The organism is Phycisphaeraceae bacterium, assembly GCA_040222855.1.
Lineage (GTDB): Bacteria > Planctomycetota > Phycisphaerae > Phycisphaerales > Phycisphaeraceae > Mucisphaera.
Map to the genome: position 1 here is coordinate 1 of JAVKCD010000019.1, position 115343 is coordinate 115343.

A 115343-nucleotide genomic window follows, 5' to 3' on the forward strand; every position below is an offset into this window, starting at 1 on the left:
CGCGGCGGCTTGTTCGGTGAGCTGCTCGTGGTCGAGGTTGAAGGCTTCGCGGACTTCTTCGGTCACCGCGGTGACGTTCATCGTGCAGAGCAGCGGGAGGAAGTCGCCAGCGGATGAGCAGAAGGGCGCGATGAGTCCATCGGGGTCGATCACCGGCTGGTCGGCGCAGGCGAAGACGGTGCCGGAGGTGCCCAGACTCAGCACCACCGGACCGGGTGTCGTCGCGCCGGAGCCAATAGCGGACATCATGTTGTCTCCGCCCCCAGCGGCGACGAGCGTGCCCTCGGCGAGTCCGCACCATGCCGAACCATTGACGGAGACAGCACCGGCGGGTGTGGGAGCTTCGATGAGTTCCGGGAGTTTGGCGGCGAGGTCCGGGCTGATGAGATCGACCTCGCGTCGGTTGAAGGATCGGTTGGCGGGGTCGAAGAAGCCGGACCCGGAGGCGTCGCCGACCTCCATGGTGAGGCGGCCGGTCAAGAGGTAGTTGATGTAGTCGTGGGGGAGCATCACATGGGTGGCTCGTGCCCAGTGATCGGGTTCGTGCTTGATGACCCAGAGAATCTTGGAAGCGGTGAAGCCGGTGGGCACGGGACGGCCAAAGCGCTTGGAGAGATCTTCGGCCTCGGGCGCGGTGGCGGTGTCGCACCAGAGTTTGGCGGCGCGCACAGGACGCCCCTGCTGATCGAGCAGAACCAGCCCGTGCTGCTGGCCGGAGACGCCTACGCCTTTGATGTCATGGAGGTTGACGCCTTCTTGACTGATTTGATTCAAAGCAGCGGCGACAGCATCGGCCCAGGTCTGGGGACGCTGCTCGGCGGCACCTTCGGGTAGTCCATCGATCAAGTCGTAGGGTACCGAGGCGCGGGCGATGACCTTGTGTGTCCCGGCGTCAAGAACGATGACTTTGGTGGACTGGGTGCCGACGTCGAGGCCCAGCCAGAGGGACTGGCTCATGGTGTGCTCCCGGTGGTCAGGTTCAGATGGACTCGTTGAGGAGGTTTTCGAGGAGTTCCTGGCGGCCAACGGGTGCGGAGGTGATGTTGGTTCTGAGGGCGTGAGCTTCGAGATCGGCGAGGGTGGCTTTGCCGGACTCGATGGTCTTGCCCAGGGGTGAATCCCAGTTGGCGTAGCGTTCACTGACGAGCTGATCGATGCGGCCGTCAGCGATGATCCTGGCGGCAATCTTGAGTCCACGGGCGAAGGCGTCCATCCCGCCTATGTGCGCGTACACAAGGTCGATCGGTTCCGTGGATTGCCGGCGGAGTTTGGCGTCGAAGTTCAGCCCGCCGGTGGTGAGCCCGCCGGCGCGGAGGACGGTGAGCATGGCGAGCGTCGTGTCGTAGAGGTTGGTGGGGAACTGGTCGGTGTCCCAGCCGATGAGGGTGTCGCCTCGGTTGGCGTCGATGGAACCTAGCAGATTATTGGCGGCGGCGTAGGCGAGTTCGTGGTGGAACGAGTGCCCCGCCAGCGTGGCGTGGTTGGCTTCGATGTTGAGTTTAAAGTGTTTTTCGAGGCCGTACTTGAGCAGGAAGGCGTGGCACGACTGGGCGTCGTAGTCGTACTGATGCGTGGTGGGTTCCTTGGGTTTAGGCTCGATGTAGAACTGCCCCTCGAAGCCGATCTCCTTTTTGTAATCGACAGCCATATGCAGAAGTCGGGCCATGTTGTCGAGCTCGCGGGTGAGATCGGTGTTGAGCAGCGTGTCGTAGCCCTCACGCCCGCCCCAGAAGACGTAGCCGTGCCCGCCGAGGCGGTGCGTGGCCTCGAGGGCTTTCTTGATCTGAGCCCCGGCGTGCGCAAAAACATCAGCAGACGGGCTGGTCCCCGCTCCAGCCATAAAACGCGGGTGGATGAACAGGCACGCGGTGCCCCAGAGCAGCTCGATCCCGGTCGACTTCTGGAGCTGACCAGCGTGATCAACGAGTTCGTCGAGGTCCTTGTTGGCCTGCGCCAGCGTGTCGCGCTCGGGAGCGATGTCCCGGTCGTGAAAGCACCAAAAAGGAATCGTCAGCTTCGAGGTGAACTCGAACATGGCGTCCATGGTCTGGTGGGCAGCGGTCATCGGATCAGCCGCGTCGAGCCAGGGCATCGTGCGGCAGCCCACGCCAAACGGATCAGCACCCGAGCCCTTCATGCAGTGCCAGTAGGAAGCCGCGAACCGCAGGTGCTCCTTCATCGACTTGCCAGCGATCAGAGCCTCAGCGTCATAATGCTTAAACGCCAGAGGATGACGCGAATCGGCACCCTCGAACGCAACTTCGAACACGTTGGGGAAGTACTCGCGCATGGTGTCGGCCTGGGGGGGGGGGGTAAGGGTGAACGGAAGGACCATTCGTAACACAGCGATTCGTGGATGATACTAGCAGGGCTCAGGTGACTCACAACCGACTGAGCGGCGATGCTTGGAGACGGCACCGAGTGTAACGAGCGATGCTTAATTGACGGTGATTGTGAATCGTTAGATGTTGGCTCAGCGACGCTGGCGGTACAGCGATGGGTCAACAGCTCGGGCCATAGCATCGACATCCAGGCCGCCAAGGAACTCACTGATCTCGCTCATGACCGGCTGAGGCTCAAGGATGACACGCCTATAGTCGGTTTGATAGAGGTCCATCTCCGGGCGAGATTGAATCAGCCCGACAGTTTCCTCTATCTGCTTGCGGAAGATGGCTTTGAGACGTTCTGAATCAAGACGGCCGCCGGTTTTGCCGAGCCGCTGGAGCATCGCAGCCTGCGAGGCGAGGACCTCGTCGAGGTCACGGTGCAGCATGATGATCTTGTAGTGATGCTCCGTGGGGAGGTGGCGCACCAGGCTGTGGATCACCTTGATCACATGGCCGGGGGCTTGTTCAAGCCAGGAACGATCGCCCGGCGTAGCGAGCTTCTTCACGGGCTCGAGCTCGTAGTACCCCCTGGGATTGTCCGGGTCCGCAGAGCGTAATCCATCGCTGAGGCTGGGGATCCCGCCTGCATCAAGGGCCTGCATCATCAGTGAGGTCCCGGATCGCGGGATGCCGGAGACCACAACAATGGGTTTGCTCATCGATCGTCACTCGCGGTGAGTTTGCTACTGGGTCGTACAAGGTTGTACCCGCTAAAAGACCTATTCGCTGTCATCATCGTCGGCTGACGACCAGCCAAGCCAGCAGCGACAGCGCCGTGATCGGCTCGGGGGCGTTGGAGCTGGAACCGAAGTTCGACGCCAGCACGCTGAGGTCGATCAGATCGACAGAACCATCGCCTGAGAAATCACCCAGTGACCACGCGCTGTCGGTGGTGTCGAAGTTTGCTGCGAGAACGCTGAGATCCACGAGATCGACCACGCTGTTGCCATTGGCGTCGCCGGTGATGATGTTCTCCATCGGCGTGATCGCGACCCGGTCGATCTCCAGCGTGCGTGTCACGAAATCGGGATCCCCGGCCCAGCCGTTGGGAAACCAAAGGCCGACACTGAACTCGCCGGGGATGGTCGGGATGTGTGTTCTGCTGGTGTACTGGTGGACGCCATCGACATAAAACTCGACCCGCGGATGTGCCACCTCAGGTCCTGCGAACCAGTCGAATCGATAGGTATGAAAGAGACCGGCATCCTGAGGAGCGGGTGTGCCGCTGCCATCGACGATCCCGACGTGCTCGATCGTGCTCAGACTCGGGATCTCACCAAGCCAGGTGTTCATCAGTCCGTAATCCGACTCGAAGCCCGTGGGCGAAGTGGTCTGTCTTCGGATGAGTTCGATATCGATCTCGTGGTTGATGACGTTACCGCCATTGAAGTCGTAGTAGAAGGTCCACATGGTGGTCACCACGCCGTCTTCGTAGACCGGTTTCATGCGCACCTCGAAGCGACCCGGCCCCTGCGACTCACGAGTACGAATAGCCCCGCCTGTCCGTCGTCCGTGATCCGCGCGGAAGCCGTTGGCATTCCATCCGCGCTTGGGTCCGGTGTAGAGATTACCATTGCCTTCGATCGAGACGACCCCGTTGGCGATCGAGACATTCTCAGGGATCACCCCACCGTTGGTTCCAGCACCCCCCCACTGCTGCAGCGGGATCTGCCAGACCGACGGGTTGATGATCGACCCGTTGAATCCATCGATGATCGTCTCGGCCGCGTGCAGAGGTCCGGCGGCTGTCAGTACCGACAGCGTAGCGATGGTCGAGCATAGAAACTTCGTCAAGGATAGCTCCCTCATCAGACGGGCTCACTTCGTGTCAGAACCGTGCTGCTCATCAGCTCCTGCTCCTGTGCCTCGGCCTTACTGCGATCATGGTGTCCTATCCATAAAGTCTAGCCAGCCACTGGCGAGCGGTCTTATGCTTCGGCGACATGCCGAGACAAAAACTTCAGGGCATCGATCGCCGCGTCGTCCATCCCAGATTCCGCGAGCCTGTGCTGCTCCTCGAATCCTGTACCAACACTTCATGCAGCGACACACAGCCCAAGACGGTGCCATTCGACGCGAGATTAAGGACAATCTCAGTCCCGGAAGATCGCCATAAACCCGACCAGGATGCAGCAATTAGTGATTCAGAACAAAGCGGGTGATGGGACTCGAACCCACGACATTCAGCTTGGGAACGCCCCAGGCTGCAGATCAGAAACGCGTAAGCGACGCTATAGCCGAGGTTTCCAGATTGCAAGCGATGCGGGCCTTGCGGCGGATCCCACCGATTTGCTGCCGTCGCGCGGTGTAGAGGGGTTCTACACCGCGCTCCAACACCGCGCGGCGCGTGTCAATCTGGGTTGTCCGCCGGCTGCTTTGATCACCCCGCTGCAAAATAATTTGTGATCTGGGCGGGGGGGGTAGTCTGATGCGAGACTCGTCACACCACAGGGCGCCGAACGCGCCCGAGAGAGAGAGAAACACCCATGATCCGCACCGCCAGTGTCGTGTGCGCCGCCGCGCTCCTCGCGCCCGCCGCGCTCGCCCAGACGCCCAGCAACCCCGTCGTCATCGACTTCAACGTTCCGGACACGCCGGTGGGCACCAACATCACCGGCTACCAAGAAGACGGGTTCGTGTTCTCGGTGACCGGGTCAATACCACGCCAGATTAAAATCCGTTCGGGTGCCCTGACCAACGATGGCAACAGCGACAACGCCGTGGTACGCATGGAGGCCATCGACGGCTCGATCTTCTCGCTCGCGTCATTTGACGGTGGGACGAACCTTACCTCGTCGCCGGAAGATACCGGTGATATCGGCTGGTTTGCTCAGGTTGCCACCGACAAAGGCGTGCTCTGGAATTGGCCATCCGTTCTAGGAAGCCCTGTACAAACAATCAACGCCGACTCGTCGGCGTGGGAGGGCGTGCAGTGGCTGAAGTTCCGCGGGTTTCGTTGGAGTAACGTCGACAACATCGTCATCGTCCCCGCCCCCGGCGCCGCCTCCCTCCTCGCCGTCGGCGCCCTCGCGCTGACCCGACGCCGCCGCTGAGCGCACCCACGACCGTGCAGACATGACCAAGGGCCGTCCCACGCGGGGCGGCCCTTGGCCATTTCAAGAGCGGGTGATCGGGATCGAACCGACGACATTCAGCTTGGGAAGCTGACGTTCTACCACTGAACTACACCCGCAGGGTGATCGGTAGTTTACCAAGCCTCGATGCGCAGCCGCAACAGGGATCAGGGGGTCAGGAGCTGGCCTGTGCTCAGGGATTCGGCGGCGAGGCGGTAGACGGTGCGGAGGTCGGGAGTGTGCTCGGTTGCCTTGAGGATGCGGGTGGAGAGCGATCCGGAGTGGAGGAGTTTGCTCGCGGCCTCTCGCAAGGCGGTGTCTTGTGACGGTGTTTGTTCGTGCAGCGCCAGCCAGAGTTCCTGGGCCTTGAGTTTCTTGTCGTTGACGCCAAGGACGCGGAGGAGGCTGGGGTCGGCGATGACTGCGGCTTCAGCCTGGTGGATGGTCGCCTCGAGCGTGTGGTGAAGCGTCTCGGTCGACAGATCTCGCAGGGCTTGTTGATCGGCCCATCGATCTTCGGTGAGGGCTCTGATGACCTCGGCAAGTTGAGCGAGGATGGCAAGGTCCGCCAGCGGGCACTCCTGGAGGTCCACGAGTCGGACCTCGATGGCCCCGCGATCGAAGCGAGCCATGGCCCCGCGGGCGTTCGCGAACTCGTGACGGAGGATGCCTTCGGGGTCGTGCGGGCGGAGATCATCGTACAGGCGTTGAAGAATCTGCTGCTCGTAGTCGCTTCGGGTAAAGACGGGTTCGGGGATGACCAGACCTGTCATCATCGGGATGCGCCTGGCGTTCTTGGCGTAGAAATCGAGTCGACTGTCGAGATGAGAACCTCGTTTTCCTTCGACCAGTGGTGAGCTAGCGGCGATCGCAGGGATGAGCGGGAGCACCGCACGAACTGCAGCATGCAATCGACCGAACTCTTCGTCATTGCGGAACGGAAGATTGAGGTGAGCACTTTGAAGGTTGCTCCAGCCGTGGCCGCGGCAGTCGAAGATCCGGTCATAGGTTCGGTAGACCTCGGTGTACTCGTGGGGCCAGAGTGTTGCTTCTGTGGGGTCCATCCACGGGTGCATGCCCGTAGGCAGCAGCATGGCGTTCATGGGAGACAGCAGGTCATTGATGCGGTTGACGTGACTCTGAAAGGCATCGACGAGACCGGTCAGGCTGAGAGCAGGTCGCTGGGTCTTGATCTCAACCACATGCAAGACCAACTCGTTGGACCAGGACACGATCCCGTCGGGTCCATCGGGCTCGATGTCGCTGGCGACTTGCCCGCCTGCTGCCTTGAAGAGTTGATCCGCGATGGGACGGATATCGAGCGTGTCACGATCGACGATCATGTACTCGAGCTCGACGCCGAAGGCTTCGAACAGCCCGATCGGATAACGCCATGATGCCGGATCACTCATCAGGACCCTAACCGCTTAAAGAAGGAGAGCATGATCCGGAGGTAGAGTTCATCACCGAGAAAAAGGTCTTCTACACCCGCATCAATGTTTGGGTTGTCGTTGACCTCGATCACGACGGGCTTGCCGTAAACGACCTTGAGGTCTACGCCGTAGAGCCCATCGCCCATGAGATTGGCGGCACGGACCGCGAGACGGATGACGTCCTGTGGCGCTTTTTTGACGGGCATGGTTTCAGCATCGCCCTCCTCGAGACCTGCGTCACCGCGTTTGTAGATCTGCCAGTGGTCGGGGGCCATGCCGTAGCGGCAGGCAAAAAGTGGTTCACCATCGAGGACGCCGATGCGCCAGTCGAAATCAGTGGGCATGTATTCCTGTGCGATAACCAGCTCGGAACTCTGGAATAGCTCGGAGACCTGTTGATCGAGGTCAACGTCTTCGTCGATCCTCGTCACCCCGGCCGAGAACGAGCTGTCGGGCTGCTTGATGACACAGGGAAACCCGATCGACCGGATGCCTTCAAGGGCGTTCTCAACGGTCAGGATCATGGTCTTGGGTGAGGCGAGTCGATGTCGCGACATTGACTCAGCGAGGAAGACCTTGTTGGTGCAGCGAACGATGGAACCGGGGTCGTCGATCACGACGAGGCCCTCGGCGGCGGCTCGACGGGCAAAGCGATACGTGTAGTGATCGACAGCGGTCGTATCGCGAATAAAGAGGGCGTCGTACTCGGCGATGCGGCCGTAACTGTCCTTTTCGATCAGCGTGCAGCCGATGCCCAGGGATTCACCGGCTTCCACGAACTTCTGGATCGCCTCGGGGTTCGACGGCGGCATCGGGTCGTTGGGGTTGTGGAGGATGGCGAGGTCATACTTGGTTGGCGGGGAGGCTTTGCTTCTTCTCGGCGTGCGCTTGAGATAGCGGGATGCCTGCTCGATGACGAACGGGTAATGCGATTCGGGTACATCCGCCAGGCCGATGACACGAACACTCGAAAGTTGCCAGCAGCCATCGTGCTCGAACTTTGCACGAAGCAAGGGGGCGGGGAAGGCATTGAACAACGCGAGCGCCAGTCGATCGTGCGCCGAGGCGGTGTTGTGGCCGAAGTAGACGGAGAGTTCGAAGGTGCTCGACTTGATCCGCTTGAGGCTGGACTGGATCAGGTCGTCCAAATCCTGTGCGGCAAGCCGGACAACCGGGGCGAGTTTGAGGTCCTGGATCGCCGCAATCGATGGGAGCGGCCGATGCCCGCGAGCCTCGGCCAGGAGCGAGACGTAGTAGCCCTCGGCCTGGTATTTGAACGACCTGCAGAGGTTAAACACCTTCCGCCCGGCTCCTTGGGCCAACTCGGCGTCAGACAGGTATCGGTAGGCCGAGACGACTTCCATCCCGGGGATCGTGAGGGGCCAACGCTCGGGCGCGTCCACCACCAGCAACGGCTTCATCGGTTGATCGCTTTCTTATCACCCCGCCCCGCTGGCTCAAGGACGAGCAGATTGGCGTCGTAGGTCAGGATGCCGAGCATGATCGCTGGCACGAGCCGAGACATGGAGACGGTGTATCGCTGCGAGGAAAAGCCGGGATTGTCGGCGAGGGGATCGGCGATGGTCACACGGCGTCCGCGTCCCTCGTATCCATGTAGGACCACGAAATGGCCCATCGGGTCGCCGCGGATGTCATCGTAATCATCGTTGGGTCCGAACTCTCGCGCGCATCGGTAGAGGTAGGTCGCGCTGAGCCCAGTGAGAACGGGTATCCCGTCGCGGATGAATCCCGAAATCAGGCGGCTGGTGAGGTCCTTAAAACAGATCTCACCCCCCTCTTCAATAAACTTGAGGTAGAACTCGGTGGCCAGGCGGAACTTCGGGTTGCCATCGCCCTTGGCCTTGAGTTGCAGCCTCAACCGCTCGGCCAGCACGGTCTCGTCTGCTTGCCCGTGCTCATCAAACCAGGTCGGGTCGAAGACCTGGAGATTGAAGGTGTAGAGGGTTGCCTGATAGCCATGCTTGAGGGCATCGACGCCCAGCATGACCGCGAGGGTGCCGCGGCCTTCATCAGAAATCCCCAGCGTGGCCGCTGAGGCGATCACCTCTTCAAGGGACATCTGCGAGCCCCAGTAACGGTAGACCGCATGCAAACAGGTTGGTCCGCAGGTCTCGTCATCGGGTTGGGGCAGAATGTCAACCGGTAGCACACTGGGTACGCTTGCCGAGTGATCGCCACGAGCACCGCTGGCGTCGCCAACTGGTTTCGAGTTGAGATCAGCCATCATTTCCTCTGACCCAGAGCCAGCAAGGGCTCCAAGAGTGGCGGATTGTACCCGGTTGGCAGCGGCATACACTTAGCCAGCCAGCCCGTGACGTTTACAACCAAAACTTTCCAACCCAAGACAGGACCCGTCATGCCCCGACTGATTGACCAACCCTCTCGTGTGACTGCGGTCGGCTCCCAGCCGAAGATCATTGACGAGTATGTCGGCCGAGTGAACACCGGAAGTGACGCCCTGAGTGTGGCCCAGATGAAGAGCCCCGAGGGGTGGTCCGAGCCGGGTCAGACGCCGGAGTTCGCGGAGTACACGCTGGTGCTTCGGGGGATGCTGCGGGTCGAAACGCGGACCGGGGAGTACCGGGTGGCCGCTGGTCAGGCCATCATCACCGAGCCTGGAGAATGGGTCCGCTACAGCACGCCCGAGCCGGGCGGCGCCGACTACATCGCGGTGTGCCTTCCGGCGTTCTCACCGGAGACGGTACATCGGGATGATGAGCACTAACGATCCGTATCGTCAGTTGGGGATCGCTGTGCCAAGCGGGTTCCAGATCAAATCAGGCTTATTCAGCCCGCCAGCCTGACCCGAGACTGAATCAGTACCTGATGTATCCGTCGCATATTGAACGCTGACGCTCTCGCCGTGGCCGTCTGAAAAGGTCATGTTGCAGCTGTCGCCGTGGCGACGGGCGATGCGCTGCCAGTCGCCACGGGTACGATCAATACTGTTGCTGATCACGTTGCCGTTGAGGTCGATGGTCTGTCCGCTGCTGTTGGTGGGGTATTCGTTGTTGGTCGACCGAAGCTCGATCATGGCGACGGTGGCAGAGGGATTGGGCATCTGATTCAGGCTCATCGTGATGATCGGTTCGTTGCCCGAAGCGTTCACAGCACCAGGCCAGGAGGCGGTGCTGCTCTGATCGAGCTTCGAGTTCGGGACGTAGTTGAAGTAGAAGTAAGCGGGAGGGCTTGAAAAGCCTATCTGATACGGCGCTTCGATCTCGGGCGACTGCGGCAACTCTGCGCTGGGGCAGACGAAGATCGACCCGTCGCCGGGCAGAGGAACATCCCTGGCGTTCCCGCTGGCCTGGGCCCGTGCGATGGTGTCGCGGTAGCGTTCCCCGCCATTGAGATTGGCGACCACATCGTTGAACCAGTAAAAGTCCGCCTGCCAGGCAGGGATCGTCCGGCCGCGAACATTCCAGAACTCGTACCCCGGGTTGTCCGGGCCGTCCTCGGGCATCAGCCCCTTGTAATCTTCGGTGAAGATCGCGTTGCCGATGCCCCACTGCCTGATGTTCGACAGGCAGGCCAAGTTCCGCGCGGCCCCACGTGCGGAACCGAGCGCGGGCAGCAGGATCCCGATCAGCAACGCGATGATCGAGATCACCACCAGCAACTCGATCAGCGTAAAACCACGTTGGTTTCTTTTGAGCATTCATCAACTCCGGCCACAAGGGCGAGAAGGATCACCGTTCCCGATCCGTTTCTTCCCCGTCCTTAGACAGTCCTCAACCCACCCGTCGGCGGAGCATCGCGGCCGCGCCAAGAGTCAGCATGGCGAGACTTGCTGGCTCAGGAACCGGCGAACTGCTGCCGAAGTTGCTGGCCAAGAGGCTCAGGTCCACCAGGTCGACCGTGTCGTCAGCGTTGAAATCGCCATCAACCCACTGGATGGTGGTCGCCGATGCACCGAAGTTCGATGCCAGCACGCTCAGGTCAATCAGATCGACGGTGCCATCGAGATTCGCGTCGCCATCGAGGATGCTGTTGATCCAGGCCCAGACCTCGGAGAAGTCCTGGACGCCGGTCAGTGCGTTCTCGATCCCGCCGGCGTTGAAGAGGTTGGGGTTACCGAAGGTTGAGAAGTCAACATCCTCGTAGTCCTCATTATCGCTGGTGCTGTCGGCCCCGACCAGGTTGGTCCCGACGGCGCCATGGTAGTTGAGGACCTCTTGATTTCCAAGGCCACCAGCGCCTGTCGAGCTGCCCCAGTCATCAGTTGCTCCGGCACCGTAGCCCGCTCCGTCTGGCCCGGTGGGCTGGCCGATCTCGCCGATGAACTCACCAACGAGGCCCGTGGTGAGGTCGAGTGCCCCACGACCTGTGAGCGCTTCGACCTGACCGGCCAACGCCGTGTTCGAGGCGTTGAAGATCGCCATGCGCCAGTTGTCGTTATCGACCTTCATGTCGGACAAGCCCTCGAAGTACTCGGTCGCCTGGCCGGCATCGGTCAGGTTCTCATCGAGGTGGAGGTGGATGTGCCAATCGCCGTCTTTGGGGCTGTAGCTGAGGTCGGTGCTGAGGTCGTAGCTGAAGCCGGTATTGAACTGGCCGACCCCGCCGGGGGCGGTGGGGTAGAGGTCACGGCGTTCGATCACCGTGTTCTGCTCGCTGATGGTGATGATCGTGCCCTGGCGGAGATTCGACCACACATCGTTTTGAGTGAACTTGATGAAGCCTCGCTCGTCTGGGTGCTCGCCAGCGAGGAGGTTGCCGGGGTTCAGGCCGGTCTGCACGGCGTTGCCGTTGGCATCGACCTCATCGTTTTCCCAGTAGAGCGTCCATCCACGCAGGTCGGCGTGATCGGTCGTCACGACCAGCTCGATCCAGTCTCCGCCATTGCCGAGGACTCGCGCCCAGCCGGTCGATCCCGCCCAGCCGTTGGGGAGGGTCGTGTCGATCTCAGGCGTCCTCGCATCAACATCCGGGAACGGGTTGCCGGGCGAGACCGGGGCGTTGACCGGGTTGGTGTTGCCCGAGTAGAGAATCGTGCCGAAGTCATAGCCCTCGTAGGGCTTGTTGAGGTCGAACTCAAGGTACCTGTCTGCGCCAACGGAGTTTGCCTCATTGAGCAGCAACTGAGCGTGAGCGGAGACACAGGTCATCATCGTCAACGCCAGGCCGGCGGCGGTTGTCATTCGGAGCATCGAGCGTTCCTTGAAAGGGTTGTGTCGTTATCCCCCTGTCGAGCGAGCGGCCACGCCGCCTGCGAAGCCGTGGCCTCTCGTTTCCGAGAGGCCACGGTTGAGTTTCCAATCAATGATCAGACGCGGCGACGGGTGGCGAGTGCGAGCCCGCCGAGACCCAGCAGCGCGAGCGAGGCAGGCTCGGGGATCACACCGGGTGAGCCAATCAGGGGGTACTCGCCGAAGTCTCCGCCAGCGACCGGAGCGACGAAGGCGCCGTCGACGCCAGCGATCGACTGCAGGATGCCGTCGAAGGTGTCGTCCCCCAGGTTGTAGGTCCAGGTGGCCCCCTTGACGGCCGCGTCGGCATCGTTGCCGGTGTAGGACACGGCATCGACCGTGCCAGCGCCGGCACCATTGCTGTCAAACAGGTAAAGGGTTTCACCGCCCTGGCTGAGGCCGCCGGGGTTGTCGCCGAGGAGGTAGCCGACCTGGACGCTCGCGGACAAGCCCCAGGAGGTGATGAAGGTGGTCACTTCGGCAGGGTCGTTCTCAAGGACAACGACAACGGCTTCGCCGGGAGCGATGGAGGTGATGCCGGTGACTTTTTCGTCGGTCGTCGGGTCAGCGGAGCTGTCATCGTAGAACAGGTCGCCGTCGGTTCCGAAGACGAACGGCATGTCGCCGAAGTTGCTGATCTCGATCCAGTCGCCGGTGACGTCGTCGCCGGGGAGGCCTTCGTAGACCTCGGTGATCTTGAGCAGCGGGGAGCCGTAGGCAACGGGTGTCATGGCCGCGGCAGCGGCGAGGGTCAGCATCATGCGAGTCTTCATCTTGGTTCTCCTCAGCGTTCTTCCATCTCACATTCAGTGGGTAAGCCACGTGGCATTACCCGGATCAGGCTTCTTTTGGGTGGCGGCGAACGGTCAGCGCGAGCAGCAGGGCCAGGACACCTGCTGTCGCGGGCTCGGGGATCGCGCCCGGCGAGGCGATCGCGGGCAGGTCGGAGTCGGTGCTGCTGGCGGTGAGGCTGTTGTAGGCGCCGAAGCGTCCTGGTACGGCGAGGTCGCCGAAGGTGTCGGCGGCGGGGTTGTAGATGTATGAGGCTCGGTTTGAGACCGGGAAAGACTGGGTATCGACGATGTTAGCGCCGGTGAGGCTGGCGTCGTAGAGGATGACGGTGTCGCCATCGCGGCTGAGGCCGGGTCCGCCTCCGCCATTGATGTCGAGGGTGTAGCCGAGCTTGAGGTCGGAGTTGGCGGTGCCCCAGAGGGTGTGGAAGGCGGCGATGGCCTCTTCGAGTGTTGGGTTGAGGTTGTCGAGGATCACGTCGTCCCAGCTCATGAGGAAGACGGCGGATTCACCGGGTGCGAGGGTGGGCACGCCTGTGAGTTGCCCGCCGGAGAGCCAGAGCCCGTCGGGCACGGTGGGCGGGACGGGGACATCGCGGATGTGCCACTGGTCGAGGTTGGTAATGGTCTGGGGACCGAGGTTGGTGATTTCGATCCAGTCGGAGCTGGCTTCTTCGCCGGGGAGCCCGCCTGGCCAGATTTCGGAGATGATGACGCGTGCTGGGGCGTGCGCACTGCCCAGAGTGAGCAGCAGAACACTGATCGCGAGGGTCAGCGACAGGTTCTCCCGTGCGGGGTTGCGTGTTTGTTTGGATCGCATTGGGTCCGTCTCCCTTGATGGGAGAACGTACCCTTGAACGACTTATAAACGGTGAGTGAAATGTGAAGGTCGCGTTATGATTGCGTTAGTGGCGTTACGGTTGTGTTAATTGATCATTGTTCGTGTGCGCACTCGGGGCATTTTCCGTGCAAAAACAGCTCGTGTGAGCGCAGCTCGAAGCCGCTGGGGAGCCGTGCGCTGACCTCAAAGCGCTGTGAATCGATGCAGAATGTGCGCTCGCAGGTGTCGCATTTGAAGTGTGCGTGTGCGTCGGGTCGTTTCCATTCGTAGCGGGTGGGTTCGCCTGGGAGATCGATAGGCGAGAGCATGCCAAGATCGTCGAAGTGGTGGATGGCTCGGTAGACGGTGGCCTGGCCGAGGTTGGGGAGTTCGGCACCTGCGGCGTCGAGGATCTCCTGGACGGCGAGGGGTCGTCCGGCGTCTTCGAGGACTTTGCGGATGGAGTCGCGCTGCTGGGTACGGCGTTTGGGTTGCTTGTCGGTAGCGTGCTGAGGCTTCTGATTCATCCTGTCATCATAGGCCAAAGGAGGGTGGTCTCCCTGTGATGAAAAGTCGGGCGGCCTGTTGAGGCCGCCCGGCCGCGAGTTTTCGGGATGCATCGGGTGTCTGGGACTTAGCGGCGGCGGATCAGGGTCAGGCCTGCGAGGCCAAGGATGGCTGCGGAGGCGGGCTCGGGGACGGCGAGGGTGATCCCGAAGGTGTCTGAGGGGAGCAGTCCGCCATTGAGGTCGATGATGCGGAACAGGCCGGTGGTTGGACCGGTCGCTGAGGGGTTGAGTGTTTCGAGGACGTAGAGGGGGTGGAGGTCGAACTCGGGGCTGCCGAGTTGGATGCTGTCGCCAGTTGTTTCCATGACGGTCTGGCCGACGACGAAGATGGCGAAGTCGGCGGGGAGGTCAACGGCTTCGAGGGCAAAGAGGGCGGAGGTGGGTGCGGCGATGAGTCCGAAATCTTCGAGTTCATCGGCTTCTTCGTCGCCAGGGGCTTCGAAGGCGAGGTCGTTGTCGGGATCGAAGGGGATGTTGCGGAAGCCGGAGAGTGGCGTGAGCGGGATTAGGTTTTCGAAGACGGGCACCTGGACGAGCACATTGCCGGAGGCATCGGTGGTTGCGCCCTCAAACCCTACGCCGATCTGGGTGGTGCCGGAGAGGACGCCGATCAGGACGTGAGGGGCGGCGTCGCCCTCATCAGCGTGGGCGGGGACTGTGATGGACAGGGCGGCCAGGAGGGCGAGTGTCGGGCGGGCATCGAGCTTCATGATCATTTCTCCGAGAATAAGGGCCGATCGGTACATGAGAACGATTTATCAGTTTCACTTGACTGAGAACATAAACTCATTATCATGAACCGTCAAGCCATGTTGATAAAAGATTCTCAAATACGGAGGCGTGGTTTCACGCTGATTGAGCTGCTGGTGGTGATCTCGATCATCGCGTTGCTGATCGGGATTCTGCTGCCAGCGTTGGGGGCGGCTCGGGACACGGCGCGATCGGCGGTGTGTCTGTCGAATCTGCGTCAGGTCGGGGTGGGGGTGTACGCGTATGTTCAGGATCACGATGGTCTGCTGCCTGGGGCGGGGCTGAATCATGCGGGGGGTGTGGGGCTGAATGAGCAGGGGTCGTGGTTTTTCACGTTGAGTGCTTATGCGGATGGTTCCCTGGTTGGGCGGTGTCCATCGGATGTGAGTGTGTATTGGGAAGAGGTGTCGCCGACGCTCGGTCGGTTGAGGCTGGTGAGTTATGCGCTGAACAATCTGATCACCGGGAATGTGCCGGGGTTTGAGGACTACCGGGATCTGGACCGGATTGCGCGGGCGACCGAGACGATCTATGCGGTGGAGTTGGCGGAGGAGGACCCGGGTTTTGCGGTTTCGGACCATGTGCATCCGGAGGCGTGGTTGACGATGCCGCCTGCGCAGCGAGCCTCGGTGGTGGGCCAGCAGATGGCGATCGATCGGCATGCGTCTTCGTCGAACTATCTGTATCTGGATGGTCATGCGGCGAGCCTGGATTGGGAGGAGACCATGAGTGGCCCGCCTTTTGTTCCTAGTGTGAATCACTACGACCCGCGCTAACCCCCCCCCCCCGCACCCCGCACCCCGCCCCGTCCGCCCTACCTATACACGCGTAGATTCGTGACCTGAGTTACTAGAGGCAAAGGAGACCGAGATATGAAGCCGTTGTTTTTTTGTGGTCTGGCGATGTGTCTTGGCTCGGTCGTCATGGCTCAGGATTTATCTCCGCATCTTGATATCGGTGTGCGGTCGGATGGTCAGCTTGCGGTGGGGTTTGATGGGGTGGTTCGGGGTGAAGCGATCGTGATTGATACGTTCTCGGAGTTTCTGCCGGAGGGCGGTTCGGGTCATATCAATCTGGTTTTCTCGGCTACTCAGGACATCGCTTTTCGGACAGCGACGACGGGTCTGGCGGAGGGCTATGGTTTTTTGAGTTTCAGCGCGTTTGGGCTGTCTCATCCTCAGGTTGCGTTGGAGGCGGTGTCGCTGGACGCGATGTTTGAGGCGTTCGCGTTTGGCCAGGCGTTGCTGGATGGTGTTGGGGATCGGCTGGTGCTGAATGCGCCTGGCAACGGTCTGGATTTTCATCCGACGTACATCCTGCGCACAGGGGATGAGGGGTTTGTGGGTCGTGTGGAGGGTTTTTTTTCGTTGGTGCCGTTGACGCAGACTGATCTGCTGAGCGGGTCAGCGGTGTTCCCGATAGTTTTTGTGGTGGGCGGTGATTACGACGACGACTATCGACTGACCGCGAGTGATGTTGATGCGCTGGCGGCGGGTGTGGGCGGGTCATATGACGTGGCGTTTGATCTGGATCGCGATGGTGCGTTGGGGCCGGAGGATGTGGATGTTTGGCTGGATGAGCTGGCGCAGATTGCGCGTGGGGATGCGAACTTTGATGGGCGGGTGGACCTGATTGATTTATCTGTGCTGGCTTCTGGGTTTGGTGGTCCTGGTGGTTGGGCGATGGGGGACTTCAGCGGGGATGGGGTGGTTGATCTGGTGGATCTCTCCTTGCTGGCCAGTGGTTTTGGCGAAACGGCAGAAAATGTGGCTGTTCCCGAGCCTGTTGGGTTGCTGGGCGGTATTCTGGGGGTGTTGATGGTTCGTCGAATGAGACCATGATGACTCGACTCATTTTGCAGAGGAGAAACGCTGATGTCTCGAACCCGATCCCAGTTCCTGTTGGTTGGTGCGTTGTCTGGTTTGACGTTGGTGTCGACGGCTTCGGCGATCAACATCACGCTTGATTACACCTACGACTCGGCCAACGCCAACTTCTTTGGTGCCGGGAATCCGGATGGTGCGGTGGCGGGCGCTGAGGCGAAGGCTTCGCTGGAGGCGGCGGCGGCTTATCTGTCGGCGGTGATGACGGACACGTTTGTGGCGATTGAGACTCCGCCTGTGTTTAACAGTGAGTTTTTCAGTGGTGAGGTGGTGTGGTCGTGGGAGGCGCGGTTTGCGAACCCGGCGACGGGGTCGCTGACGATCCTGGACGATTTGAGTATTGCGGAGGATGAGGTGCGGATTTTTGCGGGGGGGCGAGCAATTGGTGGGACAACGCTGGGTGTTGGGGGAGCGGGCGGGTTTGGGGTGAGCTCGACGCCTTCGGGTGGGTTTACACAGGGTGAGATTGATCAGCTCGATGTCATCACGGCGGATTTCTTTGATGCGGTCGAGACGCGCGGCGAGGCGACGGGGTTTGGCCGTTGGGGCGGGTCGATCAGCTTTGATAACGATGGTTCCTCGACATGGCATTACGACCACACGGCGGAACCGGTTCCGGGAACGTCTGATTTCTATTCGGTTGCGTTGCATGAGCTGGTGCATGCGCTGGGGTTTGGGAACAGTGATTGGGAGGGGCTGGTGTCGGGCGGGTTGTTTACGGGTTCGGCGTCGTCGGCGTTGTTTGGCGGGAACGTGCCGGTGTCGGGCGATCAGTCGCACTGGATCGAGGATACGGAGTCGGTGTTGTACGGCTCGATCTTCGAGCAGGAGACGGCGATGGACCCGGACCTGACGACGGGGACACGCAAGCTGATCACGGCGCTTGATGTGGCAGGGCTGGAGGATATTGGCTGGGAGCCGAGTGTGGCGGCGTTTGATTTTGACAGCGATACGACGCTGGATGCGGATGATCTCGATGTGCTGATCGCGGCGATTGTTGGGGGCGGAGCGGCTTTGAGTTTCGATGTGGATGGTTCGGGCGTTGTGGATGCGGACGACCTGAGGCATTGGGTTGAGCGTGTCTACGGGAGCGTCGTGGCGGACAGTAACCTCGACGGGAAGGTGGACCTGATCGACCTGTCGGCGCTGGCGTCGGGTTTCGGCACGAGTGGGGCGGGCTGGACCGGCGGGGACTTCAACGCGGACAACAATGTTGACCTGATTGATCTGTCGACGCTGGCGTCGGTGTTTGGGAGTGACCTGACGGTTCCGGAGCCTGCGGGCGCGGCGGTGCTGGTGGTTGGGCTAGCGGGGGTGGTCCGGCGCAGGTAAGCTCTTTGCAGCGCATGTAGTTCGCGCAAGGAGAACCACTGTGCTCAACACTATTATCGGTATCGTTATTCTGGTCGCCTGGGTCATCGCGTTAGTTGACATCATCAAAAGTGCGATGGATGGGACCAAGAAGCTGATCTGGATTCTGGTCGTTATCTTCCTGCCGATCCTGGGCACAATCCTGTGGTTTGTGCTTGGGAAGAAGTAGCGACTCGGCGGCTGATCAGGCTACGCGGACGCTGATGATCTGGTATGGCTTGACCTCGACCACGCAAGGGTTGGTGGTGGGTTCTGTGGTGGGTGTTCCGGCAAGGTCGGTGAGGTTCCAGGTTTTTCCGGCGAGGTTGAGTTCGATCCACCCACGTTGTCCGAGGGTTTCGTGGAGTCGGAGGGTGAGGCCCCCGCCGGGTTCGGGCTGGGCCCAGCTTGGGATGACGGAGGAGAGTCCTTCGATGCTCTGGAGAGGTTGCGGGGTTGGTGTTCCGCGGTACTCGATGGGTTCGGCGAAGAGGGTTTCGGCGAGTGAGGCGGGTTGATCGGGGAGGTCGGCGTCGGAGGTGTAGCGGCCGACGGCCAGTCGGATGTGGTGTGAGCCGAGGTCGGCGACATCGGCGGTCGGCCGACCGGACTTGTCGAGGGGCGTGTCGCCTGAGCGTGGCATGATGGGGCTGCGGAGAAGGCTGATGTGGGCGAGTCCTTCGCGGCAGCCGTAGCCGTAGGTGCGTTCGGCGAGGAGCATCATGCCGTCGGCTTCGGTTTCGTCGGCGACGGTCATCCATCGGCTGGCGGGGTTTTCGAAGGCGGTTTCGTGGGCGATGGGTCCGGCGTGTTGTCCGCGGAGGGCGCTGCCGAAGGGTGCGCCGTAGCGGGCCTGCTTGCCGGCGTAGGTGGTTGGGAAGACGAGTTTGAGCAGCTTCTCGCGGTCGCGCAAGTCGATGTCGAGGTCGAGGTGGAGGACGGGGTGGATCGGGTCGAGGCTGTAGGCGAGGGTCATGCTGCTCTGGTTGGCGAGTGAGCGTTTGACGAGGAGTCTGGGTCGGAGTTCATCGGATTCGTCGATGGTGATCTGGGCTTTGGAGGATACGGGTTCGCCGAGGGATAGGCTCCTGCGATCGATGTCCCAGGCGTCGTACATGGCGGGCTGGTCGGGGATGATCCATGGCTCGGCGGCGGGCGCGGAGAATGCGATGGGTTCGCCGTCGATGATGAGCGACTCGATCCTGCCACGTGTGTCGAATCGGGCTTCGACGCGTTCGCTGGTGAGGCTTCGTTTGGTGATGCGGACATCGGGGCTGATGATGGCGGGGAGCGATTTCACCTCGACGCCAGCGAGAGGCGGGAGGGTACGCATTGCGCCGTCGATGGCTCGGGTTAAGGGTTGTGGGAGTGGGTTGAAGATACAGGTTTTGGCTTTGTTTTTGGCTTTGAGGGCTTTGGCGGCCTGGTTACGGGTGGTGTCGCCGATGTCGGCGAGTTCGGGGAGGGCTTCGTCGTAGACTTCCTTGACGGAGCTGCCGGGGAGGTAATCGTGGAACTGGGCGAAGACGACTCGTTCCCAGAGGGTGGGATCGATTGGGCCGTTGCCGTTGACGGCGTGGACGGCTTCGAGCATCTGGAGTCCGCGTTCAGCGCGGCGGTAGAGTCGTTTGAGTTCGGCGTGGGTGGTCTGGACGCCGCGATGGAACTCGAGGTAGACCTCGCCGCGCCAGGCGGGGAGGTTTGGGGTGTGCTGGGCCATGCGGTCGAAGAAGCCTTCGATGGTGCCCCACTCGGTCTTGGGGAGTCCGCGGAGGTTGGTCATTCGTCGGGCGCGTTCGGCCATGGCTTCGGTGGGTCCGCCGCCGCCGTCGCCATAGCCGGTGGGTATGAGGAGTTCGGGGTGTTGGGGGGTCTGGCGGTGGTGTTCGGCGAGTTCGCGGACCTCTTGCGGGGTCCCGGCCATGTTGTAGTGATTCCAGATGACGTGGCTGAGGACTTCGCTGCCATCGTGTCCGATCCAGCGGAAGCTGGTGTAGGGGAATCGCTGGGCGGTGGACCAGTGGAGTTTGGTGGTGAAGAAGTAGGGGACGCCGAAGCCAGCGAGGATCTGCGGGATGCAGCCGGAGTAGCCGAAGACGTCGGGGAGCCAGAGGACCTTGCTGTCGTCGCCACGGAGTTGTCGGAAGCCTTGCTGTCCGAGGGCGACCGAGCGGGCGAGGGCTTCGCCACAGGCGAGTTGGGTGTCGGACTCGACGTACATCGCGCCGGTGGGTTCCCAGTGGCCGGATTGTATGGCGTTATCGACGCGGTCCATGAGTTTGGGGCAGCGGCGGCTGACGGCCTGGTAGCTGGCGGGCTGTGAGTAGCCGAAGTGCACTTCGGGGTAGCGTTCGAGAAGGCTGAGGGCGTTGGAGAAGGTGTGGATGGCTTTGAACTCGCCGACGCGTTCGGGCCAGAGCCAGACGAGGTCGATGTGGGCGTGTCCGGTGAGGATGCCTTTGAGCTTGTCGTCGTCTTGCTGGAGTCCGCGATAGGTCTTGGCGAGTTGGTTGCGGAGGGCGGGGACGCCTTGGCGGTCGAGGGCATCGACGGCGAGGCTGAGTTGCTCGAGGAGCCATCGGAAGGCGGGGTCGGCGGCGTGGAGTTCGGGGCGGTAGCCGACGGCGTTGTAGCGGTTGCCCCGCTGGGGGTAATCGGGGAGGTGTGAGAGGTCGAGGAGTTGGATGAGGACGTCGAGGTCGTGGAAAGCGGCCCATGCATGGTCGTCGCGGATGGCGAGGCTAGCGCCGTCGAAGCGGCTGCCTTGGGCGTCGATGCCGTTGATTTCGCCGGTGACCCAGACGCCGGTGCGGCAGCAGATGGATTCGATCATCCATTTTCTGACGCCAGCGCGGAGGGGTGCGTGTTTGTGTCCGGGGTCGATGCCGTAGACGGGTTGGCCGTCGGCGTAGAGGGTTGCTTCGCCCTGGTCTTTCCAGAGGAGGTAGGTGTTGTCGGGGTTTTTGATTCTGGGGAGTTTGATGCGCCACCAGCACTGGTCGTAGACCTTGCCCCAGTGGTGCGGGCGTTTGTTGACCGGTTTGTAGGTCAGTTTCTGCGCCTGGGCGAAGGTAGTGTGGTCGTGGGCTGGTTTGGACTGCTCGACGGTGATAGGCGTCGGGTCGATCTGCCAGATCATGGCTTCGACGCGCTCACGGGCGCGGGTGAGACGGGGCAGATCGAACTGTGGGAAATGGTTGGCTTCCAGCATGGCTGGAGCTTACCGCACGCGAGGCGGGTTGGGGGATAGGAGCGAGGGTGATTCAACTCACGCTTGATCAGTTGCGAGTTGATGTGTCAAAGATTTTTTGTGGAGGCTTAGACCCAGACGGACATGATCAAGGCGTCTTCGGTGGATTTTCCGACCATTTTGCCGACGGTGGTGGTGACGAACTTGACCTCGTACTCGGGGTTTTCGTCGAGCCACTGGTTGACCTGTTCATCGATGTGGTCGATGGCGTCGAGTCGGAGCTTGGTGACGAAGGTCTTGACGTGGCAGGCGCCCGTGCCGGTTTTGAAGGGGGCGCGTTTCCAGACGACCTGGTGCTTCTCTCGCTCGGCGAAGGAGGAGATCGTGGGTTTCTTCTCGGTGGGGTCCTCGGGGACGATGTCCATGACCATCTCTTGTTCCTCGGGTTCTTCTTCGAGGGCTTCGGGAGGGATAGGGATGGCTTTTTCGAGAAGTTCGTCTTCTTCAAAGTGCTTTTCGTCGGGCATGAGCGGCTCCAGAACAGCGAGAATAGGATCGGGTCAGGAACCCGGATGAGTCACAACTTGATGCCCCCCCAGAATACGTCGGATGCGGGCTTTATCAAGAGATCACTCGCATTTGCCACCCCCGCCCGCCCGCCCGCCCGCGCATGTGGCGTCCGGTGCCGCCTTCGTGGTTGCTGGGGGTCAGAGGATCGCTGGCGGGGAGTCTGCGGAGTTCCCATTGTGATCCATGAGACTGGGCAAGGGGTTCGAGGAAGATGCGGCTCGGTGTCCAGAGATAGGCGAGGGCGCTTCCCTGCCCGAGTCGCTGGACTGAGCCCTTGCCGCTGGTGATTGGGCCGGTCCGTCGGAGGTAAGCTCGGCGGTGGTCCGGCAGCGGCGTGAGCATCATGGGGCGATCGTTCCAGTGTGAGGGCATGTGAGCCAGACGCCAGGTCTTGAGCATGGGTGCGTCGGGGTCCGTGGAGCCGGGTCGTCCTGTTGCGTGCGGGTCTTCGATCATGAGATCGACGTGGGGGAATCCGGGCATGAGGTGGCGGAGGATGACGTAGCGGAGGCATTGCATAGGTCTCTGATCGCCGGTCGGCTGGCCCGCGTCAAGCCTCGGCGGTAATCTCGGGTCTACGAATCGGCCGATGTCCCCCAGAGACGGGCGGTTTGCCCTTGATGGAGCTTAGAACCCGATGATCCGCAACGAAACACGTTCATCCCGGCTTGTGCGTCTGGTTATGGTCATTCTTCTCGGCGTCACCCCCCTGCTGTCGGGCTGTGTGACGGCGACGATGCACCGTGAGAAGGGCCAGGCGGCTCAGGCTCGTGGTGATTTCAGCCGTGCGATCGAACAATACCAGGCGGCGTTGGAGAAGAACCCGGCAGACCATCGGGCTCGCTTTCATCTGGGCGAGGCTTATCTGGCCATCGGCGAGAACCTCAAGGCTCAGTTGGCATTCGAGAAGGTGATGGCGGGGCGGCCGTCGGATGAGTTGCTGGTACCTCGCGTACTCGAGAAGCTGGCGGAGGCGATCTATCGGCAGAACCGGGCGGATGCGTTGTATGACATGCTGGAGTCGAGCGTGGAGGCGTACCCGACCAGTCGTTCGTATCTGCGGCAGGCGGATTATCTGGTGAAGCTGGGTGATCACGATCTTGCGGCGGTGGCGTACCGGAAGGCGGGCCGTTTCTCGGAGCCGGGGGATGCGACGGCTTACCTGCGGGCGGCGGGGTTCTATGATTCGATTGGCGATCCGGCGAACACGGCGTTGAATCTGCGGTACGCGATGTATGTCGATCCGGATCATCCGAAGATCGCGCCGTGGTTCCGGAAGCTGGGCATCGTGCCGGGACCGACGCTGCCGTTGCAGCCACCGGCGTTGACGAACGTGACGCCTTGAGTGCGGGCTTTTCTAGAGTTTCTCTGCGGCCAGCGAGGCGAGTTCGGATCGTTCGGTCTTGGCCAGTGTGACGTGGCCGACGAGGGCTTCGCCCTTGAGTCGTTCGACCATGAAGGACAGGCCGTTGGATGAGGAGTCGAGGTAGGGGTTGTCGATCTGGGCGATGTCGCCTGTGAGGACGATCTTGGTGCCTTCGCCGACGCGGGAGACGATGGTCTTGACCTCGTGGGGGGTGAGGTTCTGGGCCTCGTCGATGATCATGAACTGGTGGGGGATCGATCGTCCGCGGATGTAGGTGAGGGGTTCGAGGACGAGTTGACCGGTGGACATGAGGTACTCGATGCGTTGCTCGGGCTGCTTGCTCTCGGCGTGCTGGGAACCGGCGCCGCGGGTTGAGAGGAGGTACTGGAGGTTGTCGAAGATCGGCTGCATCCAGGCGGAGAGTTTTTCGTCCTTGTCGCCTGGGAGGTATCCGATGTCACGGCCCATAGGCATGATGGGGCGGGCGACGAGGAGCTTGTCGTAGCGGTGCTCGGCGAAGACCTTGGTCATGCCGGCGGCGATAGCGAGCAGGGTTTTGCCGGTTCCGGCGGTGCCCAGGAGGGTGACGAGTTTGACCTCGTCATCGAGGAGCAGGTCGAGGCCCATGGTCTGCTGGACGTTGCGCGCCATGATGCCGGAGACGGGTTTACGCGGTCCGTGGACGGGGATGAGGTGATCGGTGTCGGCGAGTCGTCGGGCGAGTCCGGTGTGGGAGTCATCGGTGGCGCTGCGAAGCTGGGCGAACTGGTTGGCAAAGAGCTCGGGGATGGTGTCATCGTTTTTGCCGAGGTGTGGGGTGTCCTCGGTTTGGGGCTGCTGCGCCCATAGTTCGTCGAGGGCTTCGATTTCGAGTTGTTTTTCTTCGTAGAGCTGATCGATGATGTCGCCGGGCACATCGAGGGTGGTGTAGCCGGAGTAGAGGTGGTCGATGTCGACTTTCTGGGCTTCGAAGTCCTCGGTGTGGATGCCCAGGGAATCGCTCTTGAGTCGGACGTTGATGTCCTTGGTGATCATGATGGAGCGGTAGCCCTGCTCCTTGAGTCCCCAGGCGACGCCAATGATCCGGTTGTCGGGTGCGTTCTCGGTTAGGGCCTTGGGGCGAAGCTCCTCGGCGAAGGCTACGCGGATCGATCCGCCACGGTCGTTCCAGACGACGCCATCGGCGAGTCGGCCCTGCTGACGGAGCTTGTCGAGCTGGCGGATCACTTCGCGGGCGGCGCGGCCGACGTCATCGTTGCCCTTCTTGAACTTGTCGAGTTCTTCGAGGACGGCGAAGGGAACGACGACATGGTTGTCGTCGAACATATAGAGGGCTTTGGGGTTGTGGAGCAGGACGTTGGTGTCGAGCACGAAGTGTTTGATGTCGGTGCTGGTGTCGATCCCGGAGAGTTCTTTGACGAGTTGTGACACGCGGGCCTCCTGTCGCTCTGCTCAGAGTGTATCGGGTCGCTGGCTCCCCCATGCAGCCCATACGGTGTTCACATGAAGTACCTCGACCTGCTCGAAGCCGGCCGTGCGGAGTCGGTCGATCTGCCAGACCAAGGGTCTGGGGTGTCCTCGGCTTCGATGTAGTCGAAGGCCTTGACTCTGAAGTCCGGGCCAACGACGGCGTCGAGATAGTCGGCGTAGCGACCTCTCATCAGCTCATGGACGGCGGGTAGCTGATGGTGGATCAGGTCCACGATCCAGAGCCATCCGCCCGGCCTGAGGGCCGCGTGGAGTCTGGCGAAGACGGCGTCCCACTCTTGGTCATCACGGAGGTGATGGAAGACGGCGGCCGCCATGATGGCGTCGAACGAACCGTCCTCTGGCTCGTAGTCGCGAACATCGGTCTGGATCGTGGTCACGGCACCCGGGGTCTCAGCCTCGACGCGTTGCCGGGCGCGATCAAGCATCGGCTGGCTCAGGTCGAGAAGTGTGCAGGTGGGTTCAGGTGACTGACCGGTCCGCTGGGCCAAGCTTCGGAGCAGGCTGATGGTGTAGTTGCCTGCACCGCAGCCGATATCCAAGACGCGGCTGATTGGGTCGCCTGTTGCGACGGCAGCGCTCGATATGAGGTTCATGCAAAGGGTCGAGTCGATCGCGGCGGCCTGGCCGGTCTCCAGGTTTGAGAATCGATCGACATCGGCATCGAAGCGGGCGCGAATTTCGTCGACGGAGGACTTCATGCTGCACCTCGCTGAGGCTTCTCATCCTCGGGTCCAACCCAGCGGCTCATGAGGATTTCATCGATGTACCGGCCGTCATGGCGGCGTATTGCCCGGCGTTTGCGGCCATCTACCTCGAACCCAACACTCCGATATAGCCGCTGAGCCGGTTCGTTATCCGCAAACACCTCCAGCTCGAAGACCGTCAGGTCCGGATGACGATCCGCCCAGTCGATCAGGGTCTGCATCAAGTGACGACCAAGCCCAACCTCACGCCAGGGCTTGCGTATCGCAATCCCAAGCCCGGTCGCGTGCCGTCGCCGCTTGAACCTGTTGCCCTGCAAACCACAGCACGACACGATCTCACCATGCGCCTCCGCCACCAGACACACCCCATAGGGATCATCCAGATGCGACTGCACCCAGCCGCGCTCGGCCTCCAGACTGAACAACTCGTCCTCAGGTGATACCAGCAGATACTCCGACTCTGTCCGAACACCATCCACGTACGACAGCAATCGCTCTGCGTCATCGGGTACCGCTGAACGTACTGCTACTTCACGCCCGTCTCTGAGCTTCACCGTGCCCGGTCGATCAAATCTCATGGCGATTCCGCCTCGACTTCGGACTTGATTTCACGATCCGGGGAGCTTGTTCGGATGCGATTAATCGCGGCGAGGTAGGCGAGGGCTGCGGCCTCGATGGTGTCGGTGGACAGGCCGCGGCCACGGGCCTTGTGGCCGTGGTGATCGACGCGCACCTGAACCTCACCCTGGGCGTCTTTGCCGTGGGTGATGGAGCGTGTTGCGAAGTCTTCGAGGGTGACTTTGACGCCTGTGATGGCCTGGATGGCGGAGTAGATGGCGTCGACCGGGCCGTCGCCGACGGCGGCTTCGGTTTTCTCTTCGCCGGCGGAGTCGGCGAGGGTGACGGTCGCGGTGGGCATCGCGCCAGTCCCGGCGACGACCTGGAAGCGGCTGAGCTCCCAGAGCGAGCGGCCGACCTCCATCATCTGATCGAGAATCGCCTCGATGTCCTCGTCGTAGATATCTTTTTTCTTGTCGGCGAGTTCCTTGAAGCGGTCGTAGACCTTCTGCAGCTGTGCCTCGTCGATCGTGTAGCCGAGCTGGACGAGACGGTCGGCCAGGGCGTGTCGGCCTGAGTGTTTACCGAGGACGAGTTTGCTTTCGGGCACGCCGATGTCGCGTGGGTCCATGATCTCATAGGTCTCGCGGTGTTTGAGCACGCCATCCTGATGGATGCCGGATTCGTGCGCGAAGGCGTTGTCGCCGATGACGGCTTTGTTGCGCTGAACCGTCAGGCCGGTGAGGGTCGAGACCATGCGGCTGGTGGGATAGATGCGTTTGGCGTTGATTCTCGTGGCGTAGCGACCAAAGACATCGGAGCGGGTGCGCAGGGCCATGACGATTTCTTCGAGCGCAGCGTTGCCGGCGCGTTCGCCGATGCCGTTGATGGTGCACTCGACCTGGCGGGCCCCGCCTTGGATCGCGGCGAGGGAGTTGGCAACGGCGAGACCGAGGTCATTGTGGCAGTGGCAGGAGAGGTAGACATTCTGGGCGTCGATCTGCGGGAGTTGGCGTCGCAGTTCGCTGAAGATCGCGCCGTACTCCTCGGGGACGGCATAGCCGACGGTGTCGGGGATGTTGATGGTGGTTGCGCCGGCCTCGATGACGGCGGCGGTGATGTCGGCGAGGTAGTTGAGTTCGGTGCGGCTGCCATCCTCGGGGGAGAACTCGACATCGGCGACGAACTCGCGGGCCCGACGGACCGAGTCAACAGAGAGTTTCACGATCTCGTCGAAGGCTTTGCGGAGTTTGTGTTCGCGGTGGATCTTAGAGGTCGCGCAGAAGACGTGGATGCGCGGTTTGTGGGCGTCCTGGAGGGCTTCTCCGGCGCGATCGATGTCTCTGGGTACGCAGCGCGAGAGCCCGCAGACGATTGAATCGGAGACCTCCTGGCCGATTGCGCGGACCGCCTCGAAGTCGCCCTGGCTGGTGATCGGGAATCCGGCTTCGATGACATCGACGCCCAGGCGTTCGAGCTGGCGAGCGATCTCGAGTTTTTCGTGGTGGTTGAGGCTGGCTCCGGGCGATTGCTCGCCGTCGCGGAGGGTGGTGTCGAAGACACGGATCGCCATCGTGTCCGCGCCCTGCGGCTGGCTGTTCGATTCGTCCTGATCCGATTCTCTGCTGGCCATGATGTGGCTCCTGTTGGGTCGTCTGACCTCGATATCGGTGATCTGTGTACCTAATAAAAAACCCCTGCCCGAGTGCCGGGCAGGGGTGGTGTTTCGTCCTGAGTTGGACCAACGCGCCCTATCCGGCCACCTGACTGCTGGTAAGCAGCGTCATTGGGTTACCGAGAATAAGATTCGGGGTGGCGGACGCGTTCATCTCGACGTAAGACTACCCTCCCGACAAGCCTTGTCAACGTTATTCTCCGCAGAATGCCGACGGAGTGCTCATGACCCAGCCCCCCTCACCCGACTTGCCTCCTCTGCCAGACGATGGCCCGATCCTCGTGACCGGGGTGGCGGGGTTCATTGGCTCTCATGTGGTTGATGGACTGCTGGGGCTCGGGCACCGGGTGGTGGGGATTGATAACTTCAACAGTTTCTACGCCCCTGAGATCAAGCACAGCAATCTGAAGCGCGCCAAGACCCACGCGTCCTTCTCGCTGATCGAGATGGACATCCGGGATCGGCAGGCTGTCCTTGGGGCGTTCGAGCAGCATCAGCCCTCGACGGTGATCCACCTTGCGGCCATGGCGGGTGTTCGACCGTCGATCGAGTCGCCCTCGCTGTATACGGCTGTCAACCTCGATGGCACGGTGAATCTTCTCGATGCATCTCTGGTGCTAGCAGCCCGGCCCCGTTTCGTGTTTGCCTCATCGTCATCTGTTTACGGCAACAACGAGAAGGTTCCGTTTGCCGAGTCGGATGCGGTGGATCGTCCGATCAGCCCGTACGCCGCGACCAAGCGGGCGGGCGAGTTGATTGCTCACACGTACGCCCATCTCCACCGACTTCCGGTGGTTGGTCTTCGTTTTTTTACGGTTTACGGGCCACGCCAGCGGCCGGACCTGGCTATCGCCAAGTTCCTGCGACTCGTCCACGATGAGCAGCGCATCCCGGTTTTTGGAGACGGCACGACCTCGCGTGACTACACCTTTATCGATGACATCGTTGCGGGTGTGATCGCCGCGACACGGTACTGCGGGTCTTCTGAACATATGGATCAGGCAGCGGTCGGGACGCCGGATGTGGCCCCGGGCTTTGATCTGTTTAATCTGGGCGGGTCCGACCCGGTGACGCTGACGCAGATGATCGACGCCATCGGACAAGCCGTGGGCAAGCAGCCGATCATTGATCGACAACTGATGCAGCCGGGTGATGTTGAGCGGACGTTCGCGGATGTGAGTAAGTCGAAGGCGAAGCTGGGCTACGAGCCGACGACGTCGTTAGTGGAGGGGGTGAGGAGGCAGTGGGGGTGGATGCGCACCGACAGCTCCTGAATCACAGGATGCTCAATGATCGGAGATAGTTTTCGTACCAGCGCCAGGTTGCATTCTCGCTGCAGTGCTCTGAAGCAAAGAGTTTCCCGGCGTTTCCAAGTTGATCAGTGTGGTCGGGGTTGTTCCACAGGTCTACCACCGCTTCGGCCATCGCCGTCGGCGAACCGGGATCGACCAGTAGCCCACGCTGGTTGTGTTCGATGTACTCGTTGATCCCGGGGGCCTCTGTGATGACGACGGCACGTCGAAGGTGCATCGCCATGACCAGCGTCACATGCCCGCATGAGATGACGCCTGCGAGGAGGGGGAGCACCATGAATCGGGAACCGGCCACGAGGGCGTGGACCTCATCGAGGGGGATGTTGGCTCGGACGGAGACGTTGTTCGGCACGTCGATGCCGTTGAGGTTCTCCGGGCGCACGACCCAGACGAAGTCGATGTCCGTGCAGAGGCGGCAGACATTGGCCAGAAGTGGGTAGTCACGTGCGTTCCCGCCTACGGCGACGACGTAGGGGCGCTCGGGGATTTGCCAGGAACCATCGACAACTTCGGGGGATTGAACGCCCCAGCGGATGGGATGGAAGCGCTCAACTGGTAAGGCAAGCAGGTCGCTATAGAGACCTGCTTCGTAGCGGGTAAAAACAACCAGGTCCTCCACGTGCCGAAGAGCGTGGCGGAGGAGCTTGAGCTTTGGTCCCGATGGCACGTACGGGAAGTTGAAGGCATGAGCGAGGTGGCGGACTCGTTGGCGGCCCTGAAACAACTCGCAGCGGTAGGTCAGGTGGGGGTCGTGCGAGAGGAGGAGTGCGGCTTGCTCGGATCGCGCGGTTCGGGTGGCGCGGCGGCAGGCCAGCCAGCCCGCGAGATCGGGCCTGCGGATGCGTGCGGCCAGCCCGGTAACGCCCAAGGGACCGAACTCGATCTGGCGGACACGATCACTGAGGCGGTCGGCGAAATACCCCCCCTGCCCGTCCTGGGCGTAGCGCGAGCAGTTCACGATCAGGGGAGCATCACCCACGGCCCCAACATAGCTTCTCTCGGGACTGCAAGACCGATCCGCCCACCGTGTTAAACTCCCCGACTCAGTGTTCCGTGACCGCTTTGAACCGCTTCGGAGAAGACCACCGTGACCACCCCTGCCAACGGCCAGCCCATCACGCTCAAGGACGGCGTTCTCAGCGTCCCGAACCACCCGATCATCCCGTTTATCGAGGGGGATGGGACGGGGCCGGACATCTGGCGGGCGTCGCAGCTGGTGCTGGATGCGGCGGTGGCGAAGGCTTACGGGGGTGAGCGGAAGATTGCATGGATGGAGGTTCTGGCGGGTGAGAAGGCGTTCAATCAGACGGGGAACTGGCTGCCTGACGCGACGCTGGATGCGTTTAGGACCTATCTGGTGGGGATCAAGGGCCCGCTGACGACGCCGACGGGGGGCGGGATCCGGTCGCTGAACGTCGCTCTGCGGCAGATTCTGGACTTGTACACCTGCCTGCGGCCGGTGCGGTGGTTTACGGGGGTGCCGACGCCTGTGCTGCGGCCGCAGGACACCGATATGGTGATCTTCCGGGAGAACACCGAGGACATCTACGCGGGCATCGAGTTCGAGCACGGCAGCGAGGAGAACACCAAGTTCAAGGCGTTGCTGAAGGAGAATTTCCCGGATCGGTTCAAGAAGATCCGGTTCCCCGATACGGCGGGGCTGGGCATCAAGCCGGTCTCGCAGGAGGGGACGCGGCGGCTGGTCAAGGCGGCGATCCAGTACGCGATCGACAACAAGCGGCCGTCGCTGACGCTGGTGCACAAGGGCAACATCATGAAGTTCACGGAGGGGGCGTTCATGAAATGGGGCTACGAGACGGCAGCGGAGCTGTTCGGGGCGGTCCCGCTGGATGGCGGGCCGTGGCATGTGATCCCCGAGGGTAAGGCGGGTGCGGGTCTGATCATCAAGGACGTGATCGCCGACGCGATGCTGCAGCAGATCCTGACGCGGCCGGCGGAGTACGACGTGATCGCGACGCTGAACCTCAACGGCGACTACATCTCGGACGCTTTGGCGGCGTGCGTGGGCGGGATCGGGATCGCGCCGGGCGGGAACATCAACTACGACACGGGTCACGCGATCTTCGAGGCGACGCACGGTACGGCGCCGAAGTATGCTGACCAGGACAAGGTGAACCCCGGGTCGGTGATCCTGTCGGGCGAGATGATGCTGCGTCACCTGGGCTGGCACGAGGCTGCCGACCTCGTCATCAAAGGCATGAACGGGGCGATCGGGGCGAAGACGGTGACGTACGACTTTGAACGGCTGATGAAGGGGGCTAAGTTGTTGAAGTGTTCGGAGTTTGGGGAGGCGGTGGTGGGGGGGATGTAGGGAGCAAGTGCCTGTCCGTGCAGAACTGTTTTTTTCTTAATGTGACGTCGATGAGCGACTGAAACAAAAACCCCGGCCACTTGGTGCAGCCGGGGCTTTGATCCTCTCCCTCCGGGTCCCTTCTCCGGAGGGCCGGCGGTTGGTTCAAGCTGGGTCAGCGTCGGCGTAGGGTTCCGGCCAGTGCGAGGGTGAGCAGGACCGCGGAGGCGGGTTCGGGGGTGGCGACGGCTTCGAGGGCGTTGATGTTTTCGCTGAAGATGGGGAGGCCGAGGCCGTTGGGGCCGAAGGTTCCGACGATGTCGAAGGCGGTGTCCCAGAGGTGCCCGCCGTGGTCGAGGAAGCGGGTAGTTGAGCCGGGTCCGTCGTAGACGAAGATCTCGCCGCCATCGAAGTTCGGGAGGAGCGGGCTGAAGACCGAGAGGTCCAGTGGGGCGATGCTGAACATGACCTGTTCGGCAAAAACCATCGTGGCGTCGACATCCATCAGCTCCACGAGTTGGCCAAAGACCGGGCCGAGGCCGTTGAACCCGTATTGGCGGTCCATGGCCATCGCCAGGTCGGCGGTGAGGGTGTGCGGGAGTGAGGTGTTCGCGCCCGAGTCGTACTGCCAGATGGCGACCTTGGCGCTAACTGATGGCGCGATCTCGACGAAGGGATCGCCATAGATCGAGTAGCGTTTGGCGTCGTCTGTTGGTGACGCGTTGGAACCCCAGACTTCGAGGGCGTCGAGGTCTGTCACGCCGTTGCGGTCGATGATTGAGGGGTCGGCCCAGATGGTGGTTGCGGGGGCTCCTCCACCTGCGGTGGCGGGTTCGACGTAGATGTTGCCATCGCCGAGGGGCCCGCCAACACCCAGATCGCCGACCGAGAAGAGCAGAGCGACCTGGTCGTTGGTCACTGGTTGGTAGAGCGCATCACCCGATGCGGCGAGGGCATCGACATTGGCTTCGAGGGGGGCTCCCGGGAGCAGGCGCGAGCCTGAGTAGTCCCAGCTGTCGGCAGTCCCGCCAGGGAAGATGCCGTCCCAAGCGAGGACCTGATCGAGATCGAAGAAGCCGAGGTCGTTCTTGTCGGAGTGGTCGCTGTACTCCTTGCCGGGTACGAGGTCAGGCGACGGGATGCCGAGGTTGACCGTCGGCGAGACTGTGATCGCCGACGGAGCCCAGCCTGCGGCTTGTGCCGAGTCGGCGACGCCGATCAGCGCTAGAGCGCTCGCGACGAGTGCCGAGGTCCTGAAGATCCGTGTGCTAACAGAGCCCTTCTCCATGATGCGTCCCATCCTTTCTGATGGTCTCGATCCGGTCGGCGGGTCTCATCCCGTACAACTCCAATCAGCCCCGGGCGACACGCCCGACTCGCCAAGTGTTACGCGCCGATGACTTGAAGGCTGCGCAGAGTGGCCTGTTCGTCCGTAAACCCCTAGTGCTTCCACCACAACCGTGAGCCGGAGTCGCGATTTTCGGTGACCAAGGGGGGTGATGGAGTCCGGTCGTTGAACCGGTTAAACTCTCTGGACACTCCATCAGGACCCTTCGTCATGACTCTCAGACTCCTTCGTCAGTTCTCCGTCCTGCTGCTCATCGTCATCGCCCTGCCGAGCCTGGCTCTGGCGCAGGAGGTCACGCCGGTCTCCGTTGCTGATCATTACGAGCGCCAGCCCGGCGATTCTCAGCATCTGCTGGTGATCCACTACCACCGTGCCGACGGCGACTACGACGGCTGGAACCTCTGGGGGTGGGTGGAGGGTGAGGATGGCGGGCAGCTCGACTTCACGGGTGAGACCGGCTTCGGTCCGTATCTCGCGGTTCCGTTCGACGATGCCTCGAAGCGACTCGGCTTCCTCCTGCGGAAGAACAACTGGGAGGCTCGGGATGTAGCCCGTGACCGTTTCGTTACCCTCTCACCCGACACCTATGTCACGGAGGTCTGGCTCGTGTCAGGCGACAGCATGATCTATCCCGCTCCCGGCCGTGTTGACCTCTCCACCAAGCTCATCGCCGCATTTCTGGACGATGAGGACCGCGTGCGCATCGCGCTCTCCGGCCAACTCACGCCCCGGCAGCGCACCGCCATCCGTGTGCACACCACGGACGATGAGAATCCGACGACGTACTCGGTCTCCCGAGCCGCGCGAGCCAAGAGCGAGACCTCGGCCCGGATCATCTATGACCTGCACCTGACCCGCCGGGTCCAGCCTGAGCATGTCGGGCTGCTCAAGGTGAGCATCCCCGAGTTTGAGGACCGCACGGTTTACGCCCGCGACATCCTGAACGCCCCGGGGTACACCCCGCTCGATGCTGAACTCGGCTACCGCTACAGCAAGGCGTCCACGACGTTCCGCGTCTGGTCCCCCGTTGCGACTTCTGCTGAAATCCTGATCTACAACGATCCCGCAGGTGACCAGCCCGACGAGACGCTGGCGATGAGCCTTGGCGACAAAGGTGTCTGGGAGCTGACAGTTCCCGGCGACCATCACGGCAGGGCGTATGTCTACCGGTTCGTCTCTTACGGCCAGACACGGATCGCCGCGGACATCAACAGCTACGGAGCGACCTTCGACTCTCAGCGATCGGTCATCCTCGATCTCGATCGCACCGACCCCGAGGGTTGGGGGCGTGTGCCGACCCCGCCTCGTGCGCACCAGACCGATGAGATCATCTACGAGATTCATGTCCGCGATTACACCATCGCCGACCCAACAGTCCCCGAGAAGCTGCGCGGGACCTACCTCGGCCTGATCCACGAGAACCCTGCCTCTGAGGGCAAGCCCTCCACTGGTATCAACCACCTTCTCGACCTGGGCGTCACCGCGGTGCACCTGCTGCCGATCCAGGACTTCTCCGCGGCGATCGGCGAATACAACTGGGGCTATTGGACCGCCCTGTTCAATGTGGCGGAGTCGAACTACGCCAGTGACCCTCGTGATCCGATGGCTGGGCCGACCGAACTCAAGCAGACGATCCAGGGTCTGCACCAGGCGGGCATCCGCGTGATTCTCGATGTCGTCTACAACCACACGTCATCGAGCTTCGAGTTCTCGCACTTCGACCAGACGGTCCCTAACTTCTACTTCCGCACGACAGACGATGGGCTGTTGATGAACGACGCGGGGGTGGGCAACTCGATCGCTGACGAACGCCCGATGGTGCGCAAGTACATCATCGATTCGCTTGTGTTCTGGACCAACGAGTACCGCATCGACGGGTATCGATTCGACCTGCTCGGCACGCACTACCCGGAAACCGTCGAGGCTGTGTGCGATGTCTTGCTCCGGCTGCGACCCGACATCACGCTCTATGGCGAGCCCTGGACCGGTGGGGGCATCACCCACTTCCCCAAGGGCGCTCAGCGTGGTCTGGCGATGGCCGTCTTCAACGACCACTACCGCAACGCTGTGCGCGGCGACCTGGATGGCGACACCACCGGCTTCGCCAACGGCCCTGGCGGGGATATCGAAGCGATCCGTGAAGGTGCGGCAGGAGCCATCGACGACTTCGCTGATGACCCTGCGGAGGTCATCAACTACGTCTCTGCCCACGACAATCGCACGCTCTGGGACAAGCTCGTCTATAGCCTCCCCAACGCTACCGATGACGAGAAGCGAGCGATGCAGAAGCTGGCCCTCGGCATGGTGCTCACCTCGCAGGGTGCTGCGTTCCTCCACGGCGGGTCCGACTTCGCCCGCACCAAAGGCGGTAACCATAACTCGTATAACGCTGGCGATGAGGTCAACAAGTTCGACTGGCCCCGCAAGCTCGATTACGCCGACGTATACGACTACACCCGCGGGCTCATCGCCATCCGCAAGGCTCACCCGGCTTTCCGGATTCCCGACGCAGCGACCGTGCGCCAGCACATGCGCTTCCTGATGCTCGACAAGCTCGTGGCGTTCGAACTCGACGGCGACGCCCTCGGCGACTCCTGGTCCAGGATCCTGGTCGCTTACAACGGCGAGCCCGACGCCCACATCCTTCCCCTCCCCGAAGGCACTTGGTCTGTCGTCGTGAACGCCGAGGAGGCTTCGGCAGACAAGCCGCTGGGCGCGGCGACGGGCGAGCTGACGCTGCCGCCCTACTCGATGGTGGTGGTGTGGCAGGAGTGATCGCGGTTCGTACTGAGTTTCTTCGTAGATCAATCACATAAACAACGCATTCCCACCCGTAGCGGCGACAACGCGTCCTGCTGTGGATAGGGTCTGGCTTCTGAACACCTGTACGGAGCCTCACCATGTTCCAAGCCTACGCCGCCCCTGCCGCTAAAGCCGCTTTTGAGCCTCATGCGTTTGACCCCGGCGACCTTCGTCCTGGGGAGGTCGAGATTGATGTCACCGCCTGCGGGATTTGTCACTCCGATCTCTCGATGCTTGATAACGAGTGGGGCATGACCGCCTACCCGTTCGTCGGTGGGCACGAGGTCGCTGGACGCATCGCCAAGCTCGCTGATGACGTGCCGGGTCTCAAGGTCGGTCAAACCGTCGGCCTCGGCTGGTTCTCTCGCTCGTGCATGCACTGCAATCAGTGCATGGGCGGCGACCACAACCTCTGCCCGACTGTGGAGGGGACTATCCTCGGCCGCCACGGCGGATTCGCCGACAAAGTCCGTGCCCACTGGTCTTGGGTCACCCCCCTGCCCGATGGGCTCGACCCGATCGCCGCTGGCCCGCTGTTCTGCGGGGGCATCACGGTCTATAACCCAATCGAACAGTTCGGCGTGATGCCCACCGACCGTGTCGGCGTCATCGGCATCGGCGGACTCGGGCACCTCGCCCTCCAGTTCCTGAGCAAGTGGGGCTGTGAGGTGATGGCGTTCACTTCGTCCGAAGCCAAGGCTCAGGAAGCCCGCGATCTAGGCGCGCATCACATTGTCAACTCTCGCGACCCCGACGCTATCAAGAAGATCGAGGGTTCTCTCAACTTCATCCTCTCCACAGTCAACGTCACGCTCGACTGGCCGACGTACCTGTCCGCTCTCGCCCCCAAAGGTCGGCTGCACGTCGTCGGGGCCGCGCCGGACATCACTCTCCCCGTCTTCCCGATGCTTCTTGGCCAGAAATCCCTGAGCGGCTCGCCACTCGGCAGCCCGGGGACAACCCGACGCATGATCGACTTCTGCGCCCGCCACGACATCGCTCCGGTCATCGAGACCTTCCCGATGGACAAGATCAACGACGCGTTTGAGAAACTCCGCTCGGGTTCGCCACGCTACCGACTTGTGTTGACCCGCTGAATCCTCACATTCCTCTTTCCCAGTGTGACAGGCCGAGAAAATTCTGTAACGCCCGCTGGCTAGCTCCAGTGGGTGTGCTATTCATTGGCTAACTTCACTAATGATTGTGTCAAGTTGTGGACTCTGGAGGAGTGAGAGAACAATGCTGAACCGCACCATCCTTTTTATGTTCGTCACAGCTGCTCTGTCGAGTGCTTCACTGGCTTCAGCCGGCGTCATCGCGGCGAACTTTGACCCCGAGACCGTCGATGTCAACGCGATGAGCTACATCCGCCCGACAAACTCATACTTCATCGGTGCTCACGAGGACTCACTGGGCACCTCCACCACCAAGCCCATCTGGACTACCACCATCTTCTTCTCGCCCGACATGGACGAGACCATGGGCCGTGTCTCCATCGCGCTCCGCGCCCGCCAGCAGCGCGATGTGCGTCTCGAACTGCTCGACACCAATGGCAGCTTCGATCCCAACGCCTTCCTTGCGCCCGACGCCGCCAACACCTTCACCTTCCTCGGTAAGGCCGTCATCCCCGCCGCCGAGGTGACCACCGGACACACCATCCTCGACTTCGACTTCGATCCCATCCCACTCGATGACCAGCGTGTCTACGCCCTCAAGCTCACCATGGACGCCGTGGGCGGCCCCTGGTCCGCCGGTTCCTTCGACTGGCTCGGGGTTCTCGGCGACGCCGTCCCCTTCCTCCTCGATTCAGCCCACCATGTCCCCGCCAACTCGGTCGTCCCCGACGGCACCTACGGCGCGCCCAGCTTCGGCGTCTACTCCTTCGGCACCCTCTCCAAAGGCTCGTTTAACATCGGACCCTCCTTCTCCGTCGAAACCCCCGTCCCCGAACCTGCCAGCGTCGCCCTCATCGCCCTCGGCGCCACCCTGATCGCCAGACGCTCCAACTAAATCACGACACCACCCCCCAAGCAAGCGTGCGCATCCTCAGCGTGCGCCCGCTTGGCTATCAGTCAGATCCCACACAAACTCACCACGACCACGCCACAGGCTCCCACTCGTAACCCGCGCCCATTGCGCGAACATGACCGACGGCCGGGAAGGGTAGGTGCGCGCCAGCGATCATCAGCTTCTCGACAGCGACACGATCCAGCGTCTGCTGCCGAGTCTGCACCGCCTGATTGGGGTCGGTGTCGAACGCGACATGCCACGTCGGATTCGCCATCTGGATCTTGGCGTTGTGCATCAGGTCGGAGACGTACAGCAGGGTTTCACCACCTGAATCGATCATCACGCCCAAGTGTCCCGGCGTGTGTCCAGGCAGCGCTATCGTGGAGATGCCGGGCACCACCTCACCGCCCGGACGCACGCGCACCAGTCGGTCGCCGGCATTCGCCACCGACTGGCGAGCCAGGTCCTTGAAGAAGTCCCACATGTTCGGATCGATCGATGACTGGCTCAGGTCCGCTTCCCCGGTCCAGAAATCGACCTCTGCGCCCGCGACCACGTACTGCGCCTCCGGGAACGTGGCCGCCCCTTCTCCGCCAACGATCCCGCCGATGTGGTCAACGTGCAGGTGCGTGAGGATGACGGTCGTCACCTCCTGAGGCTTGACGCCGAAGTGCCCAAGGTTCTTCACCAGGGAACCGGCGGTAGGGCCAAAGTTGTTCCCACAACCGGTATCGATCAGCACGACGCCTTCTGCCGTCTTGACCACCAGCCCGTGAATATGACACTGCATGGCCGCCGGGTCAGCGAAGTTCCGACGCGCATGCTCCGCCACAACCTCCTCCGGCTGATTGGCACCAAACACCGAGGCTGGCGCCACAAAACCCCCATCGGCGATCAAACCAACCTCAAGATCGCCCACCATGAATCGATAGAAGCCAGCGCCCTGTGGCATCGACTCAACCGGCGCTTGAGCCGGAGGGGCAGCCACCACCTCACCTTCCTGAGCCAGCACCCTGGATCCGCCTACTCCCATCCCTGCCAGCCCAATCGCGCCAGCCTTAAATAGCTCACGCCGACTCAACCAATCATGCTTCGACTGCTTCGGGATCATCACCAGACTCCTTGTTCAACCGGGCTCCAGACTGTCAACCATCGCAGTGGTACGCTACGCCAGTGTCGCACGAAACCAGGAGGCCTGCCATGCGTATCGGGATCCCCAAAGAGATCAAACCCCAGGAAAACCGCATCTCGACTGTTCCCATGACCGTCGCTGAACTCGTCCGCCGCGGGCACGAGGTGGTCGTCGAGCACAACGCCGGAGCCCGCTGCGGCTTCTTCGATGACGCTTTCGAGCAAGCCGGAGCGACCATCCTTCCTGATGCCGATTCCGTCTTCCACCACGCCGAGATGATTATCAAGGTCAAAGAACCCCAACCCATCGAGATCAAGCGTCTCCGCCCGGATCACATCCTGTTCACCTACCTCCACCTCGCCGCCGACAAACAGCTCACCGAATCCCTCGTCGCCACCGGCTGCACCGCCATCGCCTACGAAACCGTTTCGGTCAACGGCAAGCTGCCCATGCTCGAACCGATGTCCGAGGTCGCGGGTCGGATGTCCGCCATCTACGGCGCCGCCATGCTCGCCAAACACCACGAAGGCTCGGGCGTCCTTCTCCCGGGCGTTCCCGGTGTCCCCGCAGGCAAGGTCATGGTCATCGGCGGCGGAACCGCGGGGCTCAACGCTGCCAAAATCGCCCTCGGACTCGACGCCGAAGTCACCATCCTCGATGTCAACGCCGAACGACTCCGGTACCTCGACATCGCACTCCCAGGCGTGCGCACTCTCTACTCCACACCCGAAAATATCGAAGCCCTGCTGCCGGACACGGACCTGGTCATCGGTGCCGTCCTCGTGCCCGGTGCCGCAGCGCCCAAACTCATCCGACGCCACCACCTCAAGCTCATGAAGCCCGGGAGCGTGGTCGTCGACATTGCTGTCGATCAGGGCGGCTGCTGCGAGACCACCCGGCCGACCACCCACCAGGACCCTGTCTACCTCGAAGAAGGCATCGTCCACTACTGCGTTGCCAACATGCCCGGCGCCTTCTCCCGCACGTCTACGGAGGCCCTCTCCAACGCCACCCGCCCCTGGACTCTGCTGCTCGCTGACCGGGGCGTCGCAAGTGCCTGCAACCACCGTATCGAACTCTGGGACGGCATCAATACCGCCAAGGGCAAACTGACCTGCGTCCCCGTGGCTGAAGCCCACGGCCTCGAAGCCCGTGAACCCCAAGACATTCTCGCCGCTCAGGCATCGCCATGAGTGTGAAGAACCACCCGGTCACGGTTCTCTGGTTGGGCCACATCGTTCCGGTGGTGATCGTCCTGCTGATGATCGTCAATGTGATCCGGGGCGAGATCTATTTCCCAGCAGAAGGGAACCCCCTATTACTGCTGCTTGATGTCTGGACGTTCACCGGTCTCTGGCACGTCTCAGGGGGCCTGCTGATGAAAGGCGCCCTCGCCGGCATACTCATCGGCGAGTTCAAGTACCGTAACCACGACGCCACCTCCAACCTCGGTGCGATCGTCATCCAGGCAGGCCTCGCCGGGTTTTTCATCGGGGCGGTCGTGTTCTTTATAGGTTTTCTCTGAGTCAGCGCGGACGAATAATCCATCCATCTCACCAGTTACCCCTTACGATGACACCAGAACGGATTCACCCCCGGGAGCAAACCCATGACCCGCATTCTCGCCCTCGCAGCTGCCCTGCTTTTTACCGCCCTACCGGCCCTCGCCCAGAACGCCCCCCACCCGTTGCTCGGTAAACCCGCCCCCGGCTTTACCCTCCCTAATCTCGAAGGCAATCCGGTCCGACTCAACCAACTCAAGGGCCAGGTCGTCATCCTCGACTTCTGGGCCACCTGGTGCGGGCCGTGCGTCGTTGCCATGCCAGAAATCCAGAAGCTCCACAGCAAGTACGCGGACCAAGGCGTCAAGATCATTGGCGTCAACATGGGCGAAGATCGCGCGACCGCTAAACGGTTTGTTGATCAGCGAGAACTCAGCTTCGAGTTCGTCCTTGACGAAAAAAAAGTGCTCTGGGATCGCTACCGACTCGAAGCCTTGCCTCATCTTGTCATCATCGACCAACAAGGTGTGATCCAGGCCGTCCACATTGGGTACAACCCGGTTCATAGCCCCGTGATCTACGCCCGCGAGATCGAAACCCTGCTCGCGGGCCAATCTCTGGTTCAAGCCAGCGCAGCACTCCCCACCGATGCCGCTAAAACCCGCACCCGGATTCTCGAACCGGTCAACCCCGACACGCTCACCAAGCAAGCTCCGATCCATCGCACCGAAGAGGCCTGGATCCCCGCCCCGCAGCCCGGCGGGTGGTTCGATCACCCTCGCGCTGGCAAGACCCTCGCCCTCATCGGCGAACGCAACCAGGTCATCATCACCGCCCAGACCCCCGAGGGCATCAAGGCCAACACCCTCCCGCTGAATCTCCCCGCCGATGACACCCTGATCGACTTCGCCATCTCCCCAATGGACAACGGCATGGCTCTCGCCGCCGCGACAGCAGAACTCGATCTCGATGGCAGCGCGATCAGGATGCATCTCTCCGCCTACAACAACCAGGCCAACGCGTCTTGGTCCGCCGACATCGCCACCGCGGGTAAAACCATCCCCGACTTCACCCTCCGCTTCGCCCAGCTAAGCACTGATGACAAACGGTACCTTGTCATCCTCGCCGACTACAGTCGCGCCGAACAGGCGGGTCACCTCCGACGACACGCCCCCGAACTCGACGCCGTGATCAACGATGTCGGCTCTGCTCGACTGCTGACGATCTACGACTTCGACAACGGCGACGTCGTCTATCGCGGATGGGTCCCCGGACCCTCACACGGCGCGGGCTTCCACGTCCTCCCCGGCGACGACACCACGCCCGACCAACTGCTCATCGCCAACTCCGATGGCCTGGTCCCCTTCGCCATCGCCCAACCCATCGCCGCCGCCCGATAGCAACACGCTCCCCTGAACACCACGCAGGCCCGAGACGCCCACCAGCTGTCGGGCCTATGCTTTGCGATCATTCCCGATGACCCCGGAGCCAGTAAGAACCTCATGGACACCTTTGAAGCCATCTATCAGCGTCGCGCCATCAAAAGCTTCGACCCCAATCACGACATGACCGACGCTGAGGAACTCAAGCTCCTCGAAGCCGCGGCCCAGTCGCCCACCTCGTTCAACATGCAGAACTGGCGGTTCGTCGTCGTCCGAGACCGCGAACTCCGCCAGCAGATCCAGGCCGCCGCATGGGGACAGGCCCAGGTCACCGAAGCCTCAATCCTCGTCATCATCTGCGCCGACCTGCATGCCTGGGACCGCGAGCCCGGCCGCTACTGGCGTGATGCCCCCGTGCCCGCTCAGAAACAGCTCGTCCCCATGATCAAGCCCTTCTACCAGAACAACCCCCAACTCCAACGCGACGAGGCCATGCGCTCCGCGGGCATCGGCGGGATGACCCTCATGGTCGCCGCCAAGGCCATGGGCTACGACTCCTGTCCCATGATTGGCTTCGATCCGATCAAGGTCGCCGAACTGATCAACCTCCCCGAACACCACGTCATCGGCATGCTCCTGCCCATCGGCAAAGCCCTCAAACCCGCTTGGCCCAAGCCCGGGCAACTCCCCATTGACGAGGTTGTCATCCGCGACCGGTTCTAGGCAAAGCCGCGTCTTACTTCGGACGTGACAACCCCATCACCAGGGGAATCGACACCAGCGACAACCCCGCGACCACGCCGAACCCCAAGCCGTACCCATAAGCCCCTGCCAACATCCCCGCCAGCGCCACCGCCCACATCTCGCACAGATTCGTGGCGCTCATGTATGCGCTAAACTGCGTGCCGCCGACGCGTGGGTCGGCGAGGTCCATAAACATCGCGTAACTCGCCGAGGTCAGCGATCCCAACGCCAGAAACACTGGCAACGCCGCCGACATCAAACCCACCCCGCGAACGCCAGACCGATCCACCACCACCAGCAACATCACCGCAGCGAGAATCATCACCACCGAACTGATGACCAGCCGCCGATGACCCATACGGTCAGCCAGTATCCCGCCGATCAGCGAACCTACGACCATGCACCCCACCACTGGCAACGCCCTAAACGCTCCGATCGACTCTGCCTCGACCCCGCGCTCCACGAGCATCGGACCGATCAAACCTCCCACCGCCTCGAACCCCGCCCCCGCTGTCATCGCCACCCCAAGACCCAGCCAGAGTGACTGCTTCCGGATCACAAGACTCAGAGCACCCACGGTTGACCACAATCGAGCGCCCACACCACGCAGACCCTCACTCGATCCCTGAGCTGGCACCAGCCACACCAGCGTCATCGAGAACCAGATACAGCCGATCAACGCCACCACCACGCCCTGTGGCCCGATGTAGCGTTCAGCCCAAAGCGACAAGCCCCCGAACACCGACCGCGCCGCGAGCATCCCGGCTTGCATCCAACCCGTCGCGGTCCCCCGCTCAGCCTCGGGAAGCACCCGGATCGCCAGCGCATCAATCCCCACATCCTGCGTTGCCGCGGCAACAGCATGCGTCATCAGCAGCAGGCCCCCCAACCACAGCAGGTCCTCCAGAGGAAACACCGCCAGCGGAACCAGAGCCAGGCCCATGACAACCTGGGCGAGCGTGATCGACGCACGCAACCCCCATCGAGGGCCCTGCAGCGCGTCCACCACCGGTGCCCAAAGAAACTTCAGCACCCAAGGCAGCGTCAAAGCCGCCATGATCGCCGACACACGCTCCACCCCCATGCCTGCTTCGCTCAGGCGTACCGGCATCGCCCACCACAGGTAGCCGATTGGCGCGCCCTCACTGAAATACAGCACCGTAAACAGCAGCCGACGACCCCAGGTGCTCTCCGTCAGCCAAGGGCCCACCGCGTCAGATACTCACTTCGCCAAGGTCCGGGTCCTGGTAACGAATCGAGTACAGGTCCGCCCGACGATCCGTCCAAGGCCGCACCGTCCCATCCACACGGTTGCGCCTGGTCAACTCCAGGTCCACATCGTGAACCACCACCGTCTCGATGTTCGGCATGCTCTCCGACGCCACCGCGTCGCGGGCAAACGGAAAATCCGAGGGCGTGAGCACCGCACACTGCGCGTAGTGCATGTCAGCGTTGTCAACAAAAGGCATCATCCCCGCGCAACCGGCGATCGCGACATACACCTGATTCTCGATCGCCCGCGCCTGCGCACAATGCCTCACACGCAAGTAGCTGTACCGCTCGTCCGTGTTGAACGGCACGAAAATGATCTGCGCCCCTCGGGCGACCGCGATCCGAGCCAACTCCGGGAACTCAGCGTCGTAGCAGATCAAAATGGCGATCTTGCCTCGATCCGTATCGAATACACGCACCTGGTTCCCCGCCTTCACGCCCCACCACTTCGCCTCATTAGGCGTCACGTGGATCTTGTACTGCTTGTCGATCGTCCCGTCCCGCCTGAACAGATACGACACGTTGAACAGGTCATCGCCCTCCACGGCGAACTGCGACCCGCCCACGATGTTGACGTTAAACCGAACGGCCAGGTCATTGAACAGTTCCAGATACTCCGGCGTGTACTCCGCCAGCTTTCTTGCCGCCTCCGCAGGGCGCTTCGCATCAATCAACGCCAGCAACTGCGTCGTGAACAACTCCGGAAACAGCAGAAAATCACTCTTGTAATCCGACCCCACATCCACGATGAACTCACACTGCTTCACAAACTCGTCGAAGCTGGCGATCCGACGCATCATGTACTGCACCAGACACAGCCGTACCCGCGTCACCGCCTGGAACCGACGCTTGCGATCAGGGACATGGTCCAGATTCACCCACTCCAGAAAGGTTGCATAACCCGCCGAAGCCGAGTCCCCCGGCAGGTAATCAGGAATCAGGCCCCGTAACGAGAAACCGTTCGAGAACTGCACGGTCAGCACGGGGTCGAACAGCTTCTTCGCAACCACCCGCTCGACGTACTCAGACGCAGAGATCTTGTCCTTGTGCTTTCCGTAGCCTGGAATACGCCCCGCGATGATCGATCGCTTGAGGTTGCGATCACGAGCCAGCTCTTTCCTGCCGTTGTACAAGCGCCGCGCCAGCTTCAAACCACGGAAATCCGGGTCCACCATGATCTCGATGCCATAGAGTGTGTCCCCGTTCTCATCGTGATTGCGGATATACCCCCCGCCCGCGATCTCCATCCAGTTATGCCAGTCCTCGTATTCATCGAAGTCCACGATCAGACTACTCGAGGACGCCACGATCTGCCCCTCATACTCGAGACACATCTGACCATCGGGAAAGATCTTCACCATGCTCTCGATCTGATCCCGCTTCCACGTCGACATCCCCGGGAAACACCGCTCCTGCATCTTCAGAAGTTCGTCAAAGTCATCCTCCCGAAGCCGGCGCAGCTCGATCTTGGTCTCAAACTCCGCCAGATCGATCGGCGCCTGCATCTCACCCTCTGTCTGATCTTCAAAGTCTTCCATGGCATGATCTTAGACGCAGACCCACCCTCTCCGCCATCGACCCCTGGAGAACCGAACACCCCCAACCGCTGGAAAGCCCCAATAACAAAGCCAAAGCCTCACTGTCACGATAGATACAAGCATTTCTTATACGCCATCATCTCATGACTCAGTCTCTGCCCACAGGATCCAGAGAATCCAAGCGTAATCACACACCAGACAACGTCGCATGCGGTCGGGAGAAGGGCACCCCGCCAACGCCATGCACTGACTGATCCAAGGCCCTAAGAGCAAGAGGAAAGAGCTATGTCACGCACGCACACCATCAGCCTGATCGCCGCACTCACCGCGGGGCCCCTCGTTGGCACCGCCGTCGCCACGATCCCCTACACGCCTGTCGCCCTGCCTCCCGGTGCCTTCCCCGCCGTCGGCGCGGGCGTCATCACCCCTGATCTCGTCTTCGGCAAGGAATACTCCTCCGACATCGACACCAATACCCTGGGCGTGGGCGGACTCGCCGATCCCGAGCAGATCATCGCTTGGGACGGCCTCGGCGGGACCGCTGATGGCGTCGATTACACAGCCAGCCGCGGACCTCAGTTCCCCCGTGAACAGCAGGTCGATGCCACCGCCAACCACGCCGACGCCCTCTTCCGTCAGCACTACAACTCCGCTGACCGATCCTTCTCCGATCGGGCTCACCTCATCTTCTCCATCGACGACACCGTCGCACGATACGTCCCAACCCCAGGCGGACCACCCCTGGGCATCCTTGAGCAACCCTCCACCGTCGCCCTGATCCCCGCATCAGGCCCCGTCCTGCTCTCCAACGGCAACACCATCGGCGGCTCAGGCGACATCTCCATCGAAGAGGCCGGTGCCTTCGCCGCGCCCAGCACGCAGGGACTCTGGGCTCCAGCTCTCACCGTCAACGGCATGCCAGCACCCAAAGACGTCGATGGCGTCGAAGTCTGGGGACCTGAACCCGCTCTCACCGCTGACGCCGACAAGTACTCCCTCGATGTCGATGTCACCACTGGCAGCATCTCAGTCTGGAACTACGACGCCGGCACCAACACCAGCACCCCGTACATCCCCCACGCCATGATCGTCAGTGCCGTCACAGCACTCCTCGGCCCTATACCTGCAACCGCCAGCGCCTCGAATACCCCCAACTTCCCGGGCATCGAAGCCATCAATCTCGACGCCCTCATGGTCCGTGATGTCGCAGGCGAAGATGATGTGTTCAACACCTTCGAGAACTCTGATGCTGCGCTCGACGCCATCATCTTCAGCATCCGTCAGATCGTCGATCCCGCCGACTCCGATGGCTTCTACGCCACCGGCTCCGAGCTTTTCGTTCTCGACGGAACAGGTTTCTCTACCTACCTCCGCCATGGCGGACACACCTGGGACCACACCTACGCCCTGACCAACCTCGCGATCCTCGGCACCCCCGACGATAGCCTCGCCTACATCGACATCAACGCCATCGAGGCCATCGGTGAACTCGTCGACGTCCCCGAACCCGCCTCCGCCGCACTCCTCGCCCTCAGCGGACTCCTCGCCACACGACAACGCACCGCCTGATCAACCCCAACCCAAAAGGCCCGCCCTCGAAAGAGGACGGGCCTTCTTCTTGCGCATCAACCCCGCCCTACTCCACCCGGTGGCTGTACCGGTCCCGACGCTCCACCCCGAACTGATCCATGTGGCGCACCTCCAGCAGATGCGTCCCCGGCAGCAGACCCGCCGGCAACTCAGCCTTCCACAGGTGATACGACGTCTGCGGCCGAGGCGACACCCCGCCCGGACGCACCTCACCCGGGATCGCCGCCTCACCGTTACGCACCGACACGTACAACGGGTCCAGTTCCTCCGTGTACGCCATCGCCATCCACCCCGTCGCCGCGCGACCCGTCACCACCGCCGGCACGATCCGCACCTCCACCACGTCACCCTTTATCCCGTTGAACACGTTCGCATACAGCACCCCGCCCCCACCCTCACCCTCGACCACATGCAGCGTCATCTGATGATCCGCCGGCCGCCGCGCCGCCCGGAACTCCGTCCGGTACCGGTTCCCGTCAAAGTGAATCAGCGTGTAACCGTTCGGCGCACCGTCCCGCATCGTCGTGTGCGGAACACCCTCCTCATCCCGCAGACCCCCGTACCACGAACCCGACACCGTCACGAAGTTCCCGTGATGATGCGGCGCCGCCGCATGACGCTCCGAATCGTGCAGCACGTGCTGATTCAGCCGGCCCATCTCCGGATCCGGCGCATACCCTTGCTCCGCACCAAAGTGCCAGTGCTTCTGATAATGCGTGTGACCCGAGATGCTCAGCGTGTGCGGGTGGCTCGACAGAATCTCCAGCAGCCGACGCGTCTCCGGGATCTCATGCTGACCGTCCGCCGAGTTCAGCGGGATGTGCATCGCCAGCACCACCAGCTCGTCCTTCGGCACCACCGCCAGATAGTTCTCGAGGAACGTCAGCTGATCCTCCCGGAAATGCCCCTGATAGTTGTTCGTCACAGGACGCCTCGCCGTCGGCCAGTCCGGATGATCACCCTGCCGATACCCCGCGAAACCGTTCCACTTCACGTTGTCCAGCACGATCATGTGCACCCGGCCGTACTGCACCGCGTACGTCAGCGGGCCGAACACCCGCTCATACGTCTCGTCCGAATAACGATCCGGATCCGCCTCCGTCGCCGGCGTCCCCCCCGACATGAAGTTCATGTCATGGTTTCCCAGCACGTTGTACCAGGGGATCCCGAACAGAGCCTGCGCCTCGTTCAGCGGGCCGAACAGATCCAGGTTGTCGCCCACCAGATCCCCAAGACTGATCCCGAACACCGCCCCGTTCGTGATCCCCTCCGCGTTCACCAGCGGGTCCACCACCTCCCGACGAAACCAGTCGATCTGCGCCAGGTTGTACGGCTGAGGATCACCGAACGCGATCACCGTGAAACGATCCGACTCCTCCACCTCACGCAGCGCAAACTGGATCACCTCCGGCAGCTCACCCGTCGGGTCCACGCCCTCGAAGATAAAACCCTCATCCGGCGACCCCGCCGGCTTGTGCACGTAATACCCCCTCGGCAGATTCAGCCCGTCCAGCACCACCTGGTACCCCGCCGGCTTCACCACAAACACGATCGCGTCCGCTGCATCAATCTCCAGCTCCCAACCCCCGTCATCACCCGTCAGCACCACCGCACGACCATCGCTCACCGCCACCCCCGGCAGCCCCTCTTCACCCGCCTGCCGCACCCCGTCCCCGTTCCGATCGTGAAACACCACCCCCCGCGCCGTCACCGTATCACCCACCGAAACCGAAGCCAGCCCGAGCACCACCAGCACCGACACCATCCAGCTGCGCATCGCATCACTCCGCCAAAGACCATGAAGTCAGAAACTCGACCCCACCAGACTACGGTCTTTCCCCCGACTTTGTGTCAGCCAATCTTGAGCCGGACGCCACACCACCCCCCAACACACCACGGATGCGACGCGCTTCAGCGTGTGCTCTGCCGCCCAGCCACGGCGAGACGCAGGGGCGTTCTTCAGCTAGAACAGAGCCCAAGCGCCCCACGAGAAGTCCTCAATGACACACGCCCTCATCGTGCTCATCTGCCTCATCGGTACGGCATGGCTGGCAGCCGGCCTGATGAGAAAAAAACGGCGAGCCCTGGGCATCACCGCCTGGATTCTCTTTGGCTTTCTCCTGCTGGAAGCCATCGCGCAGACGCTCGCGATCCTCTGCTAGCTCACTCCACCCCCACACCCGCCTCCACCGCACTCCTCGCCCTCGGTGGACTCCTCGCCACACGACGACGCACCGCCTGATCAACCCCAACCCAAAAGGCCCGCCCTCGAAAGAGGACGGGCCTTCTTTGTGTCTGAATGAACGCGGCCCTTACCCCGCCTCTACTTCCGCCGATTCTTCCTCAGCCTTCAAAGCGTCGTACCGCTCGATACAAGCCATGATCTCCGCCCGGGCCTTGTCCTCGCCCTCCCACCCCAGCGTCCGGACCTCCCCGCCCTCGAGCTGCTTGTAGGTCGCGAAGAAGTGCTCGACCTCCCGGAGGAAGTGAGGCGGAACCCGCCACAGCCCGTTGTACTCGGCAAAGATCGGGTCGGTATCCGGCACCGCGAGGACCTTATAGTCGTTGTCCCCCTTGTCGGTCATCTTGAACAACCCCAACGGCCGAGCCTCGATCAAACAACCCGAAAACGTCGGCTCGTTCACCATCACCAGAATGTCCAGCGGGTCACCATCCTCCGCATGGGTCTGCGGGATGATCCCGTAGTCGCCCGGGTAGTGCGCCGACGAATACAGATATCGGTCCAGCTTGATGATCCCTGTCTGCTTATCAATCTCGAACTTCGACCGCCTCCCCTTGGGGATCTCGACGATCGCGTTGATCTTGTCAGGCGGGTTCGACCCCGGCGGGACCATCATGTAACGGTTCGGCAGCAACTCCATCACCAAAACTCCTCTTGATCCCACGATCATACGAGGTGGAGGTGAAGCGAGCCACACACCACACGCTAACCATCATCATCATCGAGACACGGACGTTTCTCCCATCCGCCCCGTGCCCCTACATTCGGCATATCCGGCAGACATCTGAAGGCCGAAACTCAGGCAACATCCTTCTCAACAGGCTCGGCCTTCTCCGCCCCCTCATTCCCTGGCTCATCCTCATCACCCTTGAGCATCGCCGCCAGCCGATTCCGCAGCCGCGAGCCCCCTGGCATCGCCGGTCCCGCAGGCTTGACCCGGTCCGCCGACTTCTCGGGCTTGGGCAGCGCCCCTCGCTTAGGCGTCGTCTCAGCGGTCACGCGATCCGGAGTCGCCGTGGCTTCCACCACGACCTCATCCGTCTCCATGGGCACAGCCACGGCGTCACGCTCCTGGCGCTCAGCGTCACGCACCGCGTCCGCCGAGATCGCGCCATCCGACCCGACCTGATCGAAGCTCACCGCCACCCGTTTGCTGACCCCACGCTCCTGCATCGTGATGCCATACAGCGTGTCACACGCCCGCATCGTCCGCTTGTGGTGCGTGATCACAATAAAGTGCGACCGATCCAGAAAGCTCTTGACCACGTTGGTAAACCGCTCGACGTTCGCCTCGTCCAGCGCCGCATCGACTTCGTCCAGAATCGCGTAAGGCGAAGGCCGCGTCTTGAAGATCGCCATCAGCAGCGCCACCGCCGTCATCGTCTTCTCGCCACCCGAAAGCTGACTCAGCGCCCTCGGCTCCTTGCCGGGGGGCTTGGCCATGATCTCAATACCCGACTCGAGCACGTCGATCTTCCCGTCCTCATCCGCCACCAGGAATAGGTCCGCCTTGCCTCCACCAAACAGCTTCCGGAACATCCCGTCCTGACCGGCAAAGTGTTCGCGCACCGTGTCAAAGGTCTTCTCGAACCGAACCCGCGAATCGATGTTGATCCGCTCGATCAGGTCCTCCAGCCGCGCCCGCGCCGACTCAATATCCTTCACCTGATCCGCCAGCTCATCGTGACGGCCCTCAAGCTGCTCCAGCTCGTGGATCGCCTCAAGGTTCACGTTCCCCAGCCGCATGATCTTCTCTTTCAACTCGTTGATCCGAGCCTCCACCGTGGTCCGGTCGATCGCAAACGGCTCGGCGACGTCAGCCTCAGCATCACCCTCGGCTTCCGCAGCACCGTCGGCTATAGCGGGGGGCGGCCAGGGGGATTCGCCACGCATCACGCTGCGGACCGCTTCCGAATACGCCCGCTCAACATCGAGTTCCAGTTGCTCTCGGCCGCGCGCTATCAGGGCTTCGAGTTTGACCTCGGCCTCACGCTTGGCGACCTCCTCTGAGTGCAGCGCCTTATCCGCCGTCTCGACGGCACTCCGAACCCCTCGTACCGAGGCTTTCACTTCAGCCGCCGCTTGCTCCGCTGCATCCGCCGCAGCACGCGCCTCGCCAACCGCAGCGACCATCGACGCCGCGCGATCTTTCTCCACCTCTGCGTCAGCCCGAGCCTTCTCGGCTTCCCGCCGGGTCTCACCCAAGCGTGACTCATGGCCTCGCAGCCGCTCACCCGCGATCGACGCCTCACGCTCCAACTCCGCCGCCGCCTGCTCCGCAGCACGCAGCAACCGCTCGGCTGAAACAATCTGCTCCTTCAATCGCTCTGCATCAACATGCAACGATCGAGCCTGCGCCTGCGCCTCCTCCACCGCCTGCTCCAGCGTCGGCAGCTCCGTCGCCGCAACCTCAAGCTGCTGCTCGGCCTCCGCCACCTTCCCACGCAGCCCCTCAAGATCACCCTTAGCCGTCTCGATCTCAGCCCCCGCCGCCGCGACCTGAGCCTCAAGCTGCTCTCGCTCACTCACGATCCTCGGCAGCTCCTGATCCAGCTCCGACAGCCGCTTCCCCTCCGTCTCGATCTGACCCGCTAGCTTCACCGCACGGCCATCCAACCCATACAACCGCTCACGAACCTCCCCGCTCAGACGCGCCAGCGACTCCGCCTGCTCCGAGGCATCCTTGAGCCGAGCGCTCTCACGATCGATCGTCTCATTGAGCGCCTCGATCGCTGTGACCAGCTCGGCCAGTTCCGTCTTGCGTTCAAGGAGCCCAAGCCCCGCCTCATGACCGGAAGGCCCCAGCCGCAGCGAGCCGTCGCTATCAAGCACCAGACCCTCAGCCGTCACGATGCGCACCGACCGCCCCGCCACCATCCGGACCAACTCCCCTCGCTCAAGGTCCTCAACGAGAATCGTGTTCCCCAGCAGACGACGGACCAAGGGCTTCACCGCATCCGGCGCATCGACCAAGTCCCCCAGACACAGCCCTGGCGCCTCGGTCGCAAAGCCCTCAGCGACATCCGCCGCAGACACCAGCGTCACCGATCCCTCGAGCCCGCCGAGCCAACCCCAATCCTCATGTTCCCGACGGGTTGATACCGGCCGATCCAGCACAATCGACTGACCCAGATCACCCAGCGCCGCATCCACAGCCTTCGCATAACGACGGTCCGTCGAGATCAACTCCGCGAGCAGCCCCACCACCTGCCCATCAAGCACCGTCGCGCCCTCCGCCGCACGCCCCAGCACCGCCTGCACTGCCTGACCGATGCCCTCGCGCTTATCACGCATCTCCTCCAGCACACCCCGACGTGACGCCAGCGACGACCGCCGCTCACGGTGCTCAGCCAGCGTCGCCGTCAAGCCCTGAATATCCCGCCCGAACCGCTCACCCTCCGCCTCTAGCCCGGTCAGTTGCTCTCGTAAACCGCCCCGCTCAAGCTCGACCGACTCGAGTTCAATCTTCCTTGATGCCAGCGTCTGATCTAGCTCATCCCGCTTGCCACGCCGATCCGACTCCTGCCCCACTAGCTTCTCGATCGAGTGCCCCAGACTCGACATGAATCGCTCGTGCGAAGCGATCTCGTTCTCTCGTCGCGATACCCCCCGAAGCAGCTCGTGAATCTCCGCCTTATGCCGATCCAGACCGCTGCGATGCGCCTGCAACGACTCCGCCGCCTCACGCCTCGCATCGTCCGCCGCCTCGGCCCGAGCCGCCAGCCCCCCATGCTCATCACGCAACCCGGTGAGTTGGCCGCGCGTCGTCTCAATCCGATCCTTCGCTTGGTCCTGTCGACTCTCGAAACCCTCCAGCCGGTGGCGCTCTTCCTCAATCCGCGACAACAGCGTCTCCGCCGCCCGCTCGGCATACGTCGCCCGCTCCAACGCCTGCTTCGCGGCCGCCTCGGCCGACATCCGCTCGCGCTCCTTGGCCTCCGCCGTCGCCCGTGTCGCCGTCTGATCAATCTCCGCATCCGACACCGCCTGCTCGGCCTCAGCCAGCTTCGCCCCCGCCGATCGCCGCGCCGCCTCCGCCGCATCCACCCGCTCACTCACCGCTTCCAACTCGGCCCGCAACGCGTGATACCGGCAGATCACCTCGCGCCGCTGCAACGCATCAAGCTCGGTCTTGAGCGTCTGGAAACTCCGCGCCCGTGCCGCCTGGAGCTTGACACTCCGAAGCCGCCGCTCCGTCTCCTCCAGCCGTGTCCGGCACAGAGCCAGGTTCTGCTCGGCCCGCTCCAGCCGCCGCTGCGCCTCTTTCCGCCGCGCCTTGAACCGCGACACCCCCGCAGCCTCCTCAAAAATCAGCCGACGCTCGCTCGCATTCGCGTCGAGCATCCGCGCCACCTTCCCCTGCTCGATCACCGAGTACGCATCGGTCCCAACACCCGTGTCCATGAACAGCTCGCGCACATCACGCAACCGCACCCGCTTGCCGTTCACCAGGTACTCACTCGTCCCGTCCCGATACAACTGCCGCGTAACGTCCACGACCTCCGCATCAATCCCCAACCACCGCCGCAGGCCCGACGCCGCCACCGACACCCCCGCGTTCGACGACTCAGCCTCTGCCGCCCCCTCATCAACCTCAGCATGGCCCTCCGCGTGCGCCGCTAGATCGTCCAGGGTCTCCAACTCCAACGCGTCCGCAGCTTCCTCACGCACCGGGTTCTCGAACGTCAGCGTCACACTCGCCAGACCCGAGGGCTTGCGCCCCGCCGACCCGTTGAAAATCACGTCCGCCATCGCCCCGCCACGAAGACTCTTGGCCGACTGCTCCCCCAGCACCCACTTGATCGCATCCACGATGTTCGATTTGCCGCAGCCGTTGGGCCCCACCACCCCGACCATCGGCTCGTCAAAACGTATCTCCGTCTTGTCCGCGAACGACTTGAAACCAGCCAGCGTGACCTTCTGCAGCCTCATCGACAGACCTCCATGTCCAGAGACGCAGCAAGCACGTCCCATCTCGGCTCAATCAGTCGGCTCCGCCGACATTCACCATTCATCGTCCGGCCACCCGGCTGCTGTCCACTATACCGCCACCCCCACCATCTCCCGAAGCCGTCCGCGGACGACCCTCCGCCGAACCCCGCATCTGCTCGATCAACTCAGATAAGGGACTACGCCGCAGCCGGAAATCCGATTCAAAAATCCCCGCAGCCCGCAACTCATACACCGCGTCCACCGTCTGACCATACGACAGATCAAAACCCTCCTGCGGACGATCCAGTGTCGGCTGATGCGCCAACACATACGTTAACTCCGTCAGGTTCGGCGACATCTCCAGCGTCCGACTCCGCACCCCGCGACCCTGATACAACACCGCCATCGGACCCCCGCCCTCCACCTTCACCATCAACCGACCATTCCACACCCGAGCCAACGCCCCCGGCGGCACCGGGATCGGCCCGCCGAAGTAAACCACCCGCGGAACCTGATCGAACGTCACATACACCAGCGGGCGCTCCGCTGGCACCTGGTCAATCAACATCTTCAGCCCACGCTCACCAAACACGGGAATCCGATCGATCACCGGATCGCCCGCCAGCGTCATCGCCTCATAAGCCGCCACCCGCACCAACTCGTCCGGATCATTCAGCAACCGCCGCAATGCCCGCCCCGCCTCGAGATTCTCCCCCAGCAACGACAGCGACCGCGCAACGCTCAGCTTTGTGCTTGAATCAGCCCCCGCGATCGCCTCAGACAGAAAACGCGCCGCGCGACCATCATCTAACCCCGCTCCCGCCTCCAACGCCGACAAGCGCACCAGCTCGTTCTCGTGGTCATACAACCCTCGCAGCGCCGGTAACACCCCACGCCCAAGCGCCTGCCACGCCGCCACGATCAATCGCTCATCCTCAGGATGCCCCGCTAGCCGCTCGGCCAGCGCCAGCGTCGTGCGCTCATCAAACCCCGAGCCCCGCTGCGTGTACAGGAGCAACGCCTGCTCCAAAAAACGCTCCGGCTGATTCTGCCAGTAACCCGGCACACGAACCCGGATCAGCGAATCCGACATCGGCCGCGCCGTATCCAACCGATCCGACGGAGCCTTCGGGAAACGCTCGTTGATCCGGTCCGCGATCAACCGACTCCGCTGCCAGCTCGGCTGGAACAACACCAACTCCAACACACGGTCCGCCGTCACACGACCCCCAGCGACCAGCAACGCCTGACGACGTGCCGTCACCTCACCCTCCAACTCAACCTCGTCCGACGGCTCGACAAACACCGCCCCACTTGCCTCAGCCACCGGCGCGACATACCGCAGATTCGGGTCCAACGGGCCCGGAGCCAGGTCCACCGTCCACACATCTCCGCCCTCAAGACTGATCGTCTGCGAATCCACCGCCGACACGAGGACATCAAACCGCTCACCCCGCGACACCCCCGCAGGGATCAACCCCTCCAACGCCACCACCGCCGTGTCACGATCAAACAGCACCTGCTCAGGATTCGGCATCCCTCGCTTGCGCATCTCGTTGATCAGATAAGTCCGGATGAACGACGGCACCTCCGACGACCCCGTCCCCTCAAGATTCACCATCAACCCATACCCCGACACCAGCATCGGCTCGCCATTGCGAAGCGACGCCATACTCCCCACCGTCCCCCGCAACCACGTTGGACCCCGGAACGCCTCCACCGGAAACGTCAACGGCTCATCAAAAGACGGGTCCTCACCCCCTCGACACCCCGACAGCACCGCCCCCAATCCCAGCACAACTACAGACACGACCATCAGAACACTGAACGAAGTTCCTGGCGGGGAGGAGGGCATAACACACCATTCTCCCTGACTCCGCCCCACGGTCAAGGCTCCCCCCGCTTTCCCGTACACTCCGCCCATGGAGACCGACCTCGAATCCATCCTGATCACCCAGGACCAGATCGCCCACCGCCTCGATGAACTCGCCAGGCAGATGGTCGCCGACCTCCCCGTCGAGGACGGCCAGCCCGCCGAACTCGCCCTCATCCCCATCATGACCGGGGCCCTGGTCTTCACCGCCGACCTCATCCGCCGCATCCCCACCATGCTCCGCCTCTACACCGTCGCCATCGCCTCCTATGGCGGGGCAACCACCCCCGGTCAAGCCAAAATGAACCGCGGCCTCACCTCGCTCCCCAAAGACCTCACCGGCCGCCACGTCGTTCTTGTCGATGACATCCTCGACTCAGGCCAGACCATCTCCATGGCCCAGGACCACGTCCGAGCCCTCAATCCCGCCTCCCTCAAAACCTGCGTCCTCCTCCGCAAGCCCACCGATGCGGCCCGAAACGTCCCCGCCGAATACGTCGGCTTCGACATCCCCGACCGCTTCGTCGTCGGCTACGGACTCGATCTGGCAGGCTATTACCGCAATCTGCCGATGATCGCTGTGCCACGACCCGAAGTCATCCACCGCCACACCGGCGACCAGGCCGCCCGACTCTGACACCCCATCCGGCACAGGCCACCCGCGATGATCACCACCGCGCCCCCAAAACACGAGACCCCAGCCGAGCCAGCTACCGGCGACGCCGTCGATACACCCCGTGGCCTCGACCCCCGCATCGCCGCCGTCATCCCGCCCGAACTCATCCAGTCCGGCGAGATCATCATCCTCCTGCTCAAACCCAGCCCCTGGTTCATCCCCCTCTCTCAACTCCGCCACCTCACCACCCTCGCCCTCATCACCGCCGGCTGCTGGTACGCCAACGAAGCCTTCGGCTCCCCCCTCCGATCCCGAGACATCGTCCTCCTCGGCATCGCCGCCATCGGACTCACCCTCTTCTGGGCCTTCTTCGAGTGGCTCTCTCGCATCTACATCATCACCGACCGCCGCGTCATCACCCTCTCAGGCGTCCTCCGCATCGTCGTCTTCCAGGCCCCCCTCGAACGCATCCAGCACACCACCCTCGTCTTCTCCATCCGCGAACGACTCTTCGGCCTCGGCTCCCTCCTCTTCGCCACCGCAGGCACCGGCTTCGACGAAACCCTCTGGCACATGATCCCCAACCCCCTCGAAGTCCACCGCCAAGTCCTCAACATCCTCCACCGCTACCGCCGCTAATCAAGAACCCTGGTGCCACACATTGTCACCGCGTAGTGCCGACAATGTGTGCCAACCACCCACAGACCACTCATTCACGTTGAGCAAAATAACAATATAAACTATAGTTGGCCCGTGACCACCCCCGAAACCCACGCCCTGCTCACCCTCCAGCTCACACAAGGCCTTGGCGTGCGCCGCATCACACGCCTCGTCGAACAGTTTGGCTCCGCGACCAAAACCCTACGCCTGACACCCGCCCAACTCGCACAGATCGACGGCATCGCCCCCACTGCCGCCAGACGCCTCCGCCAGGCCCTCGACGACACCATCACCCAGAAGCGCGCCGACGAGGAACTCGACCGCTGTGACCGGGCTGGCGTCCGGCTTATCGCCCGGGGCACCGCCGAATACCCCGCGCTCCTCAGAGACATCCCCGATAGCCCGCCCCTGCTCTGGGCCAAAGGCCCCCTCGACGCCGACGACCGGCTCGCGCTCGCCATCGTCGGCTCGCGCAAGTGCTCGACCTATGGCCGCACCCAGGCCGAACACTTCGCTGCCCGCTGCGCCAGCCTCGGCCTCACCATCGTCTCGGGCGGGGCCCTGGGCATCGACGGCGCCGCCCACCGCGCCGCCCTACAGGCTGGCGGAACCACGCTCGTCGTCATCGGCTCCGGCCTCGAACGCCCCTACCCCGCTGCCCACCGCCACCTCTTTAAGGACCTGATCGACTCCGGCCGCGGAACCCTGCTCTCCGAACTCCCGCTGCTGACGCCACCCGCCGCTGAGAACTTCCCCAGGCGAAATCGCATCATCTCCGGGCTCGCCCTGGGCACCCTGGTCATCGAAGCCGGTGCCCGCTCCGGGGCCATGATCACCGCCCGGCTCTGCGTTGAAGAGCATGGCCGCGAACTCATGGCGGTCCCTGGCCCCCTCGACCGCGGCGACTCCTCCGGCTGCCACCGTGCGATCCGCGAGCAGTGGGCCTCCCTCGTCACCTCACCCGATGAGGTTCTCCAGCAACTCGCAGAAACCCGACACAGCCTTCTCGCCCAGCCGATCAAAACGATCGAGCCCCCCCTGCTCACCACGAGACCCGCTGCACCGCCCGAGCCCTCGACCCCCGCACGGCTGAAGCTCGACCCCCTGGCGACCCTCGAAGGCGAGCCCCGCACGGTCGCCCAGCACCTCACCGACCCGCTTACCCTCGACCAGCTCGCCGAACGCATCGACCTGCCGACCGCCCGCATCCAGGCCGCCATCACCATCCTCGAAATCAAGGGTTTACTTCAACGGGATCAGGGAAGACTCTCGCTGCGAGCCTGACTCAGGCGCGCTATCGTGTAACCTCCGCCGGACAGCTTCACCCCCGGCGGCCCACGAGAAACCATGCTCCCCACCTTCGACCTCTCCACTCAGCAGGGCCGTGCCGACTTCGAGGACCGCCTCACCAAGCTTCGGGGCACCACCTCATCCTCGTCTGAAGCCGCCAAGACCGTCGCCAACATCATCACCGACGTCCGTGATCGTGGCGATGCTGCGGTCATCGACTACATGCAGCGTTGGACCGACCCCGACCTCACCGCTGACCGCCTCCGGGTCACCCAGGCCGAACTCGACGCCTCTGTCAATCAGCTCGATCCGAAGCTCCGCGAGGCGATCGAGCAGTCGATCGCCAACGTGCGCGCCTACCAGCAGCATGTCATGCCTCAGCCGACGGAGCCCATCCGCGTCGGCTCGGCTGAACTCGGCCTCCGATGGACGCCGGTGGATTCCGTGGGCCTCTGCGTGCCGGGCGGTACGGCGGTGCTGTTCTCCACCGTCATCATGCTCGCCGTCCCAGCGCTCGTCGCCGGCGTCCCGGCGGACAGCATCGCCGTGATGAACCCCCCGCCAACACGACAATCCGGCGAGCCCGCCAAGGACATCTCACCGATCGTCCTGGCCACCTGCAAGCTCCTTGGATTGTCCCGGGTCTACCGCCTGGGCGGGGCCCAGGGCGTCGCAGCACTGGCTCTTGGGACCGAATCCATCCAACCCGTTGACCTCATCGCCGGGCCGGGCAACATCTTCGTCCAGCTCGCCAAAGCTCAGGTCGCCGGCCTCACCGGCACCGACAACGGGTTTTATGGCCCCTCCGAGATCGTCACGATTGCCGATGAACACGCCAACGCCGACCGCGTGGCCTCTGACCTCATCGCTCAGGCCGAGCACGACCCCGGGAAGTGCTTCCTGGTGTCGTGGTCGTCGCTGAAGATCGAACAGATCGCCGATGCCATCACGCGCCAACTCAACGACCGCAAGCGACGCGCCGCCATCACCGCGTCCCTGCGTGACGAGAGCTGCGCCGTGATTGTTCGCGATGAAGACGAGGCGATTGATATCGCCAACCAGCTCGCCACCGAGCACCTCAATCTCGCCACGGAGAACGCTGAACAACTCCTGCCCCGCATCCACCACGCCGGGGAGATCTTCCTGGGCGATACCCCGGTCGCCTCAGGCGATTACTACGCGGGGCCGTCCCACTGTCTGCCGACCGGTACCACGGCACGCTTCACCTCCGGCATCTCGGCGTACACCTTCCTCAAACGCTCGGGCACGGTCCGCTACCCCAACGGCCTCGATGCTGTCGCAGCGCAGCACATCGCCGCCATGGCCGACGCGGAAGGTCTCGATGGACACGCCGCCTCGGCCCGACGCAGGATCAACCCGTAACGACCTGCTTATTTTCCTGCGTTCTCGGCTTCGAGCAGCAGCTTGCGCTTGCGCTTGACCAGGTCGAGCAGGTGCTCACCCTCGCTCTTGAGGGTCGGCCGCCAGAGCGTCCAGTGCAGATCGACGGCGCACTTGGAGCTGCGGATCGCATCGCGGACATAACGGTTGAGCCGACGCATCGGGAGTTTCGCGATCACGTCGCGGTGCATCGGGATGACGAACATGAACGTCTCGGGGTTCGGGATCAGGTAGCACAGTCCCTGCTCGACCTGGCTGCTGACCAGATCGAACTGGAAGGTCCAGCGCCACGAGTCGCCATGCCAGACGATGGATTGCTCGACCTGACCGAGGTCGAGGATGGCCTGCATCATGTCTTCGGCGAGCTTGAGCGTGAGCTCGTTGTAGGGCTTGAGCAGGACGTCGGCTTGGGGAATATTCCATCGGTCCAGCCAGGGCACAGGGGATTGGATCGCGGGGCGATTCATCGGGAAAGAGGTCCTCTCTGGGAGCGAAGGCCTGGTAAAAACACGGTCCCCACCGGGCGGGCCCGAGGACCTGCGGAGCCTTGTAACAATAGCGTCTCCAACGGTTTCGACAAGGTGGGGTGCATCCTGAGTCCGGCTCCGGTACCATCACCGCGATGGAGCCGAGCCGTTCCGCCCCCGAACACGCCGCCGTCGTGCTGATGGCCAAACCCCCGATCCCCGGTCGGGTGAAGACCCGTCTGGCCGCGACGCTGGGTGAGGCGTCCGCGACCGAAGCGCATCGGCTGATGCTGATCTGTGCGCTCGAGCGTTTGAAGGCGCATTGTCCGGGGAAACACGTGCTGGCGCTGGATGGGTATGACCCGGACAGCCCGCCTGTGAGCGGGGAGAGTGTGGAGCAGGCGGCGTTGCGGTCGACGGTGGAGGAGGCGCAGGAGATGGGGTGGGAGATTCTGGGTCAGTCGGAAGGTGATCTGGGGCAACGACTTACTGCGGCGTGGGAGCAGGCGGGTTCGGGGCCGATCGCGTTTTTTGGCATTGACAGCCCGGATGTGCCTGCGGAGGCGTTGGAGCGGCTGTGGGAGTTTCTGGATCACGCGGATGTGGCGGTGGGTCCTGCGGAGGATGGGGGGTTCTGGACGCTGGTGGCGCGATCGATTCCGGAGGGTCTGTGGGAGGGGATTGAGTGGGGGCGTGATCGGGTGCTGGGGCGGCTGTGGGACAATCTGGAGGGGCTTGGGATCAGTCGAGATCGTTTTCCGGTGTGGCCGGATGTGGATGATGAACAAGGACTTACTGACTTGCTCCGGCGGCTGGAGGGCGAGCCCGAGGGGGCGTTAGCCCGGCTGCGCGAGCAACTGGAGAAGCTCATGATTATTCAGACGCCGGTTCAGGACCAGGCTTTGGCGGTGCAGCATGCGGGTCGGGATGAGCCGGATTATTCGAGTTGCCGGGTGCTGGTGGTGGATGACAATCAGCAGAATCTGGAGCTTTTGGAGGCCTATCTGGAGCCGCTGGGGTGTCGGGTGGATGCAGTGCAGGACGGGGTGACGGCGATCGGGATGCTGGACGGGCGGGATCGGCACGAGCTACCAGATCTTGTGTTGCTGGACGTGATGATGCCCAAGATGTCGGGGTTTGAGGTGTGTCGGAAGATCAAGGATGACCCTCGGACGCGGGCGATTCCGGTGATGATGGTGACGGCGTTGCACGAGGTGGGTGATGTGGAGCGGGCGGTAGAGTGCGGGACGGATGATTTTCTTTCTAAACCCGTGAATCGCGTGGAGTTACTGACGCGGGCGAAGAACCTGCTGAAGGTGCGGCACCTCAAGAAGGAGCTTGAGCAGGCGGAGGCGCGGCTGGGGCGGGGTGATTAAGCGGGCTGTTGAGGGTACTCCGAGGGGTGGTTTTGGGGTCGATTTTTGTGCGCATCGTGTGGGTTGAGGGGTGTGGTCGTCAATCAAACGTGACTGATGGGGGTTGAACGACGGCTGTTTGTGCGCACGGCCCTGCTACGCCAAGGCTTCGCAGGGTTGTGCGGGGTGGGGTGTTTGGGCAGAGCTTGGGGTCGTGTTGGGACGGGAATGTTCTTGGTTCTGTGGTCAGCCTGCGGCTGACCACAGCCACCCGACGTAGGCATACGGGTTGTCCAGGTTCCCGAGTCACGCTGCGCGATGACTCGGTCCACCCGGGTTGTTGGTGAGGTGTGGGTGATGGTTTGTATGGGGTGTGCGGGGTTTGCGGTTGGATGGGTGGTGAGGTGTGGGTTTGGTGGGCTCGAGTTGTGAATGGGGGTGTGGTGGGGGTCGATGCTGGATGCGTCGTGAGGGATCACGGCTCCTGAGTTCGGCTTCGCCATGGAGTGGCGACCGCGAGAGCGGAGGGCTGGGTGAGGGACCTTTGCTGATTCGGGCCCGGCCGGATTGGCGTGACCGCGGAGGACGCGGTCGGGGCCAGGACGAGACCGGGCATGGACCGGCACCGGATCAATAGCGGTGCGTATCCGCGGCTCTCGACCCGAGCCCGTCCTGAGGACGGACCCACGGGGCGGAGCGGGAGAAAGTCGGGCCGGTCTTAGCCAGTCGGAAGCCCCACGGAACCACGGGAGAAAGCACACCATGAGTCGCATCAACACCAACGTCAGTTCTTTGATTGCTCAGCGTATTTTGAAGACGCAGAACCAGACACTGACTCAGACGCTTGAGCGGCTGAGTACGGGTTCGCGGATCAACCGGGGTGGTGATGACCCTGCGGGCCTGATCGTGTCGGAGAACCTGCGTTCTCAGAAGGCGTCGATCAGCGCGGCGATCTCGAACGCGGAGCGAGCCGACCAGGTCGTAAACATTGCCGAGGGCGGTTTGCAGGAAGTGAGCACGCTGCTGCTTGAGGTTCAGGGCCTGATTGGTCAGACGGCGAATGACGCGGGTCTGAGTCAGGAAGAGAAGGAAGCGAACCAGCTGCAGGTCGATTCGATTCTGCAGACGATTGACCGGATTGCGGAGGCGACGAGCTTCCAGGGCACGAAGCTGCTCAACGGTACGTTTGACTTTGCGATCAGCGGGCAGTCGAGCGAGATCGTGGACTTTGAGATCAAGGCGGCGAAGCTCAACGAGGGCGACACGCGAGCGGTGCAGATCATCGTGACGCAGTCGGCGCAGAATGCGGCGTTGTTCCTGTCGACGGGAGCCACTTCGTTGGACCTGAGTTCGGATACGGCGACGTTCCAGTTTGAGATCGCCGGTTCGAAGGGTGCGCGTCAGTTCAGCTTTGGTTCGGGTACGACGACGGCTGATATTGCGACCCAGATCAACAGCTTCAAGGACGTGACGGGCATTTCGGCGGTGGCGTCGGGTGACGGCACCGCGGTGGGTCTGTTCCTGAACTCGACGGCGCTGGGCAGCAGCGAGTTCGTGTCGATCGACGTCTCGGATGATGCGGGCCTGACTGGCGGCGTGGCCCGGTTGAGTTCGTCGGACCAGAACGCGATCACGGCGACGGGCTATGTGGCCCTGGCCAGTGTGACCAATGCTCTGCGAGATGAGGGTCAGGATGTGGGTGCCGTGATTAACGGTGTTCAGGCGACTTCGAACGGTTCGAAGGCTCGTATCGCCAATGAGTTCCTGGATGTGGAGCTTGAGTTGAGCCAGACGGCGGCGACGTCGCTGGGCTCGATCAACGCGTTCACGATCACGGGCGGCGGTGCGAAGTTCAACCTTGGCCCGAACGTGGACATTGGCAACCAGGTGTCGATCGGCGTGCGAAACATCGCGGCCCGTAATCTGGGCAACGTGACGGATGGTTATATGGACACGCTGGGTGCCGGTCGTTCGAACAACCTGGTGGATGGTGACCTGACGCAGGCCCAGGAGGTTGTGAACGCGGCGATCAAGCAGGTGTCGACGACGCGAGGTCGGCTGGGTGCGTTCCAGAAGAACGTGATCGGGACGACGATTCGTGCGTTGGGTGTGACGCTAGAGAACACGACGGCGGCTGAGTCGATCATCCGTGACACGGACTTCGCTCAGGCGACGGCGGACCTGACGCGGTCGCAGATCCTGGTTCAGGCGACGTCGAATGCGTTGGCGATTGCGAACAACAACCCGCAGAACGTGTTGCAGCTGCTGTAAGAGGTTCTTGGGGCCCCGGGGCTTCCGCCCCGGGCTCGTTAGGACAGAGCGTTCAATGTTGCCGGGTCACCCCTTTGGGTGGCCCGGTTTTTTTATGCGCGTTGTGGGGTGGGTTGGTTGGGGTTTGATTGCGAGGGGATGGGCTCGTGAGGCTGGTGCCTCAGGCTCGTTTCATGCTTGGGTTGGTTGATGTGGGTGGTGGGGGTGGGCTGGCACGGCTCACGGGTGATGGTTATTGGGACGTTGTGGGGTGGGGTAGGGGGTGGTGGTTCTGTGGGCACGCCTGCGGCGTGACCACAGCCACCCGATGCGCAGGGTATTCGACGGGGGGTGGGGTGCTCTGTGGTGCTGGAGCGGGGATTATTGGGAAAGTTGTTTGAAAGGGTTATGCGGGAGTTAAGGGGGGTGTGGGTTGTGACGATTGGGAGGGTGACACGGATGAGACGGGTGTTTCCGAGTTGGCCGGATGGCCGGTTTGGGAGGCCCGATAAGTCTGAGTTGCTGGTCCGGTGTTGTCGGTCGCAACGGTTGCCCGACTTAGCTGGAGCAGGCAAGGATGGGTTGGGCCGGAAGGCCTGACCAGCATGCACCCGTCGGCGAGAGCGCGTCGCTGACGAAACTCCCGGACACAGGATGTGTTTGGGAGCCGCAAGGATGCGGGCCGGTCGGTGCGCACCGGTCTCGTGGCGTGAGCGGTTCACGCCAGCACGCAAGGGTCCTGGATCGGAGACCCGCGAAAGAGGTTGGCGGCGGAGCCCGCAGGAAGCATCAACGTGACCCCCCAAGGCGTTCACGGAGGACAGTAACGATGAGCCGGATCAACACCAACGTAAACTCACTGCTCGCGCAGCGTGTTTTGAACCAGAACAACAACAGCCTTAACAACTCACTCGAGCGATTGAGTACGGGTCTACGGATCAACCGCGGTGCGGATGATCCGGCGGGTCTGATTGCGAGTGAGAACCTGCGTTCCGAGAAGGCGGCGATTACCGCTGCGATCGGGAACGCGGAGCGAGCGGACCAGGTCGTGAACATTGCGGAGGGTGGTCTCCAGGAGATCAATGCCCTGCTGCTTGAGGTTCAGGGTCTGGTGGGCTCGTCGGCGAACGACGCGGGTCTGAGCCGTGAGGAGCGAGAGGCGAACCAGCTTCAGGTGGACTCGATTCTGCAGACGATCGACCGGATCGCCTCGGCGACGAGTTTCCAGGGCACGAAGCTGCTTAATGGTACGTTTGACTTCACGGTGTCTGGTCAGGCGAGCCAGGTGCTCGACTTCCAGGTGAACGCGGCGAAGCTGGCGTTCGAGGAGCAGCGTGATGTTCAGGTGCTGGTGACCAACTCGGCTCAGCGGGCAGGTCTGTTCCTGTCGCTGGGTGGTACGAACCTGGCCTTGTCGGCCCCGGATGCTCAGTTCCGCTTTGAGGTGGCTGGCTCTTTGGGTTCCCGCGAGTTCACGTTTGGCCAGAGCGCTACGACTTCGACGATTGCGACGCAGATCAATACGTTCCGTGCGGTCACTGGCGTTTCTGCGGTGGCTTCGGGTAACGGTATCTACTTCAAGAGCCAGGAGTTTGGCTCAGACGAGTTTGTGTCGATTGATGTTGCGGATGATGCAGGCCAGGCAGGTGGTGTGGCTCAGTTCAACTCGAACGCGGAGCTCGCGATCATCGCCCCTGGTTTTATTACTCTGGCTTCGGCTGAGACGAGTAATGCTGTTCGTGACGCTGGCCAGGATGTGGGTGCGATCATTAACGGTGTTCAGGCGACCTCGGATGGTCGTGTGGCCCGGATCAACACGGACTTCCTGGACGTTGAGATCGAGCTGAGTATTGATGGCACCCAGAATGTGGGCTCGATCGATGCGTTCACGATCACGGGTGGCGGTGCGAAGTTCAACCTGGGTCCGAACGTGGACATCCTGAATCAGGTGTCCGTGGGCATCCAGAACGTGGCGGCTCGTAACCTGGGCACGATCACCAATGGCTTCCTTGATGAGTTGGGCTCATCGCGAGCGGCGAACCTGGTGGATGGTGACCTTGGTAAGGGTCAGAAGATCGTGAACAACGCGATCGGGCAGATTTCGAGTCTTCGAGGCCGACTGGGTGCGTTCCAGAAGAACATCGTGGGTGCGACGATTCGGTCGCTGGGTGTTGCTCTGGAGAACACGTCGGCTGCGGAGAGTGCGATTCGTGACACGGACTTTGCTGCTGAGACGGCGGAGTTGACGCGGTCGCAGATTCTGGTTCAGGCTTCGACGCAGTCTCTCGGGATTGCGAACTCGCAGCCTCAGTCGGTGTTGTCGCTGCTGGGCTAAGCGGCTGACCGGCTCTGAGTTGGTCTCCGATCTCGGTATTCCCTCCCCCGGGTTACCGATCACTGATGCGGGGCGGCGGCCTGACCGGGCCGCCGCTCTTTTTTTGGGGATTTTTTTGGGGGGGAGGTTGGCCGGGCCGACAGGGCTCGGCTCGCGGGGATGGGGGTGAGGGATGGTGTTGAGGATGGGATGGAGCGTTGGGGTTGGCTGGTAGGATTTACAGTTGGTCTGGTGGGTGGGACGATGGTGTTGTGGGTGTCGTTGTTTTTTGATGGATGGATGACTGATGAGCCACGCGGGTGAACGACGAGGGACGGGGGATGGCGAGTTGGTGAGCCGGCGTGGGGTGTTGCTGGGCGGTTTGGGGTTAGCATTGGCGGGTTGTGTGTCGGGGGATCGGTCGTCGAATCGTTGGGTGTCGAACGGTTCGGGGGTGGTTCAGGAGCGTGAGGGGGCGTTTTATATACCGAGTGCGCGGCGTCAGACTCCGGCGTCGCCTGAGGCTCGGGCGGGTTGGCAGCCGGCGCGGCTGCCGACGGCTTCGCCGGCGACGGCGAGTCTGCCCACGCGACCTGGCGGGCCGGTTGGGGTGGTGAGCCGGTCGGTATGGACAAATGAGGGGCCGGTGGCGGGACGGGTGTCGGCGATGGGGGGTGTGCGGAGGATCACCGTTCACCATGAAGGTTGGACGCCGGTGTATTTTGATGATGCGTCTTCGGTGATTGACCGGTTGTTGCAGGTCCGGAAGGTGCATGTGAAGGATCGGGGCTGGGGGGATATTGGGTACCACTATGTGGTGGATCGAGCGGGTCGTGTGTGGGAGGCGCGGCCGTTGATTTACCAGGGGGCGCATGCGGGGCCGAACGGGGCGAATCGGCACAATGTGGGGATCATGGTGTTGGGGAACTTTGATCGTCAGCGGCCATCGGATGCTCAGTTTGGCGGGCTGGTGACGATGCTGCGGTGGTTGTGCAGCCAGTATCGGGTGCCCTCGCGAGAGATTTACACGCATCAGGAGTTGAATCCGACAGCGTGTCCGGGGCGGGTGTTGCAGGCGCAGATGGTGGCGTTGCGGAAGCATCCGGAGCTGCTTTGAGGGTGTGAGGGTTGGTCGCGGTGCGTTAGACTTGGGGTATGACTACCGACTCCCCACCCACCCCCCCCGCTAGCCCCCCTGGTGTTGATGCTGGCCTGACCGCCGGTACTGTCGAAACTGAGGTTGAGGCGGGGGAGCTTGATGCTCGGGTGGAGGCGGTGTTGATGACGTCGGATCGTTCGGTGGGGATGGCGCGGCTGGTGGATTTGACGAGTGGCGGTTCGGCGGAGGCGGTGGGTGCGTCGATTGAGCGGTTGAATGGGGCTTATGAAACGACGGGGCGGGTGTTTCGGATTCAGGAGGTGGCTGGGGGTTGGCAGGTGCTGACGCGGCCGGAGGTCGCTGAGGTGGTGGCGCAGGCGCAGCGGAGCAAATCGCAGGGGAAGTTGAGTCCTTCGGCGTTGGAGACGTTGTCGGTGGTGGCGTATCGGCAGCCGGTGATGCGGGCTGAGGTGGAGACGATTCGAGGAGTGGGTTGTGGTGAGGTGCTGCGGCAGTTGATGGAGCGGCAGTTGGTGAAGGTGGTGGGTCGAGCGGAGGAGGTGGGGCGGCCGATGCTTTACGGGACGACGAAGCGTTTTCTGGAGGTTTTTGGGTTGGGGTCGCTTAGGGACTTGCCGCAGCGGGAGACGCTGGTGCCGAAGCGGCCTAAGAAGGTGAAGGCGAAGGAGGAGACGGTGGCAGAGGGTGGGGATGAGGTTGCGGAGGGTGATGCATCGTGAAGTTCGCTGTGGTCGGGTTGATGGTTGTGGCGGGGGTGCTGGGGGGTTGTGGTCAGCATCGTTTGGCGGGGGTGGTGGTGTCGGGGCCGACGGGGGGTGTAAAGGTGGTGGACGAGGGTGCGGTGGTTGTTGGTGATGCGGTGGGTGGTGCGCAGGTTGAGGTGATGCTGGACCCGCGGTCGATGAATCGGCGGTCGCTGGGGGTGCTGGTCACGGATGGTGCGGGGCGGTTTGAGGTGGATTCGGGTGTGTTTGATGAGGTGTCGCGATGGTTGGATGTGGAGGCGGGGTTGCGGGTGAGTGCGGCGGGGTTGAGCACCTATAGTGCTCGGCTGATGGTTCCGCGGGGGGATCGACTGGTGGTCATTACGTTGACGGACCCGGATCATCCGGGGGCGGAGCTGCCGGATGAGGATTTGTATTCGGAGATGCTGCGGGAGCGTGAGAGGTTTGAGCGTCGGTAGGCAGTTGATTCCGGGTAGCTAGTTTCTTGAGGGGTCAGGTCGGTGCACAAGGCAGCACGGGTCACTCGCCTGCGGCTTGATGACCCGTGGCACCCGGCGTGTTCGGTCTTGGGCGTTGCTTGTGGGGGAGGGGTTGGGGAGACTGTGGGGATGGATCGAGCTGTTTATCGCTGGTCGGTGACGCCTGCGGGTTGGAGTTATGTGGGCGCGACGGGGGTGGTGGGTTTGTCGGCGGTGTTGACGCAGGCGAATCTGCTGTTTTTTCTGGTGGGTTTGTTGGTGGGTGCGTTGGTGCTCGATGGGTTGTGGGCCGGGTTGAGTTTGTGGGGTGTGACGGTGCGGCGGTATGCGCCGTCGCGGGGGTTGGCGGGTGAGGCGATGGCGGTGCGTTATGTGGTGGGTCGCGGGGGCTGGCTGCCTTTGGGTGCGGTGATTGTGTCGGAGGTGTTGGCGGGTGTTCGTCAGGAGGGTGGTTATTGCTTGTATCTGGCGCGGAAGGGTCGTGCGACGGCGGAGGCGACGTTGTACCCGGAGGTTCGTGGGGTGCTGGCGTTGGAGGCGGTGCGTGTGCGGAGCAGTTTCCCGTTTGGGTTGGTGCGGGGTGAGCGGCGGTTTGGTCGGGTGTCGGAGGTGCTGGTGTATCCGCGGGTGTATCGGGTAACGCGGGAGTTGCGGGCGACGTCGGGGGTGTGGCGCGATACGGGTAAGGCGGAGGTGGATTCGCGTTCGGGCGCGGGTGATTTTGCGGGACTGCGGGAGTACCGGCCTGGTGATGCGGTGCGGTCGATTGACTGGAAGCGTACGGCTCGGCTGGGGACGCTGATGGTTCGTGAGCATCTGCGGCCGGTCCCGCCTCGAGTGATGTTGTGTCTGGATATGTCGTCGGGTTCGCCGACGGGCGGTGAGGTGGAGCAGGCGGTGACGCTGGTGGCGTCGATGGTGTGCGCGGCGCAGGGTCACGGGATGCCGGTGGGTCTGGTGATTGTGGGTGGTGAGGGTTCGCTGCATCGGCCTCATGCGAGTCTTCCGCATCGTGATGACATTCTGGAGACGTTAGCGCGGATGGTTCCGGGTCGTGGTGCGGAGGTGGGTCGTGCGGCGCAGCTGCGGCCGTCGATGTGGGTGCTGGCGTCGCCTACGGGTGTGGCGCCGCGGGCGCCTGACCTGATGGTGCTGCATGGTGGTGATTCGGCACGGTTGCTGGACACTTCGGCTTCGGGCTTGCCGTTGGACCCGTTGCCGTCGCTGGCGGCGCTTCGTCGCGCGGAGGGTGGTGTTTATGCTGCCTAATGGTCGTCGGCTGCTGTTTATTCAGGTGATGCTGGCGGTGTTTGCGTTGTGTCTGGCGTTGAGCAATCCGTTGCTGCTGGCGATCGCGGGTTCGGTGGCGGTGGTGGGTTGGTTGTTGTTTGAGCGTGCTCAGCAGCGTCGGCTGCCGGGGTGGGTGGTGAGTACGGGTGGCGTGTGTGCGTTTGGGATGTTGGTGGTGGAGAACATGGTGCTGGGGCATCGGATGGTGCTGGCGATGGCGCATTTCACGCTTGTGTTGCAGGCGTTGCTGCTGTTTGGCCACAAGCGTCCGAGGGACATCATTGCGATGCTGGTGATCAGTCTGGTGCAGATGATCATTGCGTGCGTGGTGAGTGTGTCGATGGTGTTCGGTGTGTTGATGCTGGGGTATTGTTTTTTGCTGACGTGGACGCTGAGCCGTTTGCAGCTGGAGACGGCGTATGTTGGTCTGGCGTCGTCGCCTAAGGTCACGCGTCGGGGGGGTGTTCCGATGCGGCGGACGCCTGTGGGTTTGCGGGTGACGCGGGCGGTAATTGGTGTGTTGTGTCTGCTGGTGGGTTTGCTGTGTTTTCTGCTGGTTCCGAGGTCGGACAGCGGGGCGTTTGTGGATGAGCTTGGTGGTGTGATGCTGGAGCAGGCGACGGGTTACAGCGAGCGGGTTGATGTGCGGACGTCGCCTAGTCTGGAGGGGAGTGATGAGGCGGTGCTGCGGCTACGGGTGATGGCTCACGGTGAGCCGTTTCGTGGGACGGGTCAGGTGTATCTGCTGCGTGGGATGGTGTTTGATCAGTATGACGTGGCTTCGGGTCAGTGGATGCGTGGGGTGGAAGCGCAGGCGCGTTACCAGCATGTTCCGCTGGAGATGGGTTCGGTGCGGTTTGTATCGGTGGAGGAGCCGCTGAGTCTGTTGGAGGGTGAGGTGACGATTCGTCGACGGAATCATGAGGCGTTGTTTTCGGTGCTGCCGGTCGTGTCGTTTACGAGTGCGAATGTTGAGCGGCTGGAGTTCAACCCGTTGGATCAGGTGTTGCGGACGAGTGGTGCGGGGACGCCTGGGGGCGCGTTGGGCTACACGGTGCGTTGGCCGCTGTTTCATCAGATGGAGATCCCCGGGGTTTATTTTGATGCGATGGAGAATCGTGATGGTTTGGGGATGACGCGGTCGCTGATGTCGGATCGTCATGTGGATCGGTATGCGCGGGGGTGGCTGGTGGATGAGGAGGAGATCCGTGACTACACGATGGCGATTCTTGAGCGTGCGGGGCTTGAGCGTGATCCTGAGTTGGCGTTTACGGTGGAAGATTGGAAGGTTGCGACCAGGCTGGCGCAGGAGCTTCGGGATCACTATCGGTATCGTCGGTTTAATCCTCGGCCGCGAGGCGGCGTGGACCCGGTGACGGCGTTTTTGCTGGATCATCGGACGGGTCATTGCGAGTTGTTTGCGAGTGGGTTGGCGGCGATGTGTCGTTCGGTGGGGATTCCGGCGCGGCTGATCGTGGGTTATCGGGTGAGCGAGTACAACGAGGCGGGGTCGTATTACGTTGCGAGGCAGAAGCATGCGCACGCGTGGGTTGAGGTGGCGACGGATGCGGATGGTGGTTGGCGATCGCTGGACGGGACGCCTCATTCGTCGATCGAGGTGTTGCACGCGACGGAGGACACGCTGGCGCATCGGCTGCGGTCGTGGTATGAGCGTCTTGAGTTTTCGTGGATCGCGTTGATCGTGGCGTATGACGATCATGCGCGGAATCTGCTGGTAGCCTGGGCGCAGAATGTTCCGATGGCTGCGGAGGATATCGCGGGTGTGCTGCGTCGGGTGTGGGGTCGGACGGCGTTGTGGTTTTCGGCGATGACGGGTTCGTCGCTGGCGTTGTGGGGTGGGTTGGCGGCGACGGGGTTGGGGGCGTTGCTGGCGGGGGTGGCGGTGTTGCTGGCGCGGCATAAGCGGGACCTGGAGCGGCTGGGCGTTGAGTTGGAGGGCTGGTCTGAGGGGTGGTCGTGGGTTCGGCGGATGGATTTTTATCTGCGGATGATCCGGCTGCTGGAGCGTCATGGTTATGTGCGACCGTCGTGGCAGACGCCTCAGGCGTTTGCGGAGGAGCTGATGGAGGCGAACCCGATGCGGTTTGGGCCGGTGGTGTTATTGACGGCGTTGTTCTATCGGGCGCGTTTTGGTGGTGAGCAGCCGGATGAGGGGGAGATGGTGTTGGCGAGGGCTCATCTCGAGGCGCTTCGGCATGGGCTGGCGACGGGGGCGTCGCGGCTGTGAGGGTGGAGGAGCGAGCGAAGAGGTGGGAGGGGTTGTGCTAGGCTGGAGGGGATGGTCCCAGAGTTGATTGAGGTTGTTTGATGCAGAGCGTGCCTGGTGCTGAACCTGAGTTGTCGATCGTCGTTCCCGCGTTGGACGAGGAGGGGAACGTGGGTCCGTTGGTGGATGAGATTGATCGGTGTGTTCGGGGTGTGGGGATCGAGGTTGAGTTGATCGTGGTGGATGATGGGTCGCGGGATGGGACGCTGGGGGTGCTGAAGGCGAAGCAGTCGGCGTATGGGTGGTTGCGGGTGTTGCATCGAGATGAGCCGGGGGGTCAGTCGGCGGCGATGGCGGCGGGGATTGCGGCGGCGCGGGGTGCGTGGGTGGCGACGCTGGATGCTGATCTGCAGAATGATCCGGGTGATCTGCCGGAGATGCTGGCGATCGCGAAGCGGGATGGCGTGGACCTGGTGCAGGGGGATCGGTCGGCGAATCGCCGGGATCATGCGATCCGGCGGTGGGCGAGTGCGGTTGGTCGGTTTGCGCGGGGGGCGATCGTGGGCGATCGGACGCGGGACACGGGTTGTTCGGCGCGGGTGATGCGAGCGGGGTATGCGAAGCGGCTGCCGTTGCAGTTCAAGGGGATGCATCGGTTCATCCCGGCGACGGTGCGGATTCTTGGTGGTTCGATCGCGGAGATGCGGGTTTCGCATCGGGAGCGGCACTCGGGGTCGACGAAGTACGGGCTGGGGCTGGTGAATCGTGGGGTGGCGGGGTTTATTGATTGTCTGGCGGTGCGTTGGATGAGCAAGCGGGTGCGGGATGTCTCGGTGGAGGAGGTCGGGACGGGCGGGGAGGGTGTGACTTGATGGGCGGATCACGTCACGGCCGTCGGTGGTGGCTCATGGTGTGGGCTGCGGTGGTGCTGGGGGGTCTAGTGCTGCTGGTGGCGAGCAAGCAGGGGATGCGGCTCGGGGGCGCGGGGTTTGAGTTGTCGGATCGTCTGGCGAGCGTGGTGATCGAGGCGACCGAGGATGGTCCGATGGTGCGGTTGGGGGAGGAGAGGTTGTTGTCGCCTCAGGAGTTTGTGGCGGAGGTGGAGCGGGCGCAGGCGAAGAACGCGGATCGTGGGTTGGTGTATGCGCTGCTGGACATCACGTCGTGGACGGGGATGTTGTGGGTGGGGTTTGGGTTCCTGGCGCAGGCGGTGTTCATGGGGCGGATGCTGATTCAGTGGATTTTGTCGGAGCGGGCGAAGCGGTCGGTGGTGCCGGAGGCGTTCTGGTGGTTGAGTCTGATCGGGTCGTCGATGTTGCTGATCTACTTCACGTGGCGGATCGAGCCGGTGGGGTTTGTGGGTCAGTTGTTTGGGTGGGTGGTGTATGTGCGGAATCTGTGGATGATCAGGAAGGAGGACCGGGTGGCTAGTGCGGGTGCGGAGAAGTCGGAGGCGGGTGATGGGTGATGTGTTGCGGGCGATTGATGCGAATGCGAATCGAGCGAGTGAGGGGCTGCGGACGCTGGAGGATGTGGCGCGGTTTGTGTTGAATCGTGAGGATTTGTCGCGAGAGGCGAAGGGGCTGCGGCATGAGCTGCGGGGGTTGTTGGCGGGCGTAGAGGGGTTGGCGTGGCATCGGGATACGACGGGGGATGTGGGGACGGGGATTAGGACGGTGCGCGAGGGGCAACGGGAGGACGTGGCGGGGATCGCGGAGGCGGCGGGGTATCGGGTGGCGGAGGCGCTGCGGGTGATCGAGGAGTTCGGGAAGCTGGTTGGCGAGCGTGAGGGGTGTGAGGAGCTGGCGGGGGGTGCGGAGGGGCTGCGGTATCGGGTGTATGAGTTGCAGCGAAAGGTGGTGGTGGCGTTGGGGTCGGGGCGGGGATGTCAGTGGGGGGTGTGTTTGTTGTTGACGGAGTCGGCGTGTCTGCGGCCATGGCGCGAGGTGCTGGGTGAGGCGGTGGCGGCGGGGGTGGACTGTGTACAGGTGCGGGAGAAGGGGATGAACGATCGGGCGCTCTTGGAGCGGGTGCGCGAGGTGGTTGGGGTGGCGCGGCCTGCTGGGGCGGCGGTGGTGGTGAACGATCGGGCGGATGTGGCGTTGGCGGCGGGGGCGGATGGGGTGCATCTGGGTCAGGGGGACCTTTCGGTGGGCGATGTGCGGCGGATGGCGGGTCGGCGGCTGGTGGTGGGGGTCAGCACATCGCGGGTGGAGGAGGCGCGGGAGGCGGAGGATGAGGGGGCGGATTACGTTGGGTTGGGGCCGATGTTCGTGTCGATGACCAAGGCTAAGCCGGTGGTGGCGGGGCCGGGGTATCTGCGGGCTTATCTTGAGGCCGGGCGGCTGCCTCATCTGGCGATTGGTGGGATCACAGCGGGGAATGTCGGGGAACTGGTTGCAGCTGGAGCGCTGGGGGTGGCGGTGTGTGCGGCGATTGCGGGGGCGGATGAGCCCGGGGCGGCGGCTCGGGGGCTGGTGGAGGCGTTTCGAGGGGCGAGCTGATGACGTGGGGGTGACGGACGGGGTTTTTGAGAATAGAATCTCAGTTATGAGACGAGGCCTGATATTGGTTGCGCTGGTCATGGCGGGGGTTGTGGGGTTAGGGGCAGTGGGCTGCGCCCCTGAGGCTGAGGAGCGGGAGGTATCGGTGCGGGTGGCGACGAGTTTGCCGCCTCATGGGTGGCTGATTGAGTGTGTCGGGGGTGATCGGGTGGGTGTGGTGGTGACGCTGCCGGGGGCGGCGAGTCATGCGACGTATACGCCTACGGACCGGCAGGTGTCGGGTGTGCTGCGGTGCGGGGTTTATTTCCGGGCAGGGGTGCCGTTTGAGCGTGGGGGGTGGTTTTCGGCGATCGAGGGGAGCGGGTCGGTGGCGGTGGTGGATTTGCGGGAAGGGATTGCGCTGCGGAGGATGGAGGCGCATCGGCATCACGATGAGGAGGGGCATGATCACGCGCACGATCATGGTCACGGTCACGGTCACGGCCATGGGGATGGGGCTGAGGGGTATGAGGACCCGCACACGTGGTTGAGTCCGGCGAATCTGATCGCGCAGGCCGGGGTGGTGCGGAAGGTGCTGACGCGGGTGGACCCGGCGGGGGCGGAGGTTTACGCGGCGAATCATGGGGCGTTGGTGACGGCGTTGGGGGCATTGGATCGGGAGTTGATGCTGACGCTGACGCCTGTGCGGGGCCGGGCGTTTTTTGTGTTTCATCCGTCGTGGGGTTACTTCGCGGAGCGGTATGGGCTGCGGCAGGTGGCGATTGAGACGGAGGGGAAGGACCCGACGGATCGGGAGTTGACGGCGTTGCAGAACCGGGCGCGGGCGGAGGGGATCGGGGTGGTGTTTGTGCAGCCGCAGATCGCGGGTCGGGGAGCGGCGGCGGTCGCGGGAGCGATCGGGGCTCGGGTGGCGGTGATCGACCCGATGCGGGCGGACGTGGTGGCGAATCTGCGTGAGGTGGCGGCGGCGTTGTTGTCCTCTGGTCAGCAGGAGTAGGGGCACGAGATGGTGGCAGCGGATGATGTGGTGATTGAGGTTGCGGGGGTGACGTTTCGGTACCCGGGTTCGGTGCTGGAGCGGGCGGTGCTGGATGAGGTGAGTCTGGAGGTGAGGCGGGATGATTTTCTGGGGATCATCGGGCCGAACGGGGGAGGGAAGACGACGCTGTTGAAGCTGATGCTGGGGCAACTGCGGGCGGAGGTGGGGACGGTGCGGGTGTTCGGGCAGGCGGCGGAGTGGGGACGGTCGCGGATCGGTTATGTCCCGCAGCAGGCGACGATCGATGCGGCGGCGCCGGCGTCGGTGCTGGACATTGTGTTGATGGGTCGGTTGGGGGCGTCACGGTGGGGGCTGTGGTACTCGAAGCGGGATCGGGATGCGGCGATGGACTGCCTGGGGATGACGGGGTGCGCGGAGCTGGCGAGTCGGGCGATCCGGTCGTTGTCGGGCGGACAGCGACAGCGGGTGCTGATTGCGCGGGCGCTGGCGGCAGACGCTGAGGTGCTGCTGTTGGATGAGCCGACGACGGGCGTGGACCCGCACGCGCAGCGGGGGCTCACCGAGCTGCTGCACCGGCTGCACGAGCGGATGCCGATTGTCATGGTGAGTCACGACATCTCGTTTGTGACCAGCGAACTCAACCGCGTGGCGTGCCTGAACTCGAAGCTCTCGGTGCACCCGATGAGCGAGCTGTCCTATGACCAGATCGAACGGACCTACGCGGGGCCGGTCCGCATCCTCCACCACCACGAAGACGACTGCCCCATCCACCCCCCCACCCTCCCGCATGGGTCGATAGGTTCCGCAGAGAGTTCTGGTGGCGGAGAAGGCGTGCCTTCGCATGGGGGGGGTGGGTGATGATGTTTTTCAGGGACATGGCGGACAACCCGTTTTTGGTGACGGGTTTGCTGGCTGGGGCGTTGGCGTCGGTGGCGACGGGGGTGATCGGTCCGTTTGTGATCACGCGACGGATCGTGTTTCTGTCGGGTGCGATTGCACACATGGCGCTGGGGGGAATTGGCGGGGCGATTTTTCTCCGGCACTTTTATCCGGGGGTGTTTGGCTGGATGAGTCCGCTGGAGGGTGCGGTGGTGGTGGCGTTGGGGTCGGCGGTGCTGTTGGGGGTGGTGCACGATCGGGTGGCGGAGCGGATGGACACGCTGATCGGTGCGATGTGGGCGGTGGGGATGGCGGTGGGGCTGATGCTGATCAAGTTTACGCCTGGCTATCACACGGAGCTGATGAGTTATCTGTTTGGGAACATCGTGTATGTGTCGTGGTCGGATGTGTGGTTGCTGGCGGGGCTGGACGCGGTGATTCTTGGGGTGACGGCGGTGTATTACAAGCAGTTGGTGGGGGTCTGTGTGGACGCGCAGCAGGCGGAGCTTCGGGGGGTGAACGTGATGCGTGTGCAGATTGTGTTGCTGTGTCTGGTAGCGTTGACAGTGATCACGCTGATTCAAGTGGTGGGGTTGATTCTGGTGCTGGCATTATTGACGTTACCGGCGGCGACGGCGGCGCATCGGTTATCGCGGCTGGCGACGATCATCCCGGTGTCGGTGTTGATCGGGCTGGTGGTGACGACGACGCCTCGGGTCCTGGTTTATGAGATCGAGGTGATGGGGTCGTCGATCAGCCCGGAGCCTGCGATCGTGCTGGCGGCGGCGGGGTTGTATCTGGTGTCGGTGGCCAGTCGTCGGTTGGCTGGGAGATAGTGAGTGGTGAGCAGAGCGGCGCGACTGCGACGCTCTGGATGTGGATGGGTCTGTTGAGTTTGTGAGGGGATGGGCCCGTGAGGCTTGCGCCTCAGGCTCGTGTCAGACCTGGATTGCTGTGTGGGACTCGCACGCACCTGAACCCGTAACTAGGGAGTCAGGTCTTCGAGTTCGTAGCCATCGGCGGGGGTGAAGTTGACGGCTTTTCGGAGTGAGGCGAGGTCGAGGGGTCGGGTTTCGTTGCCGTCGAGGAGGGCTTCGGTGACGAGGACTTCGAGGGTGGGGTCGTTGAGCATGGCTTCGAGTCGTCGTTTGGAGATGGGCTCGTAGTCGTCGACGCGGATGACGGCGAGAGCCTGTTCGGAGGGGACGGGTTGGACGAGCATGCGCTCGGAGGGGTTGAGTGTGGCGATGTCGCCTAGGGCGTTGAGTTCGCGGGCGCGGGTGAAGATGGCGTCGACGAGGTCGCCTTGCTGCCCGAGGCCGGGGAGGGTGGGGACGGTGAAGAGGCCGGAGCGGTCGCGGGTACGTCTGGGGAAGGGGCCGGTGTCGATGATGGCGGCGGATGATTCGGAGGCGATGTCTTCGAGAGGTTCGGTCGTGGCGCGTGTCCGCCAGGTGTCGGTCTGATCGGTGAGGGTGCGGTAGGCGGCGAGTTGGCGGGCGTCCTGCTCGACCTGGTCGCGGACTTCGTCGAGGGACTCGGGTGTGCGGAGGGGCAGCGCGTCGGTGACGCGGAAGATGAGCATGGAGCCGGAGGGCAGTTGCATGACGGGGCTGGGTGACTGCTCTTGGAGGTAGAGGGTGAGGAGAGGGTTTTCTTTGGCGGGGTTGAGTTCGCGGAGCGAGGCGACGACCTGGGTGATGGGGATGCGGGGTTGACGATCTGGGAGGACGGCCCCGCCTATGACGGGGTCGAAGGCGAGGTCGCGGACGTTGACGAAGGTGGAGGGTGCGGGCCGGAGGTTGGGTCGGATGTTGTAGGTGGCCTCGATTTCCTCGGCGACGGAGCGGAGGGTCTTGGGCGAGAAGTCATCGGGGAAGTTGTAGTAGCCCTGGGTCTGGGTGATGCCGCGGAGTTCGGTGGTGAGCTTGGCGGAAGCGGCGCGGGCGATCTCCTGGGTTGTTTCGAGGGCTTTTTGCTGCTGGAGGAAGCGTCGGATGTCAGCGCGGACTTCGCGGTAGTCGCGGGGCTGGGCGCCTTCCTGCGGCTGGCCCTGTTCGTTGAGGGGGAGGAACATCTCCTGGTTTTCGCGGAAAAAGGCGAGGGCGTCGGCTTCTTCGACGGTGGTCTGGGCGAGGACGGCGTCGAAGGGGATGACGAGGGCTTCGAGTTTGACGCGGTCGAGGAGTTGGTAGCCGAAGCCGTAGGGTTCGCCTTCGCCTGGGGGGGTGTCGCGGTAGGTGGTGAAGAGTTCTTCGAGGAGTTCGGGTTGGGGTTGGGTTTCGATGCCGAGGGCGGAGGGACGGAGCAGGACGAAGCTGGCGGCGACGGCGGCCTGCTGATCAGAGATGACCTGCTCGATGAGGGGGCGGGAGACGCGTTGGGCGCCGGAGGCGATGCCGAGGAGCGCGTTGGCCTGGCGAAGGAGTGGTTCGGCCTGGGTGATGTTGCCGGCGTCGAGGGCTTGTCTGCCCTGTTGTTGGAGGATGAAGCCCTGGAGTTGGGCGGTGAGTCGGCGGAGGCCTGGTGATGGGTCGAGATCGACGTCCAGGGTGGTGCGGCCGAGCATGAGGGCGATGACGCGTTCGCGTTGAAGCCAGCGGCCGATGGTGGCGATGATGCTGGCCTGCTTGACGTTCATGGTGAGCGCGCGTTGTGCCAACTCGTTTTCGTCGAGCCCGAAGGCTCCGAGGGCGGTGGCGATCTCGGTTTGGCTGACGGCGATGCCGAGTTCATCGACGGCGGCACCGAGCAGGAGCCAGCGGCGGACGCTGCGGCTGTCGGAAGCGCTGCCGGCGACGGACTGGAAGATGGGGGTGATGCTGTTGAGGATCTGGATCTCGTTGCGGGCGACCAGTTCGTCCTGCACCGTGAGTTCGCGGCCGTTGACGGTGCCGATGACGGCTTGGGCAGGCGAGCCCTGGGTGATGTAGGAAAGCGTGTCCTGGAGGAGGAACGCGATCATGAGGAGGGTGATGCCGACGACGACGATGATCGTCTGGTATTGACGGAAGAACTTGAACACGGGGCAGAGGCTCCGAAATGGGGTTCAAAGGGTGAGGGTCGAGTATATCGCGGGGTGGGCGGCGGGGCGGAGGAAAGGCCGGATCGGTTGTTGGTCATCACCCGGCCCATTCGCCCGAGGCGAACTGCCCTGTCGGGGCCAATCGGGGGGTCAGTCGATGTTGTCGTAGGGGAGGAGGCCTTCGCCGGCGCGTTGCTGGGCGAGTTGGGGCTGGAGGGACACGCTGAGAGAGGATTCGTTGTCGATCTGGTCGAAGTCGGCGGTGAATCGGAGTCGCCAGCTGGGGAGTTTTCGGTCGAGGCTGAAGAGGACATCGCGGGACCCGCCTTCTTCGAGGTCGAGGCGGTGCTCGAAGAGGGCGCGGTACTTGGCGGTCATCTGGTAGCCGGCACCGTAGCCGAGGATGGAGCTGTCGAGTTGATGGATCTGCTGGTAGTTGATGAAGGAGGTGAGTCGGGTGTCGTGCTCGAAGGTGACGGCGGATTTCCACTGGGCGGTCTGCTGGTTTTCGAGGTCGTGGGTGACTTCGGAGATGAAGCCGATCTGGTCGGTGACGAGCCAGGCGAGCTCGCCGAAGAGGTGATCTCCGCCTCGGGAGAGTTCGGGTCGGTAGGCGTGGTATCGGGGGATGATGGCGCCGTCGATGGACTCGGAGGATCGGAAGATGGCGTCGGTGCGGAGGCGGATCCAGTCGACGGTTCGGGTTTGGCCGAGGGCTTGTCGTCGCGTCTGCCAGGTCTGGAGGATACCGATGCGGGTGCCGGCGCCGTCGGAGAGTCGGTCGGTGTCGTTGTCGAGGATGAAGACCTGATCGGTGTCGTAGGAGGTGCCCATGATGAACAGGTCGGAGGAGGGTTCGATGATGTGGCGGACGCCGTCGATGTTGAGGATACGGCTGCGGACGTTGGAGTTGGAGCCGATGAAGGTGGTGTGGAGGCGGACGCCGAGGGCACCCCAGAATCGATCGTTGGGGTCGTCGATGAAGGGGGAGTTGGCGCTCTCGCTGTAGCCGACGAATCGGCCTGCGGCGAAGGGATTGACATCGACGATGCCCAGGCGTCTTGAGGCCGATAGTTCGTGTCGGGTATCGATGCGGTGGCGCCAGCTATCGGGGATGCCGAGTGGTGCGTAGCTGTCGTCGAAGGAGACGAACTCGAAGTCGCCAAAGTTGATGAGGGAATCCATGGTGTCGAATCCGCGGTCTTCGGGAGCGTCTTCGCTGAAGCGGATGCGTTGGTAGCTGTAGTTGTTCTCGGTGAGATAGACGACACCCGAACTGCCAAGGGGCGTTCCCTGTCGGAAGTAGGAGAGTCTTGGTGCTTCGTCGATGCGCCAGGGTTGGGCCTGGAGTTCGGGGAGTTGTTCGATGAAGTTGTTGGCGTCGTATCGGAAGAACAGAGAGAAGGTGGTTTCGTGGTCGGTGTTGGCTAGGTAGAGGGAGGTCTCATAAGGGAGGGCGGCGTAGGCTTCATCGGGGAAGAACTCTTCGAGGAAGGTTTCATCGGAGACGACGGCGAGTTGCAAGGCGGCGCGCCAGCCTTGTTCGAGTTGCTGGAGGTGCTGGGTGTGGAGGAAGCCCCGGAACTCGCCTTCCTGGCCAACGGCGTTGCGTCCGCCAACTTCGTCTTCGCCCTGATCGAACGGGAGGACATAAAACTGGGATTGGCCGAGGGCGTTGGGTCGGTCGTACTGGACTTCGGCTCCGAGGGCGACGCCGTGCTGTCCCTGGACGTCGAAGCGGCCGGAGAGGTCCACGCCTTGGGGTTGGTCTTTGCCGGTGAGGGCGAAGAGGTCCCACTCGGTCTGGAGTTCGAGCCCGTTTTGGTTTGAGAAACCAGCGTCGATCGAGCGGAGGGGAATTTCCTGGCCGCGGCCGGAGAGCCTTGGGGTGTAGAAGATCGGCGTATCGTTGACACGCACGGTAGCGTCGTCGGCGGCGAAGTAGGGGATCGCCGAGCCATCGGGCTGGCGGGCGACGTTGACGGCGAGTTTTTCGGCGCCGATGCCAAAGTGTGGCTGCGCGAACGCGCTGGTGGCGAGGGTGACATTGGTGGCGACAGCGGCGGTGCCAGCAACCTGTCGGATCTCTTCGGCGCGGATGTAGATTGGGATCTGTCGCCGGGGGTCGTAGGTGTAGGCGACAGCCTCGAAGAGCAGGGCGCGTTCAGCCTTGGTATCGACGAGCATGCGGGGGGCACGCACGGTGGTGACGCCATCGGAGATGATCGCGTTGTCTTCGAGGTAGATGGCGGTGACTTTGTCGGCGTCGAGTGATCCGGAAAGAGCGAAGTTGCCATCGGCGAAGAGGACGGCCTTCTCGGCGGTGAGTCGGAGGGTGGTGTCGCCTCGGGGGTCGGTGTAGATGACGGTGATCCCGCCCACGAGGGTCAGGGTGGACTCGGTGTCTCCGCCTCGGGCGACGGCACGGCCAGCGGCGAAAGAGATGCGTCCTTCCGTCGGGAGATCGATAAGCCCGCTGGGTTCGGGCTGGTCGGCGAGCGCGGGCGAGACGGCGTCGATCTCGGCGCGGCGTCGTTCGATCTCGGCGCGTCGAAGGTCCTTGAGGGCGATCTGATCGTCGGTGACTGCGGGGCTGGGGTTGATGGCGAGGGTGGGGGTCGCACGCGCGAGGTCGAGTCGGGCGAAGGCGCTGCGGGCCTGGGTGATGATCGGGCTATCGGGCGCGGCGTCGGGTTGGAGCAGGAGGTTGGCATCGACGGCGAGCCCGCCTCGGGTGGCGGCGGAGAGGGTCATGCGTGGGGTGGCGGCTTCAATCGGGCCGGTGGCGTCGCCCGGGCTGGCGTCGAGGAGGAAGACGGTGAGGATGTGGATGGTCTGGTGCTGGATGGTGCGGGTCTGGACGCGGACTAACGCGCGGGACGCGGCGAAGCGGTAGCTGCCTACGGCGAAGGTGGCATTGTCTTCGAGCAGGAACCATCGGGTGGCGTCGGTTTCGGTCCAAGTGGTGACGCGTTGGCCGCCGAGGATCGCCTGAGCATCGACTACGGGGTCGGCAAGGGGTCCAAGAGAGACGCGCGGGCCGACGATCGAGATGGGTTGTTCGGCTGCCGGTGAGGGGGAGCAGAGGGAGAGGGTTAATGTGGCTGCGAGTAGGCTGGCTGTGATGTTAGGGAGGTTGGGCATCGCTGGGCACGATACCCCTTGGCCGAAAAGGCTGCCATTGAATCCGGATCAGTTGGTGGGGAGGAGGGAGCGGGCTTTTTCGATGATGGGTTGGGGGTCGGACCCGCCTACAAACTCGCCGATGAGGTTGCCGGAGGCGTCGTAGACGAAGACGGCGGGGACGACGAGGTCGTTCCAGGAGTCGGCGATGCGGTTGACGACCTCGATCTGGGCATCGGCATCGGGGTAGAGGAGGTAGGCGTCGTGGAGGGCGTGGTGCTTGTCGAGGAAGTCGATGGCTTGTTGTTCGTAGTCGCCGGGGACATCGAGGGTGATGGAGACGGGTCGGACGGCGTCGCCCAGGTCTTTGAGACCGGTGTGGAGGTCGGGGAACATGGCGATGCAGGGGGCGCACCAGGTGGCCCAGAAGTCGATCACGGTGATCTGGCCTTTGGCGACGGATTCGGCGACGAGGGCTTCGATGGCGTCGGCGTCGAGCTGGGGCAGGGCTCGGGTGGCGGCTTGTTCGGGTGCTGCGGGGGTCGTTCCGGGCTCCTGGGCCGGTGCGGTGGCGTCGCCACAGGCGGTGAGGACGAGAGTGAGGGTCAGCAGGATCAGGAGGCGGGGCATGAGCGTCCTTTCGGGGAGGGCATGGGAGGATGTTAGCCCCGGATGGAGTGATCGGCGTTCTTTTCGTGGTGCGTGTTCGGCTGCTAACATCAAAGTATGCAGATCGTGCTTAATGGCGAGAAACGTGAGACCGAGGCGGTGACGGTCGCGGCACTGCTCAAGGAGCTTGGGCTCGAGGGCCAGCCCGCAGCGGTCGAACGCAATGCTGAGGTGGTCAAACGCAAGGAACACGAGGCTACGCGACTGACCGATGGCGATGCGATCGAAGTCGTCACCCTCGTCGGCGGCGGCTAACCCCCCCCACCCCACCCCCTCACTGCTCCTGGCTGTGGGTTCTCGTGCGGTTTAATGGGACCGGTTGAGTCGATCATGGTTGTTTTCGATTTCGATGATGCTTACGAGGTGATGTGATGGCGACGCTGGTGCAAGATGAAGCTGTGTTGGGTGGTTCATTGGAAGTAGGGGGACGGACGCTGACGAGCCGGCTGATCGTGGGCACGGGCAAGTACCCGAACTATCCGACGATGGCCGCTTGTCTGGATGCGTCGGGGACGGAGGTGGTGACAGTGGCGGTGCGGCGCGAGCGGCTGATTGACGCTGAGGGCAAGTCGCTGCTGGAGTTTGTGGATACGGATCGTTACACGATTCTGCCGAACACGGCGGGATGTTTTTCGGCAGACGATGCGGTGCGGGTCGCGCGGCTGGGGCGTGAGATCTTGGATCAGCTCGACAATCCCGGGAAGGATTGGGTGAAGCTCGAGGTGCTGGGGGATAAGAAGACGTTGCTGCCTGACCCGGTTGGGACGCTGGAGGCGACCAAGGAGTTGGTGGCGGACGGGTTCAAGGTGCTGTGTTACTCGAGTGATGATCCGATCATGGCGCTTCGGATCAAGGAAGCGGGGGCGGCGTCGGTGATGCCGGCGGGGTCGCCGATTGGTTCGGGTCAGGGCGTGTTGAACCCGCACGCGATCGCGCTGATTCTTGAGCTGCTCAAGGAAGGTGATGCCGACTATCCGGTGATCGTCGATGCGGGCGTGGGGACGGCGTCGGACGTGTCGATCGCGTTTGAACTCGGTGCGGACGGCGTGCTGCTCAATACCGGGATCGCGCACGCGAAGGACCCGTTGCGGATGGCGCACGCGATGCGTCATGCGACGGCTGCGGGAAGGCTGGCCTATCTATCAGGCCGGATCGGCAAGAAGAAGTATGCGAACGCGTCGTCGCCCTGGGAGGGTGTAATCGGTTACATCCCTGGCGAGTGATGCCGGTGCGTGTTGTTTGATTTTTTGATAAACCCCGTTGTGCGAGGTCACGATGTTTAGAAGTGCAGTGATGGTGTTGGTTGCCGGGTTATTGGCGGTTTCTGCGTTCGGTCAGGATGGGGATGCCCCGGAGGGAACGGTGGTACGGCTGACAACGAACGCGGGGGACATCGATCTGCTGATGTACGACGAGAAGACGCCCGGGACGGTGGCTAACTTTCTGCGGCTTGTGGACGAGAAGGCGTACGACGGCGCGTTTTTTCATCGCCTGGTGCCCGGGTTTGTGATTCAGGGGGGCGGGTTCAAGGTGATGGAGAACGAAGCGGGTGAGCAGGTCATCGGGGATGTGCCGGATCACGGACCTGTGAAGAACGAGCCGGGCATCGAGAATGTCCGAGGCACGCTGGCGATGGCAAAGCTCGGCGGTGATCCCGACTCGGCAACGAATCAGTTCTTCATCAACCTGGGTGATAACCGGGCGAATCTCGACAACCAGAATGGCGGGTTCACGGTGTTCGCTGAGGTGATGCCGGAAGACTTGCCCATGTTGGATAAGCTGAATCGCTTGGAACGCGTCAATGCCAACGGACCGTTCACAGACCTGCCGCTGCTGGAGATTCCTGAGGGTGATGCGGTGGACCTGGCGGGGCTGCTGATCATCGAGACAGCCCGGGTGGTGGACCCCGAGGCTGAGGCGGTGGAGGCGGGCTCGGAGACGGAATAACTGGCCCAGCCGGTTGTTTTCAAGCCGGTTTCACGGGATTTTGACTCGACCGGGTTGGGGATGTGGGGTATTTTTGGGCATACCTCTGCCCGGTTTGTCGCCAAGGTTGTGGGTGACGGCTTGATGGGCCTCCAGTGAAGATGGGAAAGATGAGCATGCGAAAGTCTCTGTTGGCAGTTGGTGCTGTGGTGTCGCTGGGGGGTGCGGGGCTGGCCGCCGCTGACCCGCTGGTGGTTGGTATCGGCACCGGCAACACCGTGGCACGTTTCGAGACGGTGCTGGGACCGATCCACATCGAGGTCTTCGATGCGGTGAGCCCAAGCGGAACCAACGGGGCGTATGAGACGACGATCACACCAGCGACGGCGACGAACTTCAAGACGCTGATTGTGCAGGACGCCTATCAGTACATGTTCTTTCACCGCTCGGCGTTTCTGGGGAATGGCGAGCCGTTTGTCGTGCAAGGCGGGGGCTTTCGTGTGACCGATCCGGTGAGTGGATCGCTGGCGTTCGTTGCTGACAACGGCACGGTCATCAATGAGCCGGGCATCTCGAACACGCGCAGCACGATCGCGATGGCGAAGACGGCCGCTGGCCCGGATACGGCGTCAAATCAGTTTTTCTTTAATCTCGGAGACAACAGCGCGAATCTGGATTTCCAGAATGGCGGGTTCACGGTATTCGCACGGGTGCTGGGCAACGACATGGACATCGTGGACCAGATCTCGGCGTTGCTACGCATCAATGCCTCTACGATTCATCCGGCGTTTAATGAACTGCCCGTGCTGAACCCGCCTGTGGGCGGACAGATCCTGCTTAGCGACCTGGTGATCACCAACGACGCCTTCCTGCTGGTGCCCGGGGACGCGAACTTCGATAGCGTGGTCGATCTGATTGATCTCTCGACGCTGGCGACGAACTTCCAGACTTCGGCGATCGGGGCCGAGTTTGGCGACTTCAACTTCGACGGCGTGGTGGACCTGATCGATCTCTCGACGCTGGCGAGCAACTTCGGTGCGGGCACGACGGTGCCTGAGCCGGTGTCGGCGGCGCTGCTGGGGGCTGGGTTGGTGGGGCTGAAGCGTCGACGCTAAGCGGCGCGTCGCCTGCGGAGCAACGAGAGCGCGAGCAGCGTCGTCAGGGTCGTGGGTTCGGGGATGAGGACGAGTTCGGCGTCGCCACCGATCTGGCCGATGACGCGGCGGAAGTTGGTACTGGAGCCATCGGAAACTCCGAGATCGAGAACAGCCAAATCACCGTCTGCGAGGACGACTTGGAGAAGATCACCGCCGAGATAACGCTGTGATTTAGGGAAAACAACCTCGGAATAGAGGTGTTGTTCACTCTCGCTTGCGATAAAGAGGTTCATCAGGGGGTAGTTGAGTTGGCTAAACAGCAGCTGGGTGTCGGCTTTGGGCTCCTCGCCTTCCTGTAAAATCAGATTATTAAGGTTGTTGAAGACAGTTTGTGTTCCATTCAGATCAATCTGACGGATCGCAGAACCCTGCAGATCGGCTTTTAGCGAGCCGATCACGCCGGAACTTGTCATGGCAAGGGTATAGGTGGTGTAGCCTGGCAGTCCTGGAGTTGGCTCACTGCTTTTGAGCGAGAGCGTGATTTCGCCAGTCACATCGGTGATGGTGGGCTCTGGTTCTGGAGGTTGGTAGTCGAGAGGCCAGATGTAAACGCTGGGATCACCGATCCGTCCCGAAAACTCGACGATACGCCCCTCCTGAGGACTCACCGCTTTTAAGTGGTAGTTAGCTGCGCCGTTGTCAGGAAGAACAATCCTTGCAATATCTCGGTTTGTAAATCCAGCGTCACCACGCAGGCCGAACACCGCATCGACATGGCGGTCACTTTCTGCTGCTCTGATTAGATGGACTGCCTCGATGCTTCGATTAAACAGCAGTTGGGTATCGTGCCTAGGGTCCATTCCGAGGTAATCAAGAAAAATATTATTTTCCTGGAAAATGGTTGAAACACCCTCGGGTTGAACTTGATTGAGAGAGGATGCCAGAACATCGAGCTCCATGGCATTAACGACACCGGTATCAATGGCAAGGTTCATAATGTGCGCTGTGTAGCCGGGGAGACCTTCGATTTCTTCCTGAAGAAAACTCAGGGTCATCGTCGCCGCGGTCGACATCGATGTATTTGTTAAAAGAAACGCTGAAATCAAGCCTGCTGCTATCCCAGATCGGTTCATGGCTAACTCCTTTGAAAATTAAAGCAAAACATCTGGCTTAATCTCCAATACTCGATCCTATCGACCGCCTGCACTTTCCCAGCAACAAACTCGGCCATCTGGCAAAAAATTATCGGGGTACAAAGTGAAGCCGGGCTCAATGCTTGGCTGCTGCCGATGAAAGGGTCATGACGACAGCGAGGTCCACTGTGGTTCCAGAGAATGATCGCCGTTCGTTCTCCTGGCGAGCCCGATTGCTGCTTGGCCTGGAGTCGGTCTTCCCCCCTGCCGTGGCGGAGGTCCCCTCCGGCGAAGCCGAGCAGGCGGAGCACGAGTACGGCAAGGCGGCGGGGAGTTACCAGCGCTTTGTCAATGAGTTGGGCCGGGTCGAGGGTCTCGACATCCTCGACTTCGGCTGCGGCTGGGGCGGGGAGTCGGTCTGGCTCGCCGAGCGCGGGGCGCGCGTCACAGGATGTGACATCAGCAGCTCGGCCATCGAGCATGCCCGGGCCTTTGCGGAGCGACGGGGTGTGCTGGGCGGGCCAAAGGGCGTTGTGTTTGCGGAGGTCGGGGCGACGGAGCTGCCGTTCGAGAACGGTCGCTTCGATGCGGTGTTCTCGACGGACGTGTTCGAGCATGTGATGGATCTGGAGACTGTGCTCCGCGAGCTGCGGCGCGTGCTGCGGCCGGGCGGGGTATTGCTGACACGGTTTGGCCCGCTGTTCTACAGCCCGCTGGGGTATCACCTGAGATGGGTCACTCAGGTGCCCTGGGCGCATCTGATGTTCGGGCTGGGGCCGGTCATGGAAATCCGCAATACCCGTCGTACGCCGATGGACGTGTCGAGCTGGGAGGAGACGGGCCTCAATCGGGCGACGTTCGAGCGATTCCGTCAAGCGGTCCATACGAGCGGCTTCGAGGTAAAGCGTCTCGAGCGGATTCCCGTCAAGGGGCTGAGGCCTCTGGCGATGCTGCCGGGCGTCGGCGATTTGATGACGTTTGGGGTCGATGCTCGTCTGGTGGCCTGAGCCCGCCGGATTGCGGGAGTCGGAGCGTGCCGCCAGAATGCGGGGATGAAGACCATCTCTCGCGCGTTGCTGTTTGTTCTGATCCTATCCGGGGCGTGTTCGTCAGCGTGGGCGACGTTGCAGTTGCCCTCGGTGTTTGGCGATCACATGGTGCTGCAGCGGGATCAGGAGATCCCGGTCTGGGGCAAGGCGGATGCGGGCCAGGCGGTGACCGTGCAACTATTGGAGGTGGACAACCCGCGTCCGCTGGCTCAGGGGTTCACGCAGGCCGATGCACAGGGCCGCTGGCGGATTGATCTTCAGGAGCAGCCGGCGGGCGGGCCGTATCGGCTGGTGGTGCGAGGCGGGGACGTCGTGACGTTGGATGACGTCTATCTGGGTGAGGTGTGGTTGTGCTCGGGTCAGTCGAATATGGAGTGGCCCGTGCGCCTCTCTAATAACGCGGACGCCGAGGCGATGGCAGCGGATGATCCGCTCATCCGACACTTTGATGTGCCACGGACGATCTCGCCTCTGCCTCTGGATGACACCGAGTCGGTGTGGACAGTCGCGTCACCTTCGACAGTCCCGCACTACACGGCGGTGGGTTACTTCTTTGCGCGCGAACTGCGTAACAAACTTGGCGTACCGGTTGGGCTGATCAACAGCACCTGGGGCGGCACGCGGATCGAGCCCTGGATGCCGCCTCACTCCTTGGCGGAATATCCCGAACTGCTGGCTGAGGCCGAAGCGGCAGCGGAGAAGGCACGATCCTTCACAGGGAGTGTGGAGGAAGCAGCGACCGAGGTCGAACGCGAGCAGGAGGCCTACACGCGCGCGGTGGCAGAACGCCGTCGCCGGGTGATCGAGGGCGGGACGGGACTCGCCGATGGTTGGGCAGAGCCCGGTCTTGATGTCAGCGACTGGACCAACATGGCCGTGCCGGGCAACTGGGAAGACAGCGGGATCGAGGAGTTTGATGCCTTTGATGGCGTGGTGTGGTACCGACGGACGTTCGATATCCCCGCCTCATGGGTCGGACGTGACCTGGTGCTGGAACTGGGTGGGATCGATGACATCGACACGACCTATGTCAACGGAACCGAGGTCGGCAAGACCGGCTTCGATGCGGGGGATCACTGGCGAAAACCACGCGTCTACCAAGTGCCCGGCACGTTGATCACGGGCTTGCGGGTAACGCTGGCGATCCGGGTGGGCGACTGGTACTACGCGGGCGGGTTCAATGGCACAGCCCGGGACATCCTGGTTCGTCTGGCCGAGCCTCGGCCGGGCTCACAGGAGACCGTGGTTCGTCTGGCGGGTGTGTGGAAGGCAAAGATCGATGCGGCGGGCGTGGCAGGGCCGATGCCGCCAGCGCCAGCGTCGGCGGCGCTGGGTGATGCGACGAATCGAACCCCTACGGCGCTCTATCACGGGATGATCCAGCCGGTGCTGCCTTACGGGATCCGGGGCGCGATCTGGTATCAGGGCGAGTCGAACGCGAGTGAAGCCGAGCGATATCGCGATCTGATGCCCGGGCTGATCAACGCCTGGCGAGCGGACTGGGGGGATGAGGCGATGCCGTTTGGGATCGTACAACTGGCCAACTTCATGGAGGTCCGGACCGACCCCCGCGAGTCGGCGTGGGCGGAGCTGCGCGACGCGCAACTCAACACCGCGAAGACCATGGACAACGTCGGCCTGGCCGTCATCATCGACATCGGCGAAGCCGATGACATCCACCCGCGCAACAAGCAGGACGTCGGCAGCCGACTCGCTCGATGGGCCATGGCAGACGCTTATGGCCAAGAGGGCGTCGGTTGGAGCGGGCCGATGTTTGATCGCGCGTTCTTCGTCGACAACAAGGTCATCGTGACCTTCGATCTCTTCGGCTCACGGCTGGCGACCCGAGACGGCTCGGCTCCCGCAGGGTTCGCGGTACAGGATGAGATGGGAACATGGCACTGGGCCGAGGCACGCATCGAGGGCGATCGCGTCGAGGTGTGGTGTGATGAGGTCCCGTCGCCGGTCGCGATCCGGTACGCGTGGGCGGACAACCCGGTGTCGGCGAATCTGGTGAACACCGAGAAGCTCCCCGCGTCGCCGTTCGAGGCCTCCATGCCTGAGTCGGAATAAGGCTTCGGATTCACCACTCGGCCGAGCGCGCCGCGAGCGTCTGCATCATCGTGTTGCACACGGTCTCGGCGTCCGGGCAAGCGTCGAGGATGGCATAGTGCTCGGGGTCACGGGTCGCCTGGTCGAGATAGCCCTGCCGGACTTTGCGGTGGAACGTCTCGCTGCGGAGTTCGATCCGGTCCTTGGCCTGATCAAACTCCTGCTGCCGGGTCAGGGGGTTCATCCGCGCCGCGGCGGTCTGCTCATCGACATCGAACACCAGCACCAGGTCCGGCCAGGTCCGCCCGACCGCGACACGAGCCACGGCACGGATACCGTCGAGCGACAACCCCCCCGCCGTGCCCTGATAGGCCAGCGTCGAGGAAACAAAGCGGTCAGCGATGACCAGAGCCCCGCGTTCGAGCGCGGGCCGGATTTTTTCGGCCAGGAGCTGAGCCCGGCTCGCCATGAACAGCAGCATCTCGGCGGTGAGGTCGATGGCATCAGCATTCGCCGGGTCCAGCAGGACGCTGCGCACCTGCTCGCCGACGAATGTCCCCCCCGGCTCGCGGACGGTGACCACTTCCAAACCCGCCTGCTCCGCCGCTCGGATCAGCCGGTTGATCTGGGTGGACTTGCCCGAGCCATCGGGGCCATCGAAGACGAGGAATCGTCCGCCAAGGCGTTGCATCCATGCTTGGGGGGTGGCGGGGGTGGTAGCGGGGGGGGCGGGCATCGCTAGAACATATCGCAATGGCCTAGACTGAGGGGATGCCGACGCAGTGGACCGACGATCCTTTGGAGCCCTACCGGCAGGCGCACGCCCAAGGCGGGTCGGCCTTCGGCGTGACGCTTTGGAACACCGAAGAGTCCCAACGCAAGCGCTTCCGTGTGCTGCGCGAGATGGTCTACCTGCAGGGCAAGCGAATCCTCGACGCCGGTTGCTCGCGTGGCGACCTCGCTGCCTACCTGCTGGAGCAGGGTCCGATGTACGGCCGGTACACCGGCGTCGACGGCCTCGCGGGGGTGATCGAGTTCGCCAAGAGTCGGGGGCTGCCGGACTCCGAGTTCGTGGCGGCGGACTTGCTCGAGCAACCCGAAGCCCTGCGCACCGGCGACCCGCAGGTGGTGTTTCTCTCCGGCACGCTGAACACCATGGACCTGCCGACAGCGCTCCAACTGCTGGAGTCGTGCTGGGAAGCGGCCAGCGAGACGCTGGTGTTCAACTTCCTCTCCGACCTCGTCGGGCCGAAGGCACCCGCGCAGGACTACCCCGCCTCTCGCCTGCCTACCGTGAAGCTGCTGGAATGGGCCGCCAAGCGCGCCGAGGGCAACGTGATGCTTCGGCAGGACTACTTCCGCCAGGGACACGACGCGACGGTGGTGATGGGGAAGGGGCTTTAGGCGAGACGCTGGATCAGATACCAGACGATCACACTTGCAATAAGAGCCACCAATAAACTGTTGATGAGTATTGCAATAATCGCATCGAAGAAAAGGCAGGATGGGAAGGTCAGTAAGAAAAAAAGAGCCCCGACGAATGTTGATTCAGATGAGGGACTGGAGAACTCCAGCGCAAGGATAAGAACAGTCACGAAGTACACAAGAGCTACACACACCGCTGCGGAGATAGCCATCACGACCGAAGCGATGATTCGCGTAGTCTTCTGATCCATAGCATTGAATCCTACATTCAGCACCTGTTGGATCAGTTGCTCCCCACCACCGCCCCCGCCGTATGCCCCGCAAACCCCGCGGCAAACACGGCATGAACCCCCTTCCGGGAGCACCGCCCCCCTCCCCCCCCCATTGCCCCCCCCACTGCCGGGATCGCGAGACCATGCAGGTCCATCGTGGTCTCGGGCGTCAGCCAGTTCATCGGCGGGATCCGACCCGCACGCAGACAGACACACGCAAGAACCAGGCTGACCAGACCCGAAGCCCCGAGCCCGTGGCCCAGCGCGCCCTTGTTGGCATACACACTCGGCAGCGTTTTCTGATGAGCACAGGCGCGAGCAAGCACCTCGACTTCCTGCGGGTCGTGGCCCTCCGTACCGGGCGTGTGCGGATGAAGACAGTCGATCGTCCGCCCGGCGAGCAGACCGCTGGCGATGTGACCAAGAGCCGGCATCCCCGGTGCGGGCTGGACCAGGTTGTCGGCTTCGCAGGCGGTCGCCGTGTCCAGAAGTTCGAGACCCGTGACGTCATCATCCACGGATTCGAGAACCACCGCAGCACCCAACTCCGACAACACGAAGCCCCCGCGCTCCTGGGCCAGCGGCGTCTCGATGTACTTGTCGGGCGGACTCGTTGGCGACAGCACACCCAGCCGCCGGTAACTGTGGATGAACTCAGGCCCGAGTGCCGCTTCCGATGTCAGCACCAGCGCCCGATCAACGCGACCCATCAGAATCGCCCGCCTCGCAGCATCCAACGCGTGAAGTGACGATGCACAAGCCGCCACCCAGTGCCCACGAGATGAGACCCCCAGACGCTGCATGAGGTAGTGGTCAAGGTAGCCATGCGGGCCCATCGCCACGGCGAGGTTCCGATGCTCGGCGTGCTTGTGGGTGAGCGCCAGCACCGCACCCTTCGATGTCCCGATCCACGTCGCCAAACCCGTCGGGCTGATGTTCGCCTCGGCGAGCGCTTCCCGCGCGGCCCGCTCAGCGATCTCAACGGTCGGGTCGGTCGCGGTGTGCTGCGCGGTCGAGATCGCCCCGATCGCCCGGACGGTCGAGACCGGGTCGATGCCCTCAGGGATCTCGCCGACGCGATCGGTGATCCGCCGACCGGCGCACAGAGCCCGGTACGTCGGCCAGGCACCGACACCCAGGGGCGTGACGAGGCCGACGCCGGCGATACGAATGCGTCGGGATGGTGACGGGGTGCTCATGGATGCGTGAGTGTAAGTGAGCCATCACCAGCATGGCGTGATGACTACAGCCGCTGGGCAATCCAGCACCGGATCTTCTCGCCCAATCGAGTCACAAAGACCGTGCGGTCGGTGCCCGTGCCTTTTTTGCGGAGCGACTTAGGCCCGCGCAGCGCAATCTGCAGGGCATCGGTATCGAGGCGGAGTCCGCGTGGCTTGACCTCGACGTGAGCGGTGCGATGCTCGGCGAGCCACTTCCTGACGTTGTCTTCGCGCCAGCCCATCTCGGCCTCGACGCGGAATGCCGTGAGCCACGGCGAGTCAATCGGCTCCTCGGTGGCGAGCAGGCCAGCCCGGGGGTGAGGCATCACGGCATCGTGGCGGGCGCAGAGCGTCATCGCGAGCTCAGCGCGTTCCGCAGCGGGATCAAGGGTGTGCAAACAGCCGGCCTCGGGAACGGGCCCGATAGCCGGATAGATGTCCTCATCGGTGAGGTGATGAATCCCCCCATCGTCGATGCGCGTGGCCGTACGCGAGCCTTGCTCAGCGGCGAGCCCGCCCGTCCACCACAGCGTCTGGACCAGCCGACCGCCTTCGGACACGAACTCCACCGACCACCCCCCCGCCGCATCGGATGCCTCAGCAAAAGCCTGCTCGGCCTCGTGCATATCCACGGCGGGGCTGAGCTTGAGGCACGCGGCTTTGGCTCGGCGCAGCAGCCCAGCGACGACTTCGGGTACGGGCTCGGTGTCGGCGAGAGTCTGCGTGCGTTGACCGCCAGCCCGACGGGCCGGGTCGATGTGCAAGGCCTTGCCCGTCGGATCGACGGACACGGCGTCGGCCGCGAGGCTGGTGCACCGGGCGTTTCGCTCGGTCATCCAGGCGCGGATCGGATCGTGATCCACGGCGAGGACATCATGGCCAGCTTCGATCAGGGCTAGCGCATCGACGCCAATGCCGGAGCACAGATCGATGGTGTCGATGAGACCCGCATCTTTGAATCGCTGGGCTTTAAGACGCGCGACGGCGAGAGAGCTGGCCTGCTCGACGCCTTCGATGTCGGCGATGACCGAGGCGGCGAAGTCCGGGCCCAGTTTGGCGATGGATCGCGCGCGGGCCTCGGCGAGTTGGGCCGCGAGGTGAGCGAGATGCGCATCGGCGTTCTTGCGCAGCCGAGCGATGCCCGAGACGGACGTGCGATCGACCGACGCCGCCAGCGCAATCAACTCGGCGTGGTCATCGACCAGCGTTTGCCAGAGCAAGAGAGGGTCGGGAGTCGCCGGGGTGGTCACTGCGCGATGCGGCCGAAGCGTGACATGAGGTCAACGATCTTGGGCTGACGCGGCTCGATGGACAGACTCCGACGCCAGGCGGCGATGGCACGATCGCGCAGGGCCGGGTTGCGTCGTCCGGTTTCGAGATACTCGGCCATCAGGCAGACGCCGATGCCGTTGAGAGCCGGCGGCATCTGGCTGTCGCGCTCGAGGGCGGCCTGGAACTGCTCAATGGCTTCCTGCCGACGCCCCTGCTTGAACAGGGCGTAGCCGTATCGCTCATAACCCAGCGCCGAAGGCTCATCACGAACGAGCTGCTCGAGAAGATTCGAGGCGCGGTCGAACTCACGGAGATTCAGGTGCGCCTGGGCCCAGCTCTGCAGCAGCGGGGCGTCGAGGTCACCCAACTCGGCGGCCTGCTGGAAGCACCGCACAGCGTTGTCGTACTGCGCGAGCATCGAGTATGTCGCGCCGAGGTTGATCCAGGCAGGGCGAGACTCGGGGTTGTTCTCGGTCGCAGCAACCGCGTGTCGCAGCGCAAGGTCGGGGCGGCCGGCCTGCAGATAAGCCGACGCGAGATCGCGGCGGGCCTCGAAGCTGTCAGGATCAATCGACAGGGCCCGGAGATAGCCGGTGACGGCTTCACTCACCCGGCCCAGGAGCTGGTTGACCACAGCCAGACCGTATTGCGAGTCGTAGTCCCGCGGATCGGTCTGCACCGCCCTCGTATACGAACCGTGCGCCGCATTAAGATTGCCGGATTCGAGGTAGATCTCGCCGACAGCGACGTGGGCCTCGGTGAGGTCGGGGTCGCGGTCGATCGCCTCAGCGAGCAGGGTCATGGCGTCAGCCGTATTGCCTGCAGCCAGCACGCTGCGCGCCTCGGTCACGAGCCGGACGGCCTGCTGGTCGCCGGAGCGCATGAAAGGCTGGTTGCCGTCCGACTCGCAGCCCGTAAGGCCCAGCAGGGTGAAGAGCAAAATACCCGCGCTCAGGGTTGAGCGTCCCGAAAGCCAGCGATGGTGTCCCGTGTCGTGCATGATGGTCCTACGATACCCGCTACGGGCCGGTTTGGTTCGCGATGAGGTCTAGCGAATGCGCGTTGCTTTAGGTCAGATCAATCCGACGGTTGGCGATCTGGAGGGCAATCACGCCCTGATCGCAGAGGTTATCGAACGTGCTCGGCAGTCGTCTGCCGAGCTGCTGGTCCTGCCGGAGCTGGCCATCTGCGGATATCCGCCGAAGGACCTGCTCCTCAAGCCCGACCTGATCGACGGCTGCCGCGAGGCGATCGCCGATCTGGCCACCCGATGCCAAGGGCTTACCGCTGTCATCGGCTATCCCACCCGGTCGGAGTCCAGTCAAGGGCTCCCGCTGGCCAACGCGGCGGCGGTCTGTAGCGATGGTCAGGTCCGAGAACGGGTCATCAAGACCCTTCTGCCCACCTACGACGTCTTCGATGAACGCCGTTACTTCGAGCCCGGCCCGGGCCCGTCACCCGTCATCGCCAGCGGGCGGAGCCTCGGCATCTGCATCTGCGAGGACCTCTGGAACGAGGAAGCCCTCTTCGAAAGACGGCTCTACCACGCCGAACCCGCGGGCCTGCTGGCCAAGGGCGGGGCCGAGGTGCTCATCAACGCCTCCGCGTCGCCGTTCACCCGCGACAAACAGGACTTCCGCCTCCGCCTGATGAGCCACATTGCCAAACGCCACCGCATGCCCCTGGTCTACGTCAATCAGGTCGGCGGGAACGACGAACTGGTCTTCGATGGCGGGTCCTGCGTCGTCGATGCCCACGGCAACCTCTTGGCCCACGCCGCCTGCTTCTCAGATGACTTCGCCGTCGTCGATCTGCCCATGGATGGCTCCCCGGGACAGCCCGTCGAACCGGTCTACCCACGAGGCATCGCGGGGGTCTATCACGCCCTCGTGCTGGGGCTACGCGACTACTGCCGCAAGTGCGGCTTCAAGGCCGTCGTCCTCGGCTTATCAGGCGGGATCGACTCGGCCTTGTCGGCAGCAATCTGCGTCGATGCCCTCGGCCGCGAGAACGTCACGGGCGTCGCCATGCCCTCGCGATACTCTTCCGAAGGCTCGGTGATCGATGCACGCGACCTCGCCGAGCGATTGGGCATCGTCTTCCACGAGATCCCGATCAAAGCTCCGCACGACGCCTTCGAGAAAGCCCTCTCTGGGGTCTTCGCCGGCCTGGAACCAGACGTGACCGAGGAGAACATCCAAGCCCGCGTCCGCGGAACCCTCCTGATGGCGATCTCAAACAAAAAGGGCTCGATGCTCGTCACGACAGGCAACAAATCGGAACTCGCGGTCGGCTACTGCACGCTCTATGGCGACATGGCGGGCGGACTCGCCGTGCTCTCGGACCTCCCCAAGACACAGGTCTACGAGATGGCCCGATGGATCAACCACAACAGCGCCTCACCCCTCCGGCAGCAATACCGCGGACCGGTGATCCCGGAGTCAACGATCGAAAAACCGCCCTCCGCCGAGCTGCGCCCCGACCAGGTCGATCAGGACTCACTGCCCGCCTACGAAGTCCTCGACGCCATCATCGAACGCTACGTCGAACAAGAGCAGTCGGCCCGGACGATCGTGGACGAAACAGGCTTCGAGGTCGACGTCGTGCTGCGGATCATCGGGCTGATCGATCGCAATGAATACAAACGTAAACAGGCCGCCCCCGGACTGAAAGTCACCGGCCGTGCGTTCGGCTTCGGCCGACGCGTGCCGATCGCTCAACGGTTCCGCAGCCGGATCGACGTGACAGCGAAGTAGCCTCAGGCATCAATCAGGTCGCGGAGGCTGCGATCGCCCGCGGATTCGACCTGCTGCTTCTGTAGATCGCGCAACACAGGCTCTTTGCCCGCAATCGCCTCGTGGCTGTGCGCCACGCTGATCAACTCGCCCACGCCGATCTTGTCCGGCGGACGCGACAGTGACCACCCCAACGTATCGCTATGACGGCCTTCGACATAAAGGATCAGCTTGCGCTCTTCGAGACGATCCAGCAGCGCATCGGCCTCATCCATCGTGATCCCCAGCCGGTTGCTCACGGTACCCGTGGTGACCACATCACCCTTGTCAAAAGCACGCGCCACGCACACCGCTGCGGCGATCAGCGCCGTACCCGAGAGCAGCAGCGGCCGATCCTCGTCGTGAGTGAGTTTCGGAAGCCCCTCAGCGGGCATCATCTGGAGCGTGTAAGCGACCTCGAGCCCAAAGAGCACGATCAGCCAGAGGACCCAGACGTACATCAGCGAAAGCGGGAGTAACGCCAGAGCACCATACAGCGAGGTGATCGCGGCGCTCTGGACATACAGACCAAACGCCTCGCTGGCGATCAGCCAACCAACCGAAGTCACCAACCCGCCCAGCACTGCGAGCCGAGTGCTCACCCTCGTATTAGGCAGCAAAACGTAAGCAAAACTGATCGCCAGCCAGGTCGTAAACAAGGGGGAAATAACCACCAGCGGCGCAGCCAGCCAACGCGTCCAGGCCCCCGCCTCGACCACGCTGATGAAACGCTGCTGCATGAACTGACCCGCCAGAACCAACGCCGGGGCCATCGTAATCACGAAGTAATAAAACACCATCCGCAAATACCACGGCCGATTCTGCTGAGCCTTGTAGATCCGGTTAAAGCTGCCCTCGATCGTCGCCAGCAGGCCGGTCGCACCGTAGATAAACACCAGCAGGCCGATGACACCGATCCCGCCCAGATTGACGGTCTCCAGAAAATCGAGAAGCTGTTCGAGGTTGCTGCTCAGTGCGTTTCGGGCTCGGTTGAACTCACCGAAAGGCGCGACCTCCCCATCTTCAATACTCGGTTCATCATCGATCGACTCTATCGACTCGACAGGCTCAACCGGTGTGGGTGCTTCTAACTCTGGCGTGTTAGATTCAGGAGCTTCCTCAGCAGATGGCTCCTGATCCTCCGCGACATCGAGCCACTGCAAGGCCGCTGCGACGGCCTGATCCTTGAAACGCTCACGATCCTCCGGGCCGATGAACGCCGTCGAGACCACCAGCATCAGCACCAGCGTCGGCAGCAGACTAAAGAGCGTGTGGTAGGTCAGCGCTGCGGCCATCGTGCCGGCACGATCACGTTGCAACTCACGAGCGCAGTACAGACCGAACAGCAGCGTCTTACGCAGCGATCGCTGCGAGAATGAGAGGTCATCACCCGGGCGACTGAGAAAGTGATCAATACGCTCGCGGAGCCTGGGCTTCTTGGTCTTGCTGGGCTTGGGCATCGCGGGTCCTGGTTTCCTGGCCAATGAGTTAAGGAGGATCGTACCCGCTGCCGCCCCAGGGGTGACAGCGGGCGATGCGACAGAGGCCCATCCAGCAACCACGGATCGGCCCGTGTTTCTCCACAGCGTCAATCATGTACTGACTGCACGTCGGGTGATAACGGCAGTGCCCGCCCATGACCTGACCAAGGGTCACGCGGTAAAGCATCACCACGCCAACTACCAGATGGGCCCCGATCGACGTGATCCACCGGACCATCACGAGCCAGCCCCTTCCTCCCGCTTCTCCTGTCTGCGGGCTCGCCGCTGCCACTCGCTCTCGAGCGCCAGCATCGCCTGGGTGAGCAGCCGCCGGTACTCCGCCAACGCCAGCGGGGTATGCGGGCGGACAATCACCAGCAGGTCAAACCCAGGCGTCCAGTCGTGACGCTCCAAGCGGAACGCCTCGCGGAGCAGACGCTTGATCCGGTTACGCGTGACCGCCGGCCCAACCTTCCGACTGACCGTCATCCCCAGCCGAGATTCAGGACGATCGTTGGGCCGGGCAAGCATCGACAGCGGGCCCGCGTGCTTACGCATCTTCGCCCGATGCACCGCAGCGAAATCAGCACGCCCATGCAGCCGGTGGCGATGCCGAAACACCTTGTCCGGCCGCTTGGGCTTCGACGAGACTGGTGGGGTCGATGAGGACATCACCCACGCTCGGCCAGAGCCCGGTGGTAGCACCGCATCAGCCGAGCACGGGTGATGATGCCCAGAACGCCATCCTCATCAACCACCGCCAGGCTCGCGACATCGTGATCCGAAAACTTGTCCATCACCGTGTCAAGCGTCTCATCGAGGTCCACCGTCGGCAGATCGGTACGCATCAGCTCCGCGACGATCATCAGCGGAATCGCCTCACGCTCGATGAGTGAAGTACGCAGATCATCACCCACGACCATCCCCGCATACCCGCCGTTGGCGTCACGGATAACAAAGTCGGTGGCCTGGTGCTCACCAGTCAGATCAATCAGGCGCTGCGCCGGATCCGCCGGGAAAATCGAGGCGCTCGGCACCAGCGGGACATCCCGAGTCGTCAGGCGACGCAGCAGCGTCATGTCCGAACGCGTGCCCATCCGCACCCCGCGCTTGCGGAGCCACGAGACATAAATCGAGTCCTTCACCAGCAACTGCGAACACGCCAGCGAGAGAATCGAGACCGTCATGATCGGCAGGATGACCCGGTAATCACGCGTAACCTCAAAGACCAGCAACGCCGCCGTCAGCGGGGCATGGATCACCGCCGCAATCATCCCCGCCATCCCCGCCAAAGCGTAAGTCGCAGGCGTCGAACCAGGTAGCAGATTGAAAACCTCCAGCAGCAATGCAAACCCCGCACCCAGCGTCGCTCCCATAAACAGACTCGGCGCGATAATCCCCCCCGATCCGCCCGAACCGATCGTGAGCGTCGTCGCCAAAACCTTGAAGGCAATCACAATCAGCAGCAACCACCACGCCGCGTCAATCACCGGGCCGGTCGCAGCTTCAGCGACCGTGGTGGCGTGGTACGACTCCGGGTTGAGCAGCGCCTCGATCACCGGATAGCCGTTCCCATAAAACAGGGGCGCGGGATAGTCCGAGGCCGGGTACTGAAAGAGAACGACAAAGACGATGCCCAGCACACCCAACAGCAGCCCGCCCAACGCCGGCCGCAGCCAACGCGGGCCCGGGGCCTTCTGCCAAAGCCGATCACCACGGCGCATCGTCGTCGCAAAAGCAACACCCAACAGACCCGTGAGAATTCCCAGCACGATATACGCCGGCAACTCGTGAATCAGAAACGTGTACTCCGTCATCGCAAACGGCAGATTAAAGACTGCCCCCGTCTCCCCAAGCATCGCCTGAGCCACCGCCGTCCCGAACACAGAAGCAATCACAATCGGCGTAAACGTGCGAAAAGAAAAATCGCGCAGCATCACCTCGAGCACAAACAGCACGCCAGCAATCGGCGCATTAAAAATCGCCGCCGTCCCCGCAGCCGCCCCGCAGCCGACCAAAGTCGACATGTGCTCACGACCAACTTTCAACAACTGACCGACCTGCGAACCAAGCACCGAGCCGATCTGGATGATCGGCCCCTCCACCCCCGCCGACCCGCCCGAACCCAGCGTGCTCGCCGACGTGAAGAACTTGGTAATGCCCATGCGCTTGGGCATACGACCCTGGTTGCGAGCCAGCGATTCGATGACCTCGGGCACGCCGTGACTCGACCCGGTCCGGGCAATGAGTTCCTGGATCACACCGACGACCAGCCCCCCCACCGCCGGCAGCAACAGCAGCACCACCCACTCCCCGCCGACATTGCCAACTTTCCCAAGCTCTTCAAACAACCCATGCTTGGAAAAATGCACCACCCACTCGAAACAGACCGCAACCAGCCCGCCCAGCGTGCCGACCAACGCCGCCATCGGGATCAGCAGCCAGTCGCGATCAAAACCCGCGGCCTGCAGCCACCGGTCCAGTTTGGCTCGTAGAGGGCTGTTCGCCACGATCGAAGTGTAACGATTGAGAACGACCAGCCTGATCGATCGAGGGAACTCATTGAGCTGAAGGCCCCATCAGACGAGGGATGGCCCTGTCGAGAGGGTCAGGTTACGCTGCAAAACTAGACCATTGCGCCGATCGGGAGAGGGAGCCGGCCGTCCGACGCCGGTCTCGATCGATGCCTCCCAGACCCAAGGAAAGATTGCCCTATGGATAGAACCATCCGGACAACGGCCTGCGCCCTGCTCTTCTCTGTCGCCACACCGGCCCTGGCCTCGCCGCCGAGCGGATACAGGCTGCTCTACGCCGATGAGTTCAACGGCTCCACGCTCGACACCCTCAAGTGGGACTACAACTACCCGACTCATTTCCCGCTCAGTGGCCAAGCTCATAACCACAACGCCTACATGGTGCCCGAGCACGTGTCGGTGAGTAACGGCTCGGTCCACCTTCTCGCTACCCAGGGCACGCCGGCCGAAGCACCCAACCGCGTCCAACAAGGCGGGGTCTGGCGCGATCTGGACTTCACCTCCGGCGCCATCAATACCAGCGAGACACTCCTCTTCCAGTACGGGTACATCGAGGCCCGGATGAAGATGTCCGACGCCATCGGCACCTGGCCAGCCTTCTGGACTCTGCAGACCGACGGCTGGCCACCCGAGATCGACATCATGGAGTACCCGATCAGCTCTGAGGACGAAACAAATCGCTACTACCGCACCTATCACTACGGCGAGGACTGGCGCGACCACCGGTCGGCCGGCGGGTACTGGCACAACCACACCCAGAGCCTCGCCGACGATTACCACACCTACGCAGTCCAGTGGACACCCAGCCAGCTCAAGTTCTACTTCGACGGCGTTCAAATAGGCGGTGCCATCAACAACAACGGGGGCATCCTCAACTATCTCGACGGCCCGAACTATCTGATCCTCAATCAGGCCGTCGGAGGCTGGCCGGTCTACCCGCCCAGTTGGCCAACCCAGGGTGCCACCTTCAGCATCGACTGGGTCCGTGTCTGGCAAACCGCCGTCGATCGCGATTCACAACTCGCGGCCACCGACGCCCATGGCCACACCTCGTGGGGCGACGAAGCGATGTGGTCCAACGGCGTACCCAATCAGGCACAGCACGGCGCGCACCTCCGCGACCTCAGCCAAGACCACGTGACACTGGACTGGTCCAACGTCCGAACAATCGGCCAACTCGACCTGCAAGCCGACACCTCCTACACGCTCGGTGACGGCGACGAAAGCCTGATTCTTGCGATGAGCACGGCCTCGCAGTGGGCGAGCATCACAGCCCAGCCCGGCAACGGGACACACGTGCTCAACACAAGGATCGAGGCATGGTCGAACCTGGTGATCCGCAGCACTCAGTCCAACCCACTTACGATCAACGGCGCAATCACCAGCCTCGCCCAGCCGACCACTGGCGGACAGCTCGAGTTTGCCGGTCAGGGCGGGCACATCATCCTCAACGGCAGCGTCCACCAGCAAAGATTGACCCGCGTCACCGACGGCGTGACCGTCAGAGCCAGCGGCGGGCTGTTCCAGTCCGACCAACTCTATGATGACGCTGCCCTGGAGATCCTCAGCGGGGCAACCCTGGAACTCCCCGCACCCGATGCCGACAGCCCAGGCCCGCTCGGCTACCTGCCCTCGACGGCCGAGCGACTGGTCATCGACGCTGGGACACTCCGACTGACCGGAGACTTCGCCTCCGACCGCGGCTTCACCATCGGCGCAGGCGGTGCAACCATCGAAGCCGCGAACGGGGCAACGGTACAGCTCGCGCACTCCGCCAATCCCGATCAGACGATCGCTTCCGCAGCCGGCGGGGACCTCACGCTTGGCGGGCTTGGAAACGGTGTTCTCGACAAATCGCTCAACGGAACCGGAGGCTTGATCAAGACCGGTACCGGCATCTGGACCATCACCCACGACGCCAACCACACCGGACCAACCACCATCCACAGCGGACAGCTCATCGTGGAGGCAGTCATCACAGACTCCACCATCGAGGTCACGCCCGATGGCACACTTGGAGGCTCGGGGCAGGTGGCTGAAGCGAACGTCAGCGGCACGCTCAGCCCTGGCTCCAGCCCTGGCACGCTATCTGCCGACAACGTCACGCTTCACGCCAGCGCCACGCTCTTGATCGAACTGGGCGAGACAAACAGCGACCTGCTCAACGTGATCAACACACTGACGATCGAAGCCGGGGCCGTGCTCGAGGTGATCCTTGAGGATGGTTTCACTCCGGAGGATCAGACCCACGTCGTCGCAATCGCCGGGGAGATCCTCGGCGACTTCGGCCCGACGGCGACAACGGCTGCCGGTCGACCGTTCTATATCCTCCAGCACCCCAGCCAGATCAGCCTGCGACCCGCTGCTTCTGGCGACACCAACCTCGATGGCAGAGTGGACCTCGTGGACCTCTCGGTCCTCGCAGGAAACTTCGACGGCCCCGCCGGGTGGGAAGAAGGCGATTTCAACGCCGACGGCGTCGCCGACCTCATCGACCTCTCACTGCTGGCGGGGACTTTCGGGTACGCCCTCGACGACCTCGTCCCGGCGCCAGCAACCCTGCCGATCATGATCGGTCTCACCCTGATCGCCGGACGCCGGTCCGGTTGATCTGGCTTCGTGGAGTTCGAGACACCCGGTAGACCCAAGTCTGTTGGATCGGCCCTACCGAACCTTCCGCCCCATCCCATAGCCCATCGCCGCCCCCGCCACACCCGCCGAAGCAAAGAAGATAGGCAGCATCAACGCCAGCCCGTTGAGCCGCCCGCTGAACCAAGACTGCTCCAGCATCTGGTCGCTGGTGAAGTTGAACCACGTCGCCAGATAAACCCCCAACGCGACCACCAACGGACTCACCAGCAACCCCCAAGGCCGGGCCGAAGGCACCGAACTCCGGGCAACCATCCCACCCACCGCAAAACCGATCAGCAGCGCACCAGCGACCTGACCCGAGTCCGTGGACTTCGCGATCACGTTGGCAACCACCGCCCCCACCACCCCGCAGATCGCCCCGCCCGCGATCGACCCACCCACGCTCCCCTTCGGGCGGCTCGCCTTGTCGCGAACGCCCGAGTGAAGAATCCCCGCAATCAGCAGCATCACCGACCACAGAAACAACCAGCCAATCGTCTCGATCGCCAGATCGATGTAGACCTGAGCCAACGGATCGGCACGAAACAGCAGCCCGTCAATCGGCCCCGCGTACCAGGCGAGGATCATCAGAGAAGCAGCAAGCGTAAATGCACCCGACGCAACCCCGGACCAGACAGCCATACCCACACCAGCGATCACCGCAGGCAACGCCGCCAGCCCGAGCATGGCCGCTGCGGGCAGGATCCCGCCCCGGGCGTCCATGACGGTCAACCCGGACCAGCCGCCGGGAGGCATGGCTGGCCCACTCAGAGCAATCAGCGTCACGCCACAAGCGACGATCGCGACGAACATGACCAGGCGTTGCGGGACAGTCGGGAGCAAAGCATTACCTCATAGACGCCGGAGGGCGGGAGCGAGGGAGGGGCGGGGGGGCGGGGGGCACCCCGGCGACCCGGGAAGACATCAGCGTAAGCCGACCAGCCTAGCTCAGCCACCGGGCAAGGTCCTCAGCAGCGTAAGTCACGATCAGGTCCGCACCCGCCCTACGAATCCCCGTGGCGATCTCCAGGTGAGACGCCCGACGATCAATCCACCCCTTCTCCGCCGCCGCCTCGACCATGGCGTACTCGCCCGAGACGTGATACGCCGCCACGGGAACGTCGCACGCCCCTCGCACCTTCGCCACGATATCCAGATAGTGCCCCGCCGGCTTGACCATCACCATGTCAGCCCCCTCAGCGAGATCGAGTTCCAGTTCGCTCCGCCACTCTCGGGTACGAGCCGGGTCCATCTGATACCCCCGCCGGTCGCCAAAGCTCATCGCCCCCCCACCAGCGTCACGAAACGGCCCATAAAGAGCCGAAGCGTATTTGACCGCGTAACTCAGGATGGCGGTCTGCACATACCCGCCAGCATCAAGCGCCCGCCGGATCGCACCCACCTGACCATCCATCATCCCCGACGGCGCCACCACATCCGCACCAGCCTTCGCCTGAGCCACAGCGACAGTCCCCAAACGCTCCAACGCCGCATCATTATCCACGACCCACGAATCATGCCCGCCCCCATCCGCAGCCGGAAGCAGCGGCCCGCAGTGGCCATGATCGGTGTATTCACACAGACACAGGTCCGCAATCAGCACCGCGTCCACCCTCGCCGCCCGCACCCCGCTCAGCGTCCGCAGCACCGCCGAATCTGGGTCCTCAGCGTGGTGCCCCCCCGCATCCTTCTTCGACTCATCAGTCACCCCAAAAAACAGAAAGCCGCCCAGACCCAGCTCGGCGAGCCGCTGGACCTCGCCGATGGCTTGCTCAACCGGCCACTGCCAAACACCAGGCAGCGAGGGCACCGATCGCCGCTCCGCCAACGCGCCAACGAAAATCGGATGAACAAAGTTCTTTTTCTGCAGCGTCACATCGGCCACCAGCGCGCGCACCGATGAGCCACGCCGGAGGCGTCGAAGACGCCGTTGGAGGCCGTTTGAGGGGTGGTTTAGGGCCATGAGCGCACAGTTTACGGGCTTCTCAGAGACGTTGTAGCACCCCCGCAAGCCCCATCCCAGCCCTGTTTGGCTTGACACCCCCCCACCCACGGGGTTCAATAATAGCCGAGGGATGCAGGCAAACGCCTTCTATCCCGTAACAACTTGATAGTGGGTGAACGTTTCACCCACGCCATTCGCTGGCTCGCGTCAAGGTTCGAGCAACCCGTCATCATCAATGCCCTCCGATACCGGCTCACCATGCAGTGCGCATGACCGAGCCAGACAGGTCGGGCCGATACGCGGGAACGACCAGCGACCAGAACCGTTCCTCCGTTTTCAGGAGACCTGACATGTTTCGTACCGCACACACTGCTTATCAGAAGCAACCCAAGGGCTTTACGCTCATCGAACTGCTCGTGGTGATCTCGATCATCGCGCTGCTCATCGGCATCCTGCTGCCCGCCCTTGGCGCCGCACGCCGGACCGCGCGTCAGATGCAGTCCAATGCCAACGTCCGCTCCATCCACACCTCCATGGTGACCTTCGCCCAAGGCAACGGCGAGCGCTTCCCCGGCCTCGACACCCGTGGCCGGATCATCCCCGCTGACAACACGCAATGGCGCGTGGGTCCGCCCGCTGGCACCAACCCCAATGCCAATGCCGAGTCCGGCGGACACCCCGGCACCCGCTACATCTTCCTGCTTCAGGGCGGGCAACTCTCCGGCGAGATCATCATCAGCCCCGCCGACACCAAAACCACCTGGACTGAGTCCAACAACTCAAGTAATCCCGACGGCATCTCGGATGCCAACTTCTCCTACGCGATGCTCCGGCTGCAAGCCAACGATGTCCGCGGCACCGCAGGTGACGCGGCAGGCTCGGCCCTCCCCAAGTACGGCCGGATCGCAAACGAGTGGCGTGACACGATCAACACCGAGGCCCCGGTGATCTCCGACCGCAACACCGGCACAGGCGTCTGGGGCACGGGTGACCAGGGCACCACAGGCACCGGCCTGGTCAAGTCCATCAACACCACCGAGGCCGGCGACTGGCGCGGATCGGTCGGCTGGAATGACAATCACGTGACCTCCGAAACCACCCACGTCCTGCGGACCAAGTGGGTCAACGGCACCAGCATGGTGTTCACCGTGAACAACAACCAGATCGCCAACGACAACCTGTTCTCTGATCAGGAGATCGGTGGCGCAACAGGCGACACCCCCGCACCCCGTGCGGCTGGAACAAGCGCCGGTGGCAGCGGCGGGACCGGCACGTCCAACGCCCCTCCAGGAACCTCAGCCCAGGCCGCCATGGTCTACGACACCCATGATGATTACTTCAATCATGGCAGCAACACCGGCAATGGCACCTGATCCAAGCCCGGCTCAGCTCATGAGCCCGTTCTGATGCAAGACCCTCTCAGCGGGCCCCTCACCGGGGGCCCGCTGTCTTTTTCACACCGTGCTCACCACCGAGGCTTGACGGCGAGGGGCCCTCTGCGTTATCTGTGATCCATGGAAGGCAAAATCCTCTACGACGGCCTGACCTTTGACGATCTGCTGCTGATCCCTCAGCCCAGCGACGTCATCCCCGCACAAACCGACACCGCGACCCGGCTCACCCGGAACATCCGGCTCAACATCCCGGTGGTCTCCGCGCCCATGGATACCGTCACCGAGGCCGCCCTGGCGATCGCGCTGGCTCAGGCCGGCGGAATCGGGATCATCCACAAGAACCTCTCCGCAGAGAATCAGGTCCGCGAGGTCACGAAGGTCAAGCGTTCGGCGAATGGCGTGATCACCGACCCCGTGACGCTCCCGCCAGATGCTCCGGCCTCCGAAGTTAAGAGGCTGATGCACGAGCAGAACATCTCCGGCGTGCCGATCACCCTCGACGGCACCACCAACGGACGCGTCGTCGGGATCATCACCCGCCGGGACATGATGTTTCTCGATGATCCGGCCAAGCCGATCCACGAGGTGATGAGCAAGGACCGGCTGGTCACCGCCCCGCCGACGACGACGCTCGGTCAGGCCGAAGCGATCCTGAACAAGAACAAGGTCGAGAAACTGCTGCTGGTCGATGACCAGATGAATCTCACCGGTCTCATCACCATGCGTGACATCGCCAAGATGGAGCAGTTCCCCATGGCGTGCCGGGACGATCGCGGGCGGCTACGCGTCGGGGCGGCCGTCGGCGTGCACCAGCTTGACCGCGCCGCGGCACTGATCGATGCGGAAGTCGATGTCCTGATCGTCGATTCGGCACACGGGCACTCGCGGAACGTCATCGAGACCGTCAAAGCGATCAAGGCACGACACACCATCGACGTGATCGCCGGCAACATCGCGACGACCGATGGGGCCGCTGACCTGATCCAAGCGGGTGCTGATGGGATCAAGGTCGGTATCGGCCCTGGATCGATCTGCACCACGCGCGTGGTCACCGGCGTCGGGATGCCGCAGCTAACGGCGATCTTCTCGGCGGTCAAGGCCGCGGAGCCCGCAGGCGTGCCGGTCATCGCCGATGGCGGGGTCCGCCACTCGGGTGATATCACCAAGGCGATTGCCGCAGGCGCCTCTGCCGTGATGCTCGGATCACTCTTCGCAGGCCTGGATGAGTCGCCGGGGGAGCTGGTGATTCACATGGGTCGGCGCTTCAAGACCTACCGCGGGATGGGCTCGCAGGGCGCGATGCTCGCGGGCTCCGCAGACCGGTATCAGCAGTCCGGCACGCATAAGCCTGACAAGCTCGTGCCCGAGGGCGTGGAGGGCCGAGTGCCCTATCGCGGGTCGCTGGCCGATTTCGTCTATCAGCTCGTTGGCGGGGTCCGTGCCGGCATGGGCTACTGCGGGGCCCAGACCATCGACGACCTCCGCGAGAAGGCCCGTTTCGTCAGGGTCTCCTCCGCGTCGCTGGTCGAATCCCACCCCCACGACATCACCATCACCCGCGAGTCGCCCAACTACACCGCAGAAATCTACAGCAGCGACTGACCCCCCTATCCCCGCTACTTGGTCCCCTGCGACGCCTCTGGAGGCCCACAGCGGCTTGCCGAGGCTCCGGGCATGGCGTATTCTTGTCCCTCCCCGTCGGCCAATCGGCGCGGGCTCGTAGCTCAGTTGGTAGAGCGCACCGCTGATAACGGTGAGGTCACAGGTTCAAGTCCTGTCGGGCCCATTTTTGAGGATTTCATCCGTCTCGAAATCAACCGAAACTGGTTGATAAATCCCGCAATCACCTGAAGTTCCGGATTCTGTCGATTTCTGAGTAGAATCAGCTTTCTTGTCGTTTCTGCTCGTTGCGGACATCTTCTGCGTCGGATTTTGCGCCGCCTTGTCGTAGTGCTCGTCTGTGATCTGGGCGTAATGCTTGACGGCGACCGCCACCGTATTCCCGAGCCAGTGGGCGACCACGTGAGCGGGGTGGTCCTGCATCAGCTCGGTCTGCCGCGTGCTCCGCAGGTTGTGCCAGAGCTTGGGCCAGGGCGTCACCCCGGCCTTGTCGATGATCCGGGCCAGGTGCGTCCCTGGGTTCTTGTTGGAACCGATGTAGCTTGGGATCAGGTACTCGGCTCCTTCCGGTGCAGCGTCGAACGCCTCGCGCAGGTAGGGCACGAGTTCGGGGAAGATCGGGAGTTCGCGCGCTCCCTTGCCCTGCTTGCGGGTCTTGGGGCTGGTGATCCGGATCCGCATGCGGTCCCAGTCAACATCACCCCAGCGGAGCTCCTGAATCTCCGAGGGGATGCGGAGGCCGCCATAGCGACCGAGGGCGAAGAGCAGCCGCCACTCCGCGTTCGGGCAGGCGTCCAGCACCTTCTGGGCATCGGTGCGGCTGATGAAGCGGAGTCGCTCGGGGTTGCCCTGCACGGTCGCCTTGAGCCCTTCGAAGGGGTTCTCGTCGATCAGCTTCCGCCGGCAAGCGGCCTGGAAGAACTGCCGGCACCGCCCCACCATCCGCCTCGCGGTGTTCTCCGCGAGCTTCTGCTCGGTCCGCAGGGCGATCGAGAACGCCTCCGCGTCTGCCGAGGTGATCGATCGGAGCGGTCGGTCGTTGTCGAAGAACGCCAGAAGATGCTTCTGGGCGCGTCGGTAGGTCGCCCTGGTGGTCGGCTCAACGTCTTTGCGCCCGGCGATGTAGGTCTCGAGAAATTGCCCCAGGGCGATCGACTCGCGTCCCTCGATGAGGCCGACCGCGGCCAGCCGACTATGGAGGCGATCGTCGATCCCGCTGAGCCACCGGCTGGTGTCGTCCGACGGGTTGTGGCCCGTGAGCTGGCTGCTGACGAGGTCCTCGACTCGGACCTTGGTCGCTTGGGCGTGCCGTTTGCTGACCTTGCCGAGGCGAAGGGTCCGGCGGACGCCCTTGGCGTCGGTGAACAGGATCCTGCGGCTGCCGTTGGGATCGTTAGAGATGCTGGCCATGGTGATCATCCTTCATTCTGGCTCGTTTAATCGGGGCATGGTTTCCCGCGACCGACCTTCGCACCCCACTACCTAGCACTACCTAGGAAATACTTATTCTCGCACGCGCGGACTGCGAAACAATGCTCAGAGCCATATTAATGACGCAGTCGGTATTTACTGGGTAGCGCTGGGTAGTGGGTCTACGCCGCCTCATGCGCACTTCCAAACAGTTCGGTCTTCAACTCTATGCCCTCATAGAAGTAGCCGTGGTTGTCCCTACGCCTCGTGATGCCAGGCACCACGGCACGCAGGTCCCGCCCAAAAACGGATTTACTGAGGTGGTGAGACATGCCTTCAGCTGTACAGAACCGGACAAACTCATCGAAAAGAGCGTTGGCATAGGCCCGTGAACCGGCATCAATCCGGACTCGCTGACGAACAAAGGCCCTCACCGGCGACGCCAGATCCTCGATCTCCTGAACGAGGTCTCGGCTTACTGCCGGCTCGACAAAGTGGCCACGCTCATGAAGCCTTCGATAGCCCTCAATCGCCCAGTTCAGGATGCCGGGTAGCTCCGCCTTGAGCTTATCCGTCAGCCGGCGGTCTTCATGGCCTACAAAAGAGTTGCTCAGCTGGAGCACGAGTAGCCGACGAGCAAGAGCATCACTGGCGTCGGGTAACCGTGGAACCTCGTTGGTCAGAATGACGAAACGGGTAGACAGCTTCAGCGTAACCGGCTTCTGAAACTTAATGTCCACATCAATCGGATCCTCGCCAGTGATGCTCAGCAGCCGTTCGATGAGCACCTTGATGTCCCTGCCAGCGAAGCGTGCATCTGAGACCATCGCGAGACTTTTTCCAATCAGCGTCTGTAGCCCGAACTGACCCACCAGGCTGCTGGCTGTTGGGGCGCACACGTTCGACTTACCGACGAGCTCGGCTAGAACCCTGCCGATGGTCCCTTTCCCGGACCGCGGCGGTCCAACGATCATCAGCATCTTCTGCTGACGCGTGTCCGCCGTCAGGCAGTACCCCATGTACTCCTGGAGCAGATGCATCGACTCTTCATCATCGCCGAAGAGCTGCATCATGAAGTGCAGCCACGACTCGGGCATCGTTTCTTCAGGATCAGGGTCAAAGGTGAGCGCGTTCATGGAGAAGTACCGAGGTGTGGCCCCAACGCTACGGCCTGTAGGCAAGTGTAAGAGTTGGGTCTGACAGGCAAGAACCTCTTCGACCGGGAACGGGGGCTCACCCTCGAGCCACTGGCCAAGCTCGATCTTGTCGTCGAGGTAGACGTAGTCGCGTATCGAGTCGAGGGCCTGCTTAACTGTGGCGGGGTTAGACTGAAAGGGTTCGGTTGACATCTCCTTGGTCGCCTTATCGACCACGGGCCTCACCGCCTCGGCCAACCACTCCTGTAGGTGATGCCGGATCGCCTCGTCCTCAATCTGGACGTATCGGCCTTCGCGCCACGCCAGAAACATCCCCTTGTAATGATGAAGCGTCCGGTCTTCCTCGTGTTGGTAGAACTCTTTCACATAGGCTTCAGCCGTTGGCCTTGTCTGCTTTGTGGACAAGACCACCCGCCCGGACCCTGGATCGTGCTGACCGAGAACAAGACTCTCAGTCATGATCGTCTCCAATACCGTGGGCAGCAGGTGGGGCGACGGCTCCAGTTCCGGGTTCAAGCTCACGTCTCAGGAGGCGCACATCCCCACCGAGTTGATTCAGTCGGTCAACGACATCGCCCTTGGGCGGCAAGTGGGGCAGCTGCAGAATCCCGACTCGGGCGGGAGGTTCGAGGAGAGACAAACCGCCAGAGAGCTGCTGAGCGAATTTCTCACCCGGAGGATCGTTGTCGGGAAGCAGGATCACACGTCGGCCGGCCAGCGGTGCCAGGTCTGCATGATGCACCGCCTGGCAGCCCCCTGGCGTGGTTGTGGCCATCAAGCCCAGCGAAGCCACTACGTCAGCGGCTTTTTCACCCTCGGTGACGAAGATTGTTTCGTCCAAGGACGATGCAAGTAGCTCGGGAAGGCGGTACAGCGGTCGCGGCTTGGGCATGGCCCCGTGTACCCATGCGTTGTCGATACGGGATACCGGCAGGATCAGCTTGGTCCCGTGCTTGAGATCCCACCTCAAAACAACACCTACGGGTTCACCGCGATCATCCCGGTAGACCCACTCGGCAGATCGCTTGCCATGGCGTCGCTCGAGCTCCGCGACAACCTCCTTGGCTGTGGAAAACATGAGTTTGTGGCGGGACGGCTTGGGGCCACGTACTGGGCGATGAGGCCGCCCGGCGGTGGCGCTGTCGGGCAGCGTCGATTCCTCTGGCATGAGCGACGTAAAGTCCAATCCGATTGCTCGGAGAACATCTCGTGTGTCACAGCCGGCGAAGCAATGAACCAAGATCCTGCCGGAACCACCTCGCCGGATCGATAGGCTCGGCTTTTGGTCAGCATGGGCCGGGCATAGGGTCATGTAGCCGCCTGAGGAGGCGCGAACTCCCTCAAGCCGCTGCAGCAGGGCTTCGAACTTATCCATGACGCGTCCCCCCTTGCCGATTCTTATTTCGCTGGATGAAATCTTTGAGGTCCGCGGGGTCGATGCGGACCGAGCCGCCGATACGCACGGCAGTGAGATGACCCTCGTGCACCAGCTGCCAGATGGTCCGATCCGTTAGGCCAAGGTAGGCTCCGGCTTCCTTGTAGGTCAGCAGCCGGGGTGGCAGCGGGGTGCGGTCAGTCTCCATGACGCACCCCCGTTTCCATAGCCCGCTCCGCGAGCAGGCGGGCAAGCGTCGGCACGTGCACCAAGATGACTTGGCCGGCACGTAGGACAGGTAGACGACCGGCTTCAATCTCCTCGCGAAGCCATCCGGCCGGGATCGATAGCCTGCGAGCCGCTTGCTCAAGCGGGATCAGGTCCGATGGGAGAGGGAAGTTGATCATGCTCGAAGGTTCGAGCATTTCCCCGGTCAGAAAGGTCGCTCTTGGGTCAGCGTAAGGTCGTTATTGGGTTTTTTGGGTCGGAACGGACGTTTATGGGTCGCTCTTGGGTCGGCGCAAGGTCGACCCAAATCTAAGGACTGCTGGGTGCTCTGATCTAATAAAATCGTTGTATGTTTGCCGACCACTATCCGTAAGCTGTATGCCTTGGTTTCTGCCGTCTGGTCGGCAGATCAGCGGAGGATCAAAGGTCTGTTCTAGCCTCTTTGCCGCCCGCTTAATTGCGGTTGCTCCTCTTACTTCATTCTTAGGCAGTCTGGGTTGTAGCTCTAGGAGTTTGATCTTGCTCTTAGGAGGCAGCTGTCCAAGAACAACCAGGATCGCGACTTCAGTGCCGTTCAGAGCTGGGCTATCCTTATCAGTATGTGTAGTTTGCAGTGATTTCTCTTGGTTAGTTTTTACTGAAGACCTCTCGGCCTCTGCACCGCTGGGCTTTGGCGCTTCAGTTCCAAGTTCACTCTGCTCACTAAGCTCAAGAGATGGTGGTTTTTGCTTTCCAGTTGCATGAAACCATTGGGTCGCCTCGGCAAGAGTCAATTGCTTACACTCGATAACCTCATGCCACTTATTTTTCTTGTCTGCCTCGGTGTAAGAAACACGAACGAGACTCACGAAACCGAAATCTGCTGTCTCATAGACGAATGTCTGAACAAGATAAATCAATCCTTCATTGCTGAAGACTTCAATCTTCTCCCACCTATTGACTGCCTGATCTTCAGGCACAAACGAAGTGCCATCAGCAAGGCCGTAGCTCTCCCGCTCGAAGGGAAACTTTGTCATATGTCTAGATTATCAGGCTAATGACCGAACGCAGACGGAGGCTGGACCCAGTTGGCCGTGGTCATGGCATCGAATCGATGACTTCCTGATTTGGTGCCCGATCGATCCCCGTCACCACCTGGAACTTGACCTCACCACCGATCTTGGCTTCAGCTCGCTCCCCGAACTTCTTCGGCAGCATCCGCGCCAGCACCCACTTCCGCGTGTCGATTCGCAGCCGGCTCCGCGCGATGTGCTCGCGGTTGGCCTTGTAACCCGGGTTCTCGGGATCGTGACGTTCGACCCAGTCGTTGCGGCCGTCGTCGGCGATCTCCAGGATCTCGTCCGCGAGGAGCTCGTACCCGATGTCTCGGGCTCGCTTGTACTGGTCAAAAAACTCCGGGTGCTTATCCAGCCAGGCGATGACCGTCGGACGGGAGGGCATGTCGGGGGATCGACAGATCGATCGCAGGGACTCCCCTTCCGCAAGCCGCTCGCAGATCCTTTCCGCCAGCGTCTTGGAGTACGACGACGGGCGGCCGGGGCGTCGGGTTGGATTTTGTTCGGCCATGACACAAGGATATCCGTTCGCGAAGGATCTTCAATCGCATGCGGTGGCGAGGTGGACAAGAAAGCATCTTTACACAGTGACCTAAGTAAACCCTTGGAAGATATAGCATTAAAGTTGAAATGTCCCTGAGCGTCACTCGATCTGCGTCCTTTGCACTGGCTATGCTTCCTCAAACCCGAAGGACTCGAACTTCAAAGTCCTGCAGTTTTCCGTCACATCACGAACGGTCTTGTCTGAAGCTCCGTCCGGCAGCTTGGCTTGGATTTCGAGGGTGATCTCCACCTCCGCATCCACGAGTTTGGTCAAGTGCTGAATCACCTCATCGGCGATACGAGACGCATCGCGACCCGCACGTAGCGAGTCCAGCTGTACCGAACCGTAGAAGCGTCGATAGACGGGCTTGGCTGGTTCCGGGGGTTGAGTGCCGCCGCCGGACGAGCTGCCGGTGGTCACGGTCTCGCGACCAGTGGCGTTCGTAGCTGCTGCAGTGCCCTGGCCGTTCGAGCCATTCCCAGTCCCCGTGGACGCTGCCGCCGCAGCGGCCTCTGCGTCCATCTGGGCCTTGGCGACCTCCGC

Annotated in this window: 100 protein-coding genes and 2 tRNA genes (1 of these 102 running past the window's edge); 48 read left to right on the plus strand and 54 right to left on the minus strand. The window is 62.8% G+C overall.

The annotated features are described in order from the left end of the window. From RIG82_05255 to RIG82_05270, 4 genes are all read right to left on the minus strand, one after another. Positions 1-957, minus strand: a 957-nt coding sequence (locus RIG82_05255) for an FGGY family carbohydrate kinase (GenBank protein MEQ9460339.1), incomplete at its 3' end; no start/stop codon positions are given. Positions 958-979: 22 nt separating this feature from the next. Beyond that, the gene (gene xylA, locus RIG82_05260; GenBank protein ID MEQ9460340.1) at positions 980-2290 is read right to left on the minus strand and encodes a xylose isomerase; all 1311 of its coding nucleotides are present in this window, start codon (positions 2288-2290) and stop codon (positions 980-982) included. Positions 2291-2473: 183 nt separating this feature from the next. After that, positions 2474-3046 carry a hypothetical protein gene (locus RIG82_05265; GenBank protein MEQ9460341.1) on the minus strand — a complete coding sequence of 191 codons (573 nt, stop codon included), beginning with the start codon at positions 3044-3046 and terminating at the stop codon, positions 2474-2476. A gap of 73 nt (positions 3047-3119) precedes the next feature. After that, entirely contained in the window at positions 3120-4181 is a 1062-nt protein-coding gene (locus RIG82_05270; protein MEQ9460342.1) for a family 16 glycosylhydrolase, read from the minus strand. A 692-nt stretch (positions 4182-4873) separates the two neighbouring features. Between RIG82_05270 and RIG82_05275 the strand changes: the two genes are divergently transcribed. Continuing rightward, complete coding sequence (locus tag RIG82_05275; GenBank protein MEQ9460343.1) at positions 4874-5440, plus strand: hypothetical protein; 567 nt, start codon at positions 4874-4876, stop codon at positions 5438-5440. Between the two features lie 68 nt (positions 5441-5508). On the opposite strand, the gene RIG82_05280 is transcribed toward RIG82_05275, so the two are convergent. From RIG82_05280 to RIG82_05295, 4 genes are all read right to left on the minus strand, one after another. Next, positions 5509-5580: transfer RNA gene (locus tag RIG82_05280), tRNA-Gly, on the minus strand. 48 nt (positions 5581-5628) lie between these two features. Next, entirely contained in the window at positions 5629-6873 is a 1245-nt protein-coding gene (locus tag RIG82_05285) for a glutamate-cysteine ligase family protein (protein MEQ9460344.1), read from the minus strand. Further along, entirely contained in the window at positions 6873-8315 is a 1443-nt protein-coding gene (locus tag RIG82_05290) for a RimK family protein (protein MEQ9460345.1), read from the minus strand. The genes RIG82_05285 and RIG82_05290 overlap by 1 nt, the downstream gene beginning before the upstream one ends. Continuing rightward, positions 8312-8974, minus strand: a complete 663-nt coding sequence (locus RIG82_05295) for a hypothetical protein (GenBank protein MEQ9460346.1) — start codon at positions 8972-8974, stop codon at positions 8312-8314. Before RIG82_05295 ends, RIG82_05290 begins: the two co-directional genes overlap by 4 nt. Positions 8975-9271: 297 nt before the next feature. Here RIG82_05295 and RIG82_05300 point away from each other — a divergent pair, with 297 nt between their 5' ends. Next, on the plus strand, positions 9272-9640 hold the full coding sequence (locus RIG82_05300) for a hypothetical protein (protein MEQ9460347.1): 369 nt from the start codon (positions 9272-9274) through the stop codon (positions 9638-9640). Between the two features lie 12 nt (positions 9641-9652). Here RIG82_05300 and RIG82_05305 read toward each other — a convergent pair whose 3' ends face one another. The 6 genes from RIG82_05305 to RIG82_05330 form a co-directional block, all read right to left on the minus strand. Next, complete coding sequence (locus tag RIG82_05305) at positions 9653-10573, minus strand: prepilin-type N-terminal cleavage/methylation domain-containing protein (GenBank protein MEQ9460348.1); 921 nt, start codon at positions 10571-10573, stop codon at positions 9653-9655. Between the two features lie 73 nt (positions 10574-10646). Then, positions 10647-12065: a PEP-CTERM sorting domain-containing protein gene (locus tag RIG82_05310; GenBank protein MEQ9460349.1), complete on the minus strand. Its 1419-nt coding sequence runs from the start codon at positions 12063-12065 to the stop codon at positions 10647-10649. 116 nt (positions 12066-12181) lie between these two features. Next, complete coding sequence (locus tag RIG82_05315) at positions 12182-12877, minus strand: PEP-CTERM sorting domain-containing protein (protein MEQ9460350.1); 696 nt, start codon at positions 12875-12877, stop codon at positions 12182-12184. A gap of 64 nt (positions 12878-12941) precedes the next feature. Continuing rightward, the gene (locus tag RIG82_05320; protein ID MEQ9460351.1) at positions 12942-13715 is read right to left on the minus strand and encodes a lamin tail domain-containing protein; all 774 of its coding nucleotides are present in this window, start codon (positions 13713-13715) and stop codon (positions 12942-12944) included. 113 nt (positions 13716-13828) lie between these two features. Continuing rightward, the gene (locus tag RIG82_05325) at positions 13829-14242 is read right to left on the minus strand and encodes a Fur family transcriptional regulator (GenBank protein ID MEQ9460352.1); all 414 of its coding nucleotides are present in this window, start codon (positions 14240-14242) and stop codon (positions 13829-13831) included. A gap of 107 nt (positions 14243-14349) precedes the next feature. Beyond that, the gene (locus tag RIG82_05330) at positions 14350-14994 is read right to left on the minus strand and encodes a PEP-CTERM sorting domain-containing protein (GenBank protein ID MEQ9460353.1); all 645 of its coding nucleotides are present in this window, start codon (positions 14992-14994) and stop codon (positions 14350-14352) included. Between the two features lie 84 nt (positions 14995-15078). Between RIG82_05330 and RIG82_05335 the strand changes: the two genes are divergently transcribed. The 4 genes from RIG82_05335 (at position 15079) to RIG82_05350 (ending at position 18457) form a co-directional block, all read left to right on the plus strand. Beyond that, entirely contained in the window at positions 15079-15810 is a 732-nt protein-coding gene (locus RIG82_05335; GenBank protein MEQ9460354.1) for a prepilin-type N-terminal cleavage/methylation domain-containing protein, read from the plus strand. A 96-nt stretch (positions 15811-15906) separates the two neighbouring features. Further along, the gene (locus RIG82_05340) at positions 15907-16875 is read left to right on the plus strand and encodes a hypothetical protein (GenBank protein ID MEQ9460355.1); all 969 of its coding nucleotides are present in this window, start codon (positions 15907-15909) and stop codon (positions 16873-16875) included. A 33-nt stretch (positions 16876-16908) separates the two neighbouring features. After that, positions 16909-18249, plus strand: a complete 1341-nt coding sequence (locus RIG82_05345) for a hypothetical protein (GenBank protein MEQ9460356.1) — start codon at positions 16909-16911, stop codon at positions 18247-18249. Positions 18250-18289: 40 nt separating this feature from the next. Continuing rightward, the gene (locus RIG82_05350) at positions 18290-18457 is read left to right on the plus strand and encodes a PLD nuclease N-terminal domain-containing protein (protein ID MEQ9460357.1); all 168 of its coding nucleotides are present in this window, start codon (positions 18290-18292) and stop codon (positions 18455-18457) included. Positions 18458-18472: 15 nt separating this feature from the next. Here RIG82_05350 and RIG82_05355 read toward each other — a convergent pair whose 3' ends face one another. The 3 genes from RIG82_05355 to RIG82_05365 form a co-directional block, all read right to left on the minus strand. After that, entirely contained in the window at positions 18473-21478 is a 3006-nt protein-coding gene (locus RIG82_05355) for a glycoside hydrolase family 38 C-terminal domain-containing protein (protein ID MEQ9460358.1), read from the minus strand. Between the two features lie 107 nt (positions 21479-21585). After that, a complete protein-coding gene (locus RIG82_05360; GenBank protein ID MEQ9460359.1) occupies positions 21586-21984 on the minus strand; it encodes a hypothetical protein in 399 nt (132 codons plus the stop codon). Between the two features lie 94 nt (positions 21985-22078). Next, positions 22079-22546, minus strand: a complete 468-nt coding sequence (locus tag RIG82_05365) for a hypothetical protein (protein ID MEQ9460360.1) — start codon at positions 22544-22546, stop codon at positions 22079-22081. A 118-nt stretch (positions 22547-22664) separates the two neighbouring features. Here RIG82_05365 and RIG82_05370 point away from each other — a divergent pair, with 118 nt between their 5' ends. Next, positions 22665-23372: a tetratricopeptide repeat protein gene (locus RIG82_05370; protein MEQ9460361.1), complete on the plus strand. Its 708-nt coding sequence runs from the start codon at positions 22665-22667 to the stop codon at positions 23370-23372. A 12-nt stretch (positions 23373-23384) separates the two neighbouring features. Here the strand turns inward: RIG82_05370 and RIG82_05375 are convergent, their stop codons facing one another. The 4 genes from RIG82_05375 to RIG82_05390 form a co-directional block, all read right to left on the minus strand. Next, positions 23385-24824, minus strand: a complete 1440-nt coding sequence (locus RIG82_05375) for a PhoH family protein (protein MEQ9460362.1) — start codon at positions 24822-24824, stop codon at positions 23385-23387. Between the two features lie 68 nt (positions 24825-24892). Beyond that, the gene (locus RIG82_05380; protein MEQ9460363.1) at positions 24893-25582 is read right to left on the minus strand and encodes a class I SAM-dependent methyltransferase; all 690 of its coding nucleotides are present in this window, start codon (positions 25580-25582) and stop codon (positions 24893-24895) included. Then, positions 25579-26166 (minus strand): GNAT family protein, encoded by a 588-nt coding sequence (locus RIG82_05385; GenBank protein MEQ9460364.1) that lies wholly within the window; start codon positions 26164-26166, stop codon positions 25579-25581. The genes RIG82_05380 and RIG82_05385 overlap by 4 nt, the downstream gene beginning before the upstream one ends. Beyond that, the gene (locus RIG82_05390; GenBank protein MEQ9460365.1) at positions 26163-27779 is read right to left on the minus strand and encodes a 2-isopropylmalate synthase; all 1617 of its coding nucleotides are present in this window, start codon (positions 27777-27779) and stop codon (positions 26163-26165) included. The genes RIG82_05385 and RIG82_05390 overlap by 4 nt, the downstream gene beginning before the upstream one ends. 266 nt (positions 27780-28045) lie before the next feature. Between RIG82_05390 and RIG82_05395 the strand changes: the two genes are divergently transcribed. After that, positions 28046-29095 carry a GDP-mannose 4,6-dehydratase gene (locus RIG82_05395; protein MEQ9460366.1) on the plus strand — a complete coding sequence of 350 codons (1050 nt, stop codon included), beginning with the start codon at positions 28046-28048 and terminating at the stop codon, positions 29093-29095. Position 29096: 1 nt separating this feature from the next. Here RIG82_05395 and RIG82_05400 read toward each other — a convergent pair whose 3' ends face one another. Further along, positions 29097-30113, minus strand: coding sequence for a glycosyltransferase (locus RIG82_05400; GenBank protein ID MEQ9460367.1), 1017 nt, complete (start codon positions 30111-30113; stop codon positions 29097-29099). A 108-nt stretch (positions 30114-30221) separates the two neighbouring features. On the opposite strand from RIG82_05400, the gene icd reads away from it, so the two are divergent. After that, positions 30222-31466: an NADP-dependent isocitrate dehydrogenase gene (gene icd / locus RIG82_05405; protein ID MEQ9460368.1), complete on the plus strand. Its 1245-nt coding sequence runs from the start codon at positions 30222-30224 to the stop codon at positions 31464-31466. A 154-nt stretch (positions 31467-31620) separates the two neighbouring features. Here the strand turns inward: icd and RIG82_05410 are convergent, their stop codons facing one another. After that, the gene (locus RIG82_05410) at positions 31621-32745 is read right to left on the minus strand and encodes a hypothetical protein (GenBank protein MEQ9460369.1); all 1125 of its coding nucleotides are present in this window, start codon (positions 32743-32745) and stop codon (positions 31621-31623) included. A gap of 258 nt (positions 32746-33003) precedes the next feature. Here RIG82_05410 and pulA point away from each other — a divergent pair, with 258 nt between their 5' ends. The 3 genes from pulA (at position 33004) to RIG82_05425 (ending at position 37605) form a co-directional block, all read left to right on the plus strand. After that, positions 33004-35568 carry a type I pullulanase gene (pulA, locus tag RIG82_05415; protein ID MEQ9460370.1) on the plus strand — a complete coding sequence of 855 codons (2565 nt, stop codon included), beginning with the start codon at positions 33004-33006 and terminating at the stop codon, positions 35566-35568. 125 nt (positions 35569-35693) lie between these two features. Next, entirely contained in the window at positions 35694-36692 is a 999-nt protein-coding gene (locus RIG82_05420; GenBank protein ID MEQ9460371.1) for an NAD(P)-dependent alcohol dehydrogenase, read from the plus strand. Between the two features lie 166 nt (positions 36693-36858). Next, positions 36859-37605 carry a PEP-CTERM sorting domain-containing protein gene (locus RIG82_05425; protein MEQ9460372.1) on the plus strand — a complete coding sequence of 249 codons (747 nt, stop codon included), beginning with the start codon at positions 36859-36861 and terminating at the stop codon, positions 37603-37605. Positions 37606-37684: 79 nt separating this feature from the next. Here the strand turns inward: RIG82_05425 and RIG82_05430 are convergent, their stop codons facing one another. Continuing rightward, positions 37685-38716, minus strand: a complete 1032-nt coding sequence (locus RIG82_05430) for an MBL fold metallo-hydrolase (GenBank protein MEQ9460373.1) — start codon at positions 38714-38716, stop codon at positions 37685-37687. Between the two features lie 89 nt (positions 38717-38805). Between RIG82_05430 and ald the strand changes: the two genes are divergently transcribed. From ald to RIG82_05450, 4 genes are all read left to right on the plus strand, one after another. Then, positions 38806-39930, plus strand: a complete 1125-nt coding sequence (gene ald / locus RIG82_05435) for an alanine dehydrogenase (protein ID MEQ9460374.1) — start codon at positions 38806-38808, stop codon at positions 39928-39930. Further along, positions 39927-40262, plus strand: coding sequence for a hypothetical protein (locus RIG82_05440; GenBank protein MEQ9460375.1), 336 nt, complete (start codon positions 39927-39929; stop codon positions 40260-40262). The genes ald and RIG82_05440 overlap by 4 nt, the downstream gene beginning before the upstream one ends. A gap of 84 nt (positions 40263-40346) precedes the next feature. Continuing rightward, the gene (locus RIG82_05445) at positions 40347-41639 is read left to right on the plus strand and encodes a TlpA disulfide reductase family protein (GenBank protein MEQ9460376.1); all 1293 of its coding nucleotides are present in this window, start codon (positions 40347-40349) and stop codon (positions 41637-41639) included. 102 nt (positions 41640-41741) lie between these two features. Then, positions 41742-42344 carry a nitroreductase family protein gene (locus tag RIG82_05450; GenBank protein MEQ9460377.1) on the plus strand — a complete coding sequence of 201 codons (603 nt, stop codon included), beginning with the start codon at positions 41742-41744 and terminating at the stop codon, positions 42342-42344. A 13-nt stretch (positions 42345-42357) separates the two neighbouring features. Here the strand turns inward: RIG82_05450 and RIG82_05455 are convergent, their stop codons facing one another. Both RIG82_05455 and RIG82_05460 read right to left on the minus strand, forming a co-directional pair. After that, complete coding sequence (locus RIG82_05455) at positions 42358-43575, minus strand: MFS transporter (protein MEQ9460378.1); 1218 nt, start codon at positions 43573-43575, stop codon at positions 42358-42360. A 4-nt stretch (positions 43576-43579) separates the two neighbouring features. Further along, positions 43580-45175, minus strand: coding sequence for a GNAT family N-acetyltransferase (locus tag RIG82_05460; GenBank protein ID MEQ9460379.1), 1596 nt, complete (start codon positions 45173-45175; stop codon positions 43580-43582). Between the two features lie 285 nt (positions 45176-45460). Here RIG82_05460 and RIG82_05465 point away from each other — a divergent pair, with 285 nt between their 5' ends. Then, entirely contained in the window at positions 45461-46744 is a 1284-nt protein-coding gene (locus RIG82_05465) for a hypothetical protein (protein ID MEQ9460380.1), read from the plus strand. 67 nt (positions 46745-46811) lie between these two features. Here RIG82_05465 and RIG82_05470 read toward each other — a convergent pair whose 3' ends face one another. Further along, positions 46812-48542, minus strand: a complete 1731-nt coding sequence (locus tag RIG82_05470) for a calcineurin-like phosphoesterase family protein (GenBank protein ID MEQ9460381.1) — start codon at positions 48540-48542, stop codon at positions 46812-46814. 223 nt (positions 48543-48765) lie between these two features. Here RIG82_05470 and RIG82_05475 point away from each other — a divergent pair, with 223 nt between their 5' ends. Continuing rightward, positions 48766-48927, plus strand: coding sequence for a hypothetical protein (locus tag RIG82_05475; protein ID MEQ9460382.1), 162 nt, complete (start codon positions 48766-48768; stop codon positions 48925-48927). Between the two features lie 150 nt (positions 48928-49077). Here RIG82_05475 and RIG82_05480 read toward each other — a convergent pair whose 3' ends face one another. The 3 genes from RIG82_05480 to RIG82_05490 form a co-directional block, all read right to left on the minus strand. Beyond that, positions 49078-49647: an inorganic diphosphatase gene (locus tag RIG82_05480; protein ID MEQ9460383.1), complete on the minus strand. Its 570-nt coding sequence runs from the start codon at positions 49645-49647 to the stop codon at positions 49078-49080. Positions 49648-49805: 158 nt separating this feature from the next. Next, a complete protein-coding gene (gene smc, locus RIG82_05485) occupies positions 49806-53939 on the minus strand; it encodes a chromosome segregation protein SMC (protein MEQ9460384.1) in 4134 nt (1377 codons plus the stop codon). A gap of 79 nt (positions 53940-54018) precedes the next feature. Next, positions 54019-55755, minus strand: a complete 1737-nt coding sequence (locus RIG82_05490; protein ID MEQ9460385.1) for a flagellar basal body P-ring protein FlgI — start codon at positions 55753-55755, stop codon at positions 54019-54021. Between the two features lie 106 nt (positions 55756-55861). Here RIG82_05490 and RIG82_05495 point away from each other — a divergent pair, with 106 nt between their 5' ends. The 4 genes from RIG82_05495 (at position 55862) to hisD (ending at position 59761) form a co-directional block, all read left to right on the plus strand. Continuing rightward, positions 55862-56449, plus strand: coding sequence for a phosphoribosyltransferase family protein (locus tag RIG82_05495; protein ID MEQ9460386.1), 588 nt, complete (start codon positions 55862-55864; stop codon positions 56447-56449). Between the two features lie 27 nt (positions 56450-56476). Beyond that, a complete protein-coding gene (locus tag RIG82_05500) occupies positions 56477-57067 on the plus strand; it encodes a PH domain-containing protein (protein ID MEQ9460387.1) in 591 nt (196 codons plus the stop codon). Positions 57068-57181: 114 nt separating this feature from the next. Next, positions 57182-58372 carry a DNA-processing protein DprA gene (gene dprA, locus RIG82_05505; GenBank protein ID MEQ9460388.1) on the plus strand — a complete coding sequence of 397 codons (1191 nt, stop codon included), beginning with the start codon at positions 57182-57184 and terminating at the stop codon, positions 58370-58372. Positions 58373-58435: 63 nt separating this feature from the next. After that, positions 58436-59761 carry a histidinol dehydrogenase gene (gene hisD, locus RIG82_05510; GenBank protein ID MEQ9460389.1) on the plus strand — a complete coding sequence of 442 codons (1326 nt, stop codon included), beginning with the start codon at positions 58436-58438 and terminating at the stop codon, positions 59759-59761. An 8-nt stretch (positions 59762-59769) separates the two neighbouring features. On the opposite strand, the gene RIG82_05515 is transcribed toward hisD, so the two are convergent. Further along, the gene (locus tag RIG82_05515; protein ID MEQ9460390.1) at positions 59770-60246 is read right to left on the minus strand and encodes a hypothetical protein; all 477 of its coding nucleotides are present in this window, start codon (positions 60244-60246) and stop codon (positions 59770-59772) included. A gap of 155 nt (positions 60247-60401) precedes the next feature. Between RIG82_05515 and RIG82_05520 the strand changes: the two genes are divergently transcribed. The 14 genes from RIG82_05520 (at position 60402) to RIG82_05585 (ending at position 77225) form a co-directional block, all read left to right on the plus strand. After that, positions 60402-61622 (plus strand): DUF2064 domain-containing protein, encoded by a 1221-nt coding sequence (locus tag RIG82_05520; GenBank protein MEQ9460391.1) that lies wholly within the window; start codon positions 60402-60404, stop codon positions 61620-61622. A gap of 741 nt (positions 61623-62363) precedes the next feature. Then, a complete protein-coding gene (locus RIG82_05525; protein MEQ9460392.1) occupies positions 62364-63872 on the plus strand; it encodes a flagellin in 1509 nt (502 codons plus the stop codon). Between the two features lie 808 nt (positions 63873-64680). Further along, positions 64681-66186: a flagellin gene (locus tag RIG82_05530; protein ID MEQ9460393.1), complete on the plus strand. Its 1506-nt coding sequence runs from the start codon at positions 64681-64683 to the stop codon at positions 66184-66186. A 286-nt stretch (positions 66187-66472) separates the two neighbouring features. Continuing rightward, on the plus strand, positions 66473-67282 hold the full coding sequence (locus tag RIG82_05535) for a peptidoglycan recognition family protein (protein MEQ9460394.1): 810 nt from the start codon (positions 66473-66475) through the stop codon (positions 67280-67282). A 38-nt stretch (positions 67283-67320) separates the two neighbouring features. Further along, complete coding sequence (gene scpB / locus RIG82_05540; protein ID MEQ9460395.1) at positions 67321-68004, plus strand: SMC-Scp complex subunit ScpB; 684 nt, start codon at positions 67321-67323, stop codon at positions 68002-68004. Continuing rightward, the gene (locus tag RIG82_05545) at positions 68001-68468 is read left to right on the plus strand and encodes a hypothetical protein (protein ID MEQ9460396.1); all 468 of its coding nucleotides are present in this window, start codon (positions 68001-68003) and stop codon (positions 68466-68468) included. The genes scpB and RIG82_05545 overlap by 4 nt, the downstream gene beginning before the upstream one ends. Before the next feature lie 150 nt (positions 68469-68618). Next, positions 68619-69758 carry a DUF58 domain-containing protein gene (locus RIG82_05550; protein MEQ9460397.1) on the plus strand — a complete coding sequence of 380 codons (1140 nt, stop codon included), beginning with the start codon at positions 68619-68621 and terminating at the stop codon, positions 69756-69758. After that, positions 69748-72027: a transglutaminaseTgpA domain-containing protein gene (locus RIG82_05555; protein ID MEQ9460398.1), complete on the plus strand. Its 2280-nt coding sequence runs from the start codon at positions 69748-69750 to the stop codon at positions 72025-72027. Before RIG82_05550 ends, RIG82_05555 begins: the two co-directional genes overlap by 11 nt. Before the next feature lie 80 nt (positions 72028-72107). Further along, positions 72108-72878, plus strand: coding sequence for a glycosyltransferase family 2 protein (locus RIG82_05560; protein MEQ9460399.1), 771 nt, complete (start codon positions 72108-72110; stop codon positions 72876-72878). Beyond that, a complete protein-coding gene (locus RIG82_05565; GenBank protein ID MEQ9460400.1) occupies positions 72878-73474 on the plus strand; it encodes a lipid-A-disaccharide synthase N-terminal domain-containing protein in 597 nt (198 codons plus the stop codon). Before RIG82_05560 ends, RIG82_05565 begins: the two co-directional genes overlap by 1 nt. Beyond that, a complete protein-coding gene (gene thiE / locus RIG82_05570) occupies positions 73467-74510 on the plus strand; it encodes a thiamine phosphate synthase (GenBank protein MEQ9460401.1) in 1044 nt (347 codons plus the stop codon). Before RIG82_05565 ends, thiE begins: the two co-directional genes overlap by 8 nt. 46 nt (positions 74511-74556) lie before the next feature. Continuing rightward, entirely contained in the window at positions 74557-75507 is a 951-nt protein-coding gene (locus tag RIG82_05575) for a zinc ABC transporter substrate-binding protein (GenBank protein MEQ9460402.1), read from the plus strand. Positions 75508-75516: 9 nt separating this feature from the next. Continuing rightward, a complete protein-coding gene (locus RIG82_05580; protein ID MEQ9460403.1) occupies positions 75517-76368 on the plus strand; it encodes an ABC transporter ATP-binding protein in 852 nt (283 codons plus the stop codon). Next, positions 76368-77225: a metal ABC transporter permease gene (locus tag RIG82_05585; protein ID MEQ9460404.1), complete on the plus strand. Its 858-nt coding sequence runs from the start codon at positions 76368-76370 to the stop codon at positions 77223-77225. Before RIG82_05580 ends, RIG82_05585 begins: the two co-directional genes overlap by 1 nt. A 149-nt stretch (positions 77226-77374) precedes the next feature. Here the strand turns inward: RIG82_05585 and RIG82_05590 are convergent, their stop codons facing one another. The 3 genes from RIG82_05590 to RIG82_05600 all read right to left on the minus strand — a co-directional run bounded on the left by RIG82_05590 (position 77375) and on the right by RIG82_05600 (position 83167). Further along, positions 77375-79414, minus strand: a complete 2040-nt coding sequence (locus RIG82_05590) for a hypothetical protein (protein MEQ9460405.1) — start codon at positions 79412-79414, stop codon at positions 77375-77377. Between the two features lie 150 nt (positions 79415-79564). Continuing rightward, entirely contained in the window at positions 79565-82558 is a 2994-nt protein-coding gene (locus RIG82_05595) for a hypothetical protein (protein ID MEQ9460406.1), read from the minus strand. 48 nt (positions 82559-82606) lie between these two features. Next, positions 82607-83167 carry a TlpA disulfide reductase family protein gene (locus RIG82_05600; GenBank protein MEQ9460407.1) on the minus strand — a complete coding sequence of 187 codons (561 nt, stop codon included), beginning with the start codon at positions 83165-83167 and terminating at the stop codon, positions 82607-82609. A 96-nt stretch (positions 83168-83263) separates the two neighbouring features. Between RIG82_05600 and thiS the strand changes: the two genes are divergently transcribed. The 4 genes from thiS (at position 83264) to RIG82_05620 (ending at position 86247) form a co-directional block, all read left to right on the plus strand. Further along, on the plus strand, positions 83264-83461 hold the full coding sequence (thiS, locus tag RIG82_05605; GenBank protein MEQ9460408.1) for a sulfur carrier protein ThiS: 198 nt from the start codon (positions 83264-83266) through the stop codon (positions 83459-83461). Between the two features lie 116 nt (positions 83462-83577). Next, entirely contained in the window at positions 83578-84429 is an 852-nt protein-coding gene (locus RIG82_05610; GenBank protein ID MEQ9460409.1) for a thiazole synthase, read from the plus strand. A 70-nt stretch (positions 84430-84499) separates the two neighbouring features. Further along, on the plus strand, positions 84500-85153 hold the full coding sequence (locus RIG82_05615; protein MEQ9460410.1) for a peptidylprolyl isomerase: 654 nt from the start codon (positions 84500-84502) through the stop codon (positions 85151-85153). Between the two features lie 155 nt (positions 85154-85308). After that, positions 85309-86247, plus strand: coding sequence for a peptidylprolyl isomerase (locus tag RIG82_05620; GenBank protein ID MEQ9460411.1), 939 nt, complete (start codon positions 85309-85311; stop codon positions 86245-86247). On the opposite strand, the gene RIG82_05625 is transcribed toward RIG82_05620, so the two are convergent. Continuing rightward, a complete protein-coding gene (locus RIG82_05625; GenBank protein ID MEQ9460412.1) occupies positions 86244-87362 on the minus strand; it encodes a hypothetical protein in 1119 nt (372 codons plus the stop codon). The two genes, RIG82_05620 and RIG82_05625, sit on opposite strands and share 4 nt — an antisense overlap. A gap of 167 nt (positions 87363-87529) precedes the next feature. Between RIG82_05625 and RIG82_05630 the strand changes: the two genes are divergently transcribed. Both RIG82_05630 and RIG82_05635 read left to right on the plus strand, forming a co-directional pair. Then, positions 87530-88369 (plus strand): class I SAM-dependent methyltransferase, encoded by an 840-nt coding sequence (locus RIG82_05630; protein ID MEQ9460413.1) that lies wholly within the window; start codon positions 87530-87532, stop codon positions 88367-88369. Between the two features lie 45 nt (positions 88370-88414). Then, complete coding sequence (locus tag RIG82_05635; GenBank protein MEQ9460414.1) at positions 88415-90484, plus strand: sialate O-acetylesterase; 2070 nt, start codon at positions 88415-88417, stop codon at positions 90482-90484. Between the two features lie 10 nt (positions 90485-90494). Here RIG82_05635 and tmk read toward each other — a convergent pair whose 3' ends face one another. Then, positions 90495-91199 carry a dTMP kinase gene (gene tmk, locus RIG82_05640; GenBank protein MEQ9460415.1) on the minus strand — a complete coding sequence of 235 codons (705 nt, stop codon included), beginning with the start codon at positions 91197-91199 and terminating at the stop codon, positions 90495-90497. Between the two features lie 35 nt (positions 91200-91234). On the opposite strand from tmk, the gene RIG82_05645 reads away from it, so the two are divergent. Next, the gene (locus RIG82_05645; protein ID MEQ9460416.1) at positions 91235-91867 is read left to right on the plus strand and encodes a class I SAM-dependent methyltransferase; all 633 of its coding nucleotides are present in this window, start codon (positions 91235-91237) and stop codon (positions 91865-91867) included. Here RIG82_05645 and RIG82_05650 read toward each other — a convergent pair. Genes RIG82_05650 through RIG82_05665 form a run of 4 tightly spaced genes read right to left on the minus strand, consistent with a single transcriptional unit; the run spans position 91864 to position 95652 of the window. Continuing rightward, a complete protein-coding gene (locus tag RIG82_05650; GenBank protein MEQ9460417.1) occupies positions 91864-92139 on the minus strand; it encodes a hypothetical protein in 276 nt (91 codons plus the stop codon). The genes RIG82_05645 and RIG82_05650 overlap by 4 nt on opposite strands. A 32-nt stretch (positions 92140-92171) precedes the next feature. Beyond that, positions 92172-93359 carry a beta-ketoacyl synthase N-terminal-like domain-containing protein gene (locus RIG82_05655; protein MEQ9460418.1) on the minus strand — a complete coding sequence of 396 codons (1188 nt, stop codon included), beginning with the start codon at positions 93357-93359 and terminating at the stop codon, positions 92172-92174. Positions 93360-93403: 44 nt separating this feature from the next. Continuing rightward, entirely contained in the window at positions 93404-94600 is a 1197-nt protein-coding gene (locus tag RIG82_05660) for a hypothetical protein (protein MEQ9460419.1), read from the minus strand. 26 nt (positions 94601-94626) lie between these two features. After that, positions 94627-95652 (minus strand): tetratricopeptide repeat protein, encoded by a 1026-nt coding sequence (locus tag RIG82_05665; GenBank protein ID MEQ9460420.1) that lies wholly within the window; start codon positions 95650-95652, stop codon positions 94627-94629. Between the two features lie 55 nt (positions 95653-95707). On the opposite strand from RIG82_05665, the gene RIG82_05670 reads away from it, so the two are divergent. Beyond that, a complete protein-coding gene (locus tag RIG82_05670) occupies positions 95708-97408 on the plus strand; it encodes an NAD+ synthase (GenBank protein ID MEQ9460421.1) in 1701 nt (566 codons plus the stop codon). Positions 97409-97410: 2 nt separating this feature from the next. On the opposite strand, the gene RIG82_05675 is transcribed toward RIG82_05670, so the two are convergent. From RIG82_05675 to RIG82_05690, 4 genes are read right to left on the minus strand one after another with little or no spacing between them, the layout of a single operon-like run. Then, positions 97411-98886 carry a YihY/virulence factor BrkB family protein gene (locus RIG82_05675; protein ID MEQ9460422.1) on the minus strand — a complete coding sequence of 492 codons (1476 nt, stop codon included), beginning with the start codon at positions 98884-98886 and terminating at the stop codon, positions 97411-97413. Between the two features lie 28 nt (positions 98887-98914). Then, complete coding sequence (gene yidD / locus RIG82_05680; GenBank protein MEQ9460423.1) at positions 98915-99145, minus strand: membrane protein insertion efficiency factor YidD; 231 nt, start codon at positions 99143-99145, stop codon at positions 98915-98917. Next, positions 99145-99579, minus strand: coding sequence for a ribonuclease P protein component (gene rnpA / locus RIG82_05685; protein MEQ9460424.1), 435 nt, complete (start codon positions 99577-99579; stop codon positions 99145-99147). The genes yidD and rnpA overlap by 1 nt, the downstream gene beginning before the upstream one ends. Beyond that, entirely contained in the window at positions 99579-101417 is a 1839-nt protein-coding gene (locus RIG82_05690; GenBank protein ID MEQ9460425.1) for a chloride channel protein, read from the minus strand. Before RIG82_05690 ends, rnpA begins: the two co-directional genes overlap by 1 nt. Before the next feature lie 204 nt (positions 101418-101621). Between RIG82_05690 and RIG82_05695 the strand changes: the two genes are divergently transcribed. Then, positions 101622-104051: a family 16 glycosylhydrolase gene (locus RIG82_05695; protein MEQ9460426.1), complete on the plus strand. Its 2430-nt coding sequence runs from the start codon at positions 101622-101624 to the stop codon at positions 104049-104051. A gap of 54 nt (positions 104052-104105) precedes the next feature. Here the strand turns inward: RIG82_05695 and RIG82_05700 are convergent, their stop codons facing one another. Next, the gene (locus RIG82_05700; protein MEQ9460427.1) at positions 104106-104915 is read right to left on the minus strand and encodes a hypothetical protein; all 810 of its coding nucleotides are present in this window, start codon (positions 104913-104915) and stop codon (positions 104106-104108) included. 100 nt (positions 104916-105015) lie between these two features. Further along, positions 105016-106035 carry a porphobilinogen synthase gene (gene hemB, locus RIG82_05705; protein ID MEQ9460428.1) on the minus strand — a complete coding sequence of 340 codons (1020 nt, stop codon included), beginning with the start codon at positions 106033-106035 and terminating at the stop codon, positions 105016-105018. Between the two features lie 332 nt (positions 106036-106367). Here hemB and RIG82_05710 point away from each other — a divergent pair, with 332 nt between their 5' ends. The 3 genes from RIG82_05710 (at position 106368) to RIG82_05720 (ending at position 109197) form a co-directional block, all read left to right on the plus strand. Beyond that, positions 106368-107390 (plus strand): prepilin-type N-terminal cleavage/methylation domain-containing protein, encoded by a 1023-nt coding sequence (locus tag RIG82_05710; GenBank protein ID MEQ9460429.1) that lies wholly within the window; start codon positions 106368-106370, stop codon positions 107388-107390. A 141-nt stretch (positions 107391-107531) separates the two neighbouring features. Then, entirely contained in the window at positions 107532-109013 is a 1482-nt protein-coding gene (gene guaB, locus RIG82_05715; GenBank protein ID MEQ9460430.1) for an IMP dehydrogenase, read from the plus strand. A gap of 111 nt (positions 109014-109124) precedes the next feature. Continuing rightward, positions 109125-109197: transfer RNA gene (locus tag RIG82_05720), tRNA-Ile, on the plus strand. Here RIG82_05720 and RIG82_05725 read toward each other — a convergent pair. The 8 genes from RIG82_05725 to RIG82_05760 all read right to left on the minus strand — a co-directional run. Next, positions 109179-110441 (minus strand): tyrosine-type recombinase/integrase, encoded by a 1263-nt coding sequence (locus tag RIG82_05725; GenBank protein ID MEQ9460431.1) that lies wholly within the window; start codon positions 110439-110441, stop codon positions 109179-109181. The two genes, RIG82_05720 and RIG82_05725, sit on opposite strands and share 19 nt — an antisense overlap. A gap of 182 nt (positions 110442-110623) precedes the next feature. Continuing rightward, the gene (locus tag RIG82_05730; GenBank protein ID MEQ9460432.1) at positions 110624-112057 is read right to left on the minus strand and encodes a phage/plasmid primase, P4 family; all 1434 of its coding nucleotides are present in this window, start codon (positions 112055-112057) and stop codon (positions 110624-110626) included. Further along, positions 112050-112676: a hypothetical protein gene (locus RIG82_05735; GenBank protein MEQ9460433.1), complete on the minus strand. Its 627-nt coding sequence runs from the start codon at positions 112674-112676 to the stop codon at positions 112050-112052. The genes RIG82_05730 and RIG82_05735 overlap by 8 nt, the downstream gene beginning before the upstream one ends. 289 nt (positions 112677-112965) lie before the next feature. After that, positions 112966-113181, minus strand: a complete 216-nt coding sequence (locus tag RIG82_05740) for a helix-turn-helix domain-containing protein (GenBank protein ID MEQ9460434.1) — start codon at positions 113179-113181, stop codon at positions 112966-112968. After that, positions 113171-113380: a hypothetical protein gene (locus RIG82_05745; GenBank protein MEQ9460435.1), complete on the minus strand. Its 210-nt coding sequence runs from the start codon at positions 113378-113380 to the stop codon at positions 113171-113173. Before RIG82_05745 ends, RIG82_05740 begins: the two co-directional genes overlap by 11 nt. A gap of 90 nt (positions 113381-113470) precedes the next feature. After that, the gene (locus RIG82_05750) at positions 113471-114217 is read right to left on the minus strand and encodes a hypothetical protein (GenBank protein MEQ9460436.1); all 747 of its coding nucleotides are present in this window, start codon (positions 114215-114217) and stop codon (positions 113471-113473) included. 61 nt (positions 114218-114278) lie between these two features. After that, a complete protein-coding gene (locus RIG82_05755; GenBank protein ID MEQ9460437.1) occupies positions 114279-114767 on the minus strand; it encodes a hypothetical protein in 489 nt (162 codons plus the stop codon). A 159-nt stretch (positions 114768-114926) separates the two neighbouring features. Next, positions 114927-115343: the final stretch of a Swt1 family HEPN domain-containing protein gene (locus tag RIG82_05760; GenBank protein ID MEQ9460438.1), read on the minus strand. The gene runs 2937 nt beyond the window's last position; the window shows 417 of its 3354 coding nt (coding positions 2938-3354); the start codon falls outside the window, past its right edge; it ends in the stop codon at positions 114927-114929.

Coding starts and splice junctions, on each gene's coding strand:
- xylA (MEQ9460340.1), bottom strand. CDS start 2,290: ATGCGCGAGTACTTCCCCAACGTGTTCGAAGTTGCGTTCGAGGGTGCC.
- RIG82_05265 (MEQ9460341.1), bottom strand. CDS start 3,046: ATGAGCAAACCCATTGTTGTGGTCTCCGGCATCCCGCGATCCGGGACC.
- RIG82_05275 (MEQ9460343.1), top strand. CDS start 4,874: ATGATCCGCACCGCCAGTGTCGTGTGCGCCGCCGCGCTCCTCGCGCCC.
- RIG82_05285 (MEQ9460344.1), bottom strand. CDS start 6,873: ATGAGTGATCCGGCATCATGGCGTTATCCGATCGGGCTGTTCGAAGCC.
- RIG82_05290 (MEQ9460345.1), bottom strand. CDS start 8,315: ATGAAGCCGTTGCTGGTGGTGGACGCGCCCGAGCGTTGGCCCCTCACG.
- RIG82_05295 (MEQ9460346.1), bottom strand. CDS start 8,974: ATGTCCCTTGAAGAGGTGATCGCCTCAGCGGCCACGCTGGGGATTTCT.
- RIG82_05300 (MEQ9460347.1), top strand. CDS start 9,272: ATGCCCCGACTGATTGACCAACCCTCTCGTGTGACTGCGGTCGGCTCC.
- RIG82_05305 (MEQ9460348.1), bottom strand. CDS start 10,573: ATGCTCAAAAGAAACCAACGTGGTTTTACGCTGATCGAGTTGCTGGTG.
- RIG82_05310 (MEQ9460349.1), bottom strand. CDS start 12,065: ATGCTCCGAATGACAACCGCCGCCGGCCTGGCGTTGACGATGATGACC.
- RIG82_05315 (MEQ9460350.1), bottom strand. CDS start 12,877: ATGAAGACTCGCATGATGCTGACCCTCGCCGCTGCCGCGGCCATGACA.
- RIG82_05320 (MEQ9460351.1), bottom strand. CDS start 13,715: ATGCGATCCAAACAAACACGCAACCCCGCACGGGAGAACCTGTCGCTG.
- RIG82_05325 (MEQ9460352.1), bottom strand. CDS start 14,242: ATGAATCAGAAGCCTCAGCACGCTACCGACAAGCAACCCAAACGCCGT.
- RIG82_05330 (MEQ9460353.1), bottom strand. CDS start 14,994: ATGAAGCTCGATGCCCGCCCGACACTCGCCCTCCTGGCCGCCCTGTCC.
- RIG82_05335 (MEQ9460354.1), top strand. CDS start 15,079: ATGAACCGTCAAGCCATGTTGATAAAAGATTCTCAAATACGGAGGCGT.
- RIG82_05340 (MEQ9460355.1), top strand. CDS start 15,907: ATGAAGCCGTTGTTTTTTTGTGGTCTGGCGATGTGTCTTGGCTCGGTC.
- RIG82_05345 (MEQ9460356.1), top strand. CDS start 16,909: ATGTCTCGAACCCGATCCCAGTTCCTGTTGGTTGGTGCGTTGTCTGGT.
- RIG82_05355 (MEQ9460358.1), bottom strand. CDS start 21,478: ATGCTGGAAGCCAACCATTTCCCACAGTTCGATCTGCCCCGTCTCACC.
- RIG82_05360 (MEQ9460359.1), bottom strand. CDS start 21,984: ATGCCCGACGAAAAGCACTTTGAAGAAGACGAACTTCTCGAAAAAGCC.
- RIG82_05365 (MEQ9460360.1), bottom strand. CDS start 22,546: ATGCAATGCCTCCGCTACGTCATCCTCCGCCACCTCATGCCCGGATTC.
- RIG82_05370 (MEQ9460361.1), top strand. CDS start 22,665: ATGATCCGCAACGAAACACGTTCATCCCGGCTTGTGCGTCTGGTTATG.
- RIG82_05380 (MEQ9460363.1), bottom strand. CDS start 25,582: ATGAAGTCCTCCGTCGACGAAATTCGCGCCCGCTTCGATGCCGATGTC.
- RIG82_05385 (MEQ9460364.1), bottom strand. CDS start 26,166: ATGAGATTTGATCGACCGGGCACGGTGAAGCTCAGAGACGGGCGTGAA.
- RIG82_05390 (MEQ9460365.1), bottom strand. CDS start 27,779: ATGGCCAGCAGAGAATCGGATCAGGACGAATCGAACAGCCAGCCGCAG.
- RIG82_05395 (MEQ9460366.1), top strand. CDS start 28,046: ATGACCCAGCCCCCCTCACCCGACTTGCCTCCTCTGCCAGACGATGGC.
- RIG82_05410 (MEQ9460369.1), bottom strand. CDS start 32,745: ATGGGACGCATCATGGAGAAGGGCTCTGTTAGCACACGGATCTTCAGG.
- pulA (MEQ9460370.1), top strand. CDS start 33,004: ATGACTCTCAGACTCCTTCGTCAGTTCTCCGTCCTGCTGCTCATCGTC.
- RIG82_05420 (MEQ9460371.1), top strand. CDS start 35,694: ATGTTCCAAGCCTACGCCGCCCCTGCCGCTAAAGCCGCTTTTGAGCCT.
- RIG82_05425 (MEQ9460372.1), top strand. CDS start 36,859: ATGTTCGTCACAGCTGCTCTGTCGAGTGCTTCACTGGCTTCAGCCGGC.
- RIG82_05430 (MEQ9460373.1), bottom strand. CDS start 38,716: ATGATCCCGAAGCAGTCGAAGCATGATTGGTTGAGTCGGCGTGAGCTA.
- ald (MEQ9460374.1), top strand. CDS start 38,806: ATGCGTATCGGGATCCCCAAAGAGATCAAACCCCAGGAAAACCGCATC.
- RIG82_05440 (MEQ9460375.1), top strand. CDS start 39,927: ATGAGTGTGAAGAACCACCCGGTCACGGTTCTCTGGTTGGGCCACATC.
- RIG82_05445 (MEQ9460376.1), top strand. CDS start 40,347: ATGACCCGCATTCTCGCCCTCGCAGCTGCCCTGCTTTTTACCGCCCTA.
- RIG82_05450 (MEQ9460377.1), top strand. CDS start 41,742: ATGGACACCTTTGAAGCCATCTATCAGCGTCGCGCCATCAAAAGCTTC.
- RIG82_05460 (MEQ9460379.1), bottom strand. CDS start 45,175: ATGGAAGACTTTGAAGATCAGACAGAGGGTGAGATGCAGGCGCCGATC.
- RIG82_05465 (MEQ9460380.1), top strand. CDS start 45,461: ATGTCACGCACGCACACCATCAGCCTGATCGCCGCACTCACCGCGGGG.
- RIG82_05470 (MEQ9460381.1), bottom strand. CDS start 48,542: ATGCGCAGCTGGATGGTGTCGGTGCTGGTGGTGCTCGGGCTGGCTTCG.
- RIG82_05475 (MEQ9460382.1), top strand. CDS start 48,766: ATGACACACGCCCTCATCGTGCTCATCTGCCTCATCGGTACGGCATGG.
- RIG82_05480 (MEQ9460383.1), bottom strand. CDS start 49,647: ATGGAGTTGCTGCCGAACCGTTACATGATGGTCCCGCCGGGGTCGAAC.
- smc (MEQ9460384.1), bottom strand. CDS start 53,939: ATGAGGCTGCAGAAGGTCACGCTGGCTGGTTTCAAGTCGTTCGCGGAC.
- RIG82_05490 (MEQ9460385.1), bottom strand. CDS start 55,755: ATGGTCGTGTCTGTAGTTGTGCTGGGATTGGGGGCGGTGCTGTCGGGG.
- RIG82_05495 (MEQ9460386.1), top strand. CDS start 55,862: ATGGAGACCGACCTCGAATCCATCCTGATCACCCAGGACCAGATCGCC.
- RIG82_05500 (MEQ9460387.1), top strand. CDS start 56,477: ATGATCACCACCGCGCCCCCAAAACACGAGACCCCAGCCGAGCCAGCT.
- hisD (MEQ9460389.1), top strand. CDS start 58,436: ATGCTCCCCACCTTCGACCTCTCCACTCAGCAGGGCCGTGCCGACTTC.
- RIG82_05515 (MEQ9460390.1), bottom strand. CDS start 60,246: ATGAATCGCCCCGCGATCCAATCCCCTGTGCCCTGGCTGGACCGATGG.
- RIG82_05520 (MEQ9460391.1), top strand. CDS start 60,402: ATGGAGCCGAGCCGTTCCGCCCCCGAACACGCCGCCGTCGTGCTGATG.
- RIG82_05525 (MEQ9460392.1), top strand. CDS start 62,364: ATGAGTCGCATCAACACCAACGTCAGTTCTTTGATTGCTCAGCGTATT.
- RIG82_05530 (MEQ9460393.1), top strand. CDS start 64,681: ATGAGCCGGATCAACACCAACGTAAACTCACTGCTCGCGCAGCGTGTT.
- RIG82_05535 (MEQ9460394.1), top strand. CDS start 66,473: ATGAGCCACGCGGGTGAACGACGAGGGACGGGGGATGGCGAGTTGGTG.
- scpB (MEQ9460395.1), top strand. CDS start 67,321: ATGACTACCGACTCCCCACCCACCCCCCCCGCTAGCCCCCCTGGTGTT.
- RIG82_05550 (MEQ9460397.1), top strand. CDS start 68,619: ATGGATCGAGCTGTTTATCGCTGGTCGGTGACGCCTGCGGGTTGGAGT.
- RIG82_05555 (MEQ9460398.1), top strand. CDS start 69,748: ATGCTGCCTAATGGTCGTCGGCTGCTGTTTATTCAGGTGATGCTGGCG.
- RIG82_05560 (MEQ9460399.1), top strand. CDS start 72,108: ATGCAGAGCGTGCCTGGTGCTGAACCTGAGTTGTCGATCGTCGTTCCC.
- RIG82_05565 (MEQ9460400.1), top strand. CDS start 72,878: ATGGGCGGATCACGTCACGGCCGTCGGTGGTGGCTCATGGTGTGGGCT.
- thiE (MEQ9460401.1), top strand. CDS start 73,467: ATGGGTGATGTGTTGCGGGCGATTGATGCGAATGCGAATCGAGCGAGT.
- RIG82_05575 (MEQ9460402.1), top strand. CDS start 74,557: ATGAGACGAGGCCTGATATTGGTTGCGCTGGTCATGGCGGGGGTTGTG.
- RIG82_05580 (MEQ9460403.1), top strand. CDS start 75,517: ATGGTGGCAGCGGATGATGTGGTGATTGAGGTTGCGGGGGTGACGTTT.
- RIG82_05585 (MEQ9460404.1), top strand. CDS start 76,368: ATGATGTTTTTCAGGGACATGGCGGACAACCCGTTTTTGGTGACGGGT.
- RIG82_05595 (MEQ9460406.1), bottom strand. CDS start 82,558: ATGCCCAACCTCCCTAACATCACAGCCAGCCTACTCGCAGCCACATTA.
- RIG82_05600 (MEQ9460407.1), bottom strand. CDS start 83,167: ATGCCCCGCCTCCTGATCCTGCTGACCCTCACTCTCGTCCTCACCGCC.
- thiS (MEQ9460408.1), top strand. CDS start 83,264: ATGCAGATCGTGCTTAATGGCGAGAAACGTGAGACCGAGGCGGTGACG.
- RIG82_05610 (MEQ9460409.1), top strand. CDS start 83,578: ATGGCGACGCTGGTGCAAGATGAAGCTGTGTTGGGTGGTTCATTGGAA.
- RIG82_05615 (MEQ9460410.1), top strand. CDS start 84,500: ATGGTGTTGGTTGCCGGGTTATTGGCGGTTTCTGCGTTCGGTCAGGAT.
- RIG82_05620 (MEQ9460411.1), top strand. CDS start 85,309: ATGCGAAAGTCTCTGTTGGCAGTTGGTGCTGTGGTGTCGCTGGGGGGT.
- RIG82_05625 (MEQ9460412.1), bottom strand. CDS start 87,362: ATGAACCGATCTGGGATAGCAGCAGGCTTGATTTCAGCGTTTCTTTTA.
- RIG82_05630 (MEQ9460413.1), top strand. CDS start 87,530: ATGACGACAGCGAGGTCCACTGTGGTTCCAGAGAATGATCGCCGTTCG.
- RIG82_05635 (MEQ9460414.1), top strand. CDS start 88,415: ATGAAGACCATCTCTCGCGCGTTGCTGTTTGTTCTGATCCTATCCGGG.
- tmk (MEQ9460415.1), bottom strand. CDS start 91,199: ATGCCCGCCCCCCCCGCTACCACCCCCGCCACCCCCCAAGCATGGATG.
- RIG82_05645 (MEQ9460416.1), top strand. CDS start 91,235: ATGCCGACGCAGTGGACCGACGATCCTTTGGAGCCCTACCGGCAGGCG.
- RIG82_05650 (MEQ9460417.1), bottom strand. CDS start 92,139: ATGGATCAGAAGACTACGCGAATCATCGCTTCGGTCGTGATGGCTATC.
- RIG82_05655 (MEQ9460418.1), bottom strand. CDS start 93,359: ATGAGCACCCCGTCACCATCCCGACGCATTCGTATCGCCGGCGTCGGC.
- RIG82_05665 (MEQ9460420.1), bottom strand. CDS start 95,652: ATGCACGACACGGGACACCATCGCTGGCTTTCGGGACGCTCAACCCTG.
- RIG82_05670 (MEQ9460421.1), top strand. CDS start 95,708: ATGCGCGTTGCTTTAGGTCAGATCAATCCGACGGTTGGCGATCTGGAG.
- RIG82_05675 (MEQ9460422.1), bottom strand. CDS start 98,886: ATGCCCAAGCCCAGCAAGACCAAGAAGCCCAGGCTCCGCGAGCGTATT.
- yidD (MEQ9460423.1), bottom strand. CDS start 99,145: ATGGTCCGGTGGATCACGTCGATCGGGGCCCATCTGGTAGTTGGCGTG.
- rnpA (MEQ9460424.1), bottom strand. CDS start 99,579: ATGTCCTCATCGACCCCACCAGTCTCGTCGAAGCCCAAGCGGCCGGAC.
- RIG82_05695 (MEQ9460426.1), top strand. CDS start 101,622: ATGGATAGAACCATCCGGACAACGGCCTGCGCCCTGCTCTTCTCTGTC.
- hemB (MEQ9460428.1), bottom strand. CDS start 106,035: ATGGCCCTAAACCACCCCTCAAACGGCCTCCAACGGCGTCTTCGACGC.
- RIG82_05710 (MEQ9460429.1), top strand. CDS start 106,368: ATGTTTCGTACCGCACACACTGCTTATCAGAAGCAACCCAAGGGCTTT.
- guaB (MEQ9460430.1), top strand. CDS start 107,532: ATGGAAGGCAAAATCCTCTACGACGGCCTGACCTTTGACGATCTGCTG.
- RIG82_05725 (MEQ9460431.1), bottom strand. CDS start 110,441: ATGGCCAGCATCTCTAACGATCCCAACGGCAGCCGCAGGATCCTGTTC.
- RIG82_05730 (MEQ9460432.1), bottom strand. CDS start 112,057: ATGACTGAGAGTCTTGTTCTCGGTCAGCACGATCCAGGGTCCGGGCGG.
- RIG82_05735 (MEQ9460433.1), bottom strand. CDS start 112,676: ATGTTTTCCACAGCCAAGGAGGTTGTCGCGGAGCTCGAGCGACGCCAT.
- RIG82_05740 (MEQ9460434.1), bottom strand. CDS start 113,181: ATGGAGACTGACCGCACCCCGCTGCCACCCCGGCTGCTGACCTACAAG.
- RIG82_05745 (MEQ9460435.1), bottom strand. CDS start 113,380: ATGATCAACTTCCCTCTCCCATCGGACCTGATCCCGCTTGAGCAAGCG.
- RIG82_05750 (MEQ9460436.1), bottom strand. CDS start 114,217: ATGACAAAGTTTCCCTTCGAGCGGGAGAGCTACGGCCTTGCTGATGGC.
- RIG82_05755 (MEQ9460437.1), bottom strand. CDS start 114,767: ATGGCCGAACAAAATCCAACCCGACGCCCCGGCCGCCCGTCGTCGTAC.